This window comes from Curtobacterium sp. VKM Ac-1395, from assembly GCF_015350975.1.
Lineage (GTDB): Bacteria > Actinomycetota > Actinomycetes > Actinomycetales > Microbacteriaceae > Curtobacterium.
The window spans coordinates 1-115,343 of sequence record NZ_JADKRX010000005.1; the positions used below are offsets into that span (position 1 = coordinate 1).

The window sequence follows — 115,343 nt, forward strand, 5'->3', positions numbered from 1 at the left end:
GAGCAAGCTCGGCGACGAGGTCAATAAATTGGCATTGACAATGTGCACGCTGTTGAGTTCTCAAGGACCAGACGCACCGGACTTCTTCCCTTTGCAGGATGCCCGTCCAGGCAACTTCGGTACTGTACCACTACTTCAGTGGCGGTCATGATGACCGGCTTCATTGGAGTGGGTGGTCCCGCTTGAGGCCGACGTGATCCGGACTGCGTCTCCCGGGGCTCTCGCTCCGGTGACCGTCTCGGCGTTCCCGCCGCACCTTTGGGGTGACGAGTAAGAACATTACGGACGATCCGCCGATTGGGCAAACCGAGCCCGCACGACGGCGTGTCGCCCGGAACGACGCGGATCGCGCCCCGGGGACGACCGAAGGCCCGACATCCGGGTGGACGTCGGGCCCTCGAGACCATGCGGTCGGGGTCGTTCAGCGGCGTGCGATGACCGGGTTCTTCAGCGTGCCGATCCCGGAGATGGTGACCTCGACGACTTCGCCGTCCTGGATCTCGCCGACACCCGCGGGCGTGCCGGTCAGGATCACGTCGCCGGGCAGCAGCGTCCAGATCGCCGACACGAACTCGATGAGCGACGGGATGTCGTGGACCATCTCGCTCGTCGAGGCCACCTGCCGCAGGTCACCGTCGACGCGGGTCTCGAGTCGGACGTCCGACGGGTCGAGTTCGGTCTCGATGACTGGTCCGAGCGGGCAGAACGTGTCGAAGCCCTTCGCGCGGGCCCACTGACCATCGCGCGCCTGCAGGTCTCGGGCGGTGACGTCGTTCGCGATCGTGTACCCGAGGATCACGCTGGCGAAGTCCTCGCGCTTGACGTTCTTCGCGAGGGAGCCGATCACGATGGCGAGCTCGCCCTCGTGGTCGACGCGACCGATGCCCTCGGGCAGGCGGATCGGTTCGTCCGGGCCGATCACCGAGGTGTTCGGCTTGAGGAACACCACGGGGTCGTCACCTGACACGTCGTCCATCTCGGCTTCGTGCTCGGCGTAGTTGAGCCCGACGCCGATGACCTTCGACCGTGGGATCACCGGGGCGAGGAGCTTGACGTCCGACAGTGGCACCCGCTCCCCCGTCGTCTCGAACCCCTGGTACATCGGGTCCCCCGCGAGCACCACCAGAGCGCGCTCGTCGAGGATGCCGTACCGGGGGTCTTCACCCTTGCTGCTGAACCGTGCGATCTTCACGCTTCGACCCTACCGACGTCCGTGCCGCGATCAGGACGCGTCGGTCAGCTTGGTCATCCACCCGTGCGGGTCGGGACGACGGCCGGACTGGATGTCGGTCAGTTCCTCGCGGAGGGACATGGTGAGTTCGCCGGCCCCCACGGTCGGCGAACCGATCGTGAAGCCCTCGCCGCGGAGCTCGGCGATCGGGGTCACCACCGCGGCAGTGCCGCACGCGAAGGCCTCGGTGATCGAGCCGTCCGTCACGCCGTCGCGCCACTCGTCGAGCGTCACCCGTCGACGTTCCACCCGCAGACCGCGGTCCTCTGCCAGCTGCAGGATCGAGTCGCGCGTGATGCCCTCGAGGATCGAGGGCGAGTCGGGCGTCACCAGGGTGCCGTCGGCCTTGACGAGCACGACGTTCATGCCGCCGAGCTCCTCGAGGTAGCGCCCCTCTTCGGAGTCGAGGAACATCACCTGCTGGCAACCGTGCTCGTAGGCCTCTTGCTGCGGGAGCAGGGACGCGGCGTAGTTGCCACCCGTCTTCGCCGCACCCGTGCCGCCGCGGCCGGCGCGGGCGTAGTTCGTGGAGAGCCAGATCGACACGGGCTTCGGGCCCGAGGTGAAGTACGCACCCGCCGGGCTGGCGATGCAGTGGTACGCCACGGCCTGGGCAGCGCGGACCCCGAGGAAGGACTCCGTCGCGATCATGAACGGCCGCAGGTACAGGCTGGTCTCCGGAGCCGACGGCACCCAGTCCACGTCGGTCTTGACGAGCTGCCGGATCGACTCCACGAAGGCCTCGACCGGGAGCTCCGGCAGCGCCAGGCGCCGGGCCGAGCGCTGGAAGCGTCGGGCGTTCGCGTCCGGGCGGAACGTCCACACGGACCCGTCGGGGTGCCGGTAGGCCTTGAGCCCCTCGAAGATCTCCTGCGCGTAGTGCAGGACGCTGGCGCTCGGGTCGAGCGACAGCGGTCCGTACGGGTGGATGGAGGCGTCGTGCCAACCGTCGTCGACCGTCCACTCGATGGTGGCCATGTGGTCGGTGAAGTGCTTGCCGAACCCGGGGTCCGCGAGGATGCCCTCGCGTTCGGCCTCTGCACGACGCTTCGCCGACGGGGTGGTGGAGAACTCGAGTCCGAAGACCGAGTCGTCGCTGCCGGTGTCGCTGCTCATCGGTGTGGCTCCTTCTCAGGCGGTTCTGGTGCGTGCGGTGACCGCGCTGACGACGGCGTCGCCGATCTCGGTCGTGCTCCGCTCGGATGTGCCCCGGTCGGCCAGGTCGGCCTCCACCGCAGCCGTCACGATCGCTGCCAGGTCCGCGCGACCGATGTGGTCGAGCAGCAGGGCGACGGAGAGGACGGCGGCCGTGGGGTCGGCCTTCTGCTGACCCGCGATGTCCGGCGCGGACCCGTGCACCGGCTCGAACATGCTGGGGAAGGTGCCGTCCGGGTTGATGTTGCCCGAGGCCGCCAGCCCGATGCCGCCGCTGATCGCGCCGGCCAGGTCGGTGATGATGTCGCCGAACAGGTTGTCGGTGACGATGACGTCGAAGCGACCGGGGTCGCGCACCATGTGGATCGTGACGGCGTCCACGTGCTGGTAGTCGACGGTGACGTCGGGGTGCTCCTGCGCCACGGCGTCGACGGTGCGCTGCCAGAGGGACCCGGCGTGCACCAGCACGTTGGTCTTGTGCACGAGCGTCAGGTGCTTGCGCTCGCGCCGGCTGGCGAGGTCGAACGCGTAGCGGACGGTGCGCTCGACCCCGTGCGCGGTGTTCAGCGAGACCTCGGTCGCGATCTCGTGCGGCGTGCCGACGCGGATCGCTCCCCCGTTGCCGACGTAGGGCCCCTCGGTGCCCTCGCGCACCACCACGAAGTCGACGGTGCCGGGCGCCGCGAGCGGCGAGGCCACGGAGTCGTGGACCTTGGTCGGACGCAGGTTGACGTAGTGGTCGAACGCGAAGCGGAGCCGCAGCAGCAACCCGCGCTCGATGATCCCGCCGGCGAGCCGGGGGTCGCGCGGGTCCCCGCCGACGGCGCCGAGCAGGATCGCGTCATGCGTGGCCAGGGCGTCGAGGTCGTCCTGCGTCAGGATCTCGCCGGTCTCGAGGTAGCGGGTCGCACCGAGGGCGAAGGGGGTCTCCTGGATGACCAGGTCGTCCGGGGCGACGGCGTGCAGGACCCGGAGGGCCTGGTCCACGACCTCGGGACCGATGCCGTCGCCGCGGATGACCGCGAGCTGGAGTGTCTGCGTCATGCCGGCTCCTAGAGCGTGATGTCGATCTCGCGGAGCGAGGAGGCGTCGATCGTCGAACGGACGTGCTCGAGGATCTCCGCGGGCACGGGCGAGTCCACGGTCAGGACGCTCAGGGCCTGTCCGCCGGCGGCCTGGCGCGCGATCTGCATGGCGGCGATGTTGATGCCGGCCTCGCCGAACTCCTTGCCGTAGACCGCGACGATGCCCGGGCGGTCGGTGTAGTCCATGACGACGTGGTGCTTGTCGAGCGCGACCTCGACGTCGTAGCCGTTGATCTCGACGAGCTTCTCGACCTGCTTCGGCCCGGTCAGGGTGCCCGAGACGCTGATCGCGGGCCCGTCGGACTGGGCACCGCGGATCGTCAGCACGTTGCGGTACTCGGTGCTGTCGGTGTCCGTGATGAGCCGGACGGAGACCCCGCGCTGCTCCGCGATCAGCGGGGCGTTGACGTAGGAGACCTGGTCGCTCACGACGTCGGTGAAGACGCCCTTCAGCGCCGCGAGCTTCAGCACGCTGACGTCGAAGCCGGCGAGCTCGCCGTGGACCTCGACGTCGATGCTGGTGACCGGCGACGTGGCGAGCGCGGTGAAGACCTGCCCGAGCTTCTCGACCAGGGGGATCCCCGGGCGGACGTAGGGGTCGATGACGCCACCGGCGACGTTGACGGCGTCGGGGACGAGCTCCCCGCCGAGGGCCAGCCGCACGGACCGGGCGACCGAGACGCCCGCCTTCTCCTGGGCTTCGTCGGTCGAGGCGCCGAGGTGCGGCGTGACGACGACGTTCGGCAGTGCGAGCAGCGGCGAGTCGGTCGGGGGCTCGGTGACGAAGACGTCGAGGCCGGCGCCGGCGATCTGCCCCGCGGTCAGTGCCCGGTGCAGGGCGTCCTCGTCGATCAGGCCGCCGCGGGCGACGTTCACGACGAACGCGGTCGGCTTCATGACCGCGAACTGGTCGTCGGAGATCATCCCGAGGGTCTCGGGGGTCTTCGGCATGTGGATCGTGACGAAGTCGGCACGGCGGAGGAGGTCGTCGAGCGAGACGAGCTCGACGCCGAGCTGCTGGGCGCGGGCCGTGGTGACGTAGGGGTCGTACGCGATGACCGAGACGCCGAAGGCCTGCAGCCGCTGCGTGATGAGGGCACCGATGCGACCGAGGCCGATGATGCCGACGGTCTTCTCGTAGAGCTCGACGCCGGTGTACGCGGACCGCTTCCACGCGCCCGCCGCCAGCGACGCGTGCGCTGCCGGGATGTGGCGCGCGAGCGAGAGGATGTGGCCGACCGTGAGCTCGGCCGCCGAGATGATGTTCGACGTCGGGGCGTTCACGACCATCACACCGGCGGTGGTGGCCGCCTTGATGTCGACGTTGTCGAGGCCGACGCCGGCGCGGGCGACGACCTTGAGGTTCGGTGCCGCGGCGATGGCCTCGGCGTCGACCTTGGTGGCTGAACGCACCAGGACGGCGTGCGCGTCGGCGAGGGAGGCCAGGAGTGCGGCACGGTCGGTGCCGTCCACGTTCCGGATCTCGAAGTCGGGCCCGAGGGCGTCGACTGTGGCGGGCGAGAGTTCTTCGGCGATCAGGACGACCGGCTTCGGCACAGCTGTTTCCTCACACGAGACGGGCGGTGTCCGCCCATCGTATCGACGCCGACGGGCGCGTTACGACCGTGGGTGGGGGCCTGTGGAGAACCGCATGACGAAACGGGAGGCCCATGGCGGCGCCGCCACGGGCCTCGTGTCCGTCGACCGGTCGGGTCAGGACCCGATGCGGAGCGTGCTGCCGACGTACTGCAGCAGGGTGAACCAGAGCGCGGACACCGCGCAGAGCGCGGCGACGAAGACCACGACCGTGCGGACGACGTCCATCCGACGGGAGACGACCCAGGCGGCGACGAACGCGACCGGCGCGATGGCGACGTCGATGACGAGCGCGACCCACGGCGTGGAGGTCTCGAGGCCGGTGCCGCCGTTCTTGTGGACGAAGGCGTTGAAGTCCGCGACGGACTTGGACACCCCGACGAAGTTGCCGACGGCCTGCCACGTCACGTACGCCAGGCACAGGGCGGCGACGACCCAGACCACGACCTTGCCGGGGGTGGCGACGACGCGGCGCCGGTCGGTGTCCGCGGCGGTCACCCGAAGCTCCTGGTCATGATGAAGGGCCACGGGATGAGGACGAGCGCCCCGATGAGCAGCCAGGTGAACCGGGTGCGGTTGCGGCTGCCCTGCCCGAGCCAGAGGGTGGCGGCGAACCAGAACGCCGGCGCCATGATCGCGAGGACGCGCATGACCTCGGACACGATGCCGGCGACACCCGTGCCGGTGATGGTCAGCAGGCTGGCGCTGACGAGCCAGGCGACCGTGTAGAGCAGGTAGACACCACCGAAGACGCCCATGCCGACGAGGGCCCCGGACCCGAGTGGCTGCTCCACGTCGGACTCCCGACGCGCGCGGACACGCACCGGGTTGTGCGCGGCGTCGACGTGGGTGGCGTCGGCGGCGTCTCCCCAGGAGAGCGCGTCGTCGTCGTCGTGGTCGACGGCCGGGTCCGGCGGGGACGCGGCGGCGCCGTCGTGTGCGGGAGGTGCCGGGGTCATGCCCTCGATCCTACGAGAGGCCGCGGACAGCCGTGGACCGTGCGGGGCGTCCTGTGGACGGGTCAGACGTCCGCTGCCTCGGTCTGCAGGACCTCGGCGACCACGTCGCGCACCGCCGGGAACAGCGGGTGGCTCTCCATCAGTCCGGTGAGGATCTCGGTGAGGGCGTGCGCCGTCGCACCGGAGCGGAGCAGGGCGTGCAGCTCGATCGACTCGGGGTCGTCCTGGTCGTCGAAGGCGAGCGCCACGCGGACCGCGCCGACCAGGTGCTCGACGGGCATCCCGCGCTCGGCGAGCTGCGCGGCCGGACCGATGAACCGTTCGCGGCGACCGAGCTTGCGGAGCGGGTTCCGCCCGACGCGCGCGGTGGTGTCCGGCAGGTGCGGGTTCGCGATCCTGGACAGGTTCGCGGCGACGTAGCGGGCGTGGTCCGCGCGGTCGAAGCCGTGCTTGGCGACGAGCAGCTCGGTGGTCTCCGCGAGGACGCCGTCCACCGCCGCGCGCACCGTGGGGTCCTCGAGGGCTTCGCGGATGAGCCGGATCCCCCGGACGTAGCCGTGGTAGGCGGCCGTGGCGTGGGCGGTGTTGACCGTGTAGAGCTTCCGCTCGACGAACGGCTGCAGGTCGTCGACCCAGGTGACGCCGTCGATCGCGGGCGGTTCGGCGTCGGTGCCGGCGAACGGTGTGCGTTCGATGACCCACTCGTAGAAGGGCTCGAGCACGACGTCCAGGCCGCCGAGCTGACCGAGGACGCCGGACTGGTCGGGGACGATCCGGTCGATCGCGCAGTTGGCGAAGACCGCGGCGACGACCCGGTCCTCGAGCACCGGGGCGCGACGGATGCTGGCGTGCAGCGAGTCGGTGGCGTTGTAGGCGTTCTCGCACGCCACGATCGTGACGACGCCGGCCTCGGCCGGCCGTGCCGCGAGGCCCTCGGCGATGATCGGTGCGACGAGCGGCAGCGTGCGGGCGCCGACGGCGGTGGTGACGACGTCCGCCTCGGCGATCGCCTGGACGACCCGGGCGCGGTCGGACTTGCTGCTGAGTGCCCGGAAGCCGTGCACGACGTGCTCGACGGGGGCTTCGCCCACCTCGTGGACGACGAAGCGGCCGGCTTCGTTGAGTGCGGAGACCACACGTTCGTCGACGTCGACGAAGGTGAGTTCGTAGCCGCTCGCCACGAGGAACTGGCCCACGAACCCGCGCCCGATCTTGCCGGCGCCGATGTGGACCGCTCGCTTCGTCACCGCCATCGAACGATCATCCCATGCTGGTCGGGCCGGTCCTGCCACGTGGCGCGGGGACCGCCCAGCGAGGAGGAGCGGCGGTGCTCGACGCCCTGGGCAGGGGCGGAGGGACGCCTGTGCGTGGCGCCGGGGGTGGTGGAGAAGGGCTTCATGTCGTTCGGGTCACATCGAGAGGCGGCGGTGCACGGGTGCACACCGCCGCCTCGTCGTCGAGTGGTTCTCGGGAAGACTACCGCGCGGCCGAACCGTCGACGTAGTCGGAGTCCGACTGCTTCCATGCGAACAGCTTGCGGAGCTCGCGGCCGGTGGCCTCGATCGGGTGGCCCTCGCCCTTCTCGCGCAGGGCCTTGAACTCCGGTGCGCCGGCGTCCTGGTCGTCGATGAAGCGCTTCGCGAAGGCACCGTTCTGGATGTCCGCGAGCACCGCCTTCATGTTCTCCTTGACCTCGGGCGAGATCACGCGGGGACCGGAGACGTAGTCACCGAACTCGGCCGTGTCGGAGATCGACCAGCGCTGCTTGGTGAGGCCGCCCTCCCAGATCAGGTCGACGATGAGCTTGAGCTCGTGCAGGACCTCGAAGTACGCGATCTGCGGCTGGTAGCCCGCCTCGACCAGGGTCTCGAAGCCGTACTGGATGAGCTGCGACGTGCCACCGCAGAGGACGGCCTGCTCGCCGAACAGGTCGGTCTCGGTCTCCTCGGTGAAGGTCGTCTTGATGCCGCCGGAGCGCAGGCCGCCGATGGCCTTCGCGTAGGACCAGGCGAGGTCCCAGGCGCTGCCGGACGAGTCGACCTCGACGGCGACGATCACGGGGACGCCGCGGCCGGCCTCGTACTCACGGCGCACGGTGTGACCCGGGCCCTTCGGGGCGACGAGGGTGACGTCGACGCCGGCGGGCGCCTCGATGTAGCCGTAGCGGATGTTGAAGCCGTGGCCGAAGACGAGCGTGGCGCCCGGCTGCAGGTTCGGCTCGATGTCGTCCTTGTAGACGATGCGCTGGACCTGGTCGGGCGCGAGGATCACGATGACGTCGGCCCACTTGGTGGCCTCGGCGGGCGTGTGCACCTCGAAGCCGGCCTCCTCGGCCTTCTGGCGGCTCTTGGAGCCCTCCTGCAGACCGATCTTCACCTCGACGCCGGAGTCGCGGAGGTTGAGGGCGTGGGCGTGGCCCTGCGAGCCGTAGCCGATGACCGCGACCTTCTTGCCCTGGATGAGCGTCAGGTCGGCGTCGGCGTCGTACACGATGTCAGTCACGGTGTGGTTCTCCTGGGTCGGTGTTCGTGCGGGTACGTGGCGGTGCTCAGCGCACCCGGTCGGTGATGCTCTTCGGTCCGCGGCCCATGCCGAGGAGACCCGCGCGGGCGAGCTCCTTGATGCCGTAGGGCTCGAGCACGCGGAGGATCGCCTGGATCTTGCCGGGGTCACCGGTCACCTCGACGATGAGCGAGTCGTTCGCGACGTCGACGACCTGGGCACGGAACAGGGTCACTGCTTCGAGCACGGCCGAGCGCGTCTGGTTGTCGACACGGACCTTCACGAGCATGTGCTCGCGCTGGACCGACTGTGGGAAGTCGAGTTCGACGATCTTGATGACGTTGACGAGCTTGTTGAGCTGCTTGGTCACCTGTTCGAGCGGCAGGTCCTCGACGTCGACGACGACCGTGATGCGGGACAGGCCCTCCACCTCGGTGTTGCCCACGGCGAGGGACTCGATGTTGAAGCCCCGTCGGGCGAACAGCCCGGCGACGCGCGTCAGCAGGCCGGGCTTGTCCTCCACCAGGAGGGACAGGACGTGGCTCATGCGGGTTCTCCCGTCATGTCGGCGTCCTCGTCGTCCCAGGTGGGCGCGAGTTCGCGGGCGTACTCGATGGAGGAGTTGCCGGTCCCCTGCGGGACCATCGGCCACACCATGGAGTCGCGGCTGACGACGAAGTCGATGACGACCGGGCGGTCGTTCGTGTCGAGCGCGAGCTGGATGGCGGCGTCGACCTCGTCGGCCTTCTCGACGCGGATGCCGAGGGCACCGTACGCGTCGGCGAGCTTCACGAAGTCGGGGATCCGCTTGGTGCCGTGGCCCGTCTGCAGGTCGGTGAACGAGTGGCGTCCGTCGTAGAACAGCGTCTGCCACTGCCGCACCATGCCGAGCGACGAGTTGTTGATGATCGCGACCTTGATCGGGATGTCGTTGATGACGCAGGTCGCGAGTTCCTGGTTGGTCATCTGGAAGCAGCCGTCGCCGTCGATCGCCCAGACGACACGGTCGGGCTGGGCCACCTTGGCGCCCATCGCGGCCGGCACCGAGTAGCCCATCGTGCCGGCACCGCCGGAGTTGAGCCAGGCGTTCGGCCGCTCGTACTGGATGAACTGCGCTGACCACATCTGGTGCTGGCCGACCCCGGAGGCGAAGACGCCCTCGGGTCCGGTCATCTCGCCGATCCGCTTGATGATCGCCTGCGGGGCGAGGAGCCCGTCGGTCGGTTCGGTGTAGCCGAGCGGGAAGTCGGTCCGCAGCTGCTCGAGGTGTGCCCACCAGTCGGAGGTCGATGCACGGTCGTCGACCGGCACGTCGGACCACGCCGCGGTGAGGTCGACCAGGACCTCCTTCGCGTCCCCGACGATCGGGACGTCCGCGTACCGGATCTTCGAGATCTCGGCGGGGTCGATGTCGACGTGGACGACCTTGGCACCCGGGGCGAAGTCGTCGACCTTGCCCGTGACGCGGTCGTCGAACCGGGCACCGAGCGCGATGATCAGGTCGCTCTCCTGCAGCCCGAGCACCGCCGGCACCGTGCCGTGCATGCCCGGCATGCCGAGGTGCTGCGCGTGCGAGTCCGGGAAGGCGCCGCGCGCCATCAGCGTCGTGACGACGGGGGCACCGGTGGCCTCGGCGAACGCGAGGAGCTCCTTCGACGCACCGGAGCGGATGACGCCGCCGCCGACGTAGAGCACCGGGCGGGAGGACGACGCGAGCAGCTGTGCCGCCGCGGTGATCTGCTTGCCGTGGGCCTTCGTGACCGGGCGGTAGCCGGGCAGGTCGACCTTGGGCGGCCAGACGTACGGAGCCGACTTCTGCTGGGCGTCCTTGGTGATGTCGACGAGCACCGGGCCGGGTCGGCCCGTCGTGGCGATCTGGTAGGCCGCCGCGATCGTCGCGGGGACGTCCTCGGGCTTCGTCACCAGGAACGAGTGCTTCGTGATCGGCATCGTGATGCCGACGATGTCGGCCTCCTGGAACGCGTCGGTGCCCATCAGCGTCGAGAACACCTGACCGGTGATCGCGATGAACGGCACCGAGTCCATGTAGGCGTCAGCGATGGCGGTGACGAGGTTCGTCGCACCGGGGCCGGACGTGGCGATGGCGACGCCGACCTTGCCGGACGAGGACGCGTAGCCCTCGGCGGCGTGCCCGGCGCCCTGCTCGTGCCGGACCAGGATGTGGCGGATCGTCCCCGACGCCATGAGCTCGTCGTAGAACGGGATGATCGCGCCGCCGGGCAGCCCGAAGACGTCGGTGATCCCGAGGTGCTCGAGGGACCGCAGGACGGCCCCCGAGCCGGTGAGGACCTCCGGCGTGCGACGCGCTCCGGTGGCCGCGGACAGCGGTGTTGCTTCCGTGGGCATGTGGGGTTTCCTGCCTGGAGAGGTGGCGGTGATGCGGGTGTCGACGCTAGCCCGTGACCGCGCCGGTGGCGGCGGACTGGACGAGCTTGGCGTACTTCGCGAGGACTCCGCGGGTGTAGCGCGGGGGCAGCGGCGCCCAGCCGTCACGGCGGGCCTCCAGCTCGGCGGCGTCGACCAGTAGGTCGAGCGTCCGAGCCGCGATGTCGACACGGATGCGGTCGCCATCGCGCACGAAGGCGACGGGACCTGCGTCCACTGCCTCCGGTGCGATGTGGCCGATGCAGAGGCCGGTTGTGCCGCCTGAGAATCGACCGTCGGTCAAGAGTAGTACATCCTTGCCGAGGCCCGCGCCCTTGATGGCCGCCGTGATGGCGAGCATCTCGCGCATGCCGGGGCCGCCCTTCGGGCCCTCGTAGCGGATGACGACGACGTCGCCCTTGTGGATCCGGCCCTCGGTCAGGGCGTCCATGGCGGAGCGTTCGCGGTCGAACACCCGCGCGGGACCCTCGAAGACCTCGGCGTCGAAGCCGGCCGTCTTCACGACCGCACCCTCGGGAGCGAACGAGCCCTGCAGGATCGTCAGGCCGCCGGTGGCGTGGATCGGGTTGTCGAGCGTGCGGAAGACCTTGCCGTCGAGCTCCGGCGGGTCGATCTCGGCGAGGTTCTCCGCGACGGTCTTGCCCGTCACGGTCATGCACTCGCCGTGCAGCAGGCCGGCGTCGAGCAACGCCTTCATGATCACCGGGATGCCGCCGTTGCGGTCCACGTCGAGCATGACGTACTTGCCGAAGGGCTTCATGTCGGCCAGGTGCGGGACCTTCGAGCCGATGCGGTTGAAGTCGTCGAGGGTGAGCTCGACCTCGGCCTCGTGCGCGATCGCGAGCAGGTGCAGCACGACGTTGGTCGAGCCTCCGAGGGCCATGGCGACGGCGATGGCGTTCTCGAACGCCTCCTTCGTCAGGATCTGGCGCGCGGTGATGCCGAGCCGGAGCATGTTCACGACGGCCTCGCCGGAACGGTGCGCGTAGTAGTCACGGCGACGGTCGGCGCTGGGCGGCGCGGCCGAGCCGGGCAGCGACATCCCGAGGGCCTCGGCGACGGACGCCATCGTGTTGGCCGTGTACATCCCGCCGCAGGCGCCTTCGCCCGGGACGATCGCACACTCGATCTTCTTGAGCTCTTCTTCGCTCATGGTGCCGGCCTTGCACGCACCGACGCCCTCGAAGGAGTCGATGATCGTGACTTCCTTCATCGAGCCGTCGGCCTGCTTGACGTAGCCCGGCATGACCGAGCCGGCGTAGAGGAAGACGCTCGCGAGGTCGAGGCGGGCCGCGGCCATGAGCATGCCCGGCAGCGACTTGTCGCAGCCGGCGAGCAGCACGGTGCCGTCGAGGCGCTCGGCGTTGACGACCGTCTCGACGCTGTCCGCGATGACCTCACGCGAGACGAGGGAGAAGTGCATGCCCTCGTGGCCCATGGAGATGCCGTCCGAGACGGAGATGGTCCCGAACTGCAGCGGGTAGCCGCCCCCGCCGTGGACGCCTTCCTTGGCGCCCTGGGCGAGTCGGTCGAGGGACAGGTTGCACGGGGTGATCTCGTTCCAGGACGAGGCGATGCCGATCTGCGGCTTCTCCCAGTCCTCGTCGCCCATCCCGACGGCCCGCAGCATGCCACGCGAGGTGGTTGCTTCGATCCCGTCGGTGACGACCCGGCTCCGCGGCTTCACGTCGATGTCAGGCATGCGCTGAGTCTAGGACGGATTGGGATACCAGCGGCGCACGTCCATGCATCCGCATGTTGCGACGGGCGGACGGGAGCTCGCGAAACACCGGTGTCCGGCGTTCGAACCGCGCCGACACGCGGCGTGGTCGCTGAACACCGGTGTCTTGCTGGAAAGGCGGGCGGGCGGGGCGGACGGGAGGCTCGGCTCGGCCTGGTCAGCGCACCGCACGCAGGCGGGCGAGCTGCTTCAGGACATCGGTCAGCGCCGCCGGGTCGGCGACGCGGAAACCGGCGAGCGTGTCGCCCTCCCCCACCTTCACGCCGACGTCGCCGTCGCCGAGCACGCGGAAGGCGTCCTCGTCGGTGACGTCGTCGCCGGCGAAGAAGACGGCGTCCGATCCGCGGAGGTCGCGGAGCCGGGCGATCGCGTCGCCCTTCGTGACGTGCCGGACGGCGAACTCGAGGATGTCCTTGCCGCCGCGCTCGAGCACGTCGGCGTCGGCCTCGTGCGCAGCCGCACTCGCCGCCGCGTCCACCTCGGCGGCGACCTCGGCGCTGACCCGGCGCGTGTGGACCCCGTGCCCGGCGGGCTTGTGCTCGATGACGACACCCGGGAACCGCTCGCCGACCGCGTCGAGCGCCGCACCGACCCGGGCGACCCGCTGCTGTTCGTCCTCGGTCAGGGCGTCCTCGGCGTGACCGTCGACCCGCCACTCGACGCCGTGCGAGCCGACGAGCGCCATGTCCGCCGGCGCCTGCGTGACCGCCGCGAGGCTGTCGAGCGGCCGACCGGAGACGAGCACCACCTCGGTGTCCTTCGCCCGCTGCAGGGTGAGCACGGCGGCCCAGCTGCCGGGCAGGGCCCCGACGTGGCCGGGGTCGTCGGCGAACGGCGCCAGGGTGCCGTCGAAGTCCAGGGCGACCAGGAGACGCGGAGCGTCGCCGAGGCCCGCCAGGGCCGCTGTGAGCGCCGACCCGTCGACGGTGGTGTCAGTGGTCTCGTCACGCATCACGGGCCTCCCGGGTGTCCTCTGCTGCACGCGCCTTCTGGGCGTCCTGGTCGAAGATCGACATGCCGTCGGTCTGGGCTTCGCGGTGGCGGTCGGCCGGCTCCGTCGCCGACGCGTCGATCCGCGCGTTGCGCGGGGCATGCCGGTCGAGCGCCTCGAGGAACGACCGCGACCAGCGGGCCACGTCGTTGTCGCGGACCCGCTTGCGGAGCGCGCGCATGCGGGTGGAGCGCTCGCGGCGGGGCATCTCGATCGCCCGCTCGACGGCGTCCTTCATGGCGCCGATGTCGTGCGGGTTGATGATGACCGCCTGTTTCAGCTCGTCGGCGGCACCGGCGAACTCCGAGAGGATCAGCACGCCGTCGTTGTCGAAGCGCGTCGCGACGTACTCCTTGGCGACGAGGTTCATGCCGTCCCGGAGCGCGGTCACGAGCATGATGTCGGCGGCCAGGTAGAGCGCGACCATCTCCTCGCGGGGGTAGCCGTGGTGCAGGTACGAGATCGGCTGGTGGCCGATGGTGCCGAGGTCGCCGTTGATCCGACCGACGCTCAGCTCGATCTCGTCGCGCAGGGTGCGGTACGTGTCGACGCGCTCGCGGCTCGGGCTGGCGACCTGCACGAGGGTGGCGTCCTCGACCCGGATGCGGCCGTCCTCGATCAGCTCGCCGAACGCCTTGATGCGGTGCCGGATGCCCTTGGTGTAGTCGAGTCGGTCGACCCCGAGCAGCACGGTCTTCGGGTTGCCGAGTCCGGCGCGGATCTCACGGGCGCGCTCCTGCACCTCGGGCTTCCTGGCGATGTCCTCGAAGCTCTCGGCGTCGATCGAGATCGGGAAGTGGCGGGCCTCGACGTGGCGCACGGTGATGCCCTTGCGGCTGCGAGGAGCCGCCGGGTCGTCCACGGGGACGTCGATCGTCGTGCCCTTGGTCGTGTAGCCCTTGATGTGGCGGACCGCTCGGAGGAAGTCGCTGGCGTCGTCCTGGCGCTGGAACCCGATCACGTCGGCGCCGAGCAGGCCGTCGAGGATCTGGGCGCGCCACGGCAGCTGCGCGTAGATGCCGACGGGCGGGAACGGGATGTGGTTGAAGAACCCGATCGTGACGTCGGGACGGAGCTCCCGCAGCAGCGCCGGCACGAGCTGCAGCTGGTAGTCCTGCACCCAGACGATGCCGTCCTGCTCGACGATGTCGGCGATCTGCTCCGCGAAGCGCTTGTTCACGCTCTTGTACGCGTTCCACCAGTCGCGGTGGTAGCTCGGGTGCTCGATGACGTCGTGGTAGAGCGGCCAGAGGGTGTCGTTGCTGAAGCCCTCGTAGTAGTCCTGCACGTCGCTCGCGCTGAGCGGGACGGGGACGATGTGGATGCCCTCGTTGTCGAAGGGGTCGACGTCGACGTCGGGCTGGCCGACCCAGCCGACCCAGGCGCCGTCGTTGGCGCGCATGACCGGCTCGAGTGCGGTGACGAGGCCACCGGGAGAGTGCCGCCAGCCCTCGTTGCCGTCCTCGTCGACGACGCGGTCCACGGGGAGACGGTTGCTGGCGACGACGAAGGAGTACTTGGTGGACGAAGGATGCGGAGCTGACACGCCACCGAAACTACCAGCGTGCCGGTCCCCCGCTCCCGGAAGCGGAACCTGAGCAGACTGCGCGACAGGGCCGGTCGTCCCGGTCCCGACGCGCAGTCGACGCTCACTAGGCTCTGGCGCATGGTCAGCACTCGCTCGTGGCGGAATGGTTCGGACGCGGAGCGGGACTTCCCCGTCGACCGTGTCTCGGACCTGGTCGCCGACGAGGACGCCTTCGTCTGGATCGACTACACGGACCCGTCGGCGACCGACCTCCGCCAGGTCGAGGAGGAGCTCGGCATCCACGCGCTCGCCGTCGAGGACGCCGTCGAACACGGACAGCGTCCGAAGCTCGACCGGTACCGCGACAGCCTGTTCCTGGTCGTCTACGACGTGCACGGTCGGGACGCCGAGGGCGAGCTCGTCACGCGCGAGGTCAAGGCCTTCGTGACGAAGCGGGCCCTCGTGACGATCCACGGCGCGGACGTCGACATCGCCGCGGTCGAGCGCCGGCTCGCGTCGAACGCCGACATGGCCGAGCACGGGGTGCCGTGGCTCGTGTGGGCGCTCCTCGACGCCGTCGTCGACCACGCCACCGCCGTGGTCGAGCAGATCGAGCAGGACATCGACGCGCTCGAGGACGACCTGTTCGAGCACGGCGACCCCCGTGAGCAGCAGATCCAGCGCCGGTCGTTCCGGTTGCGCAAGGCGCTCGGGGTGCTGCGGCGGCAGGTCGTCCCGACGAAGGACAGCGTCGCGTCGCTCCTGCACGGGGACGCGGAGACCATCGTCAACGGCATCCGCCCGTACTTCCGCGACGTCGAGGACCACCTGGTCTCCATCGCGGACTCGGTCGACCAGCTCCGCGACGCCGTGGGCAGCGTGCTCGACACGAACCTCAACCTGGCGTCGAACCGGCAGAACACCGTGATGAAGAAGGTGACGAGCTGGGCGGCGATCATCGCCATCCCGACCGCGATCACCGGGTTCTTCGGGCAGAACGTGACGTTCCCCGGCGAGGGCCACTGGAGCGGGCTGTTCGCGTCCGTGGCGCTCATCATCGTGACGTCGCTGCTGCTGTACCGGTCGTTCAAGCACCGCGACTGGCTGTAGCCCGAGGCGCGCGCACGGGCACCCCCGCCGTCGCTACAGCCGCAGCGCGAGGATCCCGGCGACGACCGTGAGCGGCGCGACGACGCAGCCGAGCGCCATGTAGCGCCCCCACGACAGGTGCACGCCCTCGGCGCTGAGCCGCGCGTGCCACAGCAGCGTCGCCAGCGAGGCCCACGGAGTGATGAGGCAGCCCGCGTTCACGCCGATGAGGAGCGCGGCGTACCGCAGGGCCTCGTGCCCCGCCGAGGGCTCGAGCACCAGGTAGGCGGGCAGGTTGTCGATCACGTTGGCGGACACCGCACCGGCACCGCCGAGCAGGAGCAGCGAGCCGGTGCCGGTGCCGCCGGAGACGGCCTGCACGAGCGGGTCGGTGATGCCCGTCGTGTGCAGGGTCTCGACGACGACGAACAGCCCGGCGGCGAACACGAGCGTCGACCACGGCACCCGCGAGGGCTTCAGCTCGGACGGCGCCCGGAAGGCGGCGACCACGACGAGCAGGACCGCCGCGGCCAGTGCGGCGACCCACACGGTCACGCCGACGGTCAGGGCGATGACGAGCGCCACGAGGACGGCCGACGCCGCCCCGAAGAACACCGGGTCAGCGGGCCGGCGCACCTCGACCGGGGTGTACCGGCCGAAGAGCTTGCCGCGGAACACCACGAGCAGCACGGCGCACGGCACGACGACCCCGGCGAGCGCCGCCCAGACCATCAGGCCGGCGAAGGGCAGCGGGCCGTCGAGCCCGATGCGGTCGACGGCGAGCAGGTTCGTCAGGTTCGACACGGGCAGCAGGAGCGAGGCCGTGTTCGCCAGCCACACGGTGGTCAGCGCGAACGGCATCGGCGGGAGCCCCACCCGGCGTGCGAGCGCGATGACGATCGGGGTGAGGAGCACGGCGGTGGTGTCGATGGACAGGAACACGGTGCAGACCACGGCGAGGACGACGACCGCGCCCCACAGCCCGATGGTCCGGCCGCCGCCGATGCGCGCGGCGACGTCGGCCAGGCGGTCGAACACGCCGGCGTCCGCGGCGAGCTCCGAGACGATCGTGAGCCCGAGGACGAACCCGAGGACGGGCAGGACCCGGGCGGCGAGCTCCCCGAGGTCGGTGAGCGGCAGCAGCCCGAGGGCCACGCACACGGCCCCGGCGACGAGCAGGGCGGCTCCGATGACGGCTTGGCGCACGGTGGTTCTCCTCGCGGTGGTGAGCCGGAGGTGCCTGTGCGCCCGGCGGCGTTCCAATGTACCCACCGGTAGCGTTGACCCGACGACAACAGGAGGCATCTGTGCGCAAGTTCATGTTCAACGGTGCGGTGTGGAGTTCCCTCATCAGCGGCTACAGCGTTCTGCAGACCACCCGTCAGGGGCCCAGGGACTGGCGTCTCGCCCTGACCTGGGTGGCGTGGATCTCGACGACGATCGTCGCCATCGGCACGGTCGTCGAGGACGACCGCGCAGTGCGCTCGCGTCAGCCGTGAGCTGACGTCCCCACGGGACGCGGCAGGTGGCCCGGTGCCAGCTGGCACCGGGCCTCCTGTCGCGTCCGGGGTCGCCGCTACCGCTCCGGTGGGACGTCCGACGCCCGGATGTCCGATGTCTGGATCGGGCCGGTGAAGAGCGCCGCGCGCTCGTCCCCCTCGCCGAAGAGCGACGCGTCGCCCTCCGACGACCGGCTGCGCCGCCGGGCGGGGGCGGCAGGCTCGGCGAGCTGCACGCGCTGGACCGGGAGCGCGTCCGGGTGGGTGCGCTGCAGCCAGTCGACCATCTCCTCGCGGACGTAGCAGCGCAGGTCGAACAGGCCACCGGCGTCCGGTGCGGTCACCAGGATGCGCACGCGCACCATCCCGCCGACCGCGTCCGTGACCTGGAGCACCTTGGTGCGGCGGTCCCAGATCGTCGAGGTCTCGAGGATGCGGTCGAGCTCCGTGCGCATCTCCGCCGGGCTGACCCGCCAGTCCAGGTCGAACTCGACGGCGCCGAGGAGCTCGCTGCTCGTGCGGGTCCAGTTCTCGAACGGCGTCGACGTGAAGTACGTCGACGGCAGCACGAAGCGGCGGTCGTCCCAGAGGTGGACGACGACGTACGTCAGGGTGATCTCCTCGATGCGGCCCCACTGCTGCTCGACCACGACGACGTCGTCCACGCGGATCGACCCGGAGAACGCCAGCTGCATGCCAGCGAAGACGTTGCCGAGCGTCGACTGCGCGGCGAGGCCGGCGATCACCGAGATGAGCCCGGCCGAGGCGAGGACGCTCGCGCCGGCGGCCTCGACCCCGGGGAACGTCAGGAGGATCGCGCCGACGCCGATGATCACGAGCACCGCGACGGTGAGCCGGCGGAGGATGAGCACCTGCGTGCGGATCCGACGGGCGACCCGGTTGTCCGGGACGTCGACGCGGTACTTGTGCAGCCCGAGGCTCTCGAGGAACACCGCGAGCACACACGCGAGCCACGTGCCGACGCCGATGGTGGCGACGAGGAAGACGTGGGAGACGGCGTCGCGCCAGGGGTACCGGTCGGTGTCGGGGATCGTGGAGGCGAACGCCACCCAGAGCAGGGCGACGAGCAGCATCGTCCTGGTGGCGTGGCGGGAGCGTCGGGACAGCGAGGCGGCCCAGCGCTCACGACGGCCGAGTGCCCGGAAGACCAGGTGCAGGACGAGCGCGACGACGGCGGTCACGAGGAGGGCGGACCCGACCGCGACCAAGAGGCGGATGAGGATGTCCATCCGACCATCGTGGCAACGCCGCTCGCGCGCCGTCCAGCCGACGGACAGCCCCGGGATGGGGTCGTGTGCGATGTCGGCAGGCTGGTGGACAGGACCCAGCCCGTTCGGAGGTGGATGTGATGCATCGGCCCGATCCGCCTGTAGCGTGTCGGCATGACAGCGCAGAACGACACCGGGGTGGACCGTGCGCCCGCCAACGACTTCTCGCACGAGCAGGAGGGCTACCAGCACGGGCTGAAGCCCAGGCAGCTCCAGATGATCGCGATCGGCGGGGCGATCGGCACCGGGCTCTTCCTGGGTGCCGGTGGACGGCTGCACACCGCCGGGCCCGCCCTGGCCGTGGTGTACCTGATCGCCGGCGTGTTCGCGTTCTTCATCCTCCGGGCCCTCGGCGAGCTCGTCCTGCACCGCCCGTCCTCCGGGTCGTTCATCTCCTACGCCCGCGAGTTCTACGGCGAGAAGTTCGCCTACGCCGCCGGCTGGATGTACTTCCTCAACTGGGCGATGACCTCGATCGTCGACACCACCGCCGTCGCCCTGTACCTGCAGTACTGGCGGGCCTTCACCGCGGCACCGCAGTGGTTGCTGGCGCTCATCGCGCTGATCGTCGTCCTGGCGGCGAACATGGTGGCGGTCAAGGTCTTCGGTGAGCTGGAGTTCTGGTTCGCCATCATCAAGGTCGTCGCCCTGGTGGCGTTCCTCGTCGTGGCACTGGTCTGGCTGATCTTCGCGTTCCCGGTCGAGACCGGCGGCGAGGCGGTCCGCACCGGGTTCTCGATCTGGCAGGACAACGGCGGTCTGATCCCGAACGGCCTGCTGCCCGCCGTGCTGGTGGTGCAGGGCGTCGTCTTCGCGTACGCCGCGATCGAGCTCGTCGGCACCGCGTCCGGCGAGACCCAGGACACCGAGAAGGTCATCCCCCGCGCCATCAACTCCGTCGTCCTCCGCATCGCCGTGTTCTACGTCGGCTCGGTCGTGCTCCTCTCGCTCCTGCTCCCGTACACGTCGTACAAGGAGGGCCAGAGCCCGTTCGTGACGTTCTTCTCGTCGCTCGGCAACCCGCAGGTCGGGGTGGTCGTCGGCTCGATCATGAACTTCGTCGTCCTGACCGCCGCGCTGTCCTCGCTCAACGCCGGGCTGTACTCGACCGGACGCGCCCTGCACTCGATGGGCATGAACGGGTCGGCGCCGAAGTGGACGACGAAGATGACCAAGGGCGGCGTGCCGTTCGCGGGCATCCTGCTGACGGCCGCGTTCACGGTCGCCGGTGTGGCCCTGAACTACTTCGTCCCGAGCCAGGCGTTCGAGATCGCCCTGAACGTCGCCAGCCTCGGGATCATCACCGCGTGGGGCACGATCATCCTCTGCCAGATGAAGCTGCGGCAGTGGGCGAAGCAGGGCCTGGCGAAGGAACCGTCGTTCAAGCTGCCCGGTGCACCCGTCACCTCGTGGCTGACCCTGGCGTTCCTGGTGTCGGTGCTCGTGCTGATGGCGATCGACTGGCCGGTCGGCACCCTCACCATCGCCTCGCTCGTGATCATCATCCCGCTGCTCGTCGTCGGGTGGTTCCTGCAGCGCGACCGGATCCTCCGCATCGCCTCGCTCCGCGAGGGCGTCACCGGCCCCTACCCGATCACCGGCCGCGACCCGGCGAACCAGGTCCGCCGCGGCGACACCGACACGGACGGGGACGACTCCCACTCCTGATGCTTGTCCGCGCAACGCGACGAGCATCCTCGTGACACCGAGAGGTCCGGCACCCGCCGCTACGATCAGCGGGTGCCGGACCTCTCTGCTTCCCCGACGCTCGACCTCCAGCTCTCGTGGCGTGGCACCTTCGGCCGTGTCCGCGTGTTCCCCGACCGGGTGCACGCCGAGACGAGCTACGAGCGCGACGGTCTGACGGCGGTGCCGATGGAGCACGTCCAGGGTTGGCGCATCGAGCCGTGCGACTTCGACGCCGTCTGCGTGGAGTTCGTGACCCCCGAGGACACCTACCGAGTCCTGCTCGACACCTCCGACCGGGGCGTCGCGGCCCTGGCGCTGCAGCGGGTCCTCGGCGAACCGGCTCCGACCGAGTCCTGACGCACCACGGCCGCCGACCAGCAGGTCGGCGGCCGTGGTCCGCGCGTCGGGGTCGGACCGGTCAGTCGTCCGTGTCGACCGTGTTCGTCACCGTCGCACCGGAACCGGCGTCGATGCGGATGCTGTGCTTCGTGCCGGCGTCGTCGCGCACGTCGCCCTCCCAGACGACCTTCCCGAGGTGGTCGTCGAGCCCGAGCTCGGTGACCGTCCCGGCGACGACGTCCTGGAGCTTCCCGGCGGCGTCGGCGACGTCGAGCTCCGCAGCGGCCACGAAGCGCTCGTTCTCCCGCACGTCGTCGGCGTCGGAGTCGTCCACGGTCGGGGTGCCCTCGACGGCGGACCCGGCGGCGTTCGTGTGCACCTCGTGCTCCTGGCCGTCCGACGTCACGACGAGGACCTGCCAGGTGGTGCCGCCGCGCTCCTGCTCGACGCCGACGACGGTGGGGGCGCCGGAGTCGACGGCGTCACGGGCGGTCGCAGCGGCGGACACCAGGGCGTCGTTCGACGCGGCGGCCGAGGTGGCGGCGCCGCTGGTCGAGCCGGCGACCGCGCCCGAGGACTGCGCGGTACCGGTGCCGGCAGCGGTGTCGTCGTCGTCGCGGTCGTCGCTCGCGCAGCCGGTCACGACGAGGGCCCCGGCGAGGAGCACGGAGGCGGAGAGGGCGATGCGGCGGGTGCGGGTCATGTCGGTGATGTCCATGGGCACCACCCTCGGGGTCAGGTGCTGAAGCAGGCCTGAAGCCGTCTGGACAGCCGCCCGGTCAGTCGCAGGGACAGCCGTGTCACCCCGGTCAGCCGCCGAGCGGCAGTCGCACCACGAACCGCGCGCCCCCGAGCGGCGACGTCACGACCTCGACGGACCCGCCGTGCGCCCGCACCGCGTCACGCACGATGGCCAGCCCGAGGCCCGACCCGCCGGCGTCGCGGCTGCGGGACTCGTCGAGGCGGACGAAGCGGTCGAACACCCGCTCGCGCTCGGACTCGGGCACGCCGCTGCCGTCGTCGTCGACGGTCAGCTCCGCCGCTCCCCCGACCTCGCGCACGGCGACGGCGATCCGCTCGCGCGCGTGCCGGCAGGCGTTGTCCACGAGGTTCCGGACGACCCGGCTGAGCACCCGGTCGTCGCCGAGCACCCGGGCGGCACTGATCCCCGAGCCGTCGACGGTGCAGACGCCAGCGCCCCGGGTCCGCGACACCTCGGCCAGCGCCAGGTCGTCGAGGTCCACCGCACGCCGCTCCCCGATCCCGCGCTCGTCGAGCCGGGAGAGCTCGAGCAGCCCGTCGACGAGGCCGGCGAGGCGGTCGTTCTCCGCGAGGACGACCTCGGTCAGCTCGTCGACGTCGATCCGGTCGGGATGGGCCCTGGCGACGGAGGCGTGCTGCCGCACCGACGCGATCGGCGACCGCAGCTCGTGCGACGCGTCGGCGACGAACCGCCGCTGCGCCACCGCGGCCCGCTCGAGCCGGTCGAGCATGTCGTTCATGGTGTCCGCCAGCCGGGCGACCTCGTCCCCGGTCTCCGGCACCGCGACCCGCACGCCGTGCGACGCCGCGCGGACCGTGGCGACCTCGCGGCGGATCCGCTCGACGGGCCGGAGCGACCGGCCGACGACGATCCACGTCCCGATGCCCATCAGCGTCACGAGGAGCGGGACACCGATCGCGAGCAGGGTCACCACCGCGGTCGTCGCCGTGTCGGCGGCGTCGAGCGACGCACCGTAGACGATGGTCGCCTCGGACCCGCCGGGCAGGTCGACGTCGTCGGCGACGAGCAGCCACCGCTCCCCGTCGAGCGTGACCCGCGACTCGTCCGCCGTCGGGAGCGCCGGCGGGTCGGCATCGTCACCGTGTGCGAGGACGCGGCCGCCGTCACCGACGACCTGCACGAGGACCTCGTCGTAGCCGTCCACCGCCGAGGCGCCGTCGGCCTCGACCCGCGCGGCGGCCTGCTCGAGACCGCTCTCGGCACCGGCACGCACGCCGTCGACGAGCACGAGCCGCAGCACGGTGACGAACGCCACGGACCCGATGACCAGGGCCCCCAGCACCACGAGCACCGCGGCGAGGGTCGTCCGCGCCCGGAGGCTCTGCGGGCGGTGGACCCGCCCCCGCTCAGGCACCGTCGTCCGCCAGCCGGTAGCCGGCACCCCGCACCGTCTCGATCGTGGCGCGTCCGAACGGCCGGTCGACCTTGCGACGGAGGTGTCCGACGTAGACCTCCACGATGTTCGGGTCACCGTCGAAGTCGACGTCCCACACGTTCTCGATCACCTCGCGCTTCGAGCAGACCTGCCCGGCCCGGCGGACGAGGAACTCCAGCACCGCGAACTCGCGGCTCGTCAGGTCGAGGGGCGTGTCACCGCGGGCAGCCGTCCGCGCTGCCGGGTCGACGCGCAGGTCCCCCACGGTCAGGACGGCGGGCCGCTCCCGCGCACCACGGCGCACCAGGGCGCGGAGACGGGCGACGAGCACCGGGTGCGAGAACGGCTTCGTCACGTAGTCGTCGGCGCCGGCGTCGAGCGCCTCGACCTGGTCCCACTCGCCGTCCTTCGCCGTGAGCATGAGCACCGGCGTCCAGTTGCCCTCGGCCCGCAGCTGCCCGCAGACTGCCCAGCCGCTCAGGCCCGGCATCATCAGGTCGAGCACGACGGCGTCGTAGTGGAACTCGCGCGCGTGCCACAGGCCGTCGATGCCGTCGTGGGCGACGTCGACCGCCCAGCCCTCGGCTTCGAGCCCGCGGCGCACACCGTCGGCGAGTCGGACCTCGTCATCGACCACCAGGACACGCATGGCCGCCATTGTCCTCGGGCCGCGCTGAAGCGGGCCTGAAGCGGTGGTGGTGACCGCCCACGGTCTGGAGGCTCGGCGCGGGCCGGTCCCGCGCCTCCCGTCCGGTGGTCGGCCGGGTGGGCGCTCCGGCGACCGCGCGGGACGGGCCTCAGACGAGCAGCAGGATCCCGGCGACGATCGAGGCGGCGGTGATCGCCAGGGCGATCAGCAGCAGGACCAGGTGCACCCGGTAGAAGGTCGTCGGGCGGCCGGCTGCGTCACGCGCGCGGGTGTCCTTCGCGACCCGCTGGAAGAAGCGGGGCCAGGCGACCAGGTTGAACAGGGCACCGATGAACAGGACGACTGCGGCGAAGACGAGCACCTCGGGAGTCTACCGACGGCGTCCGAGGTGCTCGGGCCTGCGTCGCTCCGGTCCGGGGTGCTCGGCCGCCCCCAACGCGGCCGAGTCCCACCGGCGATCACCACACGAAGTGTAGCAATGGCTACGAACATACACTCCGTGGCGTCCCACGTCGACCCGTGCCCGCTCCGGACGGGTCAGGAGGCGTCGAGCGCGGCCTCGGCCCGGGCGAGGGCGGTGCGCTCGTGGTCGTCGAGCGAGGACCGTGAGCTGCGGACGCCGTCGTTGATCTCGACGATCAGCCGGCTGAGCCGCGTGGCGGGGTCGGCGGTGGCCGGGTACTCGTTGTCGCTGCCCATGCGGGCGTGCAGCGGCGTGAGGGTCGCGATCGCGGTCTCCACGGCGCGGGCACGCCGGGCACGGGCGGTGCGGTGCCCGATGACGAGCAGGAGCATGCCCGACGCGACGCAGAGGACCGCGCCCGGGGTGGCGATGTCGTACGGCAGCGAGAGCCGCCGGGTCAGGGCGACGTCCCCGAACACGTGTGCGAGGTCCATCACGATGACGACCACCATCCGCACGACCCCGGCCACACCGCCGAGCACGAGGACCCAGAGCCCGACGAGGTCCGTGCGCGTGCGGGCCTCGCGGACGTGCAGCACGCAGATCCACCCGGTGGCGGCGAGGGCCACCCCGAGGTAGACCGTCTGCGCGATCGAGTAGACCGCCGCTGCCGGCTCGGCCCCGGCGACGAGCATGAAGGTCGTCGTCGTCGGGGGCTTGTCGAGCACGACGAACGCGGTGACGATCACGACCCCGACGACGGCGCAGGACACGATGATCGCGGTCCGCAACCACCGACTGTCAGCACCGACGGCCTTCGCGACGCCCCAGAGCAGCGTGCTCGTGCCGGCGATCATCAGGCAGTCGCCGACCACGGTCACGACGTTCCGGCCGCCGACCAGGGGGTCGAGCCAGCGGTAGAGCGGGTCGACGTTCGTGACGATCGTGGCGGAGAACAGCAGGAACGTCACGGCCAACGTGCGGTCCTGCCCGCGCTGCAGGACGAACAGGACGACCGCACCCGCGACGAGCAGGACGGCCTGGGCGACGGCGAGGATCATCGCGGGTGTCCGCTCAGCCGAAGACGCCGCGGAAGGCGCTCGGCCGGCTGCGGTGGTCGCGGATGAGCTGCGCGAGGCGGTCGGCGAAGTGCTCGGCCTCCCGTTCGAAGGCGTTCTCGAACAAGCCGCGCGCCATGGCCCGCTCGACCTTGTACTCGGGCAGGTCCGGGATGACGTCCCGGATGTACGCCGACTGCGCCGCGGCGTCGTGGTGGGCGTGCAGCACGTGGCCGAGCTCGTGCCCGATCACGAACGCGCGGAAGGTGCGCGAGGGGGACGGCGAGATCATGATGAGGTGCTGGTGCTCGAGCGTCGCGACGAAGCCGCAGACGGGCTCGTTCGCCAGGAAGGCCTCTTCCCGCACGACGATCGGCTTGCCGACGATCTCCGAGGCCACGCGGACGGCGTCGTCCACGTCCGCCCAGCGCTCGTCGCGTCCGCGGTCCCAGAAGGCGTCCACCCGGTCAGCGGTCACGGCAGGATCCCGCGCTGCGACTCCTCCTCGATCACCGCGGCGATCCGGCGGAGGGCGTCGGGTGAGAGCTCGCCGGGGAACGTGCGGGCGGCGAACCCGCTGACCCGGGCCGAGCGGAGCGACCGGACGAGGGCGAGCTGCGCGCCGATCCGCTCCGGGATCTGGCTGTCCTCGAGCAGGAAGCGCTCGTCGACCTCGAAGAAGCCGGCGAGGAGCTGCAGCAGCGCGGTGTCCCGGTTGCGACGACCGTCGCCCGAGATCATGTAGGTCCACTTCGCACGGGAGAGCGATCCGCCGTGGGCGTCGACCCACTCCTCGATCGCAGAGAACGGCACCGGCGCGCCGCGCTGCGACTCCTCGAAGTCGAGCAGCAGGTTGAGCCGACGTGCGAGTTCGGCGGCGTCGAGCGCGCCGCCCTTCGGTTCGTGCGTGTCCATGCGTCCCGACCCCCTCCGGATACACGAAGACCCCCGCCGGAGCGAGGGTCTCAGTCGTGTGCACCCCCTCGGACTTGAACCGAGAACCCACTGATTAAGAGTCAGTTGCTCTGCCAATTGAGCTAGAGGTGCATGCACTCTGCTTGCGAGTGCCGTTCCGGTGTGTGTCCCGCAACGGGAATCAACAATAGCATGGGATTCGGGCGCCCGAGAACACCTCCGGGTCCCGACCGAACAGGAGCACCATGACCGACCGTCTCGTCGCCGGCGACACCGCCCCGGACTTCACCCTGCAGGACCAGGACGGCACCGAGCACACCCTCGGGTCCCTGCGCGGACGCAAGGTCATCGTGTACTTCTACCCCGCGGCGTCCACCCCGGGCTGCACCACCGAGGCCTGCGACTTCCGCGACAACATGTCCTCGTTGCAGGCCGCCGGGTACGAGGTCCTCGGCGTGTCGAAGGACGACCTCCCCGCCCTCGCGACCTTCAAGGACGAGCAGGCCCTGACCTTCCCGCTGCTGAGCGACCCGGACCTCGCGGTGCACAAGGCGTACGCGGCCTGGGGCGAGAAGAACACCTACGGCAAGGTCGTCACCGGCACGATCCGGTCGACGATCGTCGTCGACGAGGACGGCACCGTGCAGCTCCCCCTCTACAACGTGAAGGCGACCGGTCACGTGGCGAGCCTCCGGAAGAAGCTCGGCCTGGTCTGAGTCTGCGACGCGCTGGAGGCCCGGTGCCGGTCCCTGGGACCGGCACCGGGCCTCCAGTGCGTCGCCGGTGGTGTCGCCGGCGGTGACGGTGGTGGCGTCGCTGGGCGCTACTCGACCCGGCGGGCCAACGTGGTCGTCACCGACTTCGACAGCACCAGCGTGATGGCGACGAGCGCCGGCAGGAGCAGTGCCCACCCGACCGCCGGGACCCGGAACACGCCCTGGAACGCGCCGATCGCGAGCGCTCCCTGCAGGACCTGCCACACGACGATGCCGCTGCGCACCCACGGCCGGCTGCGCCAGAGACCGACGAGCAGCGACCCGAGCCACAGCGCCGCGATCGCCGCCAGCACCACGAGGGCGATGCCGGACGCCACGCTCGTGGCCGGGGCGACGAGGAGCTCGACGAGCAGGACGACCGTCACGACCGCGACGGCGAGGAACTCGAGCGCGAGGACGATGAGCAGGCCGTACATCGCCCGCGACCGCGGCTCGGGAGCGTCGGGGACGGTCGAGGTGGGGTCAGACACAGAGATCCTCCAGCATTGCAACCCTTGATTTGGTCATATCAGTATGGAACGATGTTCGAGGTCGTTTGGACGGCACGATGTGGTGTGCGTCTCCCGTGGTTCGACGCTCCTCCCCCGAGCGTTCTGCGGGCGTCAGGCTCTCCCCGCGCGGTTTCCTCCCCACAGGATCTTCCCGCTCGTCACATGTGCATGTGCAGAGTCCTCCAGCCCCGAACCACGGCCCCGGCCTGCCGTTCGAGCACTGACATCAAGGAGCACCACCACATGGATTGGCGTGACAAGGCAGCTTGCCTCACCGCAGACCCCGAGCTCTTCTTCCCCGTCGGGAACACCGGGCCCGCGGTGGACCAGATCGAGAAGGCCAAGTCGGTGTGCGCTCGTTGCACGGTGACGGAGATGTGCCTGCAGTACGCACTCGAGAACAACCAGGACTCCGGTGTCTGGGGTGGCCTCAGCGAGGACGAGCGTCGCGCGCTCAAGCGCCGCGCCGCTCGGGCTCGCCGCGCCTCCTGACGCCGCAGCACTGACACCGACGCCCGTCGTGCCCCTCGGGGTGCGGCGGGCGTCGTCGTGCGCGGGGCGGCGGCTGGGCTCGCAAAACACCGGCGTTCTCCAGTCACGCCGCGGGAAGTCGCGGCGTGGTAGCTGAACACCGGTGTTTCGCGATGCCCGGACCCGCCCTGGCCAGGCGCACGCTCGGCTCGGCACGGCTCGGACGCGCACGCGCGCGGGGCTACGCGGCCGCGGTCTCCCAGCGGAACGGGATCGAGATCGTGACCTCGGTGCCGCTGCCGGTGAGCGTGTGCCAGTCGATCGTGCCGCCGAGCTCGCCCTGGATGAGCGTGCGGACGATCTGCGTGCCGAGACCTGAGCCGACCTTGCCCTCGGGCAGCCCCACGCCGTTGTCGCGGACCTGGATCTCGAGGTGGTCGTCCGAGCGGTGGGCGACGATCTCGACCTCGCCGTCGCGGCCGTCGAGTCCGTGCTCCACCGCGTTCGTCACGAGCTCCGTCAGCCCGAGCGCGAGCGGCGTGGCGGCCTCGGAGGGCAGGACGCCGAACTCCCCGGTCTTCTTCGGGTGCACGGTCGTGTTGTGGGACGCCGCGACCTCGGTCACGAGCTTGAGCACGGAGTCGAAGACCTCGTCGAAGTCGACGTTCTGGCTGAGGCCGGTCGACAGGGTGTCGTGCACGACGGCGATCGCCGCCACGCGCCGCATCGCGTTCTGCAGGGACGTCTTGGCCTCTTCCGAGTGCGTGCGCCGCGCCTGGATGCGCAGGAGCGAGGCCACCGTCTGCAGGTTGTTCTTCACGCGGTGGTGGATCTCGCGGATCGTCGCGTCCTTGGTGATCAGCTCGCGCTCCTGGTGCCGCATCTCGGTGACGTCGCGGCAGAGCACGACCGCACCGATCCGCTCACCGTGGTCACGCAGCGGGATCGACCGCAGGGTGACCGCGACGCCGTTCGACTCGATGTCCGCGCGCCAGGGAGCACGGCCGGTGACGACGAGCGGCAGCGACTCGTCGACGTCGAGCTGGGCGCCGAGGAGTTCAGTGGTGACCTCGGCCAGGGACTTCCGCTCGAGTTCGCCCTCGAAGCCCATCCGGTTGAAGGCGCTCAGGCCGTTCGGGCTGGCGAACGTGACGATGCCGTTCGTGTCGAGGCGGAGCAGGCCGTCGCTCGCACGGGGTGCGCCACGACGCGGGCCGGCCGGAGCACCGAGGTCCGGGAAGTCGCCCGTCGCGATCATGCCGAACAGGTCGTTCGCGCTCGCGGTGAAGTTGAGCTCCTGGCGGCTCGGCGTGCGCATCTCGTCCTGGTTGGAGTGGCGCGTGACCACGGCGATCGGCCGGTCGGTCGTCTGCTTGCTCTTCGCGCTGAGGCGACGGAGCACGGGGATGGCCCGGACACGGGTCGGGGTGTCCTCGTACCAGTCCGGCTCGGCGGAGTCGACGACACGGGCGGACGCGAAGCTCTCGGTGACCTGCTCGCGCCACTCCTCGCGGATCTCCTGCCCGACGATGTCGCGGTAGAACAGCGTCGCGGCGGACGACGGACGGGCGTGGGCGACGGCCACGAAGGAGCCGTCCTCGGCCGTCGGCACCCAGAGCACCATGTCGGCGAACGACAGGTCCGAGAGGAGCTGCCAGTCCCCCACGAGCAGGTGGAGCCACTCCACGTCCGCTTCGGAGGACCGGCCTTGTGCGAGGACGAGATCACTGAGGGTCGACACCCGACCAGTCTAGGTCCGGGCACGTTGTGGACAGATCGCCGCTCTCCACAGGTCAGGCGCGTCGTCATTTCGCATTTCGCATTCCCCATACGCTCTGCCCACCAACGAAAGGGGCCGGGGTGGCGCGGGAAGCACAGCGGGTCGACGACGATCCGCACCAGAGCACGGAGGCGGGAGCCACTGCGGTCGGGCAGGAGGCGACGGCGCTGCGGCTCGACGCCCTCGGGCACGAGCACGCTGCGACGACGGCGCTCGTGCCACGACCGGTCGGAGACGACGGGCCGGACCGGGCCGACGAGTCGACCCCGGGGCCGCCGCCCCTCCCCGACCCGGCAGCGACCGCGCAGGCGCTGGCACTCTGCGTCGCCGAGATCCTCACCGGCGCTCGGGACGTCGAGAGCATCGCCCGGTGGATCACGGACGACGTGCAGCGGCACCTCCACCAGCGAGCCGCGTACGCCGCCAGGGCACGGTCCGCCTCCCCGCACCGGAATCGACGGCCGTCGATCCGCGTCGGGACCGTCGTGGTGAGCCGCCCGCGGGACGGCGTGGCCGAGGCGAGCGTGGTGGTCCACACCCGGAGCCGCGCCCGAGCGGTCGCGATCCGGCTCGAGGAGCGTGCCGGGCGGTGGCGCGCCACCGCCATCGGGATGCTCTGACCGGCGCAGTCGCTCCTCGACGGACCACGCCACAGACGGGAGGCCCGGTGCCAGCTGGCACCGGGCCTCCCGTCTGGTGGCGTGGTCGGGTCTAGCCCTTCTTGGCAGCCTGACGACGGTCGGCGCGGTTGGTGGCCGTCGCCTGACCGGTCGCCGTGGCGGCCGAGCCGAAGGCTGAACCCTTCTCGGGCGCGATCTCGGCCTCTTCTTCCGCCTGGGCCTGCTGCGCCAGCGCGGTGGCGGCCTGCTCGAGGCGACCGCGCTCGTCGCGGACCTCGACCTCGCCGTCGATCGACGGAGCGGAGAACTCGAGGCCGGCGACCTCTTCCTCGTCGAGGCCCTTGGCCTCGATGACCGCGTTCTCGCCGTCCGACTGGACCTGCACCTCGAGGTTGAACAGGAAGCCGACCGACTCCTCGCGGATCTGCCCCATCATCGTCTGGAACAGGGCGTAGCCCTCGCGCTGGTACTCGACCAGCGGGTCGCGCTGTGCCATGGCGCGGAGGCCGATGCCGTCCTTGAGGTAGTCCATCTCGTAGAGGTGGTCACGCCAGCGGCGGTCGACCACCGAGAGGACGACGCGACGCTCGAGCTCGCGCATCGCCTCTTCGCCGAGGGTCTCCTCGCGCTTGGCGTAGGCGAGCTGAGCGTCGGAGAGGATCTCGCGACCGAGGAACTCCCGCGTCGCCTTGCCCTTCGAGCCGGCCTCGGTGATGATCTCGTCGATCGTGATCGAGATCGGGAAGAGCGTGCCGAGCTCGGTCCACATGGCGTCGAGGTCCCAGTCGTCCGGGGAGCCCTCGCCGGTGTGGGTGTCGATGACGTCGTCGACGACGTTCTTCAGGAAGTTCTGCGTGCGCTCGTGGAGGTCGTCGCCCTCGAGGATGTGGCGGCGGTCGCTGTAGATCGCCTCGCGCTGCCGGTTGAGGACGTCGTCGTACTTGAGGACGTTCTTGCGGATCTCGGCGTTGCGGCCCTCGACCTGCGACTGGGCGGACCGGATCGCACGGCCGACGAGCTTGTTCTCGATGGCGAGGTCGTCCGGGACGTTCGAGCGGCCCATCAGGCTCTCGGCGGCACCGGAGTTGAACAGGCGCATGAGGTCGTCGGTCAGCGACAGGTAGAAGCGGCTCTCGCCCGGGTCACCCTGACGGCCGGAACGACCACGCAGCTGGTTGTCGATGCGGCGGGACTCGTGGCGCTCGGTGCCGAGGACGTACAGGCCGCCGACCGCGCGGACCTTGTCGCCCTCTTCCTCGACGATCGCCTTCGTCTTCGCGAAGACCTCGTCCCAGGCGGACTCGTACTCGTCGGGGGTCTCGGTGGGCGAGAGGCCCTTCGTGTGCATCTCCTGCACCGCGAGGAACTCCGAGTTGCCACCGAGCATGATGTCGGTGCCGCGGCCGGCCATGTTCGTGGCGACCGTCACGGCACCGTAGCGTCCGGCCTGGGCGACGATGGCGGCTTCTCGTGCGTGGTTCTTCGCGTTGAGGACCTCGTGCTTGACGCCCTTCTTCGCGAGGAGCTTGGAGAGGTACTCGGACTTCTCGACGCTCGTGGTGCCGACGAGGACGGGCTGGCCCTTCTCGTGGCGCTCCTCGATGTCGTTGGCGACCTGCTCGAACTTGGCCTTCTCGTTCTTGTAGACGAGGTCGGTCTGGTCGATGCGCTGCATCGGCTTGTTCGTCGGGATGGCGACGACGCCGAGCTTGTACGTCGACATGAACTCGGCCGCTTCGGTCTCCGCGGTGCCGGTCATGCCGGAGAGCTTCTGGTACAGGCGGAAGTAGTTCTGCAGCGTGACGGTGGCGAGGGTCTGGTTCTCGGCCTTGACCTCGACGCCCTCCTTGGCCTCGATCGCCTGGTGGATGCCCTCGTTGTAGCGACGGCCCATCAGGATGCGGCCGGTGTGCTCGTCGACGATGAGCACCTCGCCGTTCATCACGACGTAGTCCTTGTCGCGCTTGAACAGGGAGTCCGCCTTGATGGCGTTGTTCAGGAAGGAGATCAGCGGGGTGTTCGCCGACTCGTAGAGGTTGTCGATGCCGAGGTAGTCCTCGACCTTCTCGATGCCGGGCTCGAGCACACCGACGGTGCGCTTCTTCTCGTCGACCTCGAAGTCCTCGCCCGCGGTGAGGCGCTTGGCGATCGAGGCGAACTCGGTGAACCAGCGGTTGGCCTCACCGGAGGACGGGCCCGAGATGATGAGCGGCGTGCGGGCCTCGTCGATGAGGATCGAGTCGACCTCGTCCACGATGGCGAAGAAGTGGCCGCGCTGCACCATGTCGACGGCCTGCCAGGCCATGTTGTCGCGCAGGTAGTCGAAGCCGAACTCGTTGTTCGTGCCGTAGGTGATGTCGGCGGCGTACTGCTCGCGGCGCTCGGCCGGCGACTGGTTCGCCACGATGCACCCGGTCGTCATGCCGAGGGCACGGAACACGCGGCCCATGAGCTCGGACTGGTACGACGCCAGGAAGTCGTTCACGGTGATGACGTGGACGCCGCGCGACGGGATCGCGTTGAGGTACGCCGCGGTCGTCGCGACGAGGGTCTTGCCCTCACCGGTCTTCATCTCGGCGATGTTGCCGAGGTGGAGCGCCGCGCCACCCATGAGCTGCACGTCGAAGTGCCGCATGCCGAGGGTGCGCTTCGAGGCCTCGCGCACAGCGGCGAAGGCCTCCGGCAGCAGGTCGTCGAGGGTCTCGCCGTTGGCGTACCGCTCGCGGAGCTCCTTGGTCTCGTCCTGGAGCTCCTCGTCGCTGAGGCTCGCGAAGTCGTCCTCGAGGTCGTTGATCGCGGAGGCGTACGCCTTCAGTCGTCGGAGGGTGCGTCCTTCACCGACGCGGAGGACCTTCTCCAGCACGTTTGCCACGTGAACTCCTTACGGTTCGTCGCGCGCGGTCGGCGCGTCCGAACAGCCAGTCATGCTAGCAACCCGCCCGAGCCCTGTGCTGTGAGGAACGCCGACGGAACACAGGTGTGCGCGGCCCCCGAACGGGCCGCGCACACCGGGGTGGTCCCTCGGACGCTCAGGCGAGCGCGGCCGCGGGCTCCGTCTGCGTCGTCTCGTCGGCGGCTGCGTCGGTGCGGACGGCGTCGGTGCCGTCGAGCCCGATGACGCCGTAGTCCCAGCCCTTGCGTCGGTAGACGACGCTCGGACGGCGGGTCTCCGCGTCGACGAACAGGTAGAAGTCGTGTCCGACGAGCTCCATGAAGTAGAGCGCGTCGTCCACGGTCATCGGCTCCGCGGTGAAGACCTTCTCGCGGATGACGACGGGCGAGTAGACCTCGTCCTCGTCGTCGTGGGGCTCCTCGGTCATCACCGGGATCGCCCCCGTGGCGACGTCCTCGATGAGCTTGCCGTCGGCGGGCACGACGTCCATGCCGTCGAACGCGGACCCGGCCGCTTCGGCGACGGAGGTCGGACGGTGGCGACCGCGGTGCACCTTGCGGCGGTCGCGCGCCCGGCGGAGGCGCTCCATGATCCGGGCGAACGCGAGGTCGAACGCGGCGTACTTGTCCGACGCGGCGGACTCGGCCCGCACGAGGGGCCCCGGGCCGATGAGCGTCAGTTCGACGCGGTCCTCGCCCTGACCGCCGCCGCTCTTCTCGTTGTGTCGGCTGATCCGCACCTCGAAGGCGAGTGCGCGATCGGCGAGCACGTCGATCTTGTCGGACTTCTGCTCGACGTAGGTACGGAATCGGTCGGTGACCCCGACGTTCCGGCCTGTGATCGTCACGTCCATGGCGGCTCCCATCGCTGAGTCGGCGCGTCACCTGCTTCCGGCGAACTCCGACGCCTTGCCAGGGACGCTAGACCCGCCGACGGACCCGTGTCACCGGGTGTGGGCGCGTCGGAGCGGACACCCACCGGATGCACAGAGGACACCGGGCGTTCACCCGAGGTCGGCGTCATGCCTCCACGCTCGCCGTCGCGACGCACCGCACCACCCGGCCACCGGCTGCGCGCACGGCACGGACCGCCTCGGCCATCGTCACCCCGGTGGTGACGACGTCGTCGACGAGGACGACGGTGCGGCCCTCGACCCGCACGGCACGGAGGGTCCCGACCGTGGCGGCCACCCGTTCCAGCGCCGTCCGCTGCTTCTGGCCGGCCCCGGCGCGCAGGCCGCCACCGCGCAGGCCGACAGCGTGCAGGCTGTCACCGTGCCGGCTGCCACAGTGCCGGCTGCCACAGTGCACGCCGCCACCGTGCCGGCTGCCACCGAGCAGCCGACGGCCGGGTACCCGGGCACGGTGCAGCTGCCCGGTCCCCCGCACACCGCCCCGTGCGAGCAGGAGCACCACCGGGTCGAAGCCGCGTCGGCGCCGGCCCCGCGGGGACGGCGGGACGCGGAGGACGAGCGTGCCCGGCGGTGCCTCGGCGAGCGCACGACGCACCAGCGCGGCGGTCCGGCGGCCGAGGGGGCCGGCGACGTCGACACGGCCGCGCAGCTTGAGCTCGAGGAGCAGGGTGCGGACGAGGCCCTCGTACTCGAAGGCGGCGTCGAGGCGCACCCCGCCGACGAGCCGGACCCGGTGCGGGCGGCCGTCGAGGGTGGCACGGCAGGACCGGCAGAGGGCGCGGTCGGACGCGCCGCAGCCGAGACAGGCGACGGGCAGGAACAGGGCGAGGACGGCGACGAGTGCGTCGCGCCAGGGGTGTGGAGCCGTGGTCATGGGGCGATCCTGGCGGCGGGAGGACGCCGGGCGGGGGCCGGGGGGCGGACCGGTGGAGGGCCTCCCGGCCGGACCGGCTGAGGAGGGACGGCCTGACCGGCTGTGGAGGGACGGCCGGACCGGCCGTGGAGGGACAGCTGGCCCGGCCGTCGTGGGACCGCCTGCCGCGCCCCGTCAGCGCTGGACGCCGAGCACCGACGCGCTGATCCCGGTCCGGTCCCACCCGCCGCCGGTGGACTGCACGACCTGCCCGTCCCGCATCAGCAGGAGCAGCGAGTGCGCGCTGCCGCCGACGATCTGCGTCGCCTCGTCCTCCGGTCGCTGCAGGGCGACCGACTGCCCGCCGATGGTGGCACGGACGACGCTCGGTCCACTCGACGTCTGCCCGAGCGATGCGACGTCGAGGTCGCTCACCCACGTGGCGCCGAGTGCCTCGCCGGCTGCGGCCTGCAGGCGCACGGGTGCTCCGAGCGCCGTCGGTGAGCGGTCCGAGTCGCGGATGATCGCCATCACGTAGAGCGCGGACCCGGCTCCGGTGTCGACGAGGGCGAGTGCCCTGGTGGAGTCGCGGGACACCTGGAAGGAGACCAGGTCCCCGTCCGGCAGGGTCGACGCGACGGCGTGCGAGTCACCGGCGAAGCCGTAGGCCGTGATCTTCCTGGTGTCCTTCGCGGTCCCCACCCACACGAAGCCCGCGTCGTCCACGGACGGGTCGACGAACCCGTCACCGGCGACGATGCGCAGCGGCCGCTTGCCGTTCTTCACCGTCCACACGCCGTCGACGTTGCCGAACGCGGCGTCCGACCCCGAGGCGGTCAGCGACAGCGACGTCGGGTCGAGGCGGCTGAGAGCGCTCCCGAGCCCGTTGCCGAGCGTGGAGACGTCCCCGCTGCCCGGGGTCGCGAAGCCGACGGTGTCGTCGTCGACGACGAGCGGGCGCGGGTCGACGTCGGGGTCGACGACGGCGCTCGTGCCGCTGGAGTCCGGCACGGAGAAGGTGGCGCCCTCGATGGTCATCGTGATCGAGGAGATGGTCGCGACCGTCGACAGCGAGCGGGCCAGCTGCTCCCGCATCCGCACCTTGTCGACGGTGGTCGCCCGGAGCGCGTCGCTCGACAGGTCCACCTGGGCGCTGCCGTTGTCCACCGTGACGGCGTTCAGCGAGAGCTGCGTGCCCTCGGGGAACGAGGACACCACGGCACCCTTGAGCCAGTCGGCCGGACCGGCGAGCAGGGCGCTCGCGATCCGGGTGCTCGTGGAGGAGCGGGCCAGGAACCAGCGCTCGTCCGGCACCAGGAAGCGGTAGGTGGGGTCGTAGAAGTAGAGGGCGTGCGCCTGGAACACCTGCTCGAAGCTGACCGGCGTCAGGATGATGCCGTCCGGCGCGTAGCTGATGCGCCACTCGCCGTCCTCCTTCACGAACTGGAAGGTCAGCGTGGACGAGGTCGGGCGGACGGCCTGGGTGTACTCGCCGTCGCTGTCGACGGTCGCGCTCGCCGTGAGCGTGTACGTGAGCTCGCGGGTGCCGGTGCGGTCGACGTCCCCGGCGCCCTGGCGGACGGTGACGCTCTGGCGCGGGTTCCACTTCTGGGCGAAGGAGGCGCTGAGGAACTCGCGGGCGATGGCGTAGTTGTCCTGGGCCCCGGTCGCGGCCTCGATGAACTGCTGCAGGATGGTGTCCTGGGCGGAGCCCTTCTCCGGTCCGCTCGGGCGGTAGTCGACCCCGGACACGGTGTCGTCCTTGAGGTCCTGACCGCTCCGCACCGGACCGCCGGTGGGGATGGCGGCGCAGGCGGTGAGCGCGACGAGGGTGAGCGCGGCGAGCGCGACGGCGAGCAGCCGGCGGGGCGAGCGTCGGCGCGAGCCGCCGGCGCCCCGGGTGCCCCGGCCGGCTGGCGGGGTCGCGGTGGTCCTGGTCATCGGGTGTCTCCTCCGCTCGGGCCGTCGTAGTGCTCGTCGAGCTCGGGCAGCGGGATGGCCGACGTCGCCGTGGCCTCCTGCCCGCGGCGCGGGACGGTGAGCACGAACGCCGAGCCTTCCCCCGGTCGGGACCAGACGTCGATGCGCCCACCGTGGAGGTTGGCGTCGCCGAGGCTGATCGCCAGGCCGAGGCCCGTGCCGCCGATGGTGCGCTTGCGGCTCGGGTCGGCGCGCCAGAACCGGTCGAACACGCGGGCGGTGTCCTCAGCCGGCATCCCGACGCCGTGGTCCCGCACGGCGATCGCGACGGTCCTGGCGTCGCTGTCGACGACCACGTGCACGGGCTTGCCGTCCCCGTGCTCGACGGCGTTGCCGACGAGGTTGCGCAGGATGCGCCGGATGCGCCGTCCGTCGAGCTGCATCGTGGTGTGTCCGCCGGGGGTCGCGAGGACGAGCTCGACGCCGGCGCGCTCGGCGAGCGGACGGAACTCGTCGACGATGTCGGCGGTGAGCGACGCCGGCACGACGGGCTCGGTCTCGAGCTCGACGGCCTGCGCGTCGTAGCGGGAGATCTCGAGGAGGTCGGACAGGAGCAGCTCGAAGCGGTCGATCTGGTCGTGGAGGAGCTCGGCCGAGCGCCCCACCGCGGGTTCGAACGCGTGCCGGGCGTCGTAGAGCACGTCGCCCGCCAGGCGGATCGTGGTGAGCGGCGTGCGCAGCTCGTGGGAGACGTCGGAGACGAAGCGCTGCTGCACCCGGGACAGCTCGGCGAGCTGGGTGATCTGCCGGCTGACGGCGTCCGCCATCCCGTTGAAGCTCCGCGCGAGGGTGGCGACGTCGTCCTGCCCCTTCACCGGGATCCGCTCGTCGAGCCGTCCCGAGGCGATCTTCCGGCTCGTCTCCGCTGCGCCGCGGATCGGCACGACGACGAGCCGGACCACGAGCGACGTGACGAGGGCGATGAGCACGATGAGCGCGACACCGCCAATCGAGAGCGTCTGCGACACGAAGTCGAGGGTCTGCTGGGCGTCGGAGAGGTCGTACACCAGGTAGAGCTCGTACTGCCCGGCACTCGGGATCTGCAGCGTCGACCCGACGGCGAGCCCCGGCTGCCGGCGACCGGCGTCGTCGAGGCGCACGGCCTGCAGGCTGAGCTTGCCGGTGTTCTTCGCCACCTCCTTCCGGAGCTCGTCCGTGATGACGGCGTCCGGGAAGTACTGGCTGGCGAGGTTCTGCAGCGTCTGCGGGCCCGACGCCCCGGGCGAGCGCTCGATCGCGATGCTCGTGCCGCCGGGGCTCGTCGTGTTCGACAGGATCGCCCGCTGCGCCTCGTTCTGCAGCGTCTCGAGCTCGGACTGGTTGTTGTCCTCGGCCGCCGTGGCCGCGTCGAAGATGCCCTGCGCCACGTTCGTGGCCCGGGCGGACTCGGCCTCGATCTGGTCGCGGCGCTGCGAGTACACGTTGCTCGAGATGCTCAGCATCACCGCGGTGCCGATGATCGCGACGGCGAGTCCGGTGGTGGTGACGGTGATCGCCACCGACCGGAACATCAGCGAGCGCCGCCAGAAGAACGCGATGCCCCGCCAGCCCCGTCTGGCCCAGGCGCGGAGCCGCCGACGCGCCCGCGACAGGGACGGCTGCCCGGACGAGCTCGGCACGGTGCTCAGGCTCCCCCGGCGCGGTAGCCGACGCCGCGGACGGTGGTCACGATGCGCGGTGCGTCGGGGTCGTGCTCGATCTTCGCGCGGAGCCGCTGCACGTGCACGTTCACCAGTCGGGTGTCGGCCTTGTAGTGGTAGCCCCACACCTGCTCGAGCAGCATCTCGCGCGTGAAGACCTGGTTCGGCTTCTCGGCGAGGGCCCGCAGCAGGTCGAACTCGAGCGGGGTCAGCGCGATCACGGCGTCACCGCGGCGGACCTCGTGACCGGGGACGTCGACGACCAGGTCACCGACGTGCAGGACCGTCGCGTCGGAGGCGGTCGGCCGCAGGCGCGTGCGGATGCGGGCGACGAGCTCCTTCGGGTTGAAGGGCTTGACCACGTAGTCGTCGGCGCCGTTCTCGAGGCCGGCGACGACGTCGGACGTGTCGCCCTTCGCGGTGAGCATGATGATCGGCGTGCCGCTCTCGGCGCGGATCCGGCGGCACACCTCGATGCCGTCGATGCCCGGGAGCATGACGTCGAGGAGCACCAGGTCGGGCTTCGTCGCGTGGAAGGCCTCGACGGCGTCGTTGCCGTCGCCGCTGAACTCGGGCTCGTAGCCCTCGGCGCGGAGGACGATGCCGATCATCTCGGCGAGGGCCTGGTCGTCGTCGACGACGAGGATGCGCGGTGTCATGTGATGTGGACTCCGGGTGGCGTGCGGGGATGCCCGGGCAGGCACCGTCCGTTCACGATAGCCGAGGCCCCGTCACGCCGGGTTTTCCGCCAGGATGGGGAGGTCCGCGTGTTCCCGGCGCGGCCGACGTGAGGGGGCGGTCCGATGGCCGGCGATGGATGGCAGACACCAGGGGCGGGCGGGGGCCCTGCCGGTGGGCAGCAGTCCGGTGGACAGCAGTCCGGTGGACAGCAGTCCGGTGGACAGCAGTCGGGTGGACAGCAGGGTCCTCAGCCGGGAGGCCCGCGGTACGGCACGACGCCGCCTCCGTCTCCGACACCCCCACCTCCAGGGCACGGGTCCGGTCCGACACCGCCGTCACGTCCGGTGATCCCGCTGCGCCCGCTCGGGCTCGGTGACGTGCTGGCCGGCGCGTTCACCGTGTTCCGGCGCAACGCGCGCGTGCTGCTCCTCTGGAGCCTGCTGCTCTCCGGCGTGCTCGGCCTGGCGTCCACCGTCGCCACGACCCTCGGGCAGCGGTCGCTGCAGGAGCGGATGCTCTCCGCGATCGGCACGGGGACCGGTACCGGGTCCGGACCCGGCTCGGACGCCGACGCGATCACCGCGGGCTCGGTCACGCTCTACATCCTGCTCGCGCTCGGGGTGCCGTTCCTGGCGTTCCTGGCACGCGGGTTCCTCGTCGCCCCGGTCGCGGTCGACACCGGGCAGCGGGTGCTCGGCCGGCGCGGCACGTTCCGCGGGCTCTGGGCGCTCCTCGAGGGCCGGCGGCTGTCGGTGCTGTGGTGGATGCTCCTGCAGCTCGCGGCCGGCGCGGTGATCGGCGCGGTGTTCGTGGCCGTGCTGATCGGCTTCTTCGGGGCGCTGGGCGCGACGGACACGGCGATCGGCGGGTTCTTCCTGGCGCTCCTCGGGCTCGGGCTCGTCTTCGGGCTGCTCGTGGCCTTCTTCGCCACCCGGTTCGCCTTCACGGTGCCGACCATCGCGCTCGAGGGCCGCGGGGTGTTCTCCGCCGCCGCGCAGTCCTGGCGGCTGACCCGCGGTGCGTTCTGGCGGACGTTCGGCATCCTGCTCCTCGTGCAGATCGCCTTCAGCATCGTCGCGGGCATCGCGAGCACGCCGCTCACCCTCGGCGTCTCGCTGTTCTCCGGCGTGTTCGACCCGCTCGGGCAGACCACGGGGCGCCCGGGTGGCCTGTCGGCCGGAGCCGTCGTCGCGCTCGTGGTCGGCAGCCTCCTGACGATCGCGGTGCAGTGCATCACGGACGTCCTGAGCGCCTCGGTGACCACCTTCCTGGCGATCGACCGCCGCATCCGGACCGAGGCCCTCGACCAGCGCATCGCGGCGCACCTGGAGACCGGCCAGCCCGCGGACCCGTTCGCCCCCGCACAGCCCGTCGCCCAGCGTCCGTGGCCGCAGCAGCCGCAGCAGACGTGGGGTCCGCCGCCTCCGCCGTGGGGTCCGCAACCGCCGCTGGGCCGACAGCCGCAGCAGTGGGGCGGGCAGCAGCAGCCGCCGCAGTGGGATGGGCAGCAGCCGCAACCGCCGCAGTGGGGTCCGTCGCGACCGGACGGGCGGGGATGACGAGCGTCGACCCCGACCAGGCCCGGCGACTCCTCGAGCGGGAGCTCGAGCGCGGCGAGTACAGCGGCGCGCACGTGACCTGGTGGGACCGGGCGTCGCAGGACGTCCTGGCGTGGTTCAGTTCGCTCCGTCCGGACGGCGTCGGCGGTGTCGGGCTCAGCCGCACGCTGCTCGTCGTGGCGATCGTCGTGCTCGTCGCGGTGGTCGTGCTCGTCGTCGTCTCGCGCGGACTGCCACGGCGCCGCGCCCGGCTCCGGGCGGACGACGTCCGCGGAGTCCTCGACGACGACGACCTGCGCTCGGCCGCCACCATCGCCTCCGCCGCCCGCGCCGCGATGCGCGACGGGGACTGGTCGACCGCCGTGCTCGAGGGCTACCGGGCCGTCGCCCGTGGTCTCGGTGAGCGCGACCTCGTCCCCGACGTCCCCGGAGCGACCGCAGGCGCGATCGCGGTCCGGGCCTCCCGGCCGTTCCCGGCGTTCCGCGACGACCTGCACCGGGCAGCGACGACGTTCGACGACGTGCGGTACCTCGGGCTCGACACCGACGAGGCTGCAGCGCGTCAGGTCCTCGACACCGAGGACCGGCTCCGCACGGCCCGACCGGTCCGGACGGACGGGCCGGTGGTCCCCGCATGACCACGACGACGACCGCCACGACGACGCCGACGCGCGACCGCGGCACCGCCAGCCCGGGTGCGCCGACGCCGGACGGGCAGCGCGAGGGCCGACGGTTCCGCGTCGTGTTCTGGGTCGCCATCGTGCTGGTCGGGCTCCTGCTCGCGGCGGTCACGGCGGCGGTCGGCAGTGGATCCAGCCCCACGGACACCCCGCTCGACCCCGGGTCGGCGACCGCGAGCGGTTCGAAGGCGCTCGTCCGGGTCCTCGAGCAGCGCGGCACCACGGTCGACGTCGTCCGGGACGCCGACCGGGTCGACCCCGACGGCACGGTCCTCGTCGACGACTCCGCCGGCGTCCTCTCCGCGGGCGTCGCACGGCGCATCGCGCGCTCGGCGTCGGACGTCGTGCTCGTCACCACCGACCCGGGCGTCCTCGAGTCCTTCCGCGTCCGCGCCGACCCGGCCGGACCCGTCGAGTCGACCGAGCCGGTCTCGACGGCCGCGTGCGGGATCCCCGCGGCCCGGAGTGCCCGGTCGGTCACCCCGACCGGCTCCGGGTACACGGTGCGGGCGTCCGCCGGCACGCGCTGCGCCCCGGACGGCACCGGCAGCGCCCGCGTCTGGGGACTCGTCCGGACGGACACCGCCACGGGGACCGTGACGCTCGTCGGCACCACCGACGCGTTCCGCAACGACACCGTCACGACCGCGGGGAACGCGGCGCTGGCACTCGGCCTGCTCGGTGGCGCCGACCACCTGTCCTGGTACGTGCCCCGTGCGGGGAGCACCGACGCCGCCCCGTCGCTCGGTGACCTCGCTCCCCCGTGGGTGCCGAGCGCGATCGGCATGGCCGCAGCGGTGGCGATCGCCGCCGGCGTCTGGCGCGGCCGTCGGCTCGGCCCGCTCGTCGTCGAGTCGATGCCCGTCGTGGTCCGCGCCTCGGAGACGACCGAGGGCCGAGCACGCCTCTACGCCAGGACCCGCGACCGCACCCATGCGCTCGACACCCTCCGGGTCGCGGCCCTCCGCCGGGTCGGTCGCTCGCTCGGGCTCCCCCGCTCCGCCCACGTCGACGAGGTCGTCCGCCGTGCCGCCGACGCCACCTGCCTGCCGGCGGCACGGGTCGGCGCCGTGCTCGTCGGCGGACCGACGCCCGACGACCGAGCGCTCGTCGACGGTGCTGCCGCGATCGACGACCTGGAACGCGCCGTGCGGCGAGCCGTCACCGGGGACGCACCACGAGCCTCCCGGCCGACCGACCCGACCGCCACCGGAACCACACACCTGACCGACCCCCGACCAGGAGGACGACCGTGACCGACCTGCCCACCACCACCGGCGCCACCGGCGCCACGACGACCGATGAGCTCCGCGACGCCTTCACCCGCGTGCGCGTCGAGGTCGGCAAAGCCGTCGTCGGGCAGGAGGGTGCCGTCTCCGGGATGATCGTCGGGCTGCTGGCGCAGGGCCACGTCCTGCTGGAGGGCGTCCCCGGTGTCGCGAAGACCCTGCTGGTGCGGAGCCTCGCCGCCGCGATGTCGCTCGACACCAAGCGCATCCAGTTCACCCCGGACCTGATGCCCGGCGACGTCACCGGGTCGCTCGTCTACGACGCCTCCACCGGGACCTTCCCGTTCCGCGAGGGGCCCGTCTTCACGAACGTGCTCCTCGCCGACGAGGTGAACCGCACGCCACCGAAGACGCAGTCCGCGCTGCTCGAGGCCATGGAGGAACGCCAGGTCAGCGTCGACGGGTCGCCGAAGCTGCTCCCCGACCCGTTCTTCGTCGCGGCGACGATGAACCCGATCGAGTTCGAGGGCACCTACACGCTGCCAGAGGCCCAGCTCGACCGCTTCCTGATGAAGCTCACCCTCGACGTCCCGCCGCGGGACGTCGAGTGGCAGGTGCTCCGCCGGCACGCCGACGGGTTCGTCCCGCGGGACGTCCGCTCGGCGGGGATCGTGCCGGTCGTCGGGGCGGACGAGGTCCTCGCCGCCCAACGCGCGGTGCGCGCTGTCGGTGCCCGGGACGACGTGCTCGCGTACATCGTCGACCTCGCCCGTGCGACCCGGCAGGCGCCGTCGGTGCGGGTCGGGGTCAGCCCCCGCGGTGCCACGGCCCTGCTCGCGGCCGCGAAGGCCTGGGCGTGGCTCACCGGCTACGACGGCATCACGCCCGACCACGTCCAGGCGATGCTGCTGCCCGTGTGGCGGCACCGGCTGCGGGTCGCCGCGGACGCCGAGCTCGAGGGCGTCGGCGCCGACGGCGTGCTGCAGCAGGTGCTCGAGCAGGTGCGGGTGCCGATCTAGTGGCGGTCTCCGGCCGGTTCGTCGCGCTCCTCGCCGTCGCGATCGTCCCCACCGTGCTGTTCGCCAGCGGGTGGGGCGGTGTCGCGTGGGCGGGTGTCGTCGTGCTCGCCGCGGTGCTGGACCTGGTGCTCGCAGCAGATCTGGCAGCTGTACGGATCGAGCGGCGGATGCCCCGGCTGGCCCGGCGGGACACCGTCGCCGACGCGACGCTCGTCCTCGCGAACGACGGCCGTCGTCCCCTGCGCGCCGAGGTCCGCGACATGTGGGAGCCCTCCGCCGGTCATGCACCACGACGGATCCGGATGACCGTCCCCGCCGAGGAACGCCGCACCGCCAGGATGCGCTTCGCCCCCTTCCGGCGCGGACGTCGTCGGAGTGCGGGTGTCGCTGTCCGCGCGTTCGGCCCGCTCGGGCTCGCAGCGCGGCAACGGGTGATCCCGACGGCCGCGGAGCTCGTCGTGACGCCGCCGTTCCGGTCGCGTCGACACCTGCCCTCGCGGCTCGCCCGGCTCCGGGAGCTCGACGGCGAGACGACGCTGCAGCTCCGCGGACACGGCACCGAGTTCGACTCGTTGCGCGACTACGTGCGCGGGGACGACGTCCGGTCGATCGACTGGCGGGCCACGGCACGGCGGCAGGACCTCGTCGTGCGGACCTGGCGCCCCGAGCGGGACCGGCGCGTGGTCGTCGTCGTCGACGCCGGGCGTGCCGGCGCCGGACGCGTCGGCGACGAACCCCGCCTGGACACCTTCATCGAGACCGCCCTGCTCGTCGGCGCCCTCGCCGCGGCCGCTGGGGACCGGGTCGACCTGGTGGTCCTCGACGACCAGCCGCGCGGACGCGTGCACGGGGCGACCCGCGTCGACGTCGTGCAGCGGTTCGGGGAGACGCTCGCGCTCGCGGAACCGGGACTCGCCGCGACCGACTGGTCCTCGGTGCCGGCGCTGGTGGACAGCGTCACGACGCAGCGGTCCCTCGTGGTGCTCGCGACCAGTCTCGACTCCGTCGGGGCGTCAGCCGACCTGCTCACGATGCTGCCGGCGCTCGCGCGACGGCACGCGGTGGTGGTGACGGCCGTGGACGACCCGGCCGTGGCGGCGATGGCGGGGCATGGCGGCGCCGGACGGGGTGGCGGGCCGGGTGCGAGCCTCCCGGTCGGTGCCGGCGGTGGTGCCGGTGGTGTGGGTGCGGGCGGTGCCGGGCGCGACGTCTACCGTCGTGCGGCGGCGGAGCGGACCCTGCTCGACGCGGACGGCGTGGCGGACGTGGCCCGTCGAGCCGGCGTCGAGGTCGTGCACGGGGCACCGGAGTCGGTGCCGCCGATGGTGGCCGACGCCTACCTGCGGGCGAAGGCAGCCGGGCGGCTCTGAGGACGGGCAGCCCGTCCGTGTGGGGCGTGCATCCGTGCGGTCAGCCGGCGACGATCGCCGCGGTGCCGCGGTCGAACTCCTCGACGTCGCCGCGCTCCCCCGCCCGGTACGCCCGACGTCCGAGCACCCACTGGTAGGTCAGCACGGCGGCGAGGGCCACCGTGCCGATGCCGATCTTCACCGGCCACGGCCAGTCCTGGCGAGTGACGGTGCCCTCGATGATGCCGGACAGCAGCAGGGTCAGCACCAGGCCGATGGCCACGGCGATGAGCGCGCGGCCGTCCTCGGCGAGGGCCTGTGCCCGCGTGCGCTGCCCGGGAGCGACCCACGACCAGAAGATCATCAGCCCGGCCGCGGCCGCGAGGAACACCGAGTAGAGCTCGAGCTGGCCGTGCGGGGCGATGTAGAGGAAGAAGTCACCGAGCCGACCCTGCGAGTGCATGATCGCCCCGGACACGCCGAGGTTCAGAGCGTTCTGCCCGACCGCGGCCGGCACGAACAGGCCCGTGATGCCGAAGGCCACCATCCGCGCGGCGACGAACGCGTTGTTCGTCCACACCTGGGCCGAGAACGCCCCGAGCCCGTGGTCGGAGTAGTAGTCGACGAAGTCCTGGGTGGCGTACTGCCGCAGGGCGGCGTCGGTGCCGAACGTGGCGACCGCCCCCGGGGTCTCGGTGATCCACACGCCCGTGATGACCGCGATGGCGACCGTGGCGACCGTCACCCAGATCGTCACCCAGCGGATCCGGTACAGGGCAGCCGGCAGCTGGAGCGCGAAGAACGCGGTGAGCATCGTCAGCGGGTCGGTGGGCGCGCCGGTGAACCGCAACCGGGCGCGGTACAGCCGCAGCGAGAGCCGGTCCCCGGTCGCCGAGCGTGGGGCGACGCCGCGGATGCGTGCGAGGTCGGTCGCGGCGGACTGGTACCCCGTGAGGAGGCGGTCGACGTCCTCGCCGGAGGTGGTCCGGCGGCGGGTCAGGCGGTCGAGCTCGTCCCACTGGTCGCGGTGCGTCGCCGAGTACGCGTCCAGGTCCATGCTGTTCCCCCCTCGTGCCACGGTGCGTCCCGGCGTGGTCGCGCCGGACGCGTTCCCGGTTCGACCCGGCATGGTCGCGCCGGGGTCGTTCCGACACAATGGAACCATGCCGAAGCGACGGACGACCCGGGACCTCGCCGATGCCCGTTTCGTCCGGGCCCTCGACGAGACCTCCGACGAGCTCGTCGTCGGTGAGGCCGTCGCACTCGACGTCGTCCCCGCGGGCATCGCGCTCCGGCTGGCAGCGGGGCTCCTCGACGGTGCATGCCTGATCGCGCTGTACCTCATGCTGCTGCTCGGGTTCCTGCGGGTCGTCCCGGCCGGCATCGACCAGGCGTGGATCGCCGCGGCGCTGATCGCCTCGCTCGTCACCGTCCTCGTGCTGGTGCCCGCGGCCGTGGAGACCGTGACGCAGGGCAAGAGCGTCGGTCGGTACGCCCTCGGCACCCGGGTCGTGCGGGTCGACGGTGGCGCGGTGTCGTTCCGGCACGCGTTCACACGGTCGCTCGTCGGCGTGCTCGAGCTGTGGACGACCTTCGGCTCGGTGGCGATGGTCGTTGCCCTCTTCGGCTCGAGGCCGCGGCGACTCGGGGACCTGCTCGCCGGGACCGTCGTGCAGCACGAGCGACTGCCGCAGTCGACGGACCCGGTCGTGCTCCTGCCGCCGTCCCTCGTCGGGTGGTCAGCCGTCGCCGACGTCCGGGCGCTCCCCCAGCGCCTCGAGAACCGACTCGGAGCGTTCTTCCGCGGTGCCGCGTCGGTGCGACCCGAGCTCCGGGACGCCACCGCGCTCGCACTCGCCGCCGAGGTCGCCGAGTACGCACACCCGGTGCCGCCCGTGCCCGCGGTGGAGTTCCTGGCGGGGGTCGTCGCACTCCGGCGCGAGCGCGACCTGCGGGCGTTCGGGTCCCGCGCACGGACGCTCGCCGACGCCACGGCGACGGCTGGGGCGCGGCCGCCGGGCTTCCCGCGCTGAGGCGCTGGCGCGGCGCGGGGCCCGGCTGCCCGGCCCGGCCCGGCCCGGCACGCCGCACCCGGCCCGGCCCGGCCCGGCCCCACAAAACACCGGTGTTCGTCGTTCGCGCCGCGTGAGTTCGCGGCGCAAAGACCGAACACCGGTGTTTCTGCAGCCGCCGCAGCCGCCGCAGCCGCCGCAGCCGCTTGAGCAGCCGCAGGCGGACGGGCCTCAGTACCGGTAGTGGTCCGGCTTGAAGGGGCCCTCGACCGGGACGCCGATGTACGACGCCTGCTCCGGCCGGAGTTCGGTCAGCCGGACACCGAGCGCGTCGAGGTGCAGTCGCGCGACCTTCTCGTCGAGGTGCTTCGGCAGCACGTACACGCCGGTCGGGTAGGACTCGCGCCGGGTGTGCAGCTCGATCTGCGCGAGGACCTGGTTCGTGAAGGAGTTGCTCATCACGAAGGACGGGTGCCCGGTCGCGTTGCCGAGGTTCATCAGGCGGCCTTCGCTGAGGACCAGGATCGAACGGCCGTTCGGCAGGCGCCACTCGTGCACCTGCGGCTTGATCTCGACCTTCTCGGCGCCGGGCAGGGTCTCGAGGCCGACCATGTCGATCTCGTTGTCGAAGTGTCCGACGTTCGCGACGATCGCCAGGTGCTTCAGCGCGAGCATGTCCTCGACGCCGACGACCCCGAGGTTGCCCGTGCACGTGACGACGATGTCGACCTGGTCGACGACGTCCGACAGGCGTGCGACCTGGTAGCCGTCCATCGCGGCCTGCAGCGCGCAGATGGGGTCGACCTCGCTGACGATGACGCGGGCGCCCTGGCCCCGCATGGCCTCGGCCGCGCCCTTGCCGACGTCGCCGTAGCCCACGACGAACACGACCTTGCCGCCGATGAGCACGTCGGTGGCGCGGTTCAGGCCGTCGGGCAGCGAGTGCCGGATGCCGTACTTGTTGTCGAACTTGCTCTTGGTGACCGAGTCGTTGACGTTGATGGCCGGGAACTTGAGCTGGTCGGTGCGCGCGAGCTCGTAGAGACGGTGCACGCCGGTGGTGGTCTCTTCCGTCACGCCCTGGATGTCGGCGGCGATGCGGGTCCAGCGGTCGGAGGAGTCCCGCAACGACGACGCGATCGTGTCGAGCACGATCCGGTACTCGGCGCTGGCGTCGTCGCCGGCGTCCGGCACGCGGCCCGCTGCTTCGGCGTCAGCGCCCGTGTGGACGAGCATCGTGGCGTCGCCACCGTCGTCGAGGATCAGGTTCGGGCCCGTCCAGCTGGCCCCGGCCGCTGCGGCCTCGGCGCTCCAGTCGAAGACCTGGTTGGTGCACCACCAGTACTCTTCGAGCGTCTCGCCCTTCCACGCGAACACGGGCACGCCGGCGGGGGCGTCGGGAGTGCCGGTCGGGCCGACGGCGATGGCCGCTGCGGCTTCGTCCTGCGTGGAGAAGATGTTGCAGCTCGCCCAGCGGACCTGGGCACCGAGCGCCGTGAGCGTCTCGATGAGCACGGCCGTCTGCACGGTCATGTGCAGCGACCCGGCGATGCGGGCACCGGCGAGCGGCTGCGACGGGCCGAACTCCTCGCGCAGGGACATCAGCCCCGGCATCTCGTTCTCGGCGAGGCGGATCTGGTGGCGGCCTGCCTCGGCGAGGCCGAGGTCGGCCACGCGGTGTGCTGCTGCGGCGCGGGTGTCGGTGGGCATGCGGTCAGTCTCCCACGGGCCCCCGACACCTCCCGCAGGTGGGAGACACCTCCCGCAGGTGGGAGACACCTCCCGCAGGTGGGAGCCGGTCGTCCTGGACGGTGCCGGTGGTCGCGGTGGTGGGGCGGGCCTCCAGGCCGGACAGGAGGCTCGGACCACCCGGGTGGGCCGGCCTGCGTACGCGGACGGCCGGGTCAGTCGGCGGCGCGTTCCTCGCGGAGCGGCTCACGGCGGATGACGTGCCAGCCCTGTGGCACGCGCAGGCGGGCGGCGTGGCGGGCGCACAGGTCGTAGCCGTGCGGTTCGACGCGGGTGGAGAGCGGACCGATGACGACCATCGAGTCGCCGTAGTCGTACGTCAGGGTCGACGAGGCGCTCGCGCCACAGGCGACCTTGCTGCAGATCCGTACGTCCATCTCGTCGACGACCCTAACGGACGCCCCGACGGCGTCCGGTGCCGCGCGTACGATGTGGGGATGCGCCGCAAGCCCCGACTCGTCACCCCGGTCGCCCGCGGTCGCGGGCGCTCCCGCCACGGCCGGGGCCACCGCTCCAGCGTCACCGGTCCGGAGCTCGCGCCGGTCATCACCCGGGCCGAGGCCTTCGACCGGATCGTCGGTGACACCGCCCACTACCTGCTCGGGCTCTGGCCGGACGAGCTGCAGGGCGTCGTGTTCCAGGTCGCCGACATGCCGACCGAGCCCGGGCTGCCGGACGCGCTGCCGCGGTGGCGGGTCGAGCACGGCGAGCGGCGGGTGACCGTGTTCCGGATCCCCGTCGAGCGTGTCACGCACTCGCCCGAGAAGGACGACGTGGACCGGCGCATCGTCGTCGAGACCGCGGTGTTCCGTGCGGTCGCCGAGCTCCTCGACAAGGACCCGTGGGACCTGGCGCCGGACCGCTACCGCCACTGGTGAGGCGCCGCGCGCCTGCGCCTGCGCCTGCTCCCTCGATCTGCTGGAGACCCGCTCGGCCTCAGGGGTAGACGCGGACCGGGCTCGAGACCTCGGTCGCGGGGCGGAGCGGGAACCCCGCGAGGCCGTCGCCGCCGGCGTAGGTGACGCCCGCGACGACCCGGTCGGCGCCGGTGATCACGAGCTGCTTCGCCGTCTGGACGCGCACGGTCGAGGTCGCCCCGGCCGCGACGTCGACGCGCTGCCGGTCGTCGCCCGACGCGATGGTCACCCGGGCGTCCTCGGTCGTCGGGTTCACCAGGTTGAGACGGACGCCGTCCCCGGGTGCGACCGCGGTGACGACGCGCTTGCCCAGCGGTGCCGCCGAGGCGAACCAGCCGAGGTCCGTGCCGCGCTCGGCCGTCGGCGTGGTCGACCGCGCACCGGCGACGACGGGCTGCGTGGAGCTGACCGTGACCGAGTACCGGCCGTCCTCGAAGTCGTCGAGTGCGACGTCGGTGACCACGCCCGGCTCGGCGGTGGTGTTCACCGTGGTGCCGCCGCCCGTCGCCGTCGTGATGCCGAGGGTGACGCGGGCCGCCCTGCTGCCGGGCACGAACAGCCGGACGACCGGTGCGGCGTCGGCGGTGTCGTCGCCGCGCTGGGCCTGCTGGATGTCGCGGAGGACGACGCCGGGGATGACCTGGGCCCGCGCCGGTCCCACGCCGCCGGAGACGATGTCGTACCCGCCGGGGGTGAGCGTCCGGACCACGGTCTCCTGCATGTGGGCGACGATCTGACCGCCGGACGAGGTGACGTGGACGACCGTCGAGGCCTGGTCGGAGACGAAGCCCGACAGCGGCACGACCTTCTGCGAGTTCGGCGCGACGACGATGCCGGTCGTGCCCGGAGCGCTCACGGTGCCGGTCGCGTCGAACACGGACAGGTCGACCGTGGCGTTGACGTCGGTCGGGTTGGAGAGCGTGATGAGGCTGGTGCGGCCGGTCTCGGTCGAGCCACCGACGAGCCAGGTCGACTGCGAGGGGTCGTCGCACGAGGCGGCACCGATGCCGACCAGGTCACCGTTGGAGACGCTCTGGTAGCTCGACCCGGCGACCTGCGGGGTGGTCTCCGCCGCCGGCGCGGTGAGCAGCGTCGGGTTGCTGCTGCCCGTGGTCGAGGACTGCAGGTCGGTCCGGTCGACCGTGCTGCCCGTGGTGGCCGTCGCGATGCTGGCCGACCCGACCGGGGTGGCCGTCGTCGCGTCGTTGCCGGCGTCGTCGGAGAGCCGGAGGGCACTGCCCGCGCAGACGCGTTCGGCGTCGGCCGGGACGGGTGTCACCGTGCGGCCGGCGGGACGACCGGGCGTCTCCTGGGTGCCGAAGGTGTGCGCGGCGGCGATGGTGCCGGCGGCGACGACCACGGCGATCGCGGTGGCGGTCCCGCGGAGCACCCAGCGGCGAGCGGTGGTGGTCATTCGTCGCGCTCCTCGTCGAAGGTGGTGGCGGGTTCGTCGGCCTCGAGGACGTTCGAGGTGGCCCGGCGTCGGCGCGGTGCGGTCGGCACGGCGAGGAGTGCCGCGGCGCCGAACACCACCCCGAGGACCACCAGGTAGAGCACGTGCGTGGTCCTCGCCGCGGCGGACCCGGTGCTCGGACGGTCGACGTCGCCCTCGTAGTGGAAGAGCTGGCCGCTCGTCGTCTCGCCGATGCTCGTGAAGAGCGCGTTCTGCCCGATGGCCCCGGCGGCGCGGTCGTGGACCTGCTGCGCGAGGTCGTCGTCCGGTGCGTCGTCGAGCAGCACGAAGCTGACGCCGAGCTCCTCGAGCGCCGGACGCGGGTCGTAGCCGCTGCGGCTCGCCAGGTTGCCGGCGAGGGTGGCCAGCCGCGACCCGGAGGACGACAGCGACAGCGCCGTTGCGTCGAGCGTGGTCTGGTCGTCGAGCGTCGAGCCCTGCCCGCGCTCGAGCGACACCGCGAGCGAGCCGTTCGTCTGCGGTTCGACGACGAGCGTGCCGACGTCCGGGTTCGCCTGTGCCTCGGCGTTGACGTATGCGCTGAGCACCCGGCCCGTGGTCGGCTGGATGACCGCGTTGCCGAGGTAGAACGCGGCGAACGCGGGCGCCACGGCCGCACCGGCGAACACCGCGGCGACGATCCCGACGACCGGGGCCCGGCGTGGCAGCGTGTCGATGCCGATCGAGACGGCGACGACGAGCGCGAGCCAGTAGACCGTCAGACCGCTGCCCGGCCAGACGATGGTGGTCGTGGCCCCGACGCCGGTGACCGCGACGTGGGTGGCGGCGAAGGCCGTGGCGAACCCGAGCAGGGCGGTGATGAGCGCCACGCCCGCGACGTGCCAGCGGTGCCCGAGGAGGGCGCCGATGGCGGTCACGGCGACGGGGAGCGCGAGGACGGCGAGGGCGATGGGCAGCGCAGCGACGACGGCGGACAGCGGCGAGGTCACCGGCAGCCACCCGTTCCAGTCGGGCAGGGGCTGCCCGATCGCGAGCTGCAGGGCCGAGGGCGCGCGGGTCGCCGAGGGCACACCCGGGTCGGCGAAGACGCCGAGCACGTTGCCGCGGGCGATCTGCGTCAGCACGAGCGGCAGGAAGAGCACCGCGGCGGGGACCGGGATGAACACCCGTCGGTGCGCGTGCCGCCACCCGCTGACGAGCGACACGAGCCACCCGATGAGCAGGACCGGCAGGAGTGACGGTGCCGAGGCGGCGACCCCGGCGAAGAGCAGCGCGGCGCCGGCGGCCGAGGCCCAGGAGCGGTGCGCCTCGAGCACGGTGAGGAACAGCCAGGGCAGCAGCACGTGCGCGATGACCCCGCCGAGGTGGCCCGTGGTGACGGCGCCGACGAGTGCCGGGGCGATCGTGTACAGCGCCGCGCCGATCACCGGCACCCAGGTACGGGTCGTGAGCTTGCGGACGACGAACCACGCACCGAGGGCGGACACCGGGAACGCCAGCAGCATCACCAGCACGACGGCGGTCGACGGCGACCAGGCCACGATCGACCCGAGCACGGCGAGCACGGCGGCGAACGGGTCGCTCGGGCCGGTGGACCCGGTCCCGAGGGTGTGCCAGCCGTACCCGACGTTCTGCCAGAGCTTCGCGACCGAGGTGGACAGCGGCAGGAGCCCCCCACCGGTCAACGCCGGCGAGCCGAGCAGCGGGAAGAGGGTGACGACGCTGAGGAGCGCCGCGGCCAGGACGACCCAGATGCCGCCGTCGCCGAGGAACGAGGCCCGGGCGACCGGAGCGTCCTCGACGCGGGCGAGCTCGACGTCGCGGGACGTCGTCCGCCGTTCGTGGACCCGGCGCCAGCTGACGCGCAGGGGTTCGACGGCGGCCCACCCGAGCTTCTTCGTGCGCGCCAGGGACTTCCGGGCCTTCGACACCCCACCACCGAAGGCCACGGCGAACGCGGCGGAGAGCTCCCCCGACACGGCAGCCGGGTGCTTCGCGACGAGGTGGCCGATCGCCCGCCCGACCGCGAACGGCACGAGGGTCAACCAGTGGATCCAGAGCACCCCGAGGGGCGCGTAGGTCATGCGGCGGTGCAGCTGGGCCTGCCGGTGCATCCGCACGCGGCGGCCCTCGGACACACGCTTGCGGCCGAACTCCTCGATCGGTCCGGCACTCGTCGCCCGCGCCTCGGGCACGACGGCGACGCGGTACCCGGCGAGGCGGACGCGCACGCAGAAGTCGAGCGCGGCGTCGACGTCGGGCAGCGCCGGGTCGAACCCGCCGAGCGTCACCCAGACCGAGCGACGCACGAGCATCCCGCCCGCGGCGACCGCCATCACGTCGGTGTTGCGGTCGTGCTGGCCCTGGTCCAGCTCGTCCTGCACGAGGACGAGGGACCGGCCGAACCGGGTCATGCTCTCGCCGAGGTCGCGGATGCGCGAGGCGTCGCGCGGGTCGACGAGCTTCGGGCCGGCGACCGCCACGGACGGGGCGATCTCCACCGCCGCGAGCATCTCGGCGAGTGCCGTCGGCGTGGGGGCGTTGTCGTGCCCGATGAGCCACAGCCACTCGTCGACGGCCTCGTCGGACTCGGGACGCGGCGCGGCCTTCTCGGCGACGGCGACCGCATCGCCGAACGAGCGACCGGCGGGGATCCGCGTCAGCTGGGCGGAACCGCCGAACTCGAGCTGCGCGGTCGAGCCGTCCGTCGAGCCGACGTCGACGACCACCAGGTTCTCCGGGTGCCGGGTCTGTCCGGCGAGGGCGTCCAGCGTCCGGTCGAGGTGGTCCGCCCCGTTGGCGACGACCAGGACGGCGGTGACACGGGGCTGAGCGGAACTGGGCTGCATGACGGGCGACACTCTACGGACTGGAGGCACGGCTGCGGACCGGTGGGTCGGCGCGCCGTGAACCTGTGGAGACGATCAACGCGCGGTGCGGGACGGACGCGATCCGGGCCTCCAGATCGGACCGGAGGCGCGGTGGCGGGTCGCTACGCGCGCTTCCGGAGCTTGCGGCGCTCGCGCTCGGAGAGGCCACCCCAGATGCCGAAGCGCTCGTCGTTCTCGAGGGCGTACTCGAGGCACTGCGACCGGACCTCGCACGTGGTGCAGATCTTCTTTGCCTCGCGCGTGGAGCCGCCCTTCTCCGGGAAGAAGGCCTCGGGGTCCGTCTGTGCGCAGAGCGAGTCCGCCTGCCAGGCGAGCGGGTTCTCCTCGTCGTCGGTCTCCGGACGCCGGACGCCGGGGACGCCGAGCGCCACGGGGTCGACGTGCCAGTCTTCCGGAACTCCGGCGTGGAAGTCGGAACCGCTCACCCTGATCACCCCTTGGTTCGTCTCGCTGTCGGTCGTTGCCTGTAATTACAGCGGTGTGATTCGCCTGAGTCAAGTCGCGGATCATAAGAGGCACCGAGCGTTCCGGCGTGTCATGTCCCCCATTCGGGCGTGTCGCACCCGTTCTGTCGGCGTCTCGGGGGACACGACGGGAGCGGCACGCACAGCGCGGGACGCGAGACACCGGTGTTCAGCGTCCGCGCCGCGGGAAGACGCGGCGCGGCGCACGAACACCGGTGTCGTGCGGCTCACCAAGCGCGGCGCGCCCGGGCGTCAGCCGACGCGGCGGCGGGCCTCCCAGGCGCTGGAAACCATCTCGTCGAGGGTGTGGCGCATCGCCCAGTCGAGGTCGCGCGCGGCGGCCTCGCCCGTGGCGACGATGCGGTCCGGGTCGCCCGGGCGACGCGGGGCGATCTCCGGCTCGAACGGGATGCCGGTGCCGCGGGCCATGGCGTCCATGATCTGCCGGACGCTGACGCCGTCGCCGCTGCCGAGGTTGTAGGCGCGGTCGAGGGGCTCCCCCGCCTCGAGCTTCGCCGCGGCGATCGCGTGCGAGTGTGCCAGGTCGGCCACGTGCACGTAGTCGCGGACGCAGGTGCCGTCGGGCGTGGCGTAGTCGTCGCCGTTGATCCGCGGGGTGCGACCGGCGAGCAGCGCGTCGAACACGAGCGGGAAGAGGTTGTGCGGGCTGGCGTCGTACAGGTCGGGCACGCCGGAGCCGACGACGTTGAAGTACCGCAGGGACGTCGTGGTGAAGCCGCGCGCGACCTCCATGTCCTTCAGCAGCCACTCGCCGATGAGCTTCGACTCGCCGTAGGGCGACTCCGGGTTCTTCGGGGTGGACTCGACGACCGTCTCGACGTCGGGCGTGCCGTAGACCGCGGCGCTCGAGGAGAACACGACCTTGTCGACGTCGGCGTCCGCCATCGCGCGGAGGAGCGTCGCCATGCCGGTGACGTTCTGCTCGTAGGTGTGCAGCGGACGCTCGACGGAGACGCCGGCGTACTTGAACCCCGCGACGTGCACGACGCCCGTGACGCCGTGCTCCCGGATCGTGCGTGCGACCAGGTCGCCGTCGAGGATCGTGCCCTCGACGAAGGGGACGTCGTCGGGGACGAACGAGCGGAAGCCGCTCGAGAGGTCGTCCAGCGCGACGGTGTCGATGTCCGCCGCGCGGAGCGCCCGGACGACGTGGGATCCGATGTACCCGGCACCGCCGGTGACCAGCCAACTCATGGTCGCCACGCTAGCGGACGCGGCACCGCCGACCGCCGCGGAGCACCGCGCACCCGCTGCGCGAAGCCGCAGAAGCGCCCGCAGCCCCGGCCGCCGCCCGAGCCGCTACGCCCCCGTCGCGATGAAGACCGTCGAGGTCACGCCGTCCGACGAGTCGGCCTCGACGGTGACGTCGCCCTCGTCCGGGGTGACGAAGCACGACTCGCCCCGGCGGAGCAGCGTCGCCGAGGTCGCCCCGACCAGCGTGACGACGCCCTCGGTGCAGATCGCGATCGAGGGCCCGGACAGCGGTGCGACGCCGCCCGTGCTCAGCCCGACCGGCCGCCCGTCGCCGGTGACGCGCACGAGCGCGAAGCCCACGCCGGCCGGGGCGAAGCGGTCGACGCCGGGCGCGATCTCCTCGGGTTCGAGGAGCGGCGCCGGGTACGCGGTGAAGTCGAGCACGCGCAGCAGCTCCGGCACGTCGACGTGCTTGGGCGTGAGACCGCCGCGCAGCACGTTGTCGGACGGCGCCATCAGCTCGATGCCGAGGCCGTCGAGGTAGGCGTGGATGTTGCCGGCGGGCAGGTACATCGCCTGGCCGCGGCTGAGCGTCACGCGGTGCATGAGGAGCGACACGACGACGCCGGGGTCCCCCGGGTACGACTCGGCGAGCGCCGCGGCGGTCGCGATGTTGGCGGAGGGGTCCTGGACGTCGGGTGCCAGGTGCCCGACCGCGTCGACGACCGCGAGCGCGGACCCGTCGGCGTCCTCGAGCCACCGGACGGTGTCCTCGAGCCCCTGGTGCAGGTGCGCGACGAGCGGGCCGAGGCGGCCGCTGCCCCCGTCGAGCGTCTCGACGTCGGCGAGCGTGGACTCGACGGGCCGGAAGCCGCTGAGGGCCTCGAACCTTTCGCTGAGCGCCACGACGAGCTCGGGCTTCGGGTACGGGTCCTTGTAGTTGCGGGCGGGGTCGTCGAGCGCGACACCGGCGGCGTCCTCGCGCTCGAAGCCGTCGCGGGCCTGTTCCGGTGTCGGGTGGGCCTGCAGTGACAGGGGTGCGGCGGCGGCGAGCACCTTGAGCAGGAACGGCAGGCCGGTGCGGTCCCCGCCGAGGGCGACCTGCGGTTCGGCGGCGATCCAGTCGAGCACGGTGTCCGCGCCGCCGACCATCGCGGGGTTCACGACCACGCTGGGGCTGCCCGGGTGCGCGCCGAGCCAGAGCTCCGCCTGCGGGGCGCCGGTGACGGTGCGGCCGAGGAGCTCGGGGATGGCGGAGACGGAGCCCCACGCGTAGTCGCGCGGGGTGTTGGTGATGCCGAGGAACATGTGCCGAGCGTATCGGCAGCCGGTGTCGTCGCCGTGGACGATCCGCGATACATAGACTCTCCGCGATGTCTGCACTCCTCGACACCGCGTCGGCGCCGCCGCGCCCGCGAGCCCGCGACACCACGCGGTGGGACGTCCAGGGGCTGCGGGCGTTCGCCGTCCTGGCCGTGGTCGCCTACCACCTGTGGCCGAACCGGCTGCCCGGTGGCTTCGTCGGCGTGGACGTGTTCTTCGTCATCTCGGGGTACCTCATCACCGGACACCTGCTCCGCGAGCAGGTGTCGACCGGACGCATCGCCCTCGGTCGGTTCTGGGCCCGGCGGGCGAAGCGGTTGCTGCCCGGCGCGTTCCTGACGCTGCTCGCCACCGGCACGGCCGTGCTGCTGACCGTCCCGAGCACGCTCTGGGGGCAGTACGGCCGCGAGCTCATCGCGTCCACGGTGTACGTGCAGAACTGGCAGCTGGCGTCCGACTCCGTCGACTACCTGGCGTCGGACAACCAGCCGTCGCCGTTCCAGCACTTCTGGTCGCTGTCGGTCGAGGAGCAGTTCTACATCGCCCTCCCGGTCGTGCTGGCCCTGCTGGCGCTGGCCCTCCGCCGGACGCGCTGGCACTCCCCCGTGCGGACCGCGCGGGTCCTGCTCGCCGCGGTCGTCGTCCTGTCGTTCGTCTGGTGCGTGGTCGAGACCCGGACCGCGCCCGGCATCGCCTACTTCTCGACGGCGACGCGCGCGTGGGAGTTCGCGCTCGGTGGGCTCGCGTCCACCGTCGTGCTGGCGGCGCCCCGCACGCGCGTGGCCAGGTGGGTCCGGTCGGGAGGCTCGTGGCTGGGTCTGGTCCTGCTGCTCGCGGCCCTGTGGGCGATCACCCCGGCGACCCCGTTCCCCGGCACCGCGGCGCTGCTGCCCGTGGTCGGGGCGGTGCTCGTGGTCCTGCTCGGCGGCCACTCCGGGCTCGCCGTGCTCGGCCGGTTCGCCCCCGTGGCGTTCATCGGCCGGATCTCCTACGCGGTGTACCTCTGGCACTGGCCGGCGGTCGTGCTGCTGCCGATCGTCCTCGGGCACCCGCTCGGCCTGCGGTCGAAGGTCGTCGTGCTCGTCGGGTCGGTCGTGGTCGCCGCCCTGACGACGCTGCTCGTCGAGGAGCCCCTGCGTTCCTCCTCGTGGGTCAGCGCCCTCCGGCCGCGTCGTGTCGCGCTCTACGGCGTCCTCGGCTCGGTGCTCGTCGTCGCGCTCGGGGCGGGCACCCTCGGGGCGCTCCAGGTGCAGCAGGACCAGGCCGCGGCGTACCAGCAGCGCCTGCAGGCCGGTGACGTCGCCTGCTTCGGTGCCGCCGCCCGCATCGGGTCGGCCGACCCCTGCGTCGACCCGAGGCTCGCCGACGTCCGGGTGCCGGCGCCCGCAGCCGCCGCGGGGGACGACCAGAACCGCGACGCGTGCTGGTCGAACACCACGGCGGACTTCAACGTCTGCACGCTGGGGCCGTCGACCGGGTACACGAAGCACCTGCTCGCCGTCGGGGACTCGCACAACAACGCCCTCATCTCGGCGTACCGGGCGATCGCCCAGCAGCGGCACTGGCGCATCGACGTCGCCGGGCACATCGGGTGCTACCTCACGACCGCCGAGCAGTGGGCGCCGTCCCAGGCCTACACGGACACCTGCCAGGGCTGGAAGCGCTCCGCGACCGCCTGGATCCGCGCCCACGCCGACGAACTCGACGGTGTCGTCGTGACGCACGCGACCACGAAGAGCCCGGTCGTCGTCCCGGCCGGCAGCACGAACGAGGCCACCGTCGTCGACGGACTGGTCGCGGCGTGGCGGGCCGCGACCGACAACGGCGTGCCGGTCGTCGCGATCCGGGACAACCCGGTGGCCCGTCCCGACACCCTCGACTGCGTGGCGCAGATGCGCGGGCCGACGACGTCCGCCTGCGACGTGCCGCGCGCCGAGGCGACGGCGTCGTTCGACGGGTCGCAGCAGGCCGTCGCCCGGATCGGCGGGGCGGCCCGGTTCGTCGACATGACCGACTGGTACTGCACCGCGGACAGCTGCCCGGCGGTCGTCGGGGGCGTCGTCGTGCACCGTGACCCCACACACCTCACCGCGACCTACGCCACCACGCTCGCGCCGTTCCTGGGGGCCAGGATCGCGCGGGCCCTGGACGCGGTCGGACGCTGAGCGCGGCCGCCGTCCTCCCGCGCGTTAGCCTGTCCTCGTGACGAACACCTGGCCCCTGGCGCGCGGCACCGTTCCCGAGCGCGAGGTCTTCGCCTTCGCCACCGCGGTGCTCTTCACGCTGTTCGCCGGGGACGCCGTCCCGAACATGCTCACGTGGTACGGCGCCGCCGTTGTCTGGGCGCTCGAGGGGGCCTGGGGCATCGCGATCGTCGTCCGGGCCCGACCGACCATCCGACGGACCCCGCGGTCGCTGTGGCTCTTCCTGGCCTGGTGCCTGGTCTCGGTGGCGTGGTCGCACTGGCGCTTCGCCACCGTCGCGAGCCTCGTCGCGCAGGTCCTCTGCGCCCTCGTCGCGTTCGCGATCGCGTCCGGGCTGACCTGGCGCCGGGTGCTCGACGCGATCAGCCTGGCGTTCCGGGGCGTGCTCGGCCTGTCCCTGCTGTTCGAGGCCGTGGTGGCGGTCGTCGTGCGGCACCCCATCGCGCCGATCTGGACCCACTACGGGGACCGGGACATCCCGGACGCGTTCTACTTCTCCCGCGCCGAGCTGTTGACGGGTGGCCGCATCCAGGGGCTGCCGGGCAACGCCAACCTCCTCGCGATGGTCGCCCTCCTGACCGCGATCGCCGTCGGCGTGCAGCTCGCCGAGGGCCGGATCCGCCGGAACAGCGCCATCGGCTGGCTCGTCGTCGCCGCGGTCGTGTTCCTGCTGACCCGCTCCTCGACCGTCGTGGTCGCCGCCGCGGTCGTCGCGCTCGTGCTCCTCGCCGCCCTGGTCGTGCGCCGGGTCCCGACCGAGCGCCGCACCCCCAGGTACCTCGCGATCGCCGGCATCGCGGCCGTCGTCGTGGTGGTCGGGGTCGTGTCCCGCGGCGCCGTGGCCGGGCTCCTCGGCAAGAGCGCCGACTTCACCGGTCGCGGTGAGATCTGGCAGGCCGTCCTCGGGCAGGTGCACGAGCACCCCGTGCTCGGTCTCGGGTGGATCGGCTACTGGTGGCCGAGCATCCCCGAGCTCGCGGACCTCGCCCCGCGCAACGGCGTGACCTACCTGCAGGCGCACGACGCCTTCCTCGACGTGTGGATGCAGACGGGCATCGTCGGGCTGGTCCTGTTCGCGCTGTACGTCCTGACGACGCTGAACCGCTCGTGGTCCTGCGCCACCCGGATCGGCTACGACGCCAGCCTGCAGCCGCGTCGCTTCGACCCGGTGTCGCTCCTGCCGCTGCTCGTCGTCGTGGCGCTCCTGGTGCAGTCGGTCGCGGAGTCGCGGCTGCTCTACCAGGGCAACTGGGTGCTGTTCGCCCTCATCGCGGTCAAGTCACGCATCGTCCTCGTCGGCGAGGAGCCGGTGTCGGTCGGAGACGGCCCCCGGACGCCCCCGACGAAGCGCGAGTTCCGCTGGCCCGTCGCCCGCTGAGCACGGGCCACGCCGCCCTCACCGGTCCCGGAGCACCAGCGAACAGGGCACCTGGGCGGTCCACGGCAGGGCTCGGACCGACACCGTCCGTCGCTCCGGGTCCGCTCGGCACGATGCCTCCGCCTGCCGGAACTGCGGCTGCCAGAGGTGTCCGCCGTCCCGGGTCGTCGGTCCGGGGGCGGCGGCGCCCACCCACGCCGTGACGACCAGGGCGACCACGACCCAGCCGACGGCCGCGCGCGCGACGCGCACCGTGCCTCCCGTCCGGACCGGCGGCACCGCGTCGGACGCGGGCCGGACGGCACGACGGCCGGGGTCCACCAGCGTCGCCGCCGCGACGACGACCGCGCTCGTGAGCAGCAGACCGGCCGCGGCGGCGTACCGGGACGGAGTGGCCTCGGTCAGCACGGCGGGGACCGCGTCGGACCAGCGCGCATCGGCCGAGGCGTTGGCAGCGAGTGCGGCGCTCCACACCACGACGGACCCGGTCGTCAGGGCGGCCAGGAGCACCCGTGCCCGCCACCGCGCCGCGACCACTGCGACGACCAGCACCGCGAGCAGCAGCGCGGACGGCACGACGAGGACCACCCAGCCGCGGTCGACGACCGCGCGTCCGACGGCTCCGACGTCGGCGGACCAGCTCCCGCCGACGACGTTCGTCAGGTACCCGGCGGCGACGTCGAGGACCCGCGGGTCCCCCGGGGTCGAGGTCCGCGCGGTGGTGAGCGCGGTGACGACCTGCGCCGCACCCCCGGCGAGCGCCGTGACCGTCACGGGGAGCGCTCGGAGTGCGGCCCGGCCCGTGCCCCGCACCGGCAGCCACGCCAGGAGCAGCAGCGGCAGGAACAGGACGGCCTGGACCTCCGTGCAGGTGACGAGGACGGCGGCCGATGCGGTGACACCGGCGCCCCACCACGTCCTGGCGCGGTAGGCGAAGAGCCACGGGGAGAGCACGAGGGCGAAGGTGTGCAGGTTCGCGGCGTTGCCGGTGACCTCCCACGGCGCGCTCGGCAGCAGCACCGGGACGGCGGCGAGCACGAGCCGCAGGGGCCAGGGACGGACGACGTCGCGGGCCAGGACGAACAGCGCCGCCGACACGAGCCCGACCAGCGCGCAGCAGAGCAGCGAGACCGACAGGGCGTACCGGTCGACCGGCAGCGCGAGGGCGACGTCGACGACGAGCCGGGGCACGAGGTGCAGGTACCCGGCGTACGGGTGGAACAGGCTGCCGACGGGTCCCAGTGCCTGGTGCTCGCGGAGGAAGAGGCCGACGTCCTCCGCCCACCCGGTCCCGCGGGCGGCGGGGCCGAGGCGGACCCAGGCGGTCGTCGCGGCGGCCAGCGCGAGCGCCACGAGGCCGACGGCGCCGACGGTCCTCGCACGTGCTCGTTGCATCGAGCGATGACGCTAGCGGAGACATCGCGATCTGCGATATCGACGCACCGGCATGACGCGGCGGTCGTCCGGCCGCGTGGGCCAAGATGGTCCAGTGACGGACGGCAGGGTGACCAGACGCGCGCTCGGGCGCCGCTACCTGTCCGCGTGGATCGGGTTCTCCGCCGGAGGGCGCTTCAGCCAGGCCCTCGCGACCGTGATCCTCATGTTCGCCTTCGGCCAGCCCACGGTGCAGGCGCTGGTCGGGAGCGCCGGCACGTGGGCCGTCCTGGTGACGCTCGTCGTCCTTGGCGGCCTGAGCCTGCTGGGGCAGCGGTACCGGATCGAGTGGCACGGCGTCCTCCCCCTCTCCCTGCTCGCCTTCGTCGGGTACTGCGCACTGAGCGTCCTGTGGAGCGAGTACTCGTGGGTGGCGCTCCGCGAGTTCGCTGCGACGCTCGGCTTCATCGGCCTGGGGCTGTACCTGGCGCTCGGCCGGGACCTGGTGCAGGTCATCCGGGCCTCCGGCGACGCGTTCCGCATCCTGCTCGTCGTGGCCCTCGGGCTCGAGGTCCTGTCCGGGCTCGTGCTCGACGTCCCCATCCCGGGCTTCGGCATCCGCGGCGACATCGCCTACGGCGGACCCATCCAGGGCATCGGCGGCACCCGCAACTTCATGGGGTTCGTCGCCGCGATGGCGCTCGTGACGTTCGTGGTGGAGTTCCTCACCCGGTCGGTGACCGCCTGGCGTGCCGTCGCGTCCACCGCCCTGGCCGTCATCGCGCTCATGCTCGTGCAGTCCCCGATCACCGGTCTGGCGATGATCGCCCTCGCCGTCACCGCCCTGGCGCTGTGGGCGCTCCGACACGCGCAGCCCCGCACCCGCCCCGTCGTGAACGGCGTGCTCGGGGTCTTCGTCATGGTCGTGGCCGTCGTCGCGGTGCTCGCGCACTCCCGGATCCTGGCCGAGATCGGGGCGGCCGGTGGCAGTGCGTCACGGCTGGCGCTGTGGTCGCAGCTCCGGGTGCTCATCGAGCAGCACCCGGTCCAGGGCTGGGGCTGGGTGGGGACGTGGCCGAGCGAACCGGTCGTCCCGTTCGACGTCGTCCTCGCGCCGAGCGGCCTGCCCTTCACGTCGGCCCTGAACGCGTTCGTCGACGCCTGGCTGCAGATCGGACTGGCCGGCATGCTCATCCTGCTCGGCACCGCGGTGCTGGCGTTCGCCCGGGCCTGGGTGACGGCGACGACGTTCCCCGGGGTGGCGTACGTGTGGCCAGCCGCGGTGCTCGTGCTGCTGGCCGTCACGAGCACCGCGGAGAGCTACCTGCTGCACGGCGCGGGGCTCATGGTGTTCACCGCCGTGCTCGTCATCGCCGCACGACGCCGGTCCTGGCGGGGCCGCCTGCCGCGCTGACACGAGCGGGCACGGCCGCCGTCGGGGGCCTGCGTCCGTCGGAGGCCGCCGGGTACACTGCCCGTGGTCGTCAGGGGGCGGCCGGAACGGGAGAGCTCGATGCAGCGTGTGCACCACTTCGTCGCCCTCGTCCTCGGCGTCCTGCTCGTCGTGGTGGGACTCGTGGTCGTCACGCCCGCCGGTGCCGCTCAGGCCGCGGCCCCGCTGACCGGGCGATACACCCCCGTCGAGACCAGCCGCGTGTACGCCGGGTCGGTCGGCACGAAGCCCACCGTCGTCCCGATCAGCGGGAAGGCGGGCGTGCCGTCGAACGCCAGGGCCGTCGTCCTCAACGTCGAGGTCAAGTCCCCGACCGCCGCCGGGTACGTCCGGGTGACGCCGGCCGGGTCCGACCCGCAGGTCGTGACGCAGGCGTTCACCCGCGGTGGGTCCATCTCGAACCTCACCACCGTGAAGCTCTCCGGGGGCAGGGTGCAGGTCAAGCTGTCGGCCGGCGCGGCCCAGGTCTACTTCGACGTCTCCGGCTACTACGCCGACGGTCGGGGCTCGACCTACACCCCGGTGACGAACAGCCGGGTCTTCGGCGCCACGGTCGGCACGGACCCGACGGAGGTGCCGCTGACCGGCCCCGATGCCGCCGGCGTCCCCAGCGACGCCACCGCCGTCGCCGTCAACGTCGGCGTGCAGTCCCAGACCGCCGACGGCTACGTCCGCGTCACGTCGGCCGGCCACGACGCCCAGGTCGCCGCGCAGGTGTACCGCGCGGACACGCCCGTGTCGAACCTGGTGATCGTCGGGCTCTCCGGAGGAGCCGCGCAGGTGAAGGTCTCCGCCGGCACCGCCACGGTCTACATGGACGTCACCGGCTACTACTCCTCGGCGACGTCGGGGTCGGTGTTCGTGCCGATCGACACCGTCCGCGCGTACTCGGGCGACCTCGGCACCGCCGCCTCCCCCATCCGCCTGAGCGGCACCGCGGGCGTGCCGGGCACGGCCACCGCCGTCGTCGCGACCGCCCAGGTCACGCACCCGAGCGCCACGGGGTACCTCCGGCTGACCCCGGCCGGTCAGGATCCCCAGGTCGCCACGCAGAACTACCGCGCGGGTCAGTCGGTCGCCGCGCTGACGATGCCGAAGGTGACCGGCACGACGGTGGACCGCCGGGTGCAGGCGAAGGTGCGGTCGGGCACGGCGCACCTGTACCTCGACGTGTCCGGGTACTTCCTCGACGGTTCGTCCGGGTCCGGCATCGGTGCCGACATCTCGTACCCGCAGTGCTCCACGCCTTCGACCTGGCCCCAAGACCAGTCCTTCGCGGTCGTCGGGGTGAACGGCGGCCGCACGACCGAGTCGAACGACTGCTTCAATCAGCAGCTCGCCTGGGCCTTGACGTCCCACGGCGGAACGTCGCAGCCGAAGGTCCAGCTCTACGTGAACACCGCGAACCCAGGAGCACTGGCCTCGGTCTGGCCGAAGAGCAACACGATCCCGAAGGGCCCGAAGGTGGTGAACCCCTACGGGAACTGCACGGGCGGCTACGACAAGGCATGCTCGTTCATGTACGGGTACACCCGGGCGTACGAAGACGTGCAGAAGCGCAACGTCCCGAATGCATCGAAGTACCGATGGTGGCTCGATGTCGAAATCGGAGGGCCCACCGGCGCGACGTGGCAATCGGACAAGCTACAGAATCGAGCTGATCTCGAGGGCATGGTGGAGTACTTCACGTCGGTCTCTGCGAAGGTGGGCATCTACTCGACGCGGTACCAACTCGGACTCGTGACCGGCACGATCCCGAGCACCAGTTCGCTGTACGGCCTTCCGAGTTGGGTCCCCACGGGGGGGTCCTCGATGGCGGAAGCCCAGGCAACGTGCTCCTCCGCTCCGCTCACGAGTGGGAGCACGGTCGTGATGACGCAGTACGAGATCGGAGCGATCGACCGCAATGTGAGCTGCGTCTAGGTGCCGCGGCGAGTCACGGCGTCGCCCGGCCGGCTGGAACAGCTCGCCATGTGCGTGCTGGTCCTGGTCCTGACCGGGATCAGCCTGCTGTCGAAGCTGCCCTGCACGGGCCCGCCGCCACCCGGTCTCACCCGCGCAGCGCACATCGGCCGGTCCGCATGCTGGAGCGACGTCGCCGCGCTGTGGACCCCGCGCGACCTCGGCCTGCACCGGCTGCCCTACGTCAACGGCACGTTCACCAGCCAGCCCCTCACCCTGACCGGCGGCACGGTCGAGTACCCGACGCTCGGTGGCCTGTGGATCTGGCTGACCGCGCTGCCGGTCGACTCCGCCCGCGGCTTCCTCGTCCTCACCGCCGTCGTCGCCGGGGTGCTCGCCGTCGCCGTCACGCTGCTGCTCGTGCGGCTGACCGGGCGCCGTGCGTGGGTGTTCGCCGCCACCCCGCCGTTGGCGCTGTACGCGGCCTACAACTGGGACCTGCTCCCCGTGCTCTGCACCGTGCTGGGCGTCACCGCGATGACGACGCCCCGCTTCCGGTCGTCCCCGTGGCTGCGCTTCGGCCTCGCCGGGCTCGCGTTCGGGACCGGAGCGGCGTTCAAGCTGTACCCGATCATGTTCGTCGCGGCGATCGTCCTCGCGGCGCTGCTCGACCGGGACGGCCGTCCCCTCGGTCGTCGCGTCGCCCAGGCCAGCGCCGCGCTCGGGGGCGGGCTGCTCGTTCCCCTGCTGGCCAACGTGCCCTTCGCGCTCCTGGACCTCGACGGCTGGCTCGCGCCGGTCCGGTTCCAGGCCGAGCGCGCCACCGGGGCGTCGACGCTGTCCGTCTGGTACTGGGGCCTGCTGCCGTGGTCCTCGAGCGGGGACCCGGCGTTCCAACACCGGATGACGGCGCTCTCGACGGCCGCGACCGCGCTCGGCGTGCTCGTCGTCCTCGCGGTGACCGTCGTGCTCGCGCTCCGCCGCGGGAGGACACCCTGGCTGCAGTCCGCCGCGGCGCTGCTGGCGGTCTACATGGTGTGCAACAAGGTCGACTCGCTGCAGTACGTGCTGTGGCTGGTGCCGTTCTTCGTCGTGCTCCGCGTGGGCGGGTGGTGGGTCACGGCCTACCTGCTCGCGGACCTCGCCGCGTTCGTCGGCTGGTTCCGCTCGCAGTACTACGGCGCGATCGGGCAGACGGCGCTGACCTGGGCGGACCAGGCCCTCGCGGTCGGCATCTGGGGTCGGGCTGCCCTGCTCGTGGCGCTCGTCGTGGTGTTCCTGCGCAGCGAGCCCGCGGTGCAGCAGTGGTCGGAGCCCGAGCGGCCACCAGCAGCGCCGCACGACGCGAGTCCCCCCGCGCACAGCGAGTCGATCCGCGCCTAGGAGGTCGGACGTTCCGACCTCCTCGGCGCGATCCCGCCTGCCATCGCAGGCGTCATGGGTGGGAGCGCACCGCGGACGGACGGACAGACAGACTGACGGACGGGAGGCTCGGTGCCAGCTGGCACCGAGCCTCCCGTCCGTCAGCGGTCGCGACTCACCGCACCTCGCCGCCGAGCGGTCATCATCCGTCGGACGTGCGCCGCCAGCACGACGGACGCGGACCGGTCGGCGGACCTGAACGGGGTGTCGTGACCAGTCAGCGACGCGTCGCGCCCGCCGATCCCGAGCCCGAGCGCGGGCGGAACCGGCGCTGGAGCCCCCACTGGGTGGTCTTGACCATGGCCTCGACCACGATGGCCTGGCTCATCTTCGACACCCCGTGGATGCGGTCGCGGAAGCGGATCGGCACCTCGACGATCGTGCCGCCGAGGTCGTGCACGCGCAGCGTCATGTCGACCTGGAAGCAGTAGCCCTTCGAGTCGACGGCGTCGAGCTCCATCCGCGCGATCGCGTCCGCGCGGTAGACACGGAAGCCGGCGGTGATGTCGTGCACGTCGAGCCCGAGCATCACGCGCGCGTACCCGTTGCCGCCGCGGCTCAGGAGCTCGCGGTGCTTCGGCCAGTCCACGACCGAGCCGCCCTCGACCCACCGCGACCCGATCGCGAGCATCACGTTCGCTTCCGGGGGTGCGTCGGCCACCGCCGCGATCAGCGCGGGCAGCCGGTCCGCGGGGTGTGAGCCGTCGGCGTCCATCTCGATGAGCAGGTCGTACCCGCGCTCCAGCCCCCACCGGAAGCCGGCGACGTACGCGGTGCCGAGCCCGAGCTTGCCGGAGCGGCGCATCAGGTGCACGCGGTCGTCGGTCTCGGCGAGCTCGTCGACGAGGTCGCCCGTGCCGTCCGGGCTGCCGTCGTCCACGACGAGCAGGTGCGCCGACGGCACTTCGGTGAGGATCCGCTCGGCGATGTCGCGGACGTTCTCGGCCTCGTTGTACGTCGGGACGATGACCAGGGCGGTGGGCTTCAGGGAGTCGTTCATGGCGGTTCTCTCGGTGTCCGGGGCACCGCGCTCAGCGCGCGGCACCTCCGTCGATCAGGGCACAGGGCACGGTGACGGCCCACTGCGGGCCTGGCGCGATCTGGATCGTGGCGTTGCCGGACGGCGCAGCCTCGCACGCGGCGTCGGTCTGCGAGGAGTCGACCTGCTGCTCCCAGATCGGGCCGTTCTGCCGGTTGGCCTTGTCCATCGCGAAGTTCGCGACGAAGGCCCAGACGACGACGAGCGCGAGGACCACGCCGAGGACGCGGACGACCAGGGCCGGCCGGGCGAGGAACACGTCCACGAGCACGACGAACCCGGCGAGCACGTACATCGACCCGGACGCGCTGTAGCGGAACGTCCAGATCCCCAACCACTGCGCGTGGTCGAAGTGGGCGAAGGCCAGCATCTCGTTCGGGTTCAGCCACACGGCACCGAACCAGACGGCAGCGGAGCCCCAGAGCATCGACGCGAGCGTCCATCGCTGCTTGCCCATGCCGAGCCAGAACCCGGCGGCGACGAGCAGCACGGCGACCACGAACGGGGCCACGACGACGACGATGCCGTGCTCGGCGATGAGCCGGCCGAGCGTCGGCATGCTCCACGTCCACGACCCGCCGAACGGCTGCACGATGTACCCGAGCACCATGTCGGCCACGGAGTCGTGCGGCACCGTCGCGGGTGCGCGGGGGTGCATGAGCGTGGTGACGACCTGCGCGGCACCGCCGAGGACGGCGCCGGCGATGACCGGCCAGCGATGCCGGTTGCGGATGCCGACGAAGAACAGCGGGAAGAACGCGACGACCTGGATCTCGGTCAGCCCGCAGAGCAGCGCGACGACGCCGAGCACGATGCCCTTCGTCCACGACTTCACCGGGGTGAGCAGCAGGAACGGCATCAGGAACATCAGGAACCAGTGCAGGTTCGCGGCGTTCGCCTGGATCTCCATCGGGCCGAGCGGCAGGAGCGTCGGGACCAGGGCGAGCAGCACCCGGGCGACGACGGAGCGCAGGACGCCCGCGGTCAGCACGTAGACGGCCGCACCGACCGCGGCGGTGACGAGCACGCAGAGGATCGAGACGGTCACGGCGAACCGGTCGACGGACGCGACGTGCGACGCCACCGCCACCAGGGCGCGCGGGACGACGTGGAGGTACCCGGCGTAGTCATGGAACAGCGCCCCGAGCACACCGCGGTCGTACTGCTCCTCGAGGAAGACCTTGCCGTCCTCGGCCCAGAGGGTGTTGCGCACCTCGGGCGTCAGGCGGAGCCACCCGAGGGCGGCGATGACGGCCCCCAGCAGGACGGGGACGACGACGGACATCAGACGGTGACGGCGGCCGGACCCGGGGTCGGCAGCGCGCAGGTCCGTGGCCGCGCCCTGATCGGGGGGACTGGTCTCGAGCACCGGGAGATCCTCTCACAACCGGGAGCGACGACGGCGGAGCCGCGCACAGGCGGCCCAGAGCCATGACGAGGAGGGTCGGACGACGGACGCCCGCCGGTCAGCGACCGGCGGGCGTCCGTGGTGGCGCGACGATGCCGTGCCTCAGCGCACCGTCACGGTCCGGCACCCGAAGGCCGTGTTCGAGCCACCGACGGAGTCGATGCCGTAGACACACACCTCGTGCGACCCGGCGCGTGCCCCGAGCCTGACGTCGTACCCGTGCGCCGGCCCCGCCGCGGGGTACGACCGTGCGACGTCGCTGCGCGTGCGGTTCGCGATGACCCGCTTGCCGACGCCGTCGACGTAGACGTCGACGCCGATCGACGCCGAGGTGTCCGGGTCGATCGCCCAGCCCGACACCTGCACGCCGCCCGACACGGCCTTCGCCACGTCGAAGCTGCCGATCGGGGCCTTGTTCGTCACGGTGACGGCCTTGCAGCCGAGGGACGCGTTGCCGCCCGCCCCGACGTTGTTCGCCGTCACGCAGACCGTGTGCTTGCCGTTCCCGACGGTCCAGGTGCCCTCGAAGCCGCGGAGCGACCCGTAGGCGGGGTAGCGCTTCGCGATGTCGCCGCGGCCGGACTTCGTCGTGAAGGTACGGCCCTTGCCGTCGATCGACACGGTCACCGTGATCGGGTCGACGGAGTCCCCGTCGACGGCCCAGCCGGAGACCGAGATCGTCGACGTGGTGGCGGTGACGCTGTCCAGTGCGCCCGTCGGGGTGCTCCCGGGGACGTCGACGGTCTTGCAGGACCCGACGTTCGCGTTCCCGCCGTTCTTGACGTTGATGCCGAGCACGCAGATCCTGTGGCTGCCTCCCGGTGCCGTGACGGTCGCGGTGTAGCCGTGGTCCGGCCCTGCGGAGGGGTAGGCCCGCCCGACGTCGGCACGCGGTGCCTGGGCCCACATCTTCTTGACGATCGTCCCGTCGACGGTGATGTGCGCACCGATGCGTCCACTGGACTCGGGGTCGATCGCCCACCCGGTGACGGCGACGCCACCCGGCACGGCCCTGGCGCTGTCGAGGGACCCGAACGGCGAACCGTCCGGCACCGAGACCGTCTGGCAGCCGAGCTCCTGGTTCGTCTTGCCGTCGATGGAGATCGCGTAGGCGCAGACCTTCTGGGAACCGGCGGCCGCTGGGATGCGCTGGTTGAAGCCGTGCTTCGCGCCGAGCTTCGGGTACGCGGCCGCGATGTCCGGGCGGTTCTGGTCCGCCTGCACCGCGGTGCCCTTCGAACCGACGTAGACGTCGACGCGGGTGCTCTTGTTCGTGGTCGTGTCGAGGGCCCAGCCGTTGACGGTGATCGCGTTGTAGCTCGTCGCGATGCCGTCGAGCGTGCCCTTGGCGGAGGTGCTCACGCCGGTGGTCGAGCCGAACCAGTCGGTGTAGAGGCGCCAGAAGTTCCGGTTGCCGTAGGCCGAGCAGCCGTCACCCGTGCCGTACAGGTTGTTCAGCGCCGCCGTGTTCGGCGTGTACGGCGTGTAGTAGTACAGCGCGGCGGTCGCGCGGTTCTGCACGGCGACCGTCTTGGTGCCGCAGCTGACCGGCACGTTGTACTGGACCGCGCGGTTGCCCGGGTTGAACCAGGTGAAGTAGTTGCTGGTGCCGGGCGGGTTGCCGTAGCGCTTCCACTGCCAGGCGGACCAGTAGATCTGGTTGCCGACGCCGGCGTAGGCCGGGTCACAGTGTCCGCCGACGTTGTCGGGGCAGGCGTAGCCCATCGCCCGCTCGAGCCGGGCGGCGGAGGGGTTCCGCGCGGTCGCGCCGTTGATCAGCGTCTGCTCCTTCTGGAGCGTGACGAGGATGACCTTCGGGCTGATGCCGCAGGCCGCCGCGACGCGGGTGATGATGACCGCGGCGGAGAGGGAGGACCCGCCGGTGAGGGCGTTGCACATCGGGTCGGCCGAGCGGGAGTTCATCCCGAAGCGTCCGACGTTCAGGCAGGACGACGACGCGCACGACCCGATCTGCGTGTTCAGGAACGACTGCACGCCGTCGACGGACATCGACGTCCCGGCGTAGAAGTTCGTGTCCGAGATGATGTTGCCCGCCTGGAACGACGAGCCGCTCAGCGCACTGGCCGGCTCCTGTCCGGCTGGGGCGGTGAGCTGGAACCCGACCAGCACGCTCGCGACGGCGAGCACACTGGCGAGGATTGCGACGACCTTCTTCACGTCGAGGGGCCTTTCCGGGGGCGGCGACGGGGTGGTGGGCACGCGGTTCGGGCTGGGCGCCTCCGACCGACCCCTGATCGCGGTCGGGACACACGTGTCGCATCAGACTACGCGCGTCACAGTGGTTACACAGCCCCCGGCCGTGCCCCCGAACGGGAGGCGCGGGTCGACTCCCCGCGGCGGCCGCGGCCCGCTGCTCCTCGCGTCCGCGACGCGCTCCTGTGCGCTCGTTCAGTCTGCGGTGGCGAGCGCGGCTTCGACGCGACGACGCGCAGTGCGTGACACCCGGTCCGCACGGCGGAGGCGACGTGCGTGACGGAGGACGGCAGGGGCCTCCCGGGTCAGCCGCCACCACGCGGTGGGCGGGAGCTGTGCCGCTGCCGGCCGGAGGAGGTCGCGTCCCAGCCGGACGAGGGTCCTGAGCAGGACCCGCGCGGTCATCCGCGCCGAGCCGTTGCGGACCGTCACGGCGAGGCGGTTGCGCATGCTCTGTGTGCGGACGAGCGTCGAGTCGCTGCCCGAACTCGCGGCGTGCCGGTGCACCACGACCGCGTCCGGAGCCGCTCCGACCGTGTACCCGGCGAGGCGGAGCCGCCACGCGACGTCGAGGTCCTCGTAGTACATGAAGAGGGACTCGTCGAAGCCGCCGACCTCCTCGAGAGCCGATCGCCGCAGGAACGCGGCGCCACCGGAGAACCCGAACAGGGGTGCGTGTTCCGGGGCGTCGTCGACCGGACGGAGCCAGTCGCGGTCACGGCCGTTGCCGGAGCGGTCGAGCACCACGCCCGTGCCGTTCACGAGGGTCTGCCCGCCGGTCTCGACCCGTCGCCACCGCCGGCCGTCCGCCGCGACGAGGTCGTGGTCACTGCGGCCGGCGCCGTCGGGCACGACGGCGAACGCGCCCTCGAGGACCGCTGTGGCCGCGACGGCTGCCGTCCGCGGACCACCGGCGGCGAGGCACGCGAGGCCCCGGTCGAGGAACCCGTGGTCGGCGACCGCGTCGTTGTTGAGGAGCACGAGCACCGCGCCGGAGGCGGCAGCGACCCCGCGCGCCACCCCGCCGGCGAAGCCCGAGTTCGTCGGCTCCGGCACCACGACGACGCCCGGGTAGTCGGCGCGGTAGGCGGCGACGGTGGCGTCGTCGGCCTCGTTCACGACGAGGACGACCTCGGTCTCGGCGTCGACCCGTTGCGAGAGCACGGAGTCGACCGCCCGGCGGGTGAGCTCGGGCTGGTGCCAGTCGATGACGATCACGGAGGCGTCCACCGGCCCAGTCTCCCAGGGTGACGACGCCACGACGTCGCCGGACGCGGCGCGGCTGCCCGGGCTCGGCGACGCCGGGCCGTGCAGGGCCCCTGGGTATAGTGGTGCCGCCTTCCGGGGCATCCTCGCCAGCCGACGTATGGAGTTTCGTCCGTGTCTACCTTCGCGCCTCGCGTGTCCGTCGTCGTCATCAACTTCCGCGGGACCGACGACACGCTCGAGTGCATCGCGCGGCTCAGCGAGGTCGACTGGCCGGCGGACCGCCTGGAGATCGTCGTCGTCGAGAACGGTTCCGGCGACGACAGCGAGGCCCGGCTCCGAGCGGCGCTCGGCGAGCAGGCGAACGTGAAGATCATCGTCTCCGCCGAGAACCTCGGCTTCACCGGCGGCAGCAACCTCGGCGCGCGTGAGGCCAGCGGGGACGTCGTCGCGTTCCTCAACAACGACGCCAAGCCGGACGTGGCCTGGGTCCGGGAGGGCATCGCGGGCTTCGCCCCGAGCCCCCGCGTCGCGGCGGTCGCGAGCAAGGTCCTCGACTGGGAGGGCAAGACGATCGACTTCGTCGAGTCGGGCCTCAGCTGGTTCGGCATGGGCTACAAGAACCACATCGCCGAGCTCGACGACGGCCGCTTCGACGAGCCGCGCGACCTGCTGTTCGGCACCGGGAGCGCGCTGTTCGTCCGGCGCGACGTCTTCCTCGAGGTCGGTGGGTTCGATGAGGGCCTGTTCATGTTCTACGACGACGTGGACCTCGGCTGGCGCCTCAACCTGCTCGGCTACCGCGTGCGGTTCGCCCCGCGCTCGGTCGTCTTCCACAAGCACCACGGGTCGATGAAGTCGTTCGGCGACCACCGCGAGATGTACCTGCTCGAGCGGAACGCCCTGCACCTGCTCTACAAGAACCTCTCCGACGAGAACCTCGGGGTGTTCCTCCCCGCGGCGCTGGCCCTGCTCGCACGACGTGCCGTCGCGAAGAGCGGCCGCGACTCGTCCGAGTTCGACATCCGCCGCTTCACCGGCGCCCCGGACGAGTTCGACCCGACGACGCCGATGTCGAAGGAGACCATCGCGGGCCTGTACGCGCTCGACCAGTTCGTCACCGACCTCCCCCGGCTCTCCGAGGACCGCCGTCGCATCCAGGGCCAGCGCGTCAAGACGGACAAGGAGGTCTTCCGCCTGTTCGGCGACGCCTTCAAGCCGCTCTTCGAGGACGGCTACTTCCTCGAGGGCTACCAGGCGATCATGCAGGCCTTCGACGTCGAGCAGCCGATGCACCGCAACCGCGTGCTCGTCATCACCGGGGACGCCCTCGGCGAGAAGATGGCCGGGCCCGGCATGCGCGCGTGGAAGATCGCCGAGGCGCTCAGCGAGCACAACGACGTCCGCCTGGTGACCTGGAACGTGGCGAACCGCAAGTCCGACCGCTTCGAGGTGATCCGCGTCCCGCTGCAGCACGAGCGCGCGATGAAGGACCACGAGGAGTGGGCCGACGTCATCTTCTTCCAGGGATACGCACTCCACCACTTCACGACGCTGCAGCGCTCGAACAAGATCATGGTCGTCGACCTGTACGACCCGATGCACCTCGAGCAGCTCGAGCAGGCCCGCGACAACGGCGACGTCGGCTGGCGCAACCAGGTCACCTCCACCACCGAGGTGATCAACGCCCAGCTCGAGCGCGGCGACTTCTTCCTCTGCGCCTCCGAGCGCCAGCGCCTGTTCTGGCTCGGGCAGCTCGCCGCCGTCGGTCGCGTGAACCCGGACAACTACCTCGCCGACGACAACCTGAACAAGCTCATCGCCATCGCGCCGTTCGGTATGGACTCCACGCCGCCGGAGCACACCCGCAAGGCGATCCGCGGCGTCACGCCCGGCATCGGCGAGGACGACAAGGTCGTCATCTGGGGCGGCGGCATCTACAACTGGTTCGACACCCCGTCGCTCGTGCGTGCCATCGCCAAGGTGGCCGAGACCCACGACGACATCCGGCTGTTCTTCCTCGGGGTCGCGCACCCGAACCCCGACGTGCCGGAGATGGCGATCGTCGCGGAGACCCGTCGCCTCAGCGCGGAGCTCGGCCTGACCGGCAAGCACGTGTTCTTCAACGAGCAGTGGGTCGCACTCGACGACCGCCAGAACTACCTGCTCGAAGCGGACGCCGGGGTGTCCACGCACTTCGCGCACATCGAGACCACGTTCTCGTTCCGCACGCGCATCCTCGACTACATGTGGGCGAACCTGCCCATCGTGACGACCGACGGCGACAGCTTCGGTGACCTCGTCGCCGCCGAGGGCATGGGCGTCGCGGTGCACGAGCGCGACGTCGACGCCCTCGCCGCCGCCCTCGAGTCGATGCTGTACGACCCCGAGGCCGCCCAGGCCGCTCGCGACGCCGTCAGCCGGGTCCGTCAGGACTTCACGTGGGAGCGCGCCCTGGCCCCGCTCGTCGAGTTCTGCAAGGACCCGTCCGTCGCCGCCGACCGCGCACACGAGGCTGCAGTGCCTGCCGGTTCCGTCGCCGCCGCTGGCCGTCCGCGCGTGGCACTCAGCCCGGCCCGGCAGCGGGAGATGCAGTTCCACCAGATCGCGAACAGCCGGCACGGGCTGTCCCGCGACGTCCGTCTGGCCACCTGGTACCTCCGCGAGAACGGCATGAGCGGACTCCGGGACAAGGTGCAGAACCGCGTGCGCATCATGCGCGAGAGCAAGAACGGGCGCTGACGTCCGACGGTGGCCCCCGGTCACCGAGGTACAGTGACCCGTCTCCCGCGTCAGAACTGAAGGATCCCCTTTGAGCAACATCGTCACCGAGCGGTTCGACCGCCTCCGGCAGGAACGGATGGTCCCCGCGGGCCGTCCCGCCACCGCGGTCATCGGTTCGATCCGCGAGGTCTTCGCGCACCGGCAGCTGCTCGACCTGCTGATCCGCCGCGACCTGAAGTCGCGGTACAAGGACAGTGCGCTCGGGTTCGCCTGGACGCTCATCCGTCCGCTCGTGCAGCTGGCGATCTACTACTTCGTCCTCGGCCAGATCCTGGGCGCGTCCCGCAACATCCCCGAGTTCGCGATCTACGTGTTCTCCGGGCTGACGCTGTACGGGCTGTTCAGCGAGATCGTCGCGTCGGGCACGGCGTCCATCGTGTCGAACGGCGGCCTGATCAAGAAGATCTACCTCCCGCGGGAGATCTACCCCCTGGCCAGCGTGGGTGCGGCGCTGTTCAACTTCGGTGTGCAGCTCGTCGTGCTGCTCGCCGCGGCGGTGCTCCAGAGCGGCTTCGCGTGGGTCCGGCTCGACCTGCTCTACTTCTTCCCCGCGACGATCGTCATCCTCATCTGGGCGACCGCGTTCGCGTTGCTGCTGGCGGCAGCGAACGTGTACCTGCGCGACATGCAGTACCTCGTCGAGGTCCTGGTGCTCCTGCTCATGTGGGGCTCGCCGATCGTCTACAGCTGGCAGATGGTCGCGTCCCGCGCCCCGGAGTGGCTGCTCAACCTGTACACCGCCAACCCCATCACGCTGGCCGTCCTCGGCATCCACCGCGCCTTCTGGACCGCCGGTCCGGACGCCGAGTACCCCGCCCACCTGCTGCTCCGTCTGGGTGTCGCCGGGGTCGTCGGCCTGGTCGCGCTCCTCGTGTGCCAGCGCGTGTTCGCCAAGCTGCAGGGCAACTTCGCCCAGGAGATCTGACCCGATGAGCATCGACAACAGCCTCACGCAGGAGACCCGCTCCCCGTTCGCCGACGCCCCCGCCGTCGTGACGGTGAAGAACGTCTCGAAGCGCTTCACGATCCGCAAGGACAACTCCCTCAAGGAGCGTGTCGTCACCCTCGGTCGCGCCGGACGCCGGCACAGCGAGGACTTCTGGGCGCTCAAGGACATCAACCTCGACATCCCGGCCGGCACCACGATCGGGCTGCTCGGACCGAACGGCTCGGGCAAGTCCACGCTGCTGAAGACCATCGGCGGCATCCTCGAACCGACCACCGGGACCGTCGAGCGCCGTGGTCGTCTGGCGGCGCTCATCGAGCTCGGCGCCGGCTTCCACCCCGACCTGACCGGCCGCGAGAACGTCTACCTGAACGCCGCGATCCTCGGCCAGACGCAGGAGGAGACCGAGGAGCGCTTCGACGACATCCTGCAGTTCTCCGGCATCGGCGACTTCATCGACACCCAGGTGAAGTTCTACTCGTCCGGCATGTACGTCCGGCTGGCCTTCGCCGTCGCCATCAACACCGACCCCGATGTCCTGCTCGTCGACGAGGTCCTGGCCGTCGGTGACGAACAGTTCCAGAAGAAGTGCCTCGACAAGATCCGCGAGTTCCAGGCGCAGGGCCGCACGATCGTCCTCGTCAGCCACTCGCTCGGCCAGGTGCAGGAGCTCTGCGACTCCGCCGTCGTCCTGCACCACGGCGAGGTCAAGTTCCAGGGGTCCGCCCGCCTCGCGGTGAAGAACTTCCGCGAGATCCTCGAAGGCCGTCGCATCGCCGAGGCCGAGGCGTCCCACCCGGAAGAGGACGCCAACCCCGGCAAGGTCGAGCACGTCGAGCTCGAGATCCCGGGCCGCGCCCCCGGCGAGGACCACCGCCCGGGCGACGACATCGTGGTGCGCGCGACCTTCTCGCACACGACCCCGCTGCCCGAGTGGCGCGCTGGCATCAAGATCGAGAACCAGTTCGGCCACCCCGCGTTCGGCGTGGACAGCCGGCAGCTCGAGACCAAGCACGACCCGCTGAACGGCACGGCGACCGTCGAGTGGCGGCTGACGGACGTGCGGCTGGGCGGCGGCGCGTACTTCGTGCACGTGTTCCTGGCGAAGGCGACCGGCGAGCACATCGTCATCGAGCGAGAAGCTGCCCGCTTCACCGTGGTCGACGAGGACCGTCAGTCCGGCATCGCCTGGACGCGGAGCACCGAGCGCCAGGTCAAGGGCTGACGTGCGGGCACTCCCCGTGCTCGTCGACGCGACGTCCGTCCCGCCGAACCGTGGCGGTGTCGCCCGCTACATCGCCGGGCTGCTCGTCGGGCTGGCGGAGCTCGACGTCCGGGTCGACGTGGTCGTGAAGCCCGGCGACCTCGCGTGGCTCCGCGACACCGCGCCGGCGCACCGGTACCACCCGGCGCCCGCCTGGACGTCGTCACGGCCGCTCCGCCTGGTGTGGGAACAGCTCGGGCTGCCCGGCCTGCTCCGCCGCGTCGGGGCGGACGTCCTGCACAGCCCGCACTACACGTTCCCGCTGCTGCACGCGGCGCGCACGGTCGTCACCCTGCACGACGCCACCTTCTTCTCCGATCCCGGTGCGCACTCGTCGCTGAAGGTCCGCTTCTTCCGCACCTGGACCCGGATCGCGCGGCGTGCAGCCCGCGCGACCGTCGCCCCGAGCGCGGCCACCGTCGCGGAGCTCGACCGCCTGGCAGGTCGTCCTCGACGTCCGACCGTCGTGGCACACCTCGGCGTCGACCGCGGGGTGTTCCATCCCCCGACCGACGCCGAGCTCCGCGCGTTCCGTGCCGCGCACGGGATGTCGGACGGCGACGACTGGATCGCCTTCCTCGGCACCGTCGAACCCCGCAAGCGCGTGCCGGCGCTCGTCGAGGCCCACGCGACGCTGAGCGCGGCCGACCCGTCGACGCCCCCGCTCCTCGTGGCGGGTGGGCTCGGGTGGGACGACACCGCCCGGACCCTGCTCGAGGCCGCCGGCGACCACCCCGGTCAGCCCCTCCGGCACCTCGGCTACCTGCCGCTCGACGAGCTCCGCGCCTTCCTCGGCGGGTCCCGCGTCGTGGTCTACCCGAGCACCGCCGAGGGCTTCGGCCTGCCCGTGCTCGAGGCCATGGCGTCCGGTGCCGACGTGCTCACCACCCGCCGTCTGGCGATCCCCGAGGTCGGCGGCGACACCGTGACCTACACGGAGCCGGACGCCGGTCCCATCCGTGCGGCACTGACCACGATGCTGGCCGACGACGACGCCGTGCGCGCCGACCGTGTCGCCCGCGCCGGACGCCGGGCCGCTTCCTTCACCTGGGCAGCGTGCGCCGAGCGCCACGTCGAGGTCTACGCATGACCGGCACGTCCGGCGACCGCACCGCCATCGTCACCGTCTCGTACAACTCCGACGACGTCCTCGGCCCGTTCCTCGCGTCGACGCGGGCAGCGAGCACGCAGGACGTCGAGGTGGTGGTGGCCGACAACGACTCCGCGAGTGCGGCGCACCTCCGCGAGGTCACCGAGGCCGCCGGTGCCCGGTTCGTGGCGGTCGGCGCCAACCTCGGGTACGGCGGTGCCGTCAACCGCGCCGTCGACACCCTCGACCCCGACGTGGGCTGGGTGCTCGTGTCCAACCCCGACGTGGTACTCGAGCCGGCGGCCCTCGACCGGATGCTCGACACCGCCAGGGCCGACCCGACGATCGGGTCCGTCGGCCCGAAGCTGCTCGAACCGAACGGCGACGTCTACCCCTCGGCCCGCCTCCTGCCGTCCCTCCGGACCGGCCTCGGACACGCGGTCTTCGCCAACGTCTGGCAGGGCAACCCGTGGACCAGGCGCTACCGGCAGGACGGCGACCACTCGACCCGCCGTGACGCCGGGTGGCTCTCCGGCGCCTGCGTGCTGGTCCGTCGCGACGTCCTCGACCGGCTCGGCGGCTTCGACGAGGGGTACTTCATGTACTTCGAGGACGTCGACCTCGGCTGGCGGATCGGCCGGCTCGGCCTGCGCAACGTGTTCGAGCCCGCGGCGACCGCGACGCACATCGGCGGGACGGCGACGCAGGGGTCGTCCGAGCGCATGCGCCGTGCACACCACGAGAGCGCCTACCGCTTCCTCGCGCAGAAGTACTCCGCGTGGTGGCTCTGGCCGCTCCGGGTCGCCCTGCGGACGGCACTGGCGATCCGGGCCCGCGCCACCCACACCCGCTGACCCGGTAGCCTCTCTCAGGAACCCGTCACCTCTCCCCGACCCGGAGCGCAGCACATGATCCTCGCCGTCACCCTGATGGTCCGCGACGAAGCGGACGTCCTGCCCGCGTGGTTCGACCACCACGTCGCACAGGGGTTCGACGTCTTCGTCATCACGGACAACGGGTCGACGGACGGCACCGCCGACCTCGTGCGGGCCTTCGCCGAGCGCACCGACGTCGTGGTCGACCTGCGCCACGACCCGGTGCACCGCAAGCAGCAGGGCACCGTGGTCACCGGCATGGCCCGCGACGCCGCCAGCGTCCACCACGCCGACTGGGTCGTCAACGCGGACGCGGACGAGTTCATCCTCCCCGTGGACCGGTCGCGCACCGTCCGTCAGGTGTTCGAGCAGCTCGACCCGGCCATCGGCGCGTTCTTCGTCCCGGTCGTCAACCTGACCGGCCGCATGGCGAAGTCCGGGGCCGGCGTGGAGCGGCTGCACTGGCGGGACGAGCGCACGGCGGAGGAACTCCGTGCCGCCGGCCTCGTCGCCCCACCGACGCCGAACACGGTGCACGTCGGGGACCCCGAGGTCACCGTCGTGCAGGGCAACCACCGCGCGAGCGTCGCGAACGGCGCCCCGGTGCCCGACGACCTGGCGCTCGAGGTCCTGCACCTGCCGTGGCGCTCCTGGAAGCAGTACGAGCACCGCGTCGAGGTCAGCGGCCGTGCCTACGAGGCCAACCCCGACCTCACGCCGAGCCCGCGCCACCACGGCATGATCGACTACCGGCGACTGCAGGACGGGCTGCTGCAGGCGGCCTTCTCGCTGCGGTTCGTGACGGACGACGAGGCCGAGGCCGGCTCGTTCCGCCGGGACAACGGCATCGCGGACGGGCTCCGTCGCGCCGGCTCCCCGGCGGTGGACGGCGAGCCGGACCCGCTCGTCGCCCCGGCCGAGGTCCGACGGCTGCAGGCCCTCGGCCGCTCGATCGTGTCGCGCGACCTGCGCATCGAGGACCTCGAGGACGCGCTCGCCGCCGAGCGGGCCACGGCGGACACCCTCCGCTCGGCGGTGCAGTTCGAGCGCACGCGGGCGGACACGTTCCAGCGGGACCTGCAGGGCGAACTCGACCGGATGCGTGCGCGTCGTGTCGTCCGCCTGGCCGACCGCGCCGGCACCATCGCCCGCCGCATCCGCCACCGCTGACGGCCACAGAGCACCCGCCCGGCGGCCGGCCGCCCCGCTGCCGTCAGCGCCGTCCGCGCTCCTGCCGCCCGCCGCGCTCCCGTCGCACTGCGTCGAGCAGCGTCTCGGCCCGCCGCGCGAAGGAGTGCTCCGCACCGATCCTGGCTCCGCGCGCCGCACGGTCAGCGTCCGACGCCGACTCCCCCAGCTGGACCAGCTCCCGCAGGTCCGCCACGTCGGTGTAGGGCCGCACCGCGCCGTGGAACAGCGCCTCGGTGCCCGGCACGGGATCCGTGACGACGAGCGCTCCGGAGGCCGCGGCGTCGAACAGGCGGTTCGACACGAAGCCGTCCCGCGCCATGTCGTCCCAGTGGTCGTTGAGGACGACCCGGGCGCTCCGGTAGAGCGCTGGCAGCTGCTCGTTCGGCACGAACACGCCGCGGTGCACGCCGTCCGGCAGCAGCGACTCCCAGCCCTCGCCCCAGACGGCGAGGTCGACCCCGGCCTCGACGGCGTCCCGCACGACGGGACGGAACACCCGCCGGGTCTTGCCGACGAACGCCGTGTCGAGGTCCGGGAAGGCCGGGTCGGCGGACCCCGGATGGAAGCGCGCCGGGTCCGTGGCCTGCAGGAGCGGCTCGACGGCGAGCCCGGTCCCCGCCGTCACCCGCGCGGCCCACACCGGGCCCGCGGCGAAGCAGAGGTCGTGGCGTGCCAGCTCGGCGGCCGTCACGAGGTCGGGGTGCGAGATCACCCAGAGCACGTTCGTCGCCGTGGGGTGCACGGGGGTGTCGTCGAGGCCGCGGAGGGTCAACGCGACGTCGTCGAGGTGCTCGGAGAAGGGCCGGACGTGGGCCTCGCGGTGGTCCACCACGACGTCCTGCCCGAGCCCGCGGAGCGCGACGGCGAGGTCGCGCGCGAAGAACGTGTCGCCCCAGTCGTCCCCGCGGGGGCCCGGGTGCGCGGCGATCCGGACCGACCAGCGCAGGCGTTCGCCGCGGTCGAGCGTGCGGAGCCACGTCCCCCGGACGACCGGTTCCCGGAGCGCGACCGGCGCCCCGGCCGCGTCCGCCGACGTCTCGTCGGGCGCCAGGCCCAGGCGGGCCAACGCCGCGTCCACCGCGTCGTCGGACCGCCCCCGCCAGACGGCCAGTGCGTCGGCGGCGTCGGTGTCGTAGCGGCGCTCCCGGAGGACGGACGTGCGGTAGACCCGTCCGACGGGCACCACGACGCAGTCCCCGCTCACGGCGTCCGCGGAGTCACGGGTCAACCGGGCGACGGCGGTCCTGGTGTCGACGGTGACGACGGGCACCGCGAGCGCGGTGGTGCGCACGGCGAAGCAGGGCTCGTCGCCGGCGAACACCCGCGCGCCGTCGAGGGCCTCGGCGTCCTCGGACGGGTGTCCCCGCAGGAGCGCCGCGACCGGCGCGGTCCCCCGGACCAGCACCGCGCCCGCACTCGCGACCACGTCGTCCGGGGTGCGGACCACGGGCAGGGCGACCACGGCCTCCCGGCGGTCGTGGTCGGGACCGCCCACCGGACCGACGGCCGCCACCAGCCGGGCGAGCGCGCCGTCCGGCAGGGCGATGCCGGCGTCCTGCACGACGACGACCGACGACCGGAGGAGGGGCCGCGCGGCGGCGACGGCACCGCCCCAGGTGGCCGCGACGGTGGCGCGGGCGACGTCGTGGTCGTCACCGGCGAGGACGGGCGGGTAGGTGCTCTGCGGTCCGGCGTGCACGTCGTACGCGCTCACCAGGACGGTCCGTGCCCCGGCGATGCGCGCCGCGCGCACGGCACCCAGGTGCGCACCGGCGCGGAACGCCGACTCGGCGACCGTGACGACGACGTCGAAGCCGTCCGTCTGCGGCTGCGGTGCGTCCGTCACCAGGGACGTGTCGACCGGGAGGCTCGGCTCGCCCCCGGCTGGCCCGTCCGGCCCGGTCGTGGTCGCGGGGACACCGGGCCGGCCGAGCAGGCGACGGAACGCCACGGTCAGCCGCGGAGCAGGTGCTGCAGGTAGACCCCGTAGCCGCTCTTGGCGAGCGGGGCGGCGAGGTCGGCGAGCGCGGCGTCGTCGATCCAGCCGTTGCGCCAGGCGATCTCCTCGATGCAACCGATCTTGTGGCCCTGGCGGTCCTCGATCACCTTGACGTACTCGGACGCCTGCATCATCGACTCGAACGTACCGGTGTCGAGCCAGGCGGTGCCGCGGTCGAGGACCTCGACGCCGAGGGTGCCGGCCTCGAGGTAGCGCTCGTTGACGGTCGAGATCTCGAGCTCACCGCGCGCACTCGGCTCGATGGTCTTGGCGATCTCCACGACGTCGTTGTCGTAGAAGTACAGCCCGGGCACCGCGTAGTTCGACTTCGGGTGGGTCGGCTTCTCCTCGATGGAGACCGCGGTGAAGTCGTCGTCGAACTCCACGACGCCGTACGCCTTGGGGTCGGCCACGTGGTAGGCGAAGATCGTCGCGCCCTGCACGGTGGTGTTCTTCTGCAGGCTGGTGCCGAGGCCCGTGCCGTGGAAGATGTTGTCGCCGAGGACGAGCGCCACGCTGTCGTCGCCGATGAAGTCCTCACCGATCACGAACGCCTGGGCCAGGCCGTCGGGGCTCGGCTGCACGGCGTACTCGATCGTCATGCCGAGGGCCGAGCCGTCGCCGAGGAGCGCCCGGAACTGGTCGTTGTACTCCGGCGTCGTGATGACGAGGACCTCGCGGATACCGGCCATCATCAGCGTCGACAGCGGGTAGTACACCATCGGCTTGTCGTAGATGGGCATGAGCTGCTTCGAGATGCCCTTGGTGATCGGCCAGAGGCGGGTGCCGGAACCGCCGGCCAGGATGATGCCCTTCATGGGGATGGTCCTCTACTTCTTCGTGGTCCGGAGGGACTCGGTGTAGGCGACGCACTCGTCGTACGTCGGGAGCAGCCCGAGCTCGGCGGCCTGTTCGAGGGTCGGTGCGCTGGTGTCCTTCTCGCTCAGCACGGGCTCGCCGATGCCGTCGGGCAGCGTCAGACCGACGGTCGGGTCGAGGATGCTGATGCCCTTCTCGCGCTGGGGGTCGTAGTGGGCGCTGACGAGGTAGTTCACCGTGGAGGCGTCCTCGAGCGCGACGATCGCGTGGCCGAGGCCCTCGGAGAGGTAGACGGCACGGCGGTCGACGTCGTCGATGCGCACCGAGTCCCACTGCCCGAACGTCGGCGACCCGACGCGGATGTCGATGATGTAGTCGATGAACGCGCCGCGCACGGCGGTGACGTACTTCGCCTGGCTCGGGGCCACGAGCGCGTAGTGGATCCCGCGCGCGACACCGCGCGCCGAGATCGACATGTTCACCTGGCGGAGGTCGAGCGGGTGACCGACGGTCTCCTCGAGCACGTCGGCACGGTAGGCCTCGAGGAAGGCTCCCCGTGCGTCGCCGTGCTGGACGGGGGTGAACTCCCACGCGCCTTGGATCTTGAGTTCGCGGATCTGCACCGGAGCAGCGTAGCAACCGGTCCGCTGATGTGCGGGGTGCCGGGCCGTCGGTCAGGACAGTCCGAGTGCCGACCGCCAGGCCCGTTCGCCCGGCTCGTCGCGCCCCTCGGCCACGACGCGCTCGGCTCGGACGTACGCCTGGGCCCGGCGGACGCGGTCCTCGGGGTCGTGGAACGCGGTGCGCAGCGCAGAGCGCCAGGAGTCCGTGCCGTCGTCGGCGAGGAGGCCGCCGTGTGCGTCGACGCCGGCGTAGGAGGGCCGGTCGGACCCGACGAAGGGCAGCCCGAGCATCGAGTACTCCAGGAACTTCAGGTCGCTCTTGGCGTCGTTGAACCGGTCGTCCGTCAGCGGTGCGACGCCGGCCGACCAGCGGTCCGCGTGCTCGCGGAGGAAGGCCACGAACTCGGGGTAGTGCGACGCGCCCTCCGGCAGGGCGAGGCGGTCGTGCCAGGCGTCGTCGTCGTGCGTCACCCCGACGACCTCGAGCCGGACGGGTCGGCCGTCGTCGTCCACGAACCCGTCGAACACGTCGCGGAGCAGGTCGAGGTCGCCGCCGTGCGTCGCGCTCCCCATGTAGAGGACCCGTCGGGGACCGTCGGTGGTCGGGGTCACCGGGTCGTGCGCCCACAGCCCGGGCTGGACGCCGTTCGGCACGACGACGGCGTCGATGCCCTCGGCGGCGAGGACGGCACGGAGGGGCTCGGTCGAGACGACCACCGCGTCGGCGCCGCGGACGAGCCGGTCGACGGCGGCCAGGCGGTCGGGGTCGTACTCGGCGCGGGCCAGTCGCTCGCGGGCCTCGGCGGTGAAGAAGTCGTCGTCCACCTCGGCGACGATCCTGGTGCCCTCGGCGGCGGCCCGGGCGAACGCGGCGTCGAGCGCGGCGAGCGGGAACGCGTCACGCTGCACCAGGACCGCGTCGAGGTGCGCGGTGTCCGACCCGTCCGCCCAGCGCACCGGGTCGACCTGCGCGACACGTGCTGCGCCGGACGCGGCGAGCGCCGACATCCGCCCGGTGACACGGATGTGCGCGGAGGCCGGGTGCACGCCGCCGGCACCGTGCACCACGAAGCCGACGAGCGGCGGCGCCTGCGGTGCGAGGGGCTGCGGCTGCGGTGCGGCCCGGCCGAGCAGACGGGCGACGGTCGACCGGAGAGGAGCCATGCGCCCATCGTGGCACGGCACGAGGAACACCCTGCATAGACTGGGACGTCCGTGTGCCCCGTCACAGCATCGAACCAGGGAACCCACCGCCTCGTGAAACTGTTCGTCCAGATCCCCTGCCTCAACGAAGAGGAGACGCTCCCGTCGGTCCTCGAGACGATCCCGACGTCGATCCCCGGCGTCGACGAGATCGAGATCCTCATCATCGACGACGGCTCGACCGACCGCACCGTCGAGGTCGCACGGGCCCACGGGGTCACCCACTTCGTCCGGCACACCACGAACATGGGCCTGGCGCGCTCGTTCCGCGACGGCGTGGACTACGCGCTGCTCCACGGCGCCGACATCGTCGTGAACACCGACGGCGACAACCAGTACCCGCAGGCGCACATCACCGAGCTCGTGCAGCCGATCATCGAGGGCACGGCGGACATCGTCATCGGCGACCGGCAGACCCGGACGATCGAGCACTTCTCGGGCTTCAAGAAGCTCATGCAGCGCTTCGGGTCCTTCGTGGCCAGCCGTGCCGCGGGGCTCGACCTGCCCGATGCCGCGAGTGGCTTCCGCGCCTACTCGAAGTACTCGCTGATCCGTCTCAACATCGTGACGCGCTTCAGCTACTGCATGGAGACCATCGTCCAGGCCGGCTACAAGCGCCTGGCGATCGCGAGCATCCCGATCACCACGAACGCGAAGACCCGCGAGTCCCGGTTGTTCAAGAACATCTGGCAGCACATGTTCCAGTCCGGGTCGGCGATCGCCCGGGTGTACCTGATGTACCGGCCGATGGCGCTGTTCGCCTCGGTCAGCGCGGTCTTCGGCGTCGCCGGGCTGATCCCCTTCGTGCGGTACCTCGTGCTGCTGTGGACCGACAGCGGCGGGAACCACCTGCAGTCCCTGATCCTCGGCGTCACGCTGGTCATCAGCGCGTTGCTGTCGATGGTGATCGGCGTGGTGGCCGACCTGACGCGGATGAACCGCACCCTGGCCGAGGAACAGCTCGACCTGCAGAAGCTCGCGCGCTACGGCGACTGAGCGGATGACGAGAGGACCGGACGCCCCGGTGGTCCGACCGCGCGTCGGACGGTCCGAGCGCCTCGCGCTCGGGATGGTCGTCGTCGCGTTCGCCTTCGTCCTCGGGCTCTGGGCGGTGCTGGTCCCGCCGTTCCAGGCCCCGGACGAGAAGGCGCACTTCGACACCGCGATGCACCTCGCGATCGGCGACCGCTGGGTCGGCCCCGGCGACCAGCGCTTCCTGAACGCGGTACAGGCCGCCGCCGGTCAGGCCGCCGCCGGCACCGACACCATGAGCGCCTCGTCGCGTGCCACGGTGCAGGAGCTCCGCACGGCACACCCGGGGATCGACGTCGGCGCGGTGGACCAGATGACCCAGCACCCGCCGACCGCCTACGCGCTGCAGGCCGTGGTCCTCCGGCTGGTGGGCTTCGAGCACCTGCGCTGGGACCACGCCCTGCTGGCCCTGCGCCTGTTCGACGCGCTGGTGGTGCTCCCGCTCCCCGTGCTGGCCTGGGCAGCGGTCCGTCGGCTGACCCGGTCACCGCGGGCCGCCGTGGTCGGGGCAGCCGCGGTGCTCGCCGTCCCGGAGCTGGCCTCGATCGCCGCGTCGGTGACGAACGACGCCCTGACGATGACGCTCGGCGGCGTCGTCACCGTGCTGCTCGTGCGGACGATGACCCGGGACCGTCGTCGGCGGACCCTGGTGCTGCTCGGCATCGCGCTCGGCGCGCTCGTCATCACGAAGGGCACCGGGCTGCCCGCCGTCCCCGTCGTGGCGCTCGCCCTGCTCGTCGGCCCCGGAGCACCCGCGTGGGGACGCCGCCTCGTCGAGACGCTCGGCACGCTGCTCCTCGCCGGCGTCGTGGGCGGGTGGTGGTGGGTCAGGAACCTGCTCGTGTACGGCACGCTGCAGCCCGACGGGTACGCGGCCATCCGCCCGCCGCAGTCCTTCCCCCGCGGGCAGGGGCCCGACCTGCTGACCTTCGTGGACGTGAGCTGGGGCACCGTGATCCGGACGTTCTGGGGCAGCTTCGGCGTGAACGCCTTCGCGGCGCTGTCACCGTGGCTGGTCGTGCCGCTGACGCTCGTCACGGTCGGCGTCGTCGTGGTCTGGGCCTTCCGGCGGTCGGCGGAACGACGCGCCGCCGTCCTGCTCGCCGTCTTCCCCGTGCTCCTGCTCGTCGCCCAGACGCTCACGAGCGTCCGCGGCTACCTCACGACGACCGCTGTCGTCGGCACGCAGGGCCGCTACCTGTTCCCCGCCGTCGTCGCGGTCGTCGTGCTCAGCGCACTGGCCTGGCGACGTCTGCCGCTCGGCGGACGGGCTCGGCGACTGCTGCCGGTCGTCGTCGTCGCCGGTGCCGGTGCCCTCGCCGCGACCGGGCTCGTGACGGCCCGCGTGCGGCTCGTGCCGGGCGCCGGGTACGCGGTGTGGTCCGACGGCCACCTCGGTGCCCTCGCAACCGGCGTGCTCGCGCTGCTCGCGCTGGCCGCCACGGCGCTCGCCGTGGTCGCCGTCGCCAGGACCCCGTCCCCGCTCCCCGGCGCGCTCGACGACCCCGACCGACTCCCCCGCTAGACTGCTCGCCGTCCGCCAACGGCCAGGAAAAGGAAACCAGCGTGAAGATCCTCGTCACCGGAGGAGCCGGCTTCATCGGCTCGAACTTCGTCCGTCGAACCCTCCAGGACGCCTACCCGGGCCTCGAGGGCGCCGAGGTCGTCGTCTACGACGCCCTCACCTACTCGGGCAACCTGGCCAACCTGGCCCCGGTCGCGGACTCCCCGCGCTACCGCTTCGTCCAGGGCGACATCCGCGACGCCGCCGCGCTCGACGAGGTCGTGCCCGGCATCGACGCCATCGTGCACTTCGCCGCCGAGTCCCACGTCGACCGCTCCGTCCGCGACTCCGGCATCTTCGTCGAGACCAACGTCGTCGGCACCCAGCGCCTGCTCGACGCAGCCCTGCGTCACGGCACCGAGCGCTTCGTGCACGTCTCCACGGACGAGGTCTACGGCTCCATCAGCGAAGGCTCGTGGGACGAGGAACGGCCGCTCGAGCCGAACTCCCCCTACTCGGCGTCGAAGGCCGGCAGCGACCTGCTCGCCCGCAGCTACCACCGCACGCACGGACTGAACCTCTCGATCACGCGCTGCTCGAACAACTACGGGCCGTACCACTTCCCGGAGAAGGTCATCCCGCTCTTCGTCACGAACCTCATCGACGACGTGCACGTCCCCCTCTACGGCGAGGGCAACAACATCCGCGACTGGCTGCACGTGGACGACCACACCCGCGGCATCGCGATGGTCCTCACCCGCGGCCGCGCCGGCGAGATCTACAACATCGGCGGCGGCACGGAGCTGACGAACAAGGAGCTCACCGAGCTGCTGCTCGAGGCCACCGGCAAGGACTGGTCGTACGTCGACCGCGTCGCGGACCGCCTCGGTCACGACCTCCGCTACTCGGTGGACATCAGCAAGATCCAGGCCGAGCTCGGCTACGAGCCCCAGGTCCCCTTCGAGCAGGGGCTCGCCGACGTCGTCCAGTGGTACCGCGACAACCGCGCCTGGTGGAAGCCGCTCAAGGAGCGCGCGGCCCTGGCCTGAGCCCGGACGACGGACCAGACCATGACCCGCTACCTCGTCACCGGCGCGGCAGGCATGCTCGGACAGGACCTCCAGCAGGCCCTCGCCGGACGTGACGTGACCGCGCTCTCCCGCGCCGACCTCGACATCACCGACCCGTCCGCGGTCGCCGCGGCGGTCGCTGGGCACGACGTCGTCATCAACGCCGCCGCCTACACCAAGGTCGACGACGCCGAGTCCCACGAGGACGACGCCCACGCCGTGAACGCCCGCGGCCCCGAGGTCCTCGCGACGGCCGCGGTCGCCGCCGGGGCGAAGCTCGTGCACGTCTCGACGGACTACGTCTTCGACGGCAACGGCACCTCCCCGTACGCCGAGGACGAGCCCACCGACCCGATCGGTGCCTACGGCCGCACGAAGGCCGCAGGCGAAGCCGCCGTCCGACGTGTCGCACCGGACTCCTCCTGGATCGTGCGCGCGGCCTGGCTCTACGGGACAGGCGGCCCCAACTTCGCCAAGACGATGATCCGGCTCGCCGGGTCGCACGAGACCGTCAGCGTCGTCACCGACCAGGTCGGGCAGCCGACGTGGACGGGCGACCTCGCCCGGCAGATCGTCGCGATGCTGGACGTCGACGCGCCCGCGGGCATCTACCACGGCACGAACGCCGGGCAGGGCTCGTGGCTCGACTTCACCAAGGCGATCTTCACCGAGGTCGGGCTCGACCCCGAACGCGTCCTGCCCACGGACAGCTCCGCGTTCGTCCGACCGGCACCGCGCCCCGCCTACAGCGTGCTCGGACACGACGCCTGGGTCCGCGCGGGCCTCGCCCCGATGCGCGACTGGCGCGACGCCCTGCACGCCGCTGCCGAGGCGGGGGTCCTCACCGCGTGAGTGCAGCAACTGCGCTCGTCGTCGGGGGCGGCGGGTTCCTCGGTGGTGCCGTCGTGGCTGCGCTCGAGCACGCGGGTGACCGCGTGGTCGTCCCCCGGGTTCCCTGGAGCGACACCGAGGCGGCCGCGACCCTGCTCCGGGACGCCGTGACGAGCCTCCAGGCCGACGGCGCGCCGTGGCGACTCGTCTGGTGCGCCGGCAGCGGCATCGTCGCGACCGGCGAACAGGCCTTCGCCGCCGAGGCGACGATCCTCGGGCGGGTGCTCGACACGACCGGACCGACCGCGGACGCCCCCGGGTCCCTGTTCTTCGCGTCGTCCGCCGGCGGCGTGTACGCCGGCGCGAGCGGCGCACCGTTCGACGAGGACACCGAGCCGCTGCCCCTCGCGCCCTACGGCCGCAGCCGGCTCGCCGCCGAGGCCCGCTTCCGGGACTTCGCCGAGGCCACCGGCGCGCCGCTGCTCGTCGGGCGGATCTCGAACCTCTACGGTCCCGGCGCCAACCTGCGGAAGCCGCAGGGCCTGGTGTCGCAGCTGGCGCTGGCCCACATCGAGGGCCGCCCGTCGTCGATCTACGTGCCGATGGACACCACCCGCGACTACCTCTACATCGACGACGCCGCCGCGATGGTCGCCGACGGGCTGACGGCCGTGGCCGACGGTGCAGCGGGAGCGACCACGACGAAGATCTTCGCGTCGCAGCAGGGGCGCACCATCACCGAGGTCGTCGAGGCGGTGTCCGCCGCGTTCGACGAGCCGCTCGACGTGCGCGAGGGCCACGACCCCGCCGCGACCTCCCACGGCCGGGACCTCCGCTTCCGGTCGCGGGTCATGACGAGGCTGGACGCCCGGACGCACGTGCCGTTCGACGTCGGCGTGCGCCGGACCGTCGACGCGGTCCGCGCCGGCCGCTGACCGGCACGCGACCCGCGGCCCGTGTTCAGCGCCGGAGCGCGTCAGCTCAGCGCTGGAGTGCGTCGGCGATGAGCGTGCGGTAGCGGTCCCCCACGGCCTCGACCGTGTAGGCCGCGGCCGTCGCACGGGCACCCGCGCCGAGGCGCTCCGCGAGCGCCGGGTCGGCGAGGAGCCGGTCCACTGCCGCTGCGAGGGCGTCCGCGTCACCCGGCGCGACGAGCAGGCCGTTCACGCCGTCCTCCACCACGTCGACGATCCCGGGCACGGCGGACGCGACGACCGCGCAGCCGGCCGACATGGCCTCGAGGAGCGCGACGGGCAGCCCGTCGCGGTCACCGTTCGCCGCGGGGACGGACGGGTAGACCGCGATCCCGGCCTTGGCGTAGTGGGCGGCGAGGGCGGCCTTGCCCTGCGCACCGACGAAGTCGACCCCGCTGCCGGCACGGGCCTCGAGCGCCTGCCGGAGGGGCCCGTCGCCGACGACGACGACCTCGGCCGGGCGGTGTGCGACACGGTCGAGTGCGTCGAGGAGCACGGTCGCGCCCTTCTTCTCGACGAGCCGTCCGACGAAGAGCAGCCGACCCGGGGTGCGGGTCTCGCTGGCCACCGCTCGGGAGATGGGCTCGAGGTCGACGCCCATCGGCACGATGTGGACCTGGTCGTCCCGCGCCCCGAGCTTGCGGAGCTCGAGTGCCATGTCGGTGCTCATGCAGGTCACGGAGGCCGCGCTCGCGATGACCGCCCGCTTGACGCGTTGGAGGACCGGGTGCCGCAGCGCGTAGAGGTCGCCACCCAGCGTCGTCACCACGCGGGGCAGGTCGCCGAGGACGAGCTTGCCGACCGCCCCCTGCGGGATGATCCAGTGCAGCAGCGCCGCATCGGCTCGGGAGCGCCTGGCCTCGCGGCGGAGCGCGACGGCCATCGCCCCGAAGAAGAAGGGGACCTGCAGCCAGCGGACCGGTGCCGCGCGGAGGTTGTCCACGATGGCCCCGTCGGCCAGGTCACGCCAGCGGGCCGGGAAGTACGAGTACCGACGGACCTCGACGTCGCCGATGCGCTGGTGCTTCGCCGCACCCTTCGTCATCGGGGCCACCACCACGACCCGGTGGTCGCTCGACAGGGCCAGGGCGAGGTCGAGCACGAAGCCCGGGGTGCCGTCGCCCGGCTCGGCCGGGAACGTCGACGCGGCGACGAGGAGCGTCGGACGGGCAACAGGGTCGGGATGCATGCAGCGCTCTCGCTTAGAGTTGTCGGTCGATGGACGCACGACAGCCTACGGGGTCCGCCGCCGACGCAGCATCGGCCGATGGACGTCCTGCTCATGACCCCGCCGCCGGCCCGACCACCGGCGCCGAGGTGCCCGTCGTCGCGCCCAGGAGCCGCCGCGCCCGCGTCCTGAACGTCGTGAAGTGGGCGGCTGCGATCGTCGCGGTGGTGCTGCTCGTCGTCGGGGTCGCGCGGCAGTGGGACGAGATCGTCGCCGACTTCGCTCGGCTCGACGCCGTGACCGTGACGCTCGGGATCGTGCTCACCCTCGTGGCCCTGGTCGCGAACATGCTCTCCTGGCGCGCCATGATGGCAGCCACCGGCTTCCACGTCCGGCTCGCTGCGGCGTCGTCCATCTTCTTCGTCGGCCAGCTCGGCAAGTACATCCCCGGTGGCGTCTGGTCGATCGCGGCCCAGGCCGAGCTCGGCCGCGCGCACGGTCTGGCCAGGACCGGCAGCGCGGTCGCCTCGCTCGCGTCGATGCTCGTCAGCATGGTGACCGCCGCACTCGTGGGCATCCTCGCGCTGCTGCTCGGCTCGACGGACGGCCTCGCCACGTTCTGGTGGCTCGGCATCGTCGTGGTGCTGGGTCTCGTCGCCCTGACGCCGCCGGTGCTCGGTCGCCTCATCGCCCTCGCCATGCGGCTGCTCCGCCGGCCGCCGCAGACGATCACGCTGACCTGGGGCGGCACCGTGATGTCGATCGTCTGGTCCGTCGTGATGTGGATCGCGTACGGCGCCCAGGCCACCGTCGTGCTGCAGGCCTTCGGTGCGCACTCGTCCGTGCTCTTCCCCGTCGCGACCGGTGCGTACGCGGTGGCCTGGCTCGTCGGCTTCCTGGTGGTCATCGCACCCGCGGGGCTCGGGCCGCGCGAAGCCGTCCTCCTGCTGCTGCTCGGGTCGGTGACGAACCCCACTGGTGCCCTCGCGCTGGCGGTGGTCAGCCGGGCGTTCATGACCCTCGGCGACGTCGTCCTGGCCGGTCTCGGCGCCGCCCTCGCGGTGCGACACCGGCGTCGCGCGGCCGCCACGACGCCCGCCGACAGCCTCCCGGGAAGTCCCGGCGCGCCCTGATAGTGTCCCGTCCGGGCCGCCAGCCGTCCCGTCCGAGAACCCCGAGGAGCCACACCGCATGACCACTCTCCGCGTGATCGTGGACCAGGTGATCGCACCGGTCCCGGGCGGCATCGGACGCTACGCGGAGGAACTCGCCCGGAAGCTCATCGAGACGGCGCCGGCCGGGTGCGACGTCGAAGCGGTGGTGTCGGCCGCATCACCCGCGGAGCTCCAGCGGCTGCGGACCCTGCTGCCCGGGCTGGGCGACCTCGAGCGCCTCGCCCTGCCCCGACGGGAGCTCTCCCTCGCCTGGCAGGCCGGTCTGGCACGCGGTGCGTCCCGCGGCATGGTCCACGCACCGAGCGTGCTGGCACCGCTGGTGAAGCACAACCGCTTCCAGGACGTCGGCCACCAGACCGTCGTCACGGTCCACGACACGGTGCCGTGGACGCACCCGGAGACCCTCACCTCCCGCGGCGTGCACTTCCACAAGGCGATGGTGAAGCGGGCCTGGCGCCACGCCGACGCCGTCGTGGTGCCGACCCACGCGGTCGCCGCGGCGCTGAACGACGTGCACCGCTTCGACGACCGGCTCCGGGTGATCGGCGGCGCCCCGAGCGCCAAGCTGCGCGTCCCCGTCGACGCCGACCTCCGCGCCGAACGCCTCGGCCTGCCCGACCGCTACGTCCTCGCCGTCGGCACCCTCGAACCCCGGAAGGGCCTGCGCTACCTCATCGAGGCCATGGCGCACCCCGAGGCACCGCGCGACGTCCCGCTGGTCATCGCAGGACCGGACGGCTGGGGCGACGTCGACGTCATCGAGACCGCCGAGCGCGCCGGACTCGCCGCCGACCGGGTCAAGGTCCTCGGCCACGTCGACGACGCCGACCTGGCCGTCGTCTACGACCGGGCGACGGTGTTCGTGTTCCCGAGCCTCGCCGAGGGCTTCGGCCTCCCCGTGGTGGAGGCCATGAGCTTCGGCACCCCGGTGATCCACTCCGACGACCCCGCCGTGCGCGAGGTCGCCTCGGACGCCGGCGTCACGGTCGACCGCGACCCCCGTGACTCCTACCCGGCGCGCATCGCGCAGGCGGTCTACCAGGTCGTCAACGACCACCACCTGGCCGGGCAGCTCGCCGTCGCCGGGCCGGACCGGGCGCGCATGTTCGACTGGCGCGACTCCGCGCTGGAGACCTGGCAGCTGCACGCGGACCTGTAGCCACGCACCGCAGGCGCCGCACACCTCGCAGGCACCACACACCCTGCAGGCACCGCGGAGCCGCGGCACCGCAGCGCCCCGGATCACGGCTCGGCATCGATGGCCGGACGCTCCGTGTCGCCGCCGTTCCCGCGTGCGCACGGCTGCCATCATCGGGACATGCAGCGACGTCGTTCCCTCCCCGTCCTCACCGCCACGATCGTCCTCGGGCTCGGCCTGACGACGACCCTCGCGGCGTGCTCCGGCGGCGACGACCGGACCCCGACCCGCTCCCCCTCGGCCACCCGGTCCGCCTCGGCGACCGCCACTGCCACCCCGTCCCGGACGCCGGTGGCGTCGGCCGCCCCGACGAGCGGGACCACGCCGTCCCCCTCGGCGAGCACCCCGTCGGACGACCAGACCGGACCGGCGGACGACGGCACCGGTCCCGGCACGGGCAACGGCAGCGGCGTCGACCAGCCCGACTCCGTGGACTTCGCCGCGGTGACCGCGCAGGGCGTGGCAGCGGCCGGCGGCGGCACCGTCGTCTCCCTCGTCGGGTCCGGTGACAACTGGACCGTGCTCGTGTCCGGCCCCGACGGCTCCCAGACGCAGTCGGTCGTGTCGGCGACGCTCGGGCGCGTGACGTCCGGCCCCTTCCCGAAGGACGCCGACTCCGCCACGAAGGCCGCGAACGTCGCCCGTGCCGGAGCACTGCAGGTCAAGGCCGACGCTGCCGCGACCAGCGCCGTCGGCGCCGTGCCCGGCAGCACCCTGACGTCCCTCGTGCTCGGTGGGTCCGGGTCGGCCCCCGTGTGGACCGCCACCGTCAGCGCTGGCGGCGCGACCCGGTCGGTCACGGTCGACGGCGTCACGGGCACGGCCACGGCCGCCTGACCCCCGGTCGACGGCGTCGTCAGAGCTGCGCGCGCAGCGCCTCGGCCTTCCGCTCGACGACCTGCTCGAGGCCGGCGGCGTACTCCGCCAGGCGCTCGGCCACGGCGGGCTCGGACGAGCCGATGATCCGCGCGGCGAACAGGCCGGCGTTCGCCGCACCGTTGATCGCCATCGTCGCCACCGGGATGCCGGCGGGCATCTGCACGATGGACAGCAGCGAGTCCAGGCCGTCCAGGCGCGCGAGCTGCACGGGCACCCCGATCACGGGCAGCGTGGTCAGGGACGCGACCATGCCCGGCAGGTGAGCGGCACCCCCGGCGCCGGCGATGACGACGCGGAGGCCACGGGCAGCGGCGCCGCGGCCGTAGCGGACCATCTTGTCCGGGGTGCGGTGCGCCGAGACGACGTCGGCCTCGTACGGGATGCCGAGTTCGTCGAGGATCTCGGCCGCGGCCCGCATGGTCGGCCAGTCCGAGTCGGACCCCATGATGATCGAGACGAGCGGTGCGGGCACGGTGGTGTCGGTCACCCGACGAGCCTAGCCGTCAGCGCACGGTGACCGTGCGGCAGCCGAGCGACCGGTCGCCACCGGCACCGATCCCGACGGCCCGGATGCACACGCTCCGCCTGCCGGTCACACCGACCACCCGCGCGGTGAAGCCGTGGGCGGCCCCGGCACCGGTCGACCGGTCCACGTCGGCACGGACGCGGTCCGCGGTGAAGCGGCCGACCTGCTTGCCGGCGACGGTCACCACGATCGTCACGGGAGCGCCCATGTCCTCGCGGTCGAAGGCGTGCCCGGCGACGTCCACCCGGCGGTGCGCGCTGGAGACGACGGTCTCGAGGGCGCCGGAGGGGGCACTGGCAGCGACGGTGACGACCGAGCACGGCGCCGTGACGTCGCGTCCCGGCCCGGTGTTGGTCGCCCGGACGCAGACCGTGTGCCTGCCGGCGCCGGCTGGCACCACCGCGGCGAACCCGTGCGCCGTCCCGACGCCGAGGTCGGCCAGGTCGCTGCGGACCCGGTCGGCCCTGGCGGTGCGGACGGTCCGGCCGTCCACGACCAGCGCGACCGGCAGCGCCGTCCCCGGAGCGTCCCCGTCGACCGCGACGCCCTGCACCCGGATCCCTGCCGGGACGACCACGGCCTGGGTCAGCCGGACGACCGGGTCGTGCCCGAGGACCGTGACGTCGTCGCACCCCAGTCGCTCGTCGGCGCCCCGGGAGACGTTGACGGCGGTGACACAGACCGTGCGCGTGCCTGCTGCCGCGGGGACCGTGACGTCGTAGCCGTGGGCGGCCCCGACCCCGTAGGTGTCGCCGACGTCCTGCCGGGCCCGGTCCGCCAGGCCCGACCCTGCGACCCGGCCGTCGACCGTGACGCGGACCGTGAGCGCCGTGTCGGCCTCGTCCTGGTCGAACGCCCATCCGCTGACACGGACCGCCGCGGCCGCTCCGGACGCGGCGTCGAGGGTCCCCACCGGCGACCGGACGGGTTGCGGCGCACCGAGCACGGCGTTGGCGACCAGCACCTGGGCGGAGGCGGAGTACCACTTCCCCGCCGCCGGACCGCCGTTGCACGTGCCGTCGCTGGCGCCAGGGGTCTTCACCCAGAGGAGCGCGTCGAGCGCCGTGCCGTCGTCGATCACCCGTGGCGACGTCCCGAGTCCGGCGCCGGGGGCGTTGCACCACGTGCCACGCCAGCCCTGCCCGTTCCGCGAGGTGTCGATGACGTAGTGCGAGCCCCCGGTCAGCGCGGAGAGCTTCTCGGCGTAGACCTGCTCCTGCGCCACCGGGTAGTAGTTGGCGACGTTGGTGAAGAACCCGCGGGCGTCCTGCACGCCCGCGCTCCGCAGCCGCGCGGCCATCGTCGTGGGCGGCACCCAGTTCGAGTTGCCGGCATCGAGGTACGCGGGGACCCCGGCAGCGGTGAACGCGGCGACCTCGCGGGACAGGATCCGGTACCGCTGCTGGTCGAGGGTCGGCGTGCAGCGGTCGTTGCTGAGCATGGCGAGCGAGTCCGGCTCGACGACGACCGCAGCCCGCTTGCCCGCGAGCTTCGTCACGATCCGGTCGATCCACGCGTCGTAGGACGTCTCGTCGAACCCACCGGCCGAGTACCCGCCGCAGTCGCGCTGCGGGATGGCGTAGGTGACGAAGACGGCCGTGGTCCCGTTCGCCGCGGCCCCGGCGGTCGCGGTGTCGAGCGTCCGGTCGAGCGCGGCACCCGTCGTCCACTCACCGAGCCAGGTCGCGACCGGGTACCGCGCGATGGTCGATGCGGCACGGGCGCCCGCCGGGTCCGAGGACGCGAGCGCACCGGCGGCCCTGGCGGCCTCGCTGGTGGGCGACGTGTACTGCCCGTTCCCGTAGAGCGCCGCAGCGGACGCGGAACGCACCGCAGCCGGTGTCGCGGCGCCGGCGGGCCCGGAGGGCACGACGAGGGCTCCGACGACGAGGGCCGCGGTGACCGTCGCGACGACGGAGACCACGGAGTGGGCGCGGGCGCTGACGCGCGGACGGCGTGGCATGGACGGCTCCCCTGGACGGACTTCCCCTGACCCGTCCATGGCACCACGCCCTGCCCACGCCGACCAGCCGCCAGAGCGGGTGCCACCTGGACGGGTGGCAGCCGCCGTCGACGTCGCCACCCACCGGACGGGAGGCTCGGTGCGGGCCCGCCACGGGCCTCCCGTCCGGTGCGCGGTCCCCGCCGTCGGCCGGTCGCGCTTGTCGGGTCAGTCGTCGAAGTGCGCCGCTGCGCTCCGCGCCCGGTACACGACGTCGTCGACGTCGTCGCCGGTCACGGTGACGTGCCCGATCTTGCGGCCGGGGCGCGGGGCCTTGCCGTAGAAGTGGTACTTGGCCTCGGGGAAGGCCGCGAGGGCGCCCGGGTACCGCGCGGCGAGGTCGCCGTCGGCCGGGCCACCGAGGACGTTCACCATCACGGCGACGGGGGCGTTCGTCCCGGTCGCTCCGAGCGGCAGGTCGAGGACCGCGCGGAGGTGCTGCTCGAACTGGCTCGTCGTCGCGCCGTCGATCGACCAGTGGCCGGTGTTGTGCGGCCGCATCGCGAGCTCGTTGATGAGGATCCGCTCGTCACCGGTCTGGAACAGCTCGACCGCGAGCACACCAGTGACGTCGAGCTCCTCGGCGATGCGCACCGCGATCGACTCCGCCAGGTCGGCGAGGCGGCCAGCACTGTCGGGCGCGGGGGCGATGACCTCGGCGCAGACGCCGTCGCGCTGCTCGGTCTCGACGAGCGGCCACGCCACGACCTCACCCGACGGGCGGCGGGCGACGGACTGGGCGAGCTCGCGGGTGAACGGCACGAACTCCTCCGCCAGGAGCGCCTGCGCACTGCCGCTCTCCGCGAGGGCGATGAACCAGTCCTCGACGTCTGCGGGGTCGGTCAGGACGCGGACGCCCTTGCCGTCGTAGCCGCCACGGGCGGTCTTCACGACGGCCCGCCCCCCGTGGGCGTCGAGGAAGGCGCGGAGCTCGTCGGGGTCGTGGACCGCGGCCCAGTCCGGCACGGGCAGTCCGAGCTCGGTGAGCCGGGCGCGCATGACGATCTTGTCCTGGGCGACGGCGAGCGCGTCCGGACCCGGACGGACGGCGACGCCGGCGGCGACCAGGGCACGGAGGACGTCCTGCGGGACGTGCTCGTGGTCGAACGTGACGACGTCGACGTCCCGTGCGAAGGCGAGCACGGTGTCGGCGTCGTGGTAGTCGCCCTCGGCCGTCGCCGCGATCGCCGCGGACATGTCCGGCCCCTCGGCGAGGACCCGGATGTCGATCCCGAGCTCCACCGCTGCCGGCACCATCATGCGGGCGAGCTGCCCTCCGCCGACCACTCCGACGCGCAACGCCATGCTGTGTGTTCCTTCCGCGGTTCCCACCGTGCGGTGAGACCCGGTCGTCTACCATTCCGGATTGTCGATCGTCGATCGACCCCGCGCCGTCCTCGGGACGGGCCGACGCCAACTCTACGGATCCAGGAGACCACGTGCGGCGCCTCATCGCCCAGCTCGCCCGCTTCGGCATCGTCGGCGCGGTCGGCTTCGTCGTCGACTTCGGCGTGTTCAACCTGCTGCGCGCGACCGTGCTCTCGCCGGACGACGTCCACTCGGGGCCGTTCTGGGCGAAGGTCGTCTCCACCACGGTCGCCATCTTCGTGAACTGGGTCGGCAACCGGTACTGGACCTTCCGCCACCAGCGTCGGTCCGTCGCTGCGAAGGAGGGCGTCGAGTTCGTCGTCGTCTCGCTCGGCGGCATGGTGATCTCGCTCGGCTGCCTCGGCGTCTCCCACTACGTGCTCGGGTACACCTCGGCGCTCGCGGACAACGTCTCCGGGAACGTCATCGGCCTGGCGCTCGGCACGGCGTTCCGGTTCTGGCTCTACAAGGCGTGGGTGTACCACCCTGACCGGGTCGGCCAGGAGTCGACGCGGACGGCGGAGGTCCTGCGCCCGACGCGCTGACGGCCCGACGCGCTGACGGCGCGACGCACCGCAGGTCCGACGCGGGGGGTCGTCGCGCCGGTCAGCCGGCGAGCACGGTGTCAGCCGGCGAGCACGGTGATCTGGATCGACTTCGTGACGGAGCGCCCGTTGTCCGCACGCAGGACGACGGTGCGCTGCCCGACCGCGGCGGCCGTGGGCTTCCCGACGATCCGCTGCGTGGCCGCGTCCCACCGCAGGCCCTTCGGCAGCGCGCCGTCGAAGTGCGCCTCGACCTGCGGGTAGGGGCTGTCGGCGTGGACCTGGACCGACGCCGTCCGCCCGACGGTCAGGGTGACGCTGTCCGGGGCCGTGATGACGGGGGCCTGCTTGACCTCCATCTGGATCTGGTACTGCAGCGCCTGCCCGACGTCGGTCCCGGTGGTGATCTGGCACGTCACCGCGGTGCTGCCCGGGTAGAACAGCCCCTCGCGGTCGTCGCACGTGTTCTGCACGACGCCGGGCTGCTCGCCGGAGGACCACTTGAGCAGCACCGGTGTCTCGCCGTCCGCCCACACCGACTGGGACGTCGTCGCGAGCGGGGTGCCCGTCACGTCCATACCGCTGATGATCGCCCGGGTGAAACGGGTGTCGCCGAGCTGCGCACCGGTGAGCTTCGCCGCGGTCAGGTCCGCCTGGCCGAGGTCGGTCCCGTGCAGGTCGGCCCCCGCCAGGTCGGCGCCGTAGAGGATCGCGCCGCGCAGGTCGGCGCCGGAGAGGTCGACGCCGCGGAGGTCGGCGAGACGGAGGTCCCGCTCACGGAGGTCCTGCCCGGCGAGGTCGGCGCCCTCGCACCGGGTGCGGTCGTCGACGGACGGGTGGTTGACCACCGTGCACGACCCCACGGTCTCGCCGGCCGGCCCCGCGGAGAGGCGCTGGTAGCCGACGGCGACCAGCAGGACCAGGACGAGGACGATGCCGATCGACCACCGGCGACGGCGGGACCAGGGCTTCACGGTGCTCATGCGCCCGCTCCCGTCCAGCCGGTCAGCCAGTGCGGCAGCAGCCGCAGCGCCGTGTCCGTGTACCAGCTCGGGTCGCTGGCGTAGGCGAAGAAGGCGACGGGCGCGGAGTAGGTCACGAGGACGACGAGCACGACGAGCAGCACCGGGAGCACCGCGACGCGCCGCCAGCCGACGGGGAGGGACCGCCAGAACGCCATCGCCGAGACGATCGCGAACGCGTAGATGATCGGCAGCACCGGGAGCAGGTACCGGCCGGAGAACGCGTAGTCGTTGTCGAGCCGCAGGAACGTCTGGAGGTTGAACACGAACATGGCGACGACGTACACACCGGCGACCGCGAAGCCCCAGACGAACGTCCGGGTCCGCAGCAGGGACCGCGCGGCGAGCACGACGGCGACACAGGCCGCCACGAACACGACGGTCCCGAGCACGGACACGACGGGGTTGATGGCCCAGGTCGAGTTGCGGTCACGGTAGAAGAAGATCGACTGCAGGTACGTCGTGCACCAGCGGCCGATGAACTCGAGCACGTCGAGCGGCGTCTGCTGCTGCCCGTTCAGCACGGCGAGGTCGTGCACGCGCTCCGCGGCGTAGTTCCTGGCGTAGATGTCGAACGTCAGGCACTGCTGGTGGGTGTGCAGCTTGTCGCAGTCGGGGTTGAACTGGCGGTACCGGACCAGGTTGATCCCGTAGCGCTCGACGATGAGCGCCGCTGCGACGACGAACGCCAGGACCCAGGCGACCGTCCCGACGACGTGCCGGCGGATGCCGGCGACGAACGCCGAGACCGCGTGCCGGACGTCGACCACCCCGCGCAGGCCGTCGCGCTGCGCCACGAGGGCGACGGCGACCACGATGGCGACGACGACGAACGGCACGAACGTGTACTTCGCGATGATCGCCCAGCCGCCGGCGACGACCGCCTTGGCCAGCGTCGTCGGGCTCGGGGCGTGGATGAACCGTGCCGAGAAGAGCAGGCAGAGGAGGAACAGGGTCATGCCGGGGGCGTCGTAGCTCACCGCCGCCGACTGCCAGATGTACCGCCCGGTGAAGGCGAGCACGACGACCGACAGCATGGTGATCGAGGCCGAGAACCCCATCGCCCTGAGGAGCGAGCGCATGACCAGGAGCCCGAGCACCCCGAAGACCAGGTTGACGAGCCGCAGGAAGACGACGATCCACGAGTAGGGCAGCGCCTCGTTGATCATGACCTTCACCGGGAAGGACATGACGTAGTAGTAGAAGTAGCTCGGGAAGCGCAGCACCTCGCCCATCGCCAGGTCGCGCGTGGGCACGCTGTCGATGATCGGTCCGGCCGAGATCGACCGGTGCGCGTAGAACAGGATGTTCGCGATGTGCCGGTGCTCGTCGGGGGCGATCGTGCCGACGTAGGGGACGTTGCCGTTGCCGTCGACGATCGGGTAGTGCAGTACGAGGGCGAAGACAACGCCGAGCGCCACGAAGAGGACGATCGTCAGCCGGAACAGCCACGGGCTGGCGAGGAGGACCCCGAGCCGGCCGGGGACGGTGAGCAGCCGGAGCCGCTCGGGCAGGCCCCCTGACGATGCGTGGGCGACGGAGCGGCCGGGGGGCTTGGTGTCGAACGCGCTTCCGGACATCGACACGAAGATATCCCGTCGCGGGCATGATCCCCAACACCTGCTGCTCGGGACCGTGTGCCGCGGGCCGGACGGTATCGTGATCGGACTGCGACGGGCACGTCGAGCCGCCGCGGAGAGAGGCACCGATGAGTCACACCGCCCCCGCGGCGCACCCGGCGCGGACCGGCGGGGCGACGACGCGCCCGACGCTCCGTGCTGTCGTGCTGAACCTGCTGCTGGTGGTGGCGCTGTCGGTGCCGATCGTGTCGATGGCGTACCGCAGTCGTGCCCTGGTGACGAACATCGACGGCATCTCCTACATGGGCATCGCCCGGAAGTACGCCGAGGGCGACGTCACGGACGCCGTCAACGCCTACTGGTCCCCCATGACGTCGTGGCTGATGGCGCCGTTCATCCGCTCCGGCCTCGGACTGACGTCGGCCTTCCTGGCGACGAACGCCGTCGTCTGCGTCGCGATCCTGGTCGTCAGCGCCTGGCTCGTGCTCCGCGTGACCAGGAGCGGCTGGGCGACGGCCTTCACGACGGCGGCGACCGCGCCCGTGCTGCTGGCCAACGTGGCCCGGCAGACTCCCGACCTGCTCGTCCTGCTCTGGTTCGTCGGCTTCGTCTGGATGATGCTCGTCGCGGACCGTGCCCGACACGGCTCACGGCGACGGCGCATCGTCGTCGCTGCCGCCCTCGGCGCGCTCTGCGCGCTCGGGTACTTCGCCAAGCTCTTCCTGGTCCCGGTGTTCGTCGTCGTCGTGCCGCTCTGGTTCGCGTTCCGCTGGTGGCGCACCGACCACCGCGACCGGGCGGCGCTCCGCAGTTCCCTCGTCCTCGTCCTCACCGCGGCGGTCGCCGTCGTCGTCGTGTCGGCACCGTGGGTCGTGGCGCTGTCGGTGAAGTACCACACGGTGACCGCGGGGTCGTCGCTCGTGGTGAACACCGAGAGCAAGTTCACCGACGCGGCCGACGGCCCGGACGACGACTACGTGCTCCCCCGCCCGCCGGACGCCAGCGCGTTCTCCCCCGCCGAGGACCGCACCCCGAGCGTGTTCGACGGCCGCGCGCTGTCCGCGCCGAGGACGACCACGGCCTCCCGGGCGGAGACCGGTGACGACGAGGACCGCGCGTCCACCACGACCACGCTCGCCGGCAAGCTCACCTACTACGTCTCCCAGCGGCTGGACGCGCTGCCCTACTACCAGCTCCGGATCAGCTCCTTCGCACCGTTCGCGAAGTGGATCGGCGTGCTGTTCGCCGCGGCGCTCCTGTTCCGCCTGGTGGACACCCGCCGGCACGCCTTCGCGACGGTCGCAGCCGTGGCCACCGGCGTGTACTGGCTCGGCTACGCCGGCATCGCCACGGTCGAGTCCTTCGGCGGGAACGCCCGCTACTACCTGCCGCTGGCCTCCGGCACGGTGATCATGGTCGCGGCGCTGCTGCCGGACGCCTGGCACCGGATCGGACGCGGGCGCACCGTGCGCAGGGTCCTGGCCGTCGTGGCCTGCCTGCTCGTGGTCACGGCGTCCGTCACGCAGAACGCCCTCGGCCTGGCCGCACCGTTCTCGTCGGTCCTCGGTGGCTCCATCGGCGCGCCGCCCCTGCAGGTCGCCGGCCCCACGGTCACGCAGAAGGAGCCGCTCGTCGAGGCGCTCCGCGCACACCACACGATCCCGAGGGACAGCCGCATCGCGGGCTCGAACGCACGGGCGATGGCACAGCTCGCGTTCCGGCTCGACGCGCACGTCTCCGGCACGGACTCGCAGCGGTACGACATCCAAGACCCGTCGTTCGTCCGGCTGCTGCACCGGGCGGACGTCCAGTACTGGCTGCAGTTCACGCCGGAGGACGCCCAGCCGAAGGACCTCACCGGTGCCGGCACGGTGGTCGACGAGGTCGTCGTGGACACCACGTGCCAGGACGTCAAGGGTGCTGACGTCGAGCCGTGCCGGGTACAGGTCGTCGACCTCGACCGCTGAGCCCGACGCCCACCGGGCCCGACGCCCACCGAGCCCGACGCCCGCGGACCCGCGCGCGGACGCGGAGGTCGGACGACCCGCAGGCCGACGGCGACCCGCTGGTCGGATCGTCCGGGTGCTAGCGGCCCATCCCGCGCACCGTGAAGCCCGCGGCGGTCCAGGCGTCGCGGTCCAGACAGTTCCGGCCGTCCACCACGACCGGGCGCCCGACGAGACCGGCGACCACGGCGGGGTCGAGCTGGCGGAACTCGTTCCACTCGGTCAGCACGAGCACCAGGTCGGCGCCACGGAGCGCCTCGTCCGCGCTGTCGACGTAGTGCACCTCGGGGTGGATGCGGGCGGCGGTGCCGTTGGCCTCGGGGTCGTACGCCGAGACGACGGCGCCGAGCTCGTGCAGCCGTGCGGTGATGTCGAGAGACGGGGAGTCGCGGACGTCGTCCGAGTTCGGCTTGAACGCGAGCCCGAGGACGGCCACGTGCTTGCCCGTGACGTCGCCGCCGAGCAGGTCCTCGGCGAGGGTGACGACGTGCGCGCGACGCCGCAGGTTGATGGCGTCGACGTCGGCCAGGAACGCCAGCGACTCCCCCACGCCGAGCTCGGTCGCCCGGGCCTGGAACGCGCGGATGTCCTTCGGCAGGCAGCCCCCGCCGAACCCGAGGCCGGCGTTGAGGAACTTCCGGCCGATGCGGGCGTCGTGCCCGATGGCGTCGGCGAGCGCCGTGACGTCGGCGCCGACGACCTCGGCGATCTCGGCCATCGCGTTGATGAAGGAGATCTTCGTCGCCAGGAACGCGTTCGCGCTGACCTTGACGAGCTCGGCGGTGGCCAGGTCGACCACCAGGCGCGGGGTGCCCTCGGCCAGGGTCGTGGCGTAGACCTCGTCGAGGGCGGCGACGGCGGACTCGCCCGCGGCGCCGGACGGCACGCCGTAGACCAGGCGGTCCGGGGAGATCGTGTCCTGCACCGCGAAGCCCTCGCGGAGGAACTCGGGGTTCCACACGAGCGTCGCGCCGGGCACGGCCGCGGACAGGGACGTCGCCAGGCGGGCGGCGGTGCCGACGGGGACGGTGGACTTGCCGACGACGAACTCGTCGGCGGCCACGTACTGCGTCAGCGCGGCCACGGCGGCGTCGACGTACGTCAGGTCCGCGGCACCGGTCGGGCCCTGCGGGGTGCCGACGGCGACGAAGTGCACGCGGGCTCCGGCGACCTCGGACATGTCCGTGGTGAAGCGGATGCGTCCGGACTCGATCGCCTCGGAGAGGATCTCGGGGAGTCCCGGTTCGAAGAACGGGGCGTCGCCGGCGGCGAGCCGCTCGATCTTCACCGGGTCGACGTCGACCGCGACGACCTCGTGTCCGAGTTTGGCCATGGAGGCGGCGTGCACGGCACCGAGGTACCCGCAGCCGATGACAGAGATACGCACGGGAAGACGGTACCGGAACTACCGGCGGTGCACGTCGCCCCACGACGGCCGGTCGGGTCCGCCGACGATCTCGTCCCAGTCCGGCTCGCGGTGGCGCCGCCTGGCCTCGTGGGCCTCCACCATGTCGTGCAGGACGGCGACGACCAGGTCCGCGTGGGGCACGTCGGCGAGCACCACGGCCGGGTCGTCCCCGGGGAAGACGAGCACGTCCCCGGAGCGGAACAGCCCCTGCAGTCCGCGGCGCCGCACGGTCACGTCGTACCCGCGCGAGTGCAGCAGCTCCCGCCGGGTCCTGGTGCCGAGACCGTGCACGACGACCAGCCGCCGGGTGGTGACGACGTAGCGACGGGTCATCCAGCGGACGAGCGGCACGATGCCGCCGACCAGCACGAGCACCAGGACGAGGACCGCGATCACGGCGTTCACCCACGCGTACTGCGCCCGGAACACCCCGAACCCGAAGCCGCCGGCAGCGGCGACGAGCACGACGAAGACCGCCGGACGCACCAGGCTCCGCGCGTGCGGCCGCAGCCGCGCGACGACGCGTTCTGGCGGGGGCTCGGCGGTCATGGCGTCATGCATACCGCAGGTGGGTGACGTCCCCGACGGCGACGCCCCTGCTGACACCGTCTCGATCCCGGATCGTGATGCGGCCGTCGTCGTCGATCCCGGTGGCGTCCGCCTCGACGACGCTGCCGTCCGGCAGTTCCAGCCGGACCCGCGCACCGATCGTGCCGCAGACGGCCCGGACGTGGGACCGGACCGCGTCGGCGTCCGCACCGCCCGTCGCCAGGGCGACCACGGCCTCCCGGACGCCCGCGACGAAGCCGGACAGGACCGCGTCTGCCAGGTCGGCCGCGTCGCCGGTCGCGCCCGCCGCCAGGAGCGAGGTCGCGTTCGGTGTCGGCAGCGCGTCGGCGGGGATGGTGAGGTTCACGCCGGCTCCGACGACGACCGCACCGTCGTCCGCGACCTGGCAGAGGATCCCGCAGACCTTGCGGCCGTCGACCAGGACGTCGTTGGGCCACTTCACGAGCACCCGTTCCGTCCCACCCGGGTGGGAGGCCCGACTCGCGTCCGCCCCGTCAGCTCGGTCGTCCGGTGCCGGCTCCAGGGCCGCGCGCACCGCGTCGCGCATCGCGGCGCCCGCCACGAGCGGCAGCCAGCCGCGGTCGCGGTCGGTGAGGTCGGCGCGCACCAGGACGCTGGCGGCGAGGGTCTGCCCGGTCGGTGCGGTCCAGGAGCGGTCGAGACGACCGCGACCGGCCGTCTGGTCGAGCGTCGCGACGACGCTGCCGTCCGGCAGGCCGGACGCTGCCTGCAGCAGGTCGGCGTTGGTCGACCCGGTGGACTCCCGGACGTCGAGGACCGCTCCCGAGGACGCGACGGCGGCGCGGGAACGCGGGAGTGCGGGTGTGGACATGCGTGCAAATGTACGGGCAGGAACCGTGCGGGTCCTCCAACGGCCCGGTCTCGGCACGCCGGTAGGGTGAGCGGGTGACTCAAGGTGACACCCCCGATCTCTCCACGACGGCCGGCCGGCTCGCCGACCTCCGCGTGCGGTACCACGAAGCCGTGACCGCAGCGGGCGAAGCCGCCATCGCGAAGCAGCACGCCAAGGGCAAGACGACGGCGCGCGAGCGGATCGAGCAGCTCCTCGACGAGAACTCCTTCGTCGAGCTCGACGAGTTCGTCCGGCACCGCACCCACGCCTTCGGCATGGAGGCCAAGCGGCCCTACGGCGACGCGGTCGTCACCGGCTTCGGCACGATCCACGGCCGCCAGGTCGCGGTGTACGCGCAGGACTTCACCGTCTTCGGCGGCTCGCTCGGCGAGGTCGCCGGCGAGAAGATCATCAAGGTGATGGAGCACGCCATGAAGACGGGCGTGCCGATCATCGGCATCCTCGACTCCGGCGGCGCCCGCATCCAGGAGGGAGTGGTCGCGCTCGGCAAGTACGGCGAGATCTTCCGCCTCAACACCGCGGCCTCCGGGGTGATCCCACAGATCTCGATCGTGATGGGCCCGGCCGCCGGCGGTGCGGTGTACTCCCCCGCCCTCACCGACTTCGTGATCATGGTCGACAAGACCAGCCACATGTTCGTCACCGGCCCCGACGTCATCAAGACCGTCACGGGCGAGGACGTCGGCTTCGAGGAGCTCGGCGGTGCCCAGACGCACAACGCGGTCTCCGGCGTCGCCCACTACCTGGCCGACGACGAGTCCGACGCGCTCGACTACGCCAGGTCGCTCATCGGGTTCCTGCCCGACAACAACCTCTCCGACCCCCCGGCGTACGACGTCGCCCCCGAGCTCGAGACCACCGACGCCGACCGCGAGCTCGACGTCGTCATCCCGGACTCCACGAACCAGCCGTACGACGTCACGCAGATCATCGAGCACGTCGTCGACGACGGGGACTTCCTCGAGGTCCAGCCGCTCTTCGCACCGAACATCCTCATCGGGTTCGGTCGGGTCGAGGGCCGCACGGTCGGCATCATCGCGAACCAGCCGCAGGCGATGGCCGGCACGCTGAACATCGACGCCGGCGAGAAGGCCGCGCGCTTCGTCCGGTTCTGCGACGCGTTCGGGATCCCGATCCTGACCCTCGTCGACGTGCCCGGGTACCTGCCCGGCACCGACCAGGAGTGGACCGGGGTCATCCGCCGCGGCGCCAAGCTCCTGTACGCCTACGCCGAGGCCACCGTCCCCCTCGTCACGGTCATCACGCGCAAGGCCTACGGCGGGGCGTACATCGTGATGGGCTCGAAGCAGCTCGGCGCCGACATCAACCTGGCGTGGCCGACCGCTGAGATCGCGGTCATGGGTGGTCAGGGTGCGGTGAACATCCTGTACCGGTCGGAGATCAAGCGCGCCGAGGACGCCGGCGAGGACGTCGCCGCCGTGCGCTCCCGCCTGGCGAACGAGTACACCTACAACGTGGCCTCGCCGTACCTGGCGGCCGAGCGTGGCGAGCTCGACGGCATCATCCAGCCGCACGCCACCCGCGTCTCCGTGATCAAGGCGCTCCGGGCGCTCCGGGGCAAGCGCGCGACGCTGCCGCCCAAGAAGCACGGGAACATCCCCCTGTGACGGGGTCGCAGCCCGGGGCGGCGGCTCGAGACGTCGGTGCCGTCGCAGACGTCCGTGTCGTCGCCGGGGACCCGTCGCCGGAGGAGCTCGCTGCCGTCGTCGCCGTGCTCCAGCACCAGGCCGACCAGGCCGCCGCGGCGGGCCCTGCTCGTGTCGAGGTCTCCCCGCGCGTCGGGTGGGAGTCGGCCGCGCGCGGACTCCGCGGACCGCTGCCGCACGGCCCGGGAGCCTGGTCGCGGTCCCTCCGCTGACCCCGTTGCGCCCTCGGGGGACGGCAACCGCCCTGGTTGTACCCCTGGGGTACCCGCCGGTATCCGCGTTGCAGCGTGCACTTCCGCGGACCAGCACCCCTCGACTGGGGGGCAGGAAACGCCGATGGGGACAGAACGCGCAGGAATTGTCCCCCATAATGACGACTGACACGAGGCGTGGCAGCGGGCATAGTAATCAGTGTTCGGTGTCCTTCCCAGAAGAACATCGTCGATCAGTGGCCGACTAGGGTACGACGTCACTGGTCGTTGCGAGCCAGGGCGACATTCGGGTTGCCGCTCTGCCTCGGGTTGTGAACGGGCCGGTCGAGTACCTCGACCGGCCCGTTCCCCGTTTCCGGGGTCGTTCGGCGCGTGGGCCTGCCCCCCCTCCCGACTCGGAACGACACCATCGCTGTCGTACGACCTCGACCCTGTCGTACGACCTCGACCCTGTCGTCCTGCGTCGGCGGCGCGCCGGTCAGGGCGCCCGACGAGGCGGAGTCGACCCGAGCCTCCCGGCCGTCGCGACATCGTCGCTGTCGTCCGACGACGACGCTGTCGTCCGACGACGACGCTGTCGTCCGACGACGACCCTGTCGCACGACGGCCCTGTCGTCGTGACCGGGCGTCAGACGGTCTCGTGCCGAGGGATCTCGAGCCACACGGCGACGGCGGAATCGTCGTCGTCGTCCTCGTCGTCGAGCCCGGCGCCGAGCGCCGCTGACTCGCTCGCGGCGAGGTCGAGCCGCAGCCCGACGACCGTGACCGCGGCGTCGGCGCCCTCGGGCACGGTGCGCACGATGACGTTGTCGGCGTCGTGCGCCTGTCGCAGCGCGTCGGCGAGCTCGCTGTGGATGCGGCGGAGGTCGTCGACCTCGAGCTCGTCGAGCCCGCCGTCGTCGTGGAGCTGCACGACGGCACCACGACGGCGCAGCCGCATGACCTCGTCCCGGACGTCGTCGGAGAGCAGCGAGCGGCCGCGGATCTCGTCCCGGATGGCCTGCTCGAGGTGCAGGCACTCGGTGCGCTCGTCGTCGGTCAGTCCGCCGCAGGAGTCGATGATCCGCTGCAGCATCGGCCGCGCCATCCGTGTGGTCTGGCTCAGGCGGAACTGCCGCTCGAAGACGTGGGCGTCCTGCGCGGCCTGCCAGTCGACGGTCTCCTGCTCGGCGCGGATGAAGTCGCGCTGGATGCGGGTGGCACGGTTCATCGCAGCGGTGAACGCCGTGGCGATGACGACCCACGAGACGCTGCCGAGCACCCCGAGGTCCCCGAGTGCCCCGATCCCCGCCCAGGACAGCGTGGTCACCGCGAGGACCAGGACGCCGACCCAGGCGAAGGGCGCGCGCTGCCGGACGACGAGGATGACCATGAGCGTGCCGACGGCGGCGACCCACCACGTGTCGTACCCCGGGCCCGAACCCCGCTCTGCGACCGGAGCCGCGACGAGCGGCATCATGATCGCCGTCGCAAGGGAGAAGCACGCCGTCCAGACGGGGAGCGCGGCACCCCGGACGAACAGCGCGGTGCCCGTCGCTGCGGCGTAGAGCACCATGCAGGCGACGATGGGCCCGATGTCCTCGACGCGGAGCAGCGTCGTGGCCGCGAGGACCAGGTGGTAGACCGAGAACAGCGCGGCCAGCCCCGTCGCGACGCCCGCGGGGACCGAGACCTTCACGTGCTCACCGCCGTGGGTGCCGGCCACGTGAGGACGATGCGTGTCCCGCTCCCCGGGGCCGTCCGGATCTCGGCGAGGCCGCCGGCCGACGCCACGCGCTCGATGATCGACCGGCGGACGCCGAGGCGCTCCGCCGGGATGGCGTCCACGTCGAAGCCGGAGCCGTCGTCGGCGACCTCGACCCGGACGACCGCGCCCGCCACTTCATCGACGGTGATCCAGCGCGCGACCCCGTCCCCGGCGTGCTGGACGCTGTTCACCGCAGCCTGCAACGCGGCCGAGGCGATGGCGTCGGCCGCGGCCGCCGGTAGGGTCGTCTGCCCGAGCGGACCGCCGTCCACCCGGACCGGGGCGGCCAGGGACGTCACGGCATCGGCGATCCGCTCGCGGAGCTCGGGCAGGAGCACCGGCGGGACCTCCCCTGGGCCGTCGGCAGCCGCGGCGGCGAGGTGGTCGAGCGCGTTCCGGGCCATCCGTGCGGAGAGCATCGTCGCGTCCGGGGTGTCGGCGCGGGCGGCGGAGAGCAGCGTGGTGAGGACGCTGTCATGGACGATCGCGTCGACCTGCACGCGCTCCACCTCGGTGGCGTGCTCCCGGATCGCGAGCGAGTAGCGCCGGACCGCGGTCGCCTGTGCCGAGTCGACCGCCGAGGCAGCACGGCGGAGCACCACGATGAGCACCAGGGCCGCTCCGCCGAGGATGCCGATGTACACGCCGTCCAACACCGCACGGGTGATCCCGACGCCGCCGCCGGCTGGGCTGAGCCGGATGATCGCGTACACCACTGGAACGACAGCGTTGTAGACGGTGGCACGCCACGTGGCGAAGCCCATCGCCGCCGCAATCGTGCCGACGTTGCACAGCCACCACGGCCACGGCAGCTGGTCGTCGGGAAGCGCGTGCGAGACCGTGAACGGCCAGACGACGAGCGCACCGAGGAACAGGACCGCCGTGGCGATCTGGGCCGGCTGGACCAGGCGTTGCACGAAGACGGAGGCGCCGACCAGGAAGAACGCCGCCGCGAGCACCGACGGCACCACGACGCCCCACACCGGGTCGAGGTAGGGCAGCTGCTTCGCGACCTGCGGCGCGTTCGCCAGGCCGAACCCGATCGCGAACACGGCGAGCAGGATCGCGAAGGCGCGCTCGACCGACCCCCGTGAAACGGTTGCCCGGACGCTGCGCGCCGGGTCGGCACCGAACGGTGCGACCTCGTTCGTCATCGAGGCGGACGCCGTCAGCGGTTGTCGGCGTCCGGGTCGACGCCCGAGTCTAGCCCCGGCAGGATGCCGTCCTCCACCGCGCGGCGGAGCAGGTCGACCTTCGTCGGGGCCGGACGGCCGACCTCGACGTACTTCACGCGGATGCGGTCGAGGTACTCGCGCGCCGTCGAGTACCCGATGCCGAGCTGCTGCGCGGCGAGCTTGAGCGGCAGACCCGATGCGTACAGGTGCAGGATCTCGCGCTCACGACGGCCGAGCTGCGCCTTGGCGAAGTCACGGTCGGCGTCGATGGCGCTCGCCCACTCGAGGTTGTTCAGCACGTCCCCGCGGGCGACGGTCGCGACGGCGGCCATCACGGTCTTCGTCGCGGACGACTTCGGGATGACCCCGGCGGCCCCTGCCGCCAGTGCTTCCCGGACGTTCGCGACGCGGTCGGCGATGCTGTGCACCAGGACGGCCGAACCGGTCCCCTGCACGCCCTTCACGTTCTCGGTCACCGTGGACCCGTCGCCGAGCGACAGGTCGAGCACGACGACGTCGACCTCACGCGCGTCGAGGTTCGCGATGTACTCCGGCACGCTGGCCGCGGTGAGCACGACCTCGAAGCCCTCGTTCTGGCACGCTGCCTGGATCCCGAGCCGCACGGACTCGTGGTCGTCCACGATCGCGACGCGCACGGGCCTCGTGCTCACGTCGGTCGTTCCTGCTGTGGTGATGGTGTCTGCAGCCACGATGCCCTCTCATCTGATGACACCCGGCCCCTGAAACCGAGTTGCCAACGACGACCAGGATACCCAGGTCGGACCCAGGTTCAGATGTCGCCACACACAGTGTGCGCTACGCGACCGGGACCAGCCGCGCGACGGCCTCCATGTGGTGCGTGTGCGGGAACAGGTCGAAGGCACGGAGGGCCTCGAGGCGGTACCCGAGGTCGGCGAACGTGGCGACGTCGCGGGCCAGCGCGACAGGGTCACAGGCGACGTAGACGACCTGCGCGGGCTGGAGTGCGGCGATCTGCACGGCCACCTCGCGACCGGCGCCGGAGCGCGGCGGGTCGAGCACGACCGTGCCGGCCCGGTAGCGGTCGAGCTCACTGCGCGACGCGGTCTGCACCGTGCGGGCGAGCCACCGGTCGACGCGTCCGGGCTCTGCGCGGGCACCGATCCACTCGGCGAGGTTCTCCTGCGCGTGCTCGGTCGCCCGCCCGGCGCTCTCGACGCTGGTCAGGCGGGCCTTCGGGCCGACGAGGTCACCGACGGCCGCGGCGAGCAGCCCGACACCGCCGTAGAGGTCGAGGTGGATGCCGTCGGCGTCCAGGCGGTCGCGGTCGACGAGGTCCTGCACGGCCTCGGTCAGGACGGACGCCGCGGCGCGGTGGACCTGCCAGAAGCCGGTGTCGTCGACGGTGAAGGTGCGGTGCCCGACGACCTCGGTGACCGCGGTCGGGGCCTGCTCGTCGACGACCAGGCGTGCTCCCTCCGAGCCGCTCGGTGCGAGGACGTCGAGGACCGACGCGCCCGGCATGGCCCCGCGGGCGAGCGGGGCGCTCTCCTGCACGGTGGCCGTCGCGAGCGGCAGGCCCGTCACCGGCACGACCGTGTGCGAGCGGGCGGCGAAGGGACCGGCGGTGCCCTCCTCGTCGACGTGGAGCCGCACACGGGTGCGCCAGCCGAGGCCGTTCGCCGCGTCGTCGCCGGGTGCGGCCTCGACGACGACGTCCCGGCCGAGCACCTCCGTCAGGTCGACGTGGGCGAACCGCGAGAAGGAGTCGACGAGGACGTCGTGCTTCAGGGTGCGCTGGTGGGCGAGGGCGATGTGGCCGAACTCGGCGCCACCGGGTCGCTCGGCGGGGTCGCGGTCGAGCGCGGCCTCCGGCCAGACGTGGTCCACCCGGTGCTCGCTCGGCGTCGTCACGCTGACGGTGTCCGCGCGCCAGAACGACTTCTTCCGGTCCTCGGTCACCCGGGCGACGACGGACTCCCCCGGGATCGCGTCCGAGACGAACACCACGCGCCCCTCGTGCCGTGCCACCGAGATACCGCCGTGGGCGATCCCGGTGACGTCGAGTTCGAGCAGCGTTCCGACGGATTCACCCATGGTTCGATGTTCCCATGCGTCTGTACCTCGCGAGTACCTCCCCCGCCCGCCGAGCACTCCTCGCCCAGTCCGGGATCGAGCCGGTGCTCGTCGCGCCCGGGGTCGACGAGGACGCCGCGGCCGCTGCTGCCCGCGACGCGCTCGGCCGTGACCTCACCGGTCCGGAGCTCGTCGCGCTCCTCGCCGTCGCCAAGGCCGACGCGGTCGCCGACGCGTCCGTCGCCGGGTCGCCGGTGGACGGCTTCGTCTTCGGTGGAGACTCCGCGTTCGAGGTCGACGGGCACCTGTACGGCAAGCCACACGACCCGGAGGTGGCCCGGGAGCGCTGGCGGCAGATGCTCGCCGCCGGTGGCGGCACGCTGTGGAGCGGCCACTGCGTCGTCGACCGGCGCCGCGACGCGACCACCGGACGGACTGGGCCCACGCCGCCGGTTCCGGACCGACGCGCCAGCGGCGGGCCGGCCGTGCCGGTGGGGAGAGGACCGGGGCGGGCCCACACCGAGCCTCCAGTCCGTGACGTGGCCGGCTCCACGGCCGCGCTGGCGTCCCCGGCGACCGTCCCGTCCCTGGGACCAGTCGCCCCTGGCGGCTCGGCCCTCGTCGTGGACGGCGACCACGTGGTCGCCGTGGACAGCGCGGTGCTGACCTTCGCCGACGACGTGTCCCCGGAGGAGATCGACGCGTACGTGGCGACGGGCGAGCCGCTCGAGGTCGCCGGGGCGTTCACAATCGACGGGCGGGCGGCGGCGTACATCACGCGCATCGACGGCGCGCCCTCGGCCGTGGTCGGGCTGTCGCTCCCGGTCCTCCGGTCGATGCTGCTGCAGGGGTTCGGGGTCTCCTGGCACGACTTCTGGGCACTGTAGACATCCACCTGCTTTTCCGGTGCTTTGTTGTGGATGCCGCTCAATTCCGTCTGCGCCTCCGCGAATACGCTGATGTGTCATGCCCCGTATCAGCAAGGTCCTCATCGCGAACCGCGGCGAGATCGCCGTCCGCATCATCCGTGCGGCCCGCGATGCTGGCACGGCCTCGGTCGCCGTCTACGCCGACCAGGACCGTGACGCGCTCCACGCCCGCCTCGCCGACGAGGCCTACGCGCTGAACGGCACCACGAGTGCCGACACGTACCTGGTCA

99 protein-coding genes and 1 tRNA gene (1 of these 100 running past the window's edge) are annotated in these 115,343 nt (G+C 72.1%); 39 read left to right on the forward strand and 61 right to left on the reverse strand.

The annotated features are described in order from the left end of the window. Positions 1-421: 421 nt before the first annotated feature. The 13 genes from ITJ68_RS13565 to otsA form a co-directional block, all read right to left on the reverse strand. A complete protein-coding gene (locus ITJ68_RS13565) occupies positions 422-1,192 on the reverse strand; it encodes a fumarylacetoacetate hydrolase family protein (protein WP_194661863.1) in 771 nt (256 codons plus the stop codon). Positions 1,193-1,222: 30 nt separating this feature from the next. Beyond that, on the reverse strand, positions 1,223-2,347 hold the full coding sequence (locus ITJ68_RS13570; protein WP_194661865.1) for a branched-chain amino acid aminotransferase: 1,125 nt from the start codon (positions 2,345-2,347) through the stop codon (positions 1,223-1,225). Between the two features lie 15 nt (positions 2,348-2,362). Continuing rightward, a complete protein-coding gene (locus ITJ68_RS13575) occupies positions 2,363-3,430 on the reverse strand; it encodes a 3-isopropylmalate dehydrogenase (protein ID WP_194661867.1) in 1,068 nt (355 codons plus the stop codon). Positions 3,431-3,438: 8 nt separating this feature from the next. Then, the gene (gene serA, locus ITJ68_RS13580; RefSeq protein WP_194661869.1) at positions 3,439-5,028 is read right to left on the reverse strand and encodes a phosphoglycerate dehydrogenase; all 1,590 of its coding nucleotides are present in this window, start codon (positions 5,026-5,028) and stop codon (positions 3,439-3,441) included. A 156-nt stretch (positions 5,029-5,184) separates the two neighbouring features. After that, entirely contained in the window at positions 5,185-5,565 is a 381-nt protein-coding gene (locus ITJ68_RS13585; RefSeq protein ID WP_194661872.1) for a hypothetical protein, read from the reverse strand. Continuing rightward, a complete protein-coding gene (locus ITJ68_RS13590; protein WP_194661874.1) occupies positions 5,562-6,026 on the reverse strand; it encodes a hypothetical protein in 465 nt (154 codons plus the stop codon). Before ITJ68_RS13590 ends, ITJ68_RS13585 begins: the two co-directional genes overlap by 4 nt. A 62-nt stretch (positions 6,027-6,088) precedes the next feature. Then, on the reverse strand, positions 6,089-7,279 hold the full coding sequence (locus ITJ68_RS13595; RefSeq protein WP_194661876.1) for a mannitol-1-phosphate 5-dehydrogenase: 1,191 nt from the start codon (positions 7,277-7,279) through the stop codon (positions 6,089-6,091). Between the two features lie 223 nt (positions 7,280-7,502). After that, positions 7,503-8,528, reverse strand: coding sequence for a ketol-acid reductoisomerase (ilvC, locus tag ITJ68_RS13600; RefSeq protein ID WP_071271342.1), 1,026 nt, complete (start codon positions 8,526-8,528; stop codon positions 7,503-7,505). A 46-nt stretch (positions 8,529-8,574) separates the two neighbouring features. Then, positions 8,575-9,075, reverse strand: coding sequence for an acetolactate synthase small subunit (ilvN, locus tag ITJ68_RS13605; protein ID WP_071271345.1), 501 nt, complete (start codon positions 9,073-9,075; stop codon positions 8,575-8,577). Further along, on the reverse strand, positions 9,072-10,895 hold the full coding sequence (locus tag ITJ68_RS13610; protein WP_194661878.1) for an acetolactate synthase large subunit: 1,824 nt from the start codon (positions 10,893-10,895) through the stop codon (positions 9,072-9,074). The genes ilvN and ITJ68_RS13610 overlap by 4 nt, the downstream gene beginning before the upstream one ends. Positions 10,896-10,941: 46 nt before the next feature. Next, complete coding sequence (gene ilvD, locus ITJ68_RS13615; protein ID WP_194661880.1) at positions 10,942-12,636, reverse strand: dihydroxy-acid dehydratase; 1,695 nt, start codon at positions 12,634-12,636, stop codon at positions 10,942-10,944. Positions 12,637-12,832: 196 nt separating this feature from the next. Continuing rightward, positions 12,833-13,627, reverse strand: a complete 795-nt coding sequence (gene otsB / locus ITJ68_RS13620; RefSeq protein ID WP_194661890.1) for a trehalose-phosphatase — start codon at positions 13,625-13,627, stop codon at positions 12,833-12,835. Further along, complete coding sequence (otsA, locus tag ITJ68_RS13625) at positions 13,620-15,212, reverse strand: alpha,alpha-trehalose-phosphate synthase (UDP-forming) (protein WP_194661891.1); 1,593 nt, start codon at positions 15,210-15,212, stop codon at positions 13,620-13,622. The genes otsB and otsA overlap by 8 nt, the downstream gene beginning before the upstream one ends. A 120-nt stretch (positions 15,213-15,332) precedes the next feature. Here otsA and ITJ68_RS13630 point away from each other — a divergent pair, with 120 nt between their 5' ends. Further along, positions 15,333-16,304, forward strand: a complete 972-nt coding sequence (locus tag ITJ68_RS13630; protein WP_194661892.1) for a magnesium transporter CorA family protein — start codon at positions 15,333-15,335, stop codon at positions 16,302-16,304. A 33-nt stretch (positions 16,305-16,337) separates the two neighbouring features. On the opposite strand, the gene ITJ68_RS13635 is transcribed toward ITJ68_RS13630, so the two are convergent. Beyond that, positions 16,338-17,489, reverse strand: a complete 1,152-nt coding sequence (locus tag ITJ68_RS13635) for an SLC13 family permease (RefSeq protein WP_194661893.1) — start codon at positions 17,487-17,489, stop codon at positions 16,338-16,340. 101 nt (positions 17,490-17,590) lie between these two features. Here ITJ68_RS13635 and ITJ68_RS13640 point away from each other — a divergent pair, with 101 nt between their 5' ends. Then, the gene (locus ITJ68_RS13640; RefSeq protein ID WP_071271369.1) at positions 17,591-17,782 is read left to right on the forward strand and encodes a hypothetical protein; all 192 of its coding nucleotides are present in this window, start codon (positions 17,591-17,593) and stop codon (positions 17,780-17,782) included. 77 nt (positions 17,783-17,859) lie between these two features. On the opposite strand, the gene ITJ68_RS13645 is transcribed toward ITJ68_RS13640, so the two are convergent. Then, positions 17,860-19,032 carry a mechanosensitive ion channel family protein gene (locus ITJ68_RS13645; protein ID WP_194661894.1) on the reverse strand — a complete coding sequence of 391 codons (1,173 nt, stop codon included), beginning with the start codon at positions 19,030-19,032 and terminating at the stop codon, positions 17,860-17,862. 153 nt (positions 19,033-19,185) lie between these two features. Between ITJ68_RS13645 and ITJ68_RS13650 the strand changes: the two genes are divergently transcribed. Beyond that, a complete protein-coding gene (locus ITJ68_RS13650) occupies positions 19,186-20,739 on the forward strand; it encodes an amino acid permease (RefSeq protein ID WP_194661897.1) in 1,554 nt (517 codons plus the stop codon). Positions 20,740-20,811: 72 nt separating this feature from the next. Continuing rightward, entirely contained in the window at positions 20,812-21,117 is a 306-nt protein-coding gene (locus ITJ68_RS13655; protein ID WP_194661899.1) for a hypothetical protein, read from the forward strand. A gap of 61 nt (positions 21,118-21,178) precedes the next feature. Here ITJ68_RS13655 and ITJ68_RS13660 read toward each other — a convergent pair whose 3' ends face one another. From ITJ68_RS13660 to ITJ68_RS13695, 8 genes are all read right to left on the reverse strand, one after another. Beyond that, the gene (locus tag ITJ68_RS13660; RefSeq protein ID WP_194661902.1) at positions 21,179-21,817 is read right to left on the reverse strand and encodes a PepSY domain-containing protein; all 639 of its coding nucleotides are present in this window, start codon (positions 21,815-21,817) and stop codon (positions 21,179-21,181) included. Positions 21,818-21,908: 91 nt separating this feature from the next. After that, a complete protein-coding gene (locus ITJ68_RS13665) occupies positions 21,909-23,237 on the reverse strand; it encodes a sensor histidine kinase (protein ID WP_194661904.1) in 1,329 nt (442 codons plus the stop codon). Further along, on the reverse strand, positions 23,230-23,907 hold the full coding sequence (locus ITJ68_RS13670) for a response regulator transcription factor (protein WP_194661906.1): 678 nt from the start codon (positions 23,905-23,907) through the stop codon (positions 23,230-23,232). Before ITJ68_RS13670 ends, ITJ68_RS13665 begins: the two co-directional genes overlap by 8 nt. Positions 23,908-24,055: 148 nt before the next feature. Continuing rightward, positions 24,056-24,268, reverse strand: coding sequence for an SCO4848 family membrane protein (locus tag ITJ68_RS13675; RefSeq protein ID WP_071271390.1), 213 nt, complete (start codon positions 24,266-24,268; stop codon positions 24,056-24,058). Positions 24,269-24,444: 176 nt separating this feature from the next. Next, on the reverse strand, positions 24,445-25,371 hold the full coding sequence (locus tag ITJ68_RS13680; protein WP_194661908.1) for a hypothetical protein: 927 nt from the start codon (positions 25,369-25,371) through the stop codon (positions 24,445-24,447). A gap of 13 nt (positions 25,372-25,384) precedes the next feature. Beyond that, positions 25,385-25,846, reverse strand: a complete 462-nt coding sequence (locus ITJ68_RS13685) for an ImmA/IrrE family metallo-endopeptidase (protein ID WP_194661913.1) — start codon at positions 25,844-25,846, stop codon at positions 25,385-25,387. Continuing rightward, positions 25,843-26,283, reverse strand: a complete 441-nt coding sequence (locus ITJ68_RS13690; protein WP_194661914.1) for a hypothetical protein — start codon at positions 26,281-26,283, stop codon at positions 25,843-25,845. The genes ITJ68_RS13685 and ITJ68_RS13690 overlap by 4 nt, the downstream gene beginning before the upstream one ends. Before the next feature lie 59 nt (positions 26,284-26,342). Further along, positions 26,343-26,415: transfer RNA gene (locus tag ITJ68_RS13695), tRNA-Lys, on the reverse strand. 113 nt (positions 26,416-26,528) lie between these two features. On the opposite strand from ITJ68_RS13695, the gene bcp reads away from it, so the two are divergent. After that, positions 26,529-26,999 (forward strand): thioredoxin-dependent thiol peroxidase, encoded by a 471-nt coding sequence (gene bcp, locus ITJ68_RS13700; protein ID WP_194661916.1) that lies wholly within the window; start codon positions 26,529-26,531, stop codon positions 26,997-26,999. A 107-nt stretch (positions 27,000-27,106) separates the two neighbouring features. Here the strand turns inward: bcp and ITJ68_RS13705 are convergent, their stop codons facing one another. After that, positions 27,107-27,529 (reverse strand): hypothetical protein, encoded by a 423-nt coding sequence (locus ITJ68_RS13705; protein WP_194661918.1) that lies wholly within the window; start codon positions 27,527-27,529, stop codon positions 27,107-27,109. Positions 27,530-27,793: 264 nt separating this feature from the next. Between ITJ68_RS13705 and ITJ68_RS13710 the strand changes: the two genes are divergently transcribed. Further along, complete coding sequence (locus tag ITJ68_RS13710; RefSeq protein WP_017888820.1) at positions 27,794-28,042, forward strand: WhiB family transcriptional regulator; 249 nt, start codon at positions 27,794-27,796, stop codon at positions 28,040-28,042. 220 nt (positions 28,043-28,262) lie between these two features. On the opposite strand, the gene ITJ68_RS13715 is transcribed toward ITJ68_RS13710, so the two are convergent. Further along, a complete protein-coding gene (locus tag ITJ68_RS13715; protein WP_194661920.1) occupies positions 28,263-29,762 on the reverse strand; it encodes a sensor histidine kinase in 1,500 nt (499 codons plus the stop codon). Positions 29,763-29,881: 119 nt separating this feature from the next. Between ITJ68_RS13715 and ITJ68_RS13720 the strand changes: the two genes are divergently transcribed. Then, entirely contained in the window at positions 29,882-30,421 is a 540-nt protein-coding gene (locus tag ITJ68_RS13720) for an Rv3235 family protein (protein WP_194661922.1), read from the forward strand. A gap of 91 nt (positions 30,422-30,512) precedes the next feature. Here the strand turns inward: ITJ68_RS13720 and secA are convergent, their stop codons facing one another. The 6 genes from secA to mtrA all read right to left on the reverse strand — a co-directional run bounded on the left by secA (position 30,513) and on the right by mtrA (position 39,359). Continuing rightward, a complete protein-coding gene (gene secA, locus ITJ68_RS13725) occupies positions 30,513-33,293 on the reverse strand; it encodes a preprotein translocase subunit SecA (protein WP_194661934.1) in 2,781 nt (926 codons plus the stop codon). A 157-nt stretch (positions 33,294-33,450) separates the two neighbouring features. Then, positions 33,451-34,167 carry a ribosome hibernation-promoting factor, HPF/YfiA family gene (hpf, locus tag ITJ68_RS13730; RefSeq protein ID WP_194661936.1) on the reverse strand — a complete coding sequence of 239 codons (717 nt, stop codon included), beginning with the start codon at positions 34,165-34,167 and terminating at the stop codon, positions 33,451-33,453. 166 nt (positions 34,168-34,333) lie between these two features. Continuing rightward, on the reverse strand, positions 34,334-35,101 hold the full coding sequence (locus ITJ68_RS13735; RefSeq protein ID WP_194661938.1) for a ComF family protein: 768 nt from the start codon (positions 35,099-35,101) through the stop codon (positions 34,334-34,336). A gap of 174 nt (positions 35,102-35,275) precedes the next feature. Further along, entirely contained in the window at positions 35,276-37,021 is a 1,746-nt protein-coding gene (locus tag ITJ68_RS13740) for a GerMN domain-containing protein (RefSeq protein ID WP_194661939.1), read from the reverse strand. Beyond that, on the reverse strand, positions 37,018-38,679 hold the full coding sequence (gene mtrB / locus ITJ68_RS13745; RefSeq protein WP_323743324.1) for an MtrAB system histidine kinase MtrB: 1,662 nt from the start codon (positions 38,677-38,679) through the stop codon (positions 37,018-37,020). Before mtrB ends, ITJ68_RS13740 begins: the two co-directional genes overlap by 4 nt. Before the next feature lie 5 nt (positions 38,680-38,684). Further along, positions 38,685-39,359, reverse strand: a complete 675-nt coding sequence (gene mtrA, locus ITJ68_RS13750; protein ID WP_071271417.1) for an MtrAB system response regulator MtrA — start codon at positions 39,357-39,359, stop codon at positions 38,685-38,687. A 366-nt stretch (positions 39,360-39,725) separates the two neighbouring features. Here mtrA and ITJ68_RS13755 point away from each other — a divergent pair, with 366 nt between their 5' ends. The 5 genes from ITJ68_RS13755 to ITJ68_RS13775 are packed head-to-tail and all read left to right on the forward strand — an operon-like array spanning position 39,726 to position 45,238. Further along, on the forward strand, positions 39,726-40,940 hold the full coding sequence (locus ITJ68_RS13755) for a glycerophosphoryl diester phosphodiesterase membrane domain-containing protein (protein ID WP_194661940.1): 1,215 nt from the start codon (positions 39,726-39,728) through the stop codon (positions 40,938-40,940). Next, positions 40,937-41,578 carry a DUF4129 domain-containing protein gene (locus tag ITJ68_RS13760; RefSeq protein ID WP_194661945.1) on the forward strand — a complete coding sequence of 214 codons (642 nt, stop codon included), beginning with the start codon at positions 40,937-40,939 and terminating at the stop codon, positions 41,576-41,578. Before ITJ68_RS13755 ends, ITJ68_RS13760 begins: the two co-directional genes overlap by 4 nt. Further along, entirely contained in the window at positions 41,575-42,876 is a 1,302-nt protein-coding gene (locus ITJ68_RS13765; protein ID WP_194661947.1) for a DUF4350 domain-containing protein, read from the forward strand. The genes ITJ68_RS13760 and ITJ68_RS13765 overlap by 4 nt, the downstream gene beginning before the upstream one ends. Continuing rightward, positions 42,873-43,868, forward strand: coding sequence for an AAA family ATPase (locus tag ITJ68_RS13770; RefSeq protein WP_268097603.1), 996 nt, complete (start codon positions 42,873-42,875; stop codon positions 43,866-43,868). The genes ITJ68_RS13765 and ITJ68_RS13770 overlap by 4 nt, the downstream gene beginning before the upstream one ends. Further along, complete coding sequence (locus tag ITJ68_RS13775) at positions 43,868-45,238, forward strand: DUF58 domain-containing protein (protein WP_194661949.1); 1,371 nt, start codon at positions 43,868-43,870, stop codon at positions 45,236-45,238. The genes ITJ68_RS13770 and ITJ68_RS13775 overlap by 1 nt, the downstream gene beginning before the upstream one ends. Before the next feature lie 40 nt (positions 45,239-45,278). On the opposite strand, the gene ITJ68_RS13780 is transcribed toward ITJ68_RS13775, so the two are convergent. Further along, entirely contained in the window at positions 45,279-46,274 is a 996-nt protein-coding gene (locus ITJ68_RS13780; protein ID WP_194661951.1) for a stage II sporulation protein M, read from the reverse strand. Positions 46,275-46,380: 106 nt separating this feature from the next. On the opposite strand from ITJ68_RS13780, the gene ITJ68_RS13785 reads away from it, so the two are divergent. Further along, on the forward strand, positions 46,381-47,250 hold the full coding sequence (locus tag ITJ68_RS13785) for an RDD family protein (RefSeq protein WP_194661953.1): 870 nt from the start codon (positions 46,381-46,383) through the stop codon (positions 47,248-47,250). Between the two features lie 210 nt (positions 47,251-47,460). Here the strand turns inward: ITJ68_RS13785 and ahcY are convergent, their stop codons facing one another. Together ahcY and ITJ68_RS13795 are read right to left on the reverse strand one after the other, a co-directional pair. After that, positions 47,461-48,939, reverse strand: coding sequence for an adenosylhomocysteinase (gene ahcY, locus ITJ68_RS13790; RefSeq protein ID WP_194661955.1), 1,479 nt, complete (start codon positions 48,937-48,939; stop codon positions 47,461-47,463). 194 nt (positions 48,940-49,133) lie between these two features. Continuing rightward, on the reverse strand, positions 49,134-49,355 hold the full coding sequence (locus ITJ68_RS13795; RefSeq protein ID WP_194661957.1) for a DUF3499 family protein: 222 nt from the start codon (positions 49,353-49,355) through the stop codon (positions 49,134-49,136). A 60-nt stretch (positions 49,356-49,415) separates the two neighbouring features. On the opposite strand from ITJ68_RS13795, the gene ITJ68_RS13800 reads away from it, so the two are divergent. Beyond that, positions 49,416-49,856, forward strand: coding sequence for a metallopeptidase family protein (locus ITJ68_RS13800; RefSeq protein ID WP_194661959.1), 441 nt, complete (start codon positions 49,416-49,418; stop codon positions 49,854-49,856). Between the two features lie 58 nt (positions 49,857-49,914). Here the strand turns inward: ITJ68_RS13800 and ITJ68_RS13805 are convergent, their stop codons facing one another. The 5 genes from ITJ68_RS13805 to manA form a co-directional block, all read right to left on the reverse strand. Beyond that, positions 49,915-51,309, reverse strand: coding sequence for a DUF5719 family protein (locus tag ITJ68_RS13805; protein WP_194661961.1), 1,395 nt, complete (start codon positions 51,307-51,309; stop codon positions 49,915-49,917). Next, entirely contained in the window at positions 51,306-54,158 is a 2,853-nt protein-coding gene (locus ITJ68_RS13810; RefSeq protein ID WP_194661963.1) for a glycosyltransferase family 2 protein, read from the reverse strand. The genes ITJ68_RS13805 and ITJ68_RS13810 overlap by 4 nt, the downstream gene beginning before the upstream one ends. A 143-nt stretch (positions 54,159-54,301) precedes the next feature. Beyond that, the gene (locus ITJ68_RS19600) at positions 54,302-54,634 is read right to left on the reverse strand and encodes a WhiB family transcriptional regulator (RefSeq protein ID WP_374116128.1); all 333 of its coding nucleotides are present in this window, start codon (positions 54,632-54,634) and stop codon (positions 54,302-54,304) included. Between the two features lie 282 nt (positions 54,635-54,916). Further along, positions 54,917-55,879, reverse strand: coding sequence for a UDP-glucose 4-epimerase GalE (galE, locus tag ITJ68_RS13820; protein ID WP_194661965.1), 963 nt, complete (start codon positions 55,877-55,879; stop codon positions 54,917-54,919). A gap of 105 nt (positions 55,880-55,984) precedes the next feature. Then, positions 55,985-57,187 carry a mannose-6-phosphate isomerase, class I gene (gene manA / locus ITJ68_RS13825; protein ID WP_194661967.1) on the reverse strand — a complete coding sequence of 401 codons (1,203 nt, stop codon included), beginning with the start codon at positions 57,185-57,187 and terminating at the stop codon, positions 55,985-55,987. 65 nt (positions 57,188-57,252) lie between these two features. On the opposite strand from manA, the gene ITJ68_RS13830 reads away from it, so the two are divergent. Both ITJ68_RS13830 and ITJ68_RS19605 read left to right on the forward strand, forming a co-directional pair. Then, positions 57,253-59,367, forward strand: a complete 2,115-nt coding sequence (locus ITJ68_RS13830; protein ID WP_194661969.1) for an acyltransferase family protein — start codon at positions 57,253-57,255, stop codon at positions 59,365-59,367. Positions 59,368-59,404: 37 nt separating this feature from the next. Continuing rightward, complete coding sequence (locus ITJ68_RS19605) at positions 59,405-60,784, forward strand: O-antigen ligase family protein (RefSeq protein ID WP_194661971.1); 1,380 nt, start codon at positions 59,405-59,407, stop codon at positions 60,782-60,784. Positions 60,785-60,802: 18 nt separating this feature from the next. On the opposite strand, the gene ITJ68_RS13840 is transcribed toward ITJ68_RS19605, so the two are convergent. Then, positions 60,803-62,179 (reverse strand): hypothetical protein, encoded by a 1,377-nt coding sequence (locus ITJ68_RS13840; RefSeq protein ID WP_194661973.1) that lies wholly within the window; start codon positions 62,177-62,179, stop codon positions 60,803-60,805. Positions 62,180-62,288: 109 nt separating this feature from the next. Here ITJ68_RS13840 and ITJ68_RS19610 point away from each other — a divergent pair, with 109 nt between their 5' ends. The 3 genes from ITJ68_RS19610 (at position 62,289) to ITJ68_RS13855 (ending at position 66,896) form a co-directional block, all read left to right on the forward strand. Further along, a complete protein-coding gene (locus tag ITJ68_RS19610; protein WP_194661975.1) occupies positions 62,289-63,572 on the forward strand; it encodes an O-antigen ligase family protein in 1,284 nt (427 codons plus the stop codon). Between the two features lie 99 nt (positions 63,573-63,671). Continuing rightward, positions 63,672-65,534 (forward strand): hypothetical protein, encoded by a 1,863-nt coding sequence (locus tag ITJ68_RS13850; protein ID WP_194661977.1) that lies wholly within the window; start codon positions 63,672-63,674, stop codon positions 65,532-65,534. Then, the gene (locus tag ITJ68_RS13855; protein ID WP_194661979.1) at positions 65,535-66,896 is read left to right on the forward strand and encodes a hypothetical protein; all 1,362 of its coding nucleotides are present in this window, start codon (positions 65,535-65,537) and stop codon (positions 66,894-66,896) included. Positions 66,897-67,152: 256 nt separating this feature from the next. Here ITJ68_RS13855 and ITJ68_RS13860 read toward each other — a convergent pair whose 3' ends face one another. The 4 genes from ITJ68_RS13860 to ITJ68_RS13875 all read right to left on the reverse strand — a co-directional run bounded on the left by ITJ68_RS13860 (position 67,153) and on the right by ITJ68_RS13875 (position 72,826). Next, positions 67,153-67,935, reverse strand: a complete 783-nt coding sequence (locus ITJ68_RS13860; RefSeq protein ID WP_194661981.1) for a polyprenol monophosphomannose synthase — start codon at positions 67,933-67,935, stop codon at positions 67,153-67,155. Positions 67,936-67,966: 31 nt separating this feature from the next. Continuing rightward, positions 67,967-69,343: a hypothetical protein gene (locus ITJ68_RS13865; RefSeq protein ID WP_194661983.1), complete on the reverse strand. Its 1,377-nt coding sequence runs from the start codon at positions 69,341-69,343 to the stop codon at positions 67,967-67,969. Positions 69,344-69,484: 141 nt separating this feature from the next. Beyond that, complete coding sequence (locus ITJ68_RS13870) at positions 69,485-71,560, reverse strand: hypothetical protein (protein ID WP_194661985.1); 2,076 nt, start codon at positions 71,558-71,560, stop codon at positions 69,485-69,487. A 231-nt stretch (positions 71,561-71,791) separates the two neighbouring features. Then, entirely contained in the window at positions 71,792-72,826 is a 1,035-nt protein-coding gene (locus ITJ68_RS13875; protein WP_194661987.1) for a glycosyltransferase family 2 protein, read from the reverse strand. A gap of 171 nt (positions 72,827-72,997) precedes the next feature. Here ITJ68_RS13875 and ITJ68_RS19615 point away from each other — a divergent pair, with 171 nt between their 5' ends. The 6 genes from ITJ68_RS19615 to ITJ68_RS13905 all read left to right on the forward strand — a co-directional run bounded on the left by ITJ68_RS19615 (position 72,998) and on the right by ITJ68_RS13905 (position 80,931). Then, positions 72,998-75,544, forward strand: a complete 2,547-nt coding sequence (locus ITJ68_RS19615) for a glycosyltransferase (RefSeq protein WP_323743325.1) — start codon at positions 72,998-73,000, stop codon at positions 75,542-75,544. 70 nt (positions 75,545-75,614) lie between these two features. Then, the gene (locus ITJ68_RS13885; protein WP_228505637.1) at positions 75,615-76,511 is read left to right on the forward strand and encodes an ABC transporter permease; all 897 of its coding nucleotides are present in this window, start codon (positions 75,615-75,617) and stop codon (positions 76,509-76,511) included. 4 nt (positions 76,512-76,515) lie between these two features. Then, positions 76,516-77,757 carry an ABC transporter ATP-binding protein gene (locus ITJ68_RS13890; RefSeq protein ID WP_194661991.1) on the forward strand — a complete coding sequence of 414 codons (1,242 nt, stop codon included), beginning with the start codon at positions 76,516-76,518 and terminating at the stop codon, positions 77,755-77,757. A gap of 1 nt (position 77,758) precedes the next feature. Then, positions 77,759-78,886 (forward strand): glycosyltransferase family 1 protein, encoded by a 1,128-nt coding sequence (locus tag ITJ68_RS13895; RefSeq protein ID WP_323743326.1) that lies wholly within the window; start codon positions 77,759-77,761, stop codon positions 78,884-78,886. Then, positions 78,883-79,740, forward strand: a complete 858-nt coding sequence (locus tag ITJ68_RS13900) for a glycosyltransferase family 2 protein (protein WP_194661993.1) — start codon at positions 78,883-78,885, stop codon at positions 79,738-79,740. Before ITJ68_RS13895 ends, ITJ68_RS13900 begins: the two co-directional genes overlap by 4 nt. 54 nt (positions 79,741-79,794) lie before the next feature. After that, positions 79,795-80,931, forward strand: a complete 1,137-nt coding sequence (locus tag ITJ68_RS13905; protein ID WP_194661995.1) for a glycosyltransferase family 2 protein — start codon at positions 79,795-79,797, stop codon at positions 80,929-80,931. A 43-nt stretch (positions 80,932-80,974) separates the two neighbouring features. Here the strand turns inward: ITJ68_RS13905 and ITJ68_RS19620 are convergent, their stop codons facing one another. Genes ITJ68_RS19620 through ITJ68_RS13925 form a run of 4 tightly spaced genes read right to left on the reverse strand, consistent with a single transcriptional unit; the run spans position 80,975 to position 85,557 of the window. After that, positions 80,975-82,903 carry a glycosyltransferase family protein gene (locus ITJ68_RS19620; RefSeq protein WP_194661997.1) on the reverse strand — a complete coding sequence of 643 codons (1,929 nt, stop codon included), beginning with the start codon at positions 82,901-82,903 and terminating at the stop codon, positions 80,975-80,977. Between the two features lie 2 nt (positions 82,904-82,905). Beyond that, positions 82,906-83,769 carry a glucose-1-phosphate thymidylyltransferase RfbA gene (gene rfbA / locus ITJ68_RS13915; protein WP_194662000.1) on the reverse strand — a complete coding sequence of 288 codons (864 nt, stop codon included), beginning with the start codon at positions 83,767-83,769 and terminating at the stop codon, positions 82,906-82,908. 12 nt (positions 83,770-83,781) lie between these two features. After that, the gene (locus tag ITJ68_RS13920) at positions 83,782-84,393 is read right to left on the reverse strand and encodes a dTDP-4-dehydrorhamnose 3,5-epimerase family protein (RefSeq protein ID WP_194662002.1); all 612 of its coding nucleotides are present in this window, start codon (positions 84,391-84,393) and stop codon (positions 83,782-83,784) included. A 51-nt stretch (positions 84,394-84,444) separates the two neighbouring features. After that, positions 84,445-85,557 (reverse strand): hypothetical protein, encoded by a 1,113-nt coding sequence (locus ITJ68_RS13925; protein WP_194662004.1) that lies wholly within the window; start codon positions 85,555-85,557, stop codon positions 84,445-84,447. Positions 85,558-85,650: 93 nt separating this feature from the next. On the opposite strand from ITJ68_RS13925, the gene ITJ68_RS13930 reads away from it, so the two are divergent. From ITJ68_RS13930 to ITJ68_RS13950, 5 genes are read left to right on the forward strand one after another with little or no spacing between them, the layout of a single operon-like run. Continuing rightward, positions 85,651-86,592 (forward strand): glycosyltransferase family 2 protein, encoded by a 942-nt coding sequence (locus ITJ68_RS13930; protein WP_194662006.1) that lies wholly within the window; start codon positions 85,651-85,653, stop codon positions 86,590-86,592. Positions 86,593-86,596: 4 nt separating this feature from the next. Beyond that, positions 86,597-88,153, forward strand: a complete 1,557-nt coding sequence (locus ITJ68_RS13935) for a DUF2142 domain-containing protein (protein ID WP_194662008.1) — start codon at positions 86,597-86,599, stop codon at positions 88,151-88,153. Between the two features lie 41 nt (positions 88,154-88,194). Beyond that, positions 88,195-89,181 carry a dTDP-glucose 4,6-dehydratase gene (rfbB, locus tag ITJ68_RS13940; RefSeq protein WP_194662010.1) on the forward strand — a complete coding sequence of 329 codons (987 nt, stop codon included), beginning with the start codon at positions 88,195-88,197 and terminating at the stop codon, positions 89,179-89,181. A gap of 21 nt (positions 89,182-89,202) precedes the next feature. Then, on the forward strand, positions 89,203-90,054 hold the full coding sequence (gene rfbD, locus ITJ68_RS13945) for a dTDP-4-dehydrorhamnose reductase (RefSeq protein ID WP_194662012.1): 852 nt from the start codon (positions 89,203-89,205) through the stop codon (positions 90,052-90,054). After that, positions 90,051-90,968 (forward strand): NAD-dependent epimerase/dehydratase family protein, encoded by a 918-nt coding sequence (locus ITJ68_RS13950; RefSeq protein ID WP_194662014.1) that lies wholly within the window; start codon positions 90,051-90,053, stop codon positions 90,966-90,968. Before rfbD ends, ITJ68_RS13950 begins: the two co-directional genes overlap by 4 nt. Positions 90,969-91,014: 46 nt before the next feature. On the opposite strand, the gene ITJ68_RS13955 is transcribed toward ITJ68_RS13950, so the two are convergent. Continuing rightward, on the reverse strand, positions 91,015-92,196 hold the full coding sequence (locus tag ITJ68_RS13955) for a glycosyltransferase (protein ID WP_194662016.1): 1,182 nt from the start codon (positions 92,194-92,196) through the stop codon (positions 91,015-91,017). 29 nt (positions 92,197-92,225) lie between these two features. Here ITJ68_RS13955 and ITJ68_RS13960 point away from each other — a divergent pair, with 29 nt between their 5' ends. The 3 genes from ITJ68_RS13960 to ITJ68_RS13970 all read left to right on the forward strand — a co-directional run bounded on the left by ITJ68_RS13960 (position 92,226) and on the right by ITJ68_RS13970 (position 95,385). Further along, positions 92,226-93,308: a lysylphosphatidylglycerol synthase transmembrane domain-containing protein gene (locus ITJ68_RS13960; RefSeq protein WP_194662018.1), complete on the forward strand. Its 1,083-nt coding sequence runs from the start codon at positions 92,226-92,228 to the stop codon at positions 93,306-93,308. A gap of 58 nt (positions 93,309-93,366) precedes the next feature. Next, the gene (locus tag ITJ68_RS13965) at positions 93,367-94,509 is read left to right on the forward strand and encodes a glycosyltransferase family 4 protein (RefSeq protein WP_194662019.1); all 1,143 of its coding nucleotides are present in this window, start codon (positions 93,367-93,369) and stop codon (positions 94,507-94,509) included. A 159-nt stretch (positions 94,510-94,668) separates the two neighbouring features. After that, positions 94,669-95,385 carry a hypothetical protein gene (locus ITJ68_RS13970; RefSeq protein WP_194662020.1) on the forward strand — a complete coding sequence of 239 codons (717 nt, stop codon included), beginning with the start codon at positions 94,669-94,671 and terminating at the stop codon, positions 95,383-95,385. A gap of 19 nt (positions 95,386-95,404) precedes the next feature. On the opposite strand, the gene purE is transcribed toward ITJ68_RS13970, so the two are convergent. From purE to ITJ68_RS13985, 3 genes are all read right to left on the reverse strand, one after another. Beyond that, entirely contained in the window at positions 95,405-95,914 is a 510-nt protein-coding gene (gene purE, locus ITJ68_RS13975) for a 5-(carboxyamino)imidazole ribonucleotide mutase (RefSeq protein WP_268097641.1), read from the reverse strand. Between the two features lie 16 nt (positions 95,915-95,930). After that, complete coding sequence (locus tag ITJ68_RS13980; protein WP_194662021.1) at positions 95,931-97,916, reverse strand: glycoside hydrolase family 6 protein; 1,986 nt, start codon at positions 97,914-97,916, stop codon at positions 95,931-95,933. Positions 97,917-98,123: 207 nt separating this feature from the next. Further along, a complete protein-coding gene (locus ITJ68_RS13985) occupies positions 98,124-99,260 on the reverse strand; it encodes a 5-(carboxyamino)imidazole ribonucleotide synthase (protein ID WP_194662022.1) in 1,137 nt (378 codons plus the stop codon). A 134-nt stretch (positions 99,261-99,394) separates the two neighbouring features. On the opposite strand from ITJ68_RS13985, the gene ITJ68_RS13990 reads away from it, so the two are divergent. Continuing rightward, positions 99,395-99,868, forward strand: a complete 474-nt coding sequence (locus ITJ68_RS13990) for a GtrA family protein (RefSeq protein ID WP_194662023.1) — start codon at positions 99,395-99,397, stop codon at positions 99,866-99,868. An 80-nt stretch (positions 99,869-99,948) separates the two neighbouring features. On the opposite strand, the gene ITJ68_RS19125 is transcribed toward ITJ68_RS13990, so the two are convergent. Both ITJ68_RS19125 and ITJ68_RS14000 read right to left on the reverse strand, forming a co-directional pair. Continuing rightward, positions 99,949-100,851: a pentapeptide repeat-containing protein gene (locus ITJ68_RS19125; RefSeq protein ID WP_228505639.1), complete on the reverse strand. Its 903-nt coding sequence runs from the start codon at positions 100,849-100,851 to the stop codon at positions 99,949-99,951. Further along, the gene (locus ITJ68_RS14000) at positions 100,848-102,470 is read right to left on the reverse strand and encodes a phospholipid carrier-dependent glycosyltransferase (RefSeq protein WP_194662024.1); all 1,623 of its coding nucleotides are present in this window, start codon (positions 102,468-102,470) and stop codon (positions 100,848-100,850) included. The genes ITJ68_RS19125 and ITJ68_RS14000 overlap by 4 nt, the downstream gene beginning before the upstream one ends. A 128-nt stretch (positions 102,471-102,598) precedes the next feature. Between ITJ68_RS14000 and ITJ68_RS14005 the strand changes: the two genes are divergently transcribed. Next, a complete protein-coding gene (locus tag ITJ68_RS14005) occupies positions 102,599-104,437 on the forward strand; it encodes a hypothetical protein (RefSeq protein WP_194662025.1) in 1,839 nt (612 codons plus the stop codon). Between the two features lie 118 nt (positions 104,438-104,555). Here ITJ68_RS14005 and ITJ68_RS14010 read toward each other — a convergent pair whose 3' ends face one another. From ITJ68_RS14010 to ITJ68_RS14020, 3 genes are read right to left on the reverse strand one after another with little or no spacing between them, the layout of a single operon-like run. Further along, complete coding sequence (locus tag ITJ68_RS14010) at positions 104,556-105,863, reverse strand: UDP-glucose dehydrogenase family protein (protein WP_194662027.1); 1,308 nt, start codon at positions 105,861-105,863, stop codon at positions 104,556-104,558. An 18-nt stretch (positions 105,864-105,881) separates the two neighbouring features. Beyond that, complete coding sequence (locus ITJ68_RS14015; RefSeq protein WP_194662033.1) at positions 105,882-106,433, reverse strand: PH domain-containing protein; 552 nt, start codon at positions 106,431-106,433, stop codon at positions 105,882-105,884. 4 nt (positions 106,434-106,437) lie between these two features. Beyond that, positions 106,438-107,286: a biotin--[acetyl-CoA-carboxylase] ligase gene (locus ITJ68_RS14020; protein ID WP_194662034.1), complete on the reverse strand. Its 849-nt coding sequence runs from the start codon at positions 107,284-107,286 to the stop codon at positions 106,438-106,440. Between the two features lie 74 nt (positions 107,287-107,360). Here ITJ68_RS14020 and ITJ68_RS14025 point away from each other — a divergent pair, with 74 nt between their 5' ends. Together ITJ68_RS14025 and ITJ68_RS14030 are read left to right on the forward strand one after the other, a co-directional pair. After that, positions 107,361-108,956, forward strand: a complete 1,596-nt coding sequence (locus ITJ68_RS14025) for an acyl-CoA carboxylase subunit beta (protein ID WP_194662035.1) — start codon at positions 107,361-107,363, stop codon at positions 108,954-108,956. Continuing rightward, on the forward strand, positions 108,953-109,207 hold the full coding sequence (locus tag ITJ68_RS14030) for an acyl-CoA carboxylase subunit epsilon (RefSeq protein ID WP_194662036.1): 255 nt from the start codon (positions 108,953-108,955) through the stop codon (positions 109,205-109,207). The genes ITJ68_RS14025 and ITJ68_RS14030 overlap by 4 nt, the downstream gene beginning before the upstream one ends. Positions 109,208-109,835: 628 nt before the next feature. Here the strand turns inward: ITJ68_RS14030 and ITJ68_RS14035 are convergent. The 4 genes from ITJ68_RS14035 to ITJ68_RS14050 form a co-directional block, all read right to left on the reverse strand. Further along, positions 109,836-110,912, reverse strand: a complete 1,077-nt coding sequence (locus ITJ68_RS14035) for a hypothetical protein (protein WP_323743327.1) — start codon at positions 110,910-110,912, stop codon at positions 109,836-109,838. Continuing rightward, on the reverse strand, positions 110,882-112,108 hold the full coding sequence (locus ITJ68_RS14040; RefSeq protein WP_194662038.1) for a sensor histidine kinase: 1,227 nt from the start codon (positions 112,106-112,108) through the stop codon (positions 110,882-110,884). The genes ITJ68_RS14035 and ITJ68_RS14040 overlap by 31 nt, the downstream gene beginning before the upstream one ends. A gap of 14 nt (positions 112,109-112,122) precedes the next feature. Beyond that, complete coding sequence (locus ITJ68_RS14045) at positions 112,123-112,800, reverse strand: response regulator transcription factor (protein WP_268097652.1); 678 nt, start codon at positions 112,798-112,800, stop codon at positions 112,123-112,125. A gap of 145 nt (positions 112,801-112,945) precedes the next feature. Continuing rightward, positions 112,946-114,205 carry a class I SAM-dependent RNA methyltransferase gene (locus tag ITJ68_RS14050; RefSeq protein WP_194662040.1) on the reverse strand — a complete coding sequence of 420 codons (1,260 nt, stop codon included), beginning with the start codon at positions 114,203-114,205 and terminating at the stop codon, positions 112,946-112,948. Between the two features lie 14 nt (positions 114,206-114,219). On the opposite strand from ITJ68_RS14050, the gene ITJ68_RS14055 reads away from it, so the two are divergent. Continuing rightward, a complete protein-coding gene (locus ITJ68_RS14055; RefSeq protein WP_194662042.1) occupies positions 114,220-115,071 on the forward strand; it encodes a Maf family protein in 852 nt (283 codons plus the stop codon). Positions 115,072-115,150: 79 nt separating this feature from the next. Beyond that, positions 115,151-115,343, forward strand: the 5' portion of a protein-coding gene (locus ITJ68_RS14060; RefSeq protein ID WP_194662044.1) for an acetyl/propionyl/methylcrotonyl-CoA carboxylase subunit alpha. The gene runs 1,583 nt beyond the window's last position; only the first 193 of its 1,776 coding nucleotides appear in the window; the start codon lies at positions 115,151-115,153; its stop codon lies off the right edge, out of view.

What these genes read in the sequence shown, in the direction of transcription:
- ITJ68_RS14040 (WP_194662038.1), bottom strand. Translation starts at nt 112,108, where the DNA reads ATGACGAACGAGGTCGCACCGTTCGGTGCCGACCCGGCGCGCAGCGTC.
- ITJ68_RS14020 (WP_194662034.1), bottom strand. Translation starts at nt 107,286, where the DNA reads ATGTCCACACCCGCACTCCCGCGTTCCCGCGCCGCCGTCGCGTCCTCG.
- ITJ68_RS13735 (WP_194661938.1), bottom strand. Translation starts at nt 35,101, where the DNA reads ATGACCACGGCTCCACACCCCTGGCGCGACGCACTCGTCGCCGTCCTC.
- rfbA (WP_194662000.1), bottom strand. Translation starts at nt 83,769, where the DNA reads ATGAAGGGCATCATCCTGGCCGGCGGTTCCGGCACCCGCCTCTGGCCG.
- ITJ68_RS14000 (WP_194662024.1), bottom strand. Translation starts at nt 102,470, where the DNA reads ATGTCCGGAAGCGCGTTCGACACCAAGCCCCCCGGCCGCTCCGTCGCC.
- ITJ68_RS13810 (WP_194661963.1), bottom strand. Translation starts at nt 54,158, where the DNA reads ATGCAGCCCAGTTCCGCTCAGCCCCGTGTCACCGCCGTCCTGGTCGTC.
- ITJ68_RS13970 (WP_194662020.1), top strand. Translation starts at nt 94,669, where the DNA reads ATGCAGCGACGTCGTTCCCTCCCCGTCCTCACCGCCACGATCGTCCTC.
- mtrA (WP_071271417.1), bottom strand. Translation starts at nt 39,359, where the DNA reads ATGACACCGCGCATCCTCGTCGTCGACGACGACCAGGCCCTCGCCGAG.
- ITJ68_RS14055 (WP_194662042.1), top strand. Translation starts at nt 114,220, where the DNA reads ATGCGTCTGTACCTCGCGAGTACCTCCCCCGCCCGCCGAGCACTCCTC.
- ITJ68_RS13630 (WP_194661892.1), top strand. Translation starts at nt 15,333, where the DNA reads ATGGTCAGCACTCGCTCGTGGCGGAATGGTTCGGACGCGGAGCGGGAC.
- ITJ68_RS14015 (WP_194662033.1), bottom strand. Translation starts at nt 106,433, where the DNA reads ATGACCGCCGAGCCCCCGCCAGAACGCGTCGTCGCGCGGCTGCGGCCG.
- ITJ68_RS13785 (WP_194661953.1), top strand. Translation starts at nt 46,381, where the DNA reads ATGCCGAAGCGACGGACGACCCGGGACCTCGCCGATGCCCGTTTCGTC.
- ITJ68_RS13960 (WP_194662018.1), top strand. Translation starts at nt 92,226, where the DNA reads ATGGACGCACGACAGCCTACGGGGTCCGCCGCCGACGCAGCATCGGCC.
- ITJ68_RS13840 (WP_194661973.1), bottom strand. Translation starts at nt 62,179, where the DNA reads ATGCAACGAGCACGTGCGAGGACCGTCGGCGCCGTCGGCCTCGTGGCG.
- hpf (WP_194661936.1), bottom strand. Translation starts at nt 34,167, where the DNA reads ATGGACGTGACGATCACAGGCCGGAACGTCGGGGTCACCGACCGATTC.
- rfbD (WP_194662012.1), top strand. Translation starts at nt 89,203, where the DNA reads ATGACCCGCTACCTCGTCACCGGCGCGGCAGGCATGCTCGGACAGGAC.
- ITJ68_RS13955 (WP_194662016.1), bottom strand. Translation starts at nt 92,196, where the DNA reads ATGCATCCCGACCCTGTTGCCCGTCCGACGCTCCTCGTCGCCGCGTCG.
- ITJ68_RS13710 (WP_017888820.1), top strand. Translation starts at nt 27,794, where the DNA reads ATGGATTGGCGTGACAAGGCAGCTTGCCTCACCGCAGACCCCGAGCTC.
- ITJ68_RS13985 (WP_194662022.1), bottom strand. Translation starts at nt 99,260, where the DNA reads ATGGCGTTGCGCGTCGGAGTGGTCGGCGGAGGGCAGCTCGCCCGCATG.
- ITJ68_RS13650 (WP_194661897.1), top strand. Translation starts at nt 19,186, where the DNA reads ATGACAGCGCAGAACGACACCGGGGTGGACCGTGCGCCCGCCAACGAC.
- ITJ68_RS13780 (WP_194661951.1), bottom strand. Translation starts at nt 46,274, where the DNA reads ATGGACCTGGACGCGTACTCGGCGACGCACCGCGACCAGTGGGACGAG.
- ITJ68_RS13800 (WP_194661959.1), top strand. Translation starts at nt 49,416, where the DNA reads ATGCGCCGCAAGCCCCGACTCGTCACCCCGGTCGCCCGCGGTCGCGGG.
- ITJ68_RS13670 (WP_194661906.1), bottom strand. Translation starts at nt 23,907, where the DNA reads ATGCGTGTCCTGGTGGTCGATGACGAGGTCCGACTCGCCGACGGTGTG.
- ITJ68_RS13925 (WP_194662004.1), bottom strand. Translation starts at nt 85,557, where the DNA reads ATGGCTCCTCTCCGGTCGACCGTCGCCCGTCTGCTCGGCCGGGCCGCA.
- galE (WP_194661965.1), bottom strand. Translation starts at nt 55,879, where the DNA reads ATGAGTTGGCTGGTCACCGGCGGTGCCGGGTACATCGGATCCCACGTC.
- ITJ68_RS13740 (WP_194661939.1), bottom strand. Translation starts at nt 37,021, where the DNA reads ATGACCAGGACCACCGCGACCCCGCCAGCCGGCCGGGGCACCCGGGGC.
- ilvD (WP_194661880.1), bottom strand. Translation starts at nt 12,636, where the DNA reads ATGCCTGACATCGACGTGAAGCCGCGGAGCCGGGTCGTCACCGACGGG.
- bcp (WP_194661916.1), top strand. Translation starts at nt 26,529, where the DNA reads ATGACCGACCGTCTCGTCGCCGGCGACACCGCCCCGGACTTCACCCTG.
- ilvN (WP_071271345.1), bottom strand. Translation starts at nt 9,075, where the DNA reads ATGAGCCACGTCCTGTCCCTCCTGGTGGAGGACAAGCCCGGCCTGCTG.
- ITJ68_RS13850 (WP_194661977.1), top strand. Translation starts at nt 63,672, where the DNA reads ATGCAGCGTGTGCACCACTTCGTCGCCCTCGTCCTCGGCGTCCTGCTC.
- ITJ68_RS13795 (WP_194661957.1), bottom strand. Translation starts at nt 49,355, where the DNA reads ATGGACGTACGGATCTGCAGCAAGGTCGCCTGTGGCGCGAGCGCCTCG.
- ITJ68_RS14005 (WP_194662025.1), top strand. Translation starts at nt 102,599, where the DNA reads ATGAGTCACACCGCCCCCGCGGCGCACCCGGCGCGGACCGGCGGGGCG.
- ITJ68_RS13590 (WP_194661874.1), bottom strand. Translation starts at nt 6,026, where the DNA reads ATGACCCCGGCACCTCCCGCACACGACGGCGCCGCCGCGTCCCCGCCG.
- ITJ68_RS13610 (WP_194661878.1), bottom strand. Translation starts at nt 10,895, where the DNA reads ATGCCCACGGAAGCAACACCGCTGTCCGCGGCCACCGGAGCGCGTCGC.
- ITJ68_RS13965 (WP_194662019.1), top strand. Translation starts at nt 93,367, where the DNA reads ATGACCACTCTCCGCGTGATCGTGGACCAGGTGATCGCACCGGTCCCG.
- otsB (WP_194661890.1), bottom strand. Translation starts at nt 13,627, where the DNA reads ATGCGTGACGAGACCACTGACACCACCGTCGACGGGTCGGCGCTCACA.
- ITJ68_RS13690 (WP_194661914.1), bottom strand. Translation starts at nt 26,283, where the DNA reads ATGGACACGCACGAACCGAAGGGCGGCGCGCTCGACGCCGCCGAACTC.
- ITJ68_RS13805 (WP_194661961.1), bottom strand. Translation starts at nt 51,309, where the DNA reads ATGACCACCACCGCTCGCCGCTGGGTGCTCCGCGGGACCGCCACCGCG.
- ITJ68_RS13575 (WP_194661867.1), bottom strand. Translation starts at nt 3,430, where the DNA reads ATGACGCAGACACTCCAGCTCGCGGTCATCCGCGGCGACGGCATCGGT.
- ITJ68_RS13660 (WP_194661902.1), bottom strand. Translation starts at nt 21,817, where the DNA reads ATGGACATCACCGACATGACCCGCACCCGCCGCATCGCCCTCTCCGCC.
- ITJ68_RS13765 (WP_194661947.1), top strand. Translation starts at nt 41,575, where the DNA reads ATGACCACGACGACGACCGCCACGACGACGCCGACGCGCGACCGCGGC.
- ITJ68_RS13680 (WP_194661908.1), bottom strand. Translation starts at nt 25,371, where the DNA reads ATGATCCTCGCCGTCGCCCAGGCCGTCCTGCTCGTCGCGGGTGCGGTC.
- ITJ68_RS14050 (WP_194662040.1), bottom strand. Translation starts at nt 114,205, where the DNA reads ATGGGTGAATCCGTCGGAACGCTGCTCGAACTCGACGTCACCGGGATC.
- ITJ68_RS13900 (WP_194661993.1), top strand. Translation starts at nt 78,883, where the DNA reads ATGACCGGCACGTCCGGCGACCGCACCGCCATCGTCACCGTCTCGTAC.
- ITJ68_RS13890 (WP_194661991.1), top strand. Translation starts at nt 76,516, where the DNA reads ATGAGCATCGACAACAGCCTCACGCAGGAGACCCGCTCCCCGTTCGCC.
- ITJ68_RS13980 (WP_194662021.1), bottom strand. Translation starts at nt 97,916, where the DNA reads ATGCCACGCCGTCCGCGCGTCAGCGCCCGCGCCCACTCCGTGGTCTCC.
- ITJ68_RS19125 (WP_228505639.1), bottom strand. Translation starts at nt 100,851, where the DNA reads ATGAGCACCGTGAAGCCCTGGTCCCGCCGTCGCCGGTGGTCGATCGGC.
- ITJ68_RS13935 (WP_194662008.1), top strand. Translation starts at nt 86,597, where the DNA reads ATGACGAGAGGACCGGACGCCCCGGTGGTCCGACCGCGCGTCGGACGG.
- ITJ68_RS13860 (WP_194661981.1), bottom strand. Translation starts at nt 67,935, where the DNA reads ATGAACGACTCCCTGAAGCCCACCGCCCTGGTCATCGTCCCGACGTAC.
- ahcY (WP_194661955.1), bottom strand. Translation starts at nt 48,939, where the DNA reads ATGCCCACCGACACCCGCGCCGCAGCAGCACACCGCGTGGCCGACCTC.
- ITJ68_RS13595 (WP_194661876.1), bottom strand. Translation starts at nt 7,279, where the DNA reads ATGGCGGTGACGAAGCGAGCGGTCCACATCGGCGCCGGCAAGATCGGG.
- ITJ68_RS13830 (WP_194661969.1), top strand. Translation starts at nt 57,253, where the DNA reads ATGTCTGCACTCCTCGACACCGCGTCGGCGCCGCCGCGCCCGCGAGCC.
- ITJ68_RS13570 (WP_194661865.1), bottom strand. Translation starts at nt 2,347, where the DNA reads ATGAGCAGCGACACCGGCAGCGACGACTCGGTCTTCGGACTCGAGTTC.
- ITJ68_RS13905 (WP_194661995.1), top strand. Translation starts at nt 79,795, where the DNA reads ATGATCCTCGCCGTCACCCTGATGGTCCGCGACGAAGCGGACGTCCTG.
- ITJ68_RS13760 (WP_194661945.1), top strand. Translation starts at nt 40,937, where the DNA reads ATGACGAGCGTCGACCCCGACCAGGCCCGGCGACTCCTCGAGCGGGAG.
- manA (WP_194661967.1), bottom strand. Translation starts at nt 57,187, where the DNA reads ATGTTCCTCGGCATCACCAACACCCCGCGCGACTACGCGTGGGGCTCC.
- ITJ68_RS13645 (WP_194661894.1), bottom strand. Translation starts at nt 19,032, where the DNA reads ATGGACATCCTCATCCGCCTCTTGGTCGCGGTCGGGTCCGCCCTCCTC.